The organism is Rhizobium sp. BK376 (assembly GCF_004341625.1).
Classification (GTDB): Bacteria; Pseudomonadota; Alphaproteobacteria; order Rhizobiales; family Rhizobiaceae; genus Rhizobium.
In genome coordinates, this window is record NZ_SLZG01000004.1 from 224,484 (window position 1) to 338,480 (window position 113,997).

General features: G+C 60.3%; 109 protein-coding genes, 1 tRNA gene, 1 pseudogene and 1 riboswitch (1 of these 112 cut by a window edge). Of the genes and pseudogenes, 49 read left to right on the top strand and 62 right to left on the bottom strand.

The window, feature by feature from the left end; genetic code table 11:
- On the bottom strand, window positions 1-1,291 hold the 5' portion of the coding sequence (typA, locus tag EV561_RS13150) for a translational GTPase TypA (RefSeq protein WP_132522099.1). The gene continues 530 nt to the left of window position 1, outside the view; 1,291 of the gene's 1,821 nt are visible here — the first part of the coding sequence; it begins with the start codon at window positions 1,289-1,291; its stop codon lies beyond the left edge, outside the window.
- 158 nt (window positions 1,292-1,449) lie between these two features.
- Window positions 1,450-3,540 (bottom strand): M3 family metallopeptidase, encoded by a 2,091-nt coding sequence (locus EV561_RS13155; RefSeq protein ID WP_132522101.1) that lies wholly within the window; start codon window positions 3,538-3,540, stop codon window positions 1,450-1,452.
- 222 nt (window positions 3,541-3,762) lie between these two features.
- On the opposite strand from EV561_RS13155, the gene EV561_RS13160 reads away from it, so the two are divergent.
- Window positions 3,763-4,191: a hypothetical protein gene (locus EV561_RS13160; RefSeq protein ID WP_132522103.1), complete on the top strand. Its 429-nt coding sequence runs from the start codon at window positions 3,763-3,765 to the stop codon at window positions 4,189-4,191.
- A gap of 7 nt (window positions 4,192-4,198) precedes the next feature.
- Here the strand turns inward: EV561_RS13160 and EV561_RS13165 are convergent, their stop codons facing one another.
- Window positions 4,199-4,840 (bottom strand): LysE family translocator, encoded by a 642-nt coding sequence (locus EV561_RS13165; protein WP_132522105.1) that lies wholly within the window; start codon window positions 4,838-4,840, stop codon window positions 4,199-4,201.
- A gap of 217 nt (window positions 4,841-5,057) precedes the next feature.
- Between EV561_RS13165 and EV561_RS13170 the strand changes: the two genes are divergently transcribed.
- Window positions 5,058-5,486 (top strand): MarR family winged helix-turn-helix transcriptional regulator, encoded by a 429-nt coding sequence (locus EV561_RS13170; RefSeq protein ID WP_281025331.1) that lies wholly within the window; start codon window positions 5,058-5,060, stop codon window positions 5,484-5,486.
- 178 nt (window positions 5,487-5,664) lie between these two features.
- Here EV561_RS13170 and EV561_RS13175 read toward each other — a convergent pair whose 3' ends face one another.
- Entirely contained in the window at window positions 5,665-6,888 is a 1,224-nt protein-coding gene (locus EV561_RS13175) for an argininosuccinate synthase (RefSeq protein WP_132522109.1), read from the bottom strand.
- A 232-nt stretch (window positions 6,889-7,120) separates the two neighbouring features.
- Window positions 7,121-7,195 (bottom strand) — tRNA-Gly (locus EV561_RS13180).
- A 260-nt stretch (window positions 7,196-7,455) separates the two neighbouring features.
- Here EV561_RS13180 and EV561_RS13190 point away from each other — a divergent pair.
- The 4 genes from EV561_RS13190 (at window position 7,456) to EV561_RS13205 (ending at window position 9,982) form a co-directional block, all read left to right on the top strand.
- Complete coding sequence (locus tag EV561_RS13190; RefSeq protein ID WP_132522111.1) at window positions 7,456-7,980, top strand: prolyl-tRNA synthetase associated domain-containing protein; 525 nt, start codon at window positions 7,456-7,458, stop codon at window positions 7,978-7,980.
- Between the two features lie 55 nt (window positions 7,981-8,035).
- On the top strand, window positions 8,036-9,007 hold the full coding sequence (gene trxA, locus EV561_RS13195; RefSeq protein WP_132522113.1) for a thioredoxin: 972 nt from the start codon (window positions 8,036-8,038) through the stop codon (window positions 9,005-9,007).
- A gap of 113 nt (window positions 9,008-9,120) precedes the next feature.
- On the top strand, window positions 9,121-9,783 hold the full coding sequence (locus EV561_RS13200) for an LON peptidase substrate-binding domain-containing protein (protein ID WP_132522115.1): 663 nt from the start codon (window positions 9,121-9,123) through the stop codon (window positions 9,781-9,783).
- Window positions 9,784-9,793: 10 nt separating this feature from the next.
- Window positions 9,794-9,982 (top strand): Trm112 family protein, encoded by a 189-nt coding sequence (locus EV561_RS13205; protein WP_132522117.1) that lies wholly within the window; start codon window positions 9,794-9,796, stop codon window positions 9,980-9,982.
- A 19-nt stretch (window positions 9,983-10,001) separates the two neighbouring features.
- Here EV561_RS13205 and ampC read toward each other — a convergent pair whose 3' ends face one another.
- Window positions 10,002-11,159, bottom strand: a complete 1,158-nt coding sequence (gene ampC / locus EV561_RS13210) for a class C beta-lactamase (protein WP_132522119.1) — start codon at window positions 11,157-11,159, stop codon at window positions 10,002-10,004.
- Window positions 11,160-11,280: 121 nt separating this feature from the next.
- On the opposite strand from ampC, the gene EV561_RS13215 reads away from it, so the two are divergent.
- The gene (locus tag EV561_RS13215) at window positions 11,281-12,150 is read left to right on the top strand and encodes a LysR family transcriptional regulator (protein WP_132522121.1); all 870 of its coding nucleotides are present in this window, start codon (window positions 11,281-11,283) and stop codon (window positions 12,148-12,150) included.
- A 26-nt stretch (window positions 12,151-12,176) separates the two neighbouring features.
- Here the strand turns inward: EV561_RS13215 and EV561_RS13220 are convergent, their stop codons facing one another.
- A complete protein-coding gene (locus EV561_RS13220; protein ID WP_281025464.1) occupies window positions 12,177-13,418 on the bottom strand; it encodes a ubiquinone biosynthesis hydroxylase in 1,242 nt (413 codons plus the stop codon).
- 56 nt (window positions 13,419-13,474) lie between these two features.
- Between EV561_RS13220 and tesB the strand changes: the two genes are divergently transcribed.
- The 5 genes from tesB to EV561_RS13245 all read left to right on the top strand — a co-directional run bounded on the left by tesB (window position 13,475) and on the right by EV561_RS13245 (window position 20,227).
- Entirely contained in the window at window positions 13,475-14,359 is an 885-nt protein-coding gene (gene tesB / locus EV561_RS13225) for an acyl-CoA thioesterase II (protein WP_132522125.1), read from the top strand.
- Window positions 14,360-14,573: 214 nt separating this feature from the next.
- Window positions 14,574-14,924 carry a P-II family nitrogen regulator gene (locus EV561_RS13230; protein ID WP_165927798.1) on the top strand — a complete coding sequence of 117 codons (351 nt, stop codon included), beginning with the start codon at window positions 14,574-14,576 and terminating at the stop codon, window positions 14,922-14,924.
- A 24-nt stretch (window positions 14,925-14,948) separates the two neighbouring features.
- Entirely contained in the window at window positions 14,949-16,391 is a 1,443-nt protein-coding gene (locus EV561_RS13235; RefSeq protein ID WP_132522129.1) for an ammonium transporter, read from the top strand.
- Window positions 16,392-16,664: 273 nt separating this feature from the next.
- Entirely contained in the window at window positions 16,665-19,322 is a 2,658-nt protein-coding gene (locus tag EV561_RS13240; protein ID WP_132522131.1) for a DNA translocase FtsK, read from the top strand.
- Window positions 19,323-19,552: 230 nt separating this feature from the next.
- Window positions 19,553-20,227 (top strand): outer membrane lipoprotein carrier protein LolA, encoded by a 675-nt coding sequence (locus EV561_RS13245; RefSeq protein WP_132522133.1) that lies wholly within the window; start codon window positions 19,553-19,555, stop codon window positions 20,225-20,227.
- 80 nt (window positions 20,228-20,307) lie between these two features.
- On the opposite strand, the gene EV561_RS13250 is transcribed toward EV561_RS13245, so the two are convergent.
- From EV561_RS13250 to EV561_RS13270, 5 genes are all read right to left on the bottom strand, one after another.
- Window positions 20,308-20,808: a DoxX family protein gene (locus EV561_RS13250; RefSeq protein WP_188079937.1), complete on the bottom strand. Its 501-nt coding sequence runs from the start codon at window positions 20,806-20,808 to the stop codon at window positions 20,308-20,310.
- Window positions 20,809-20,812: 4 nt separating this feature from the next.
- On the bottom strand, window positions 20,813-21,583 hold the full coding sequence (locus tag EV561_RS13255) for a DNA-binding domain-containing protein (protein WP_132522135.1): 771 nt from the start codon (window positions 21,581-21,583) through the stop codon (window positions 20,813-20,815).
- Between the two features lie 9 nt (window positions 21,584-21,592).
- Window positions 21,593-22,447, bottom strand: coding sequence for a DUF692 domain-containing protein (locus tag EV561_RS13260; protein ID WP_132522137.1), 855 nt, complete (start codon window positions 22,445-22,447; stop codon window positions 21,593-21,595).
- Window positions 22,448-22,559: 112 nt separating this feature from the next.
- Window positions 22,560-22,838: a DUF2282 domain-containing protein gene (locus EV561_RS13265; RefSeq protein ID WP_132522139.1), complete on the bottom strand. Its 279-nt coding sequence runs from the start codon at window positions 22,836-22,838 to the stop codon at window positions 22,560-22,562.
- A gap of 46 nt (window positions 22,839-22,884) precedes the next feature.
- The gene (locus EV561_RS13270) at window positions 22,885-23,157 is read right to left on the bottom strand and encodes a DUF2282 domain-containing protein (RefSeq protein WP_132522141.1); all 273 of its coding nucleotides are present in this window, start codon (window positions 23,155-23,157) and stop codon (window positions 22,885-22,887) included.
- 229 nt (window positions 23,158-23,386) lie between these two features.
- Between EV561_RS13270 and EV561_RS13275 the strand changes: the two genes are divergently transcribed.
- From EV561_RS13275 to EV561_RS13285, 3 genes are all read left to right on the top strand, one after another.
- On the top strand, window positions 23,387-23,944 hold the full coding sequence (locus EV561_RS13275) for a sigma-70 family RNA polymerase sigma factor (RefSeq protein ID WP_132522143.1): 558 nt from the start codon (window positions 23,387-23,389) through the stop codon (window positions 23,942-23,944).
- Window positions 23,941-24,576 carry an NrsF family protein gene (locus EV561_RS13280; RefSeq protein WP_132522145.1) on the top strand — a complete coding sequence of 212 codons (636 nt, stop codon included), beginning with the start codon at window positions 23,941-23,943 and terminating at the stop codon, window positions 24,574-24,576. The genes EV561_RS13275 and EV561_RS13280 overlap by 4 nt, the downstream gene beginning before the upstream one ends.
- Before the next feature lie 108 nt (window positions 24,577-24,684).
- Entirely contained in the window at window positions 24,685-25,488 is an 804-nt protein-coding gene (locus tag EV561_RS13285; RefSeq protein ID WP_132522147.1) for an exodeoxyribonuclease III, read from the top strand.
- A 9-nt stretch (window positions 25,489-25,497) separates the two neighbouring features.
- On the opposite strand, the gene EV561_RS13290 is transcribed toward EV561_RS13285, so the two are convergent.
- Both EV561_RS13290 and EV561_RS13295 read right to left on the bottom strand, forming a co-directional pair.
- The gene (locus EV561_RS13290; RefSeq protein WP_132522149.1) at window positions 25,498-25,953 is read right to left on the bottom strand and encodes a cyclic nucleotide-binding domain-containing protein; all 456 of its coding nucleotides are present in this window, start codon (window positions 25,951-25,953) and stop codon (window positions 25,498-25,500) included.
- A gap of 15 nt (window positions 25,954-25,968) precedes the next feature.
- Window positions 25,969-26,652, bottom strand: coding sequence for a response regulator transcription factor (locus tag EV561_RS13295; RefSeq protein ID WP_132522151.1), 684 nt, complete (start codon window positions 26,650-26,652; stop codon window positions 25,969-25,971).
- Between the two features lie 176 nt (window positions 26,653-26,828).
- Here EV561_RS13295 and EV561_RS13300 point away from each other — a divergent pair, with 176 nt between their 5' ends.
- Window positions 26,829-27,350, top strand: a complete 522-nt coding sequence (locus EV561_RS13300; protein WP_207910532.1) for a L,D-transpeptidase — start codon at window positions 26,829-26,831, stop codon at window positions 27,348-27,350.
- Window positions 27,351-27,503: 153 nt separating this feature from the next.
- Window positions 27,504-28,334 (top strand): aldo/keto reductase, encoded by an 831-nt coding sequence (locus EV561_RS13305; protein WP_132522155.1) that lies wholly within the window; start codon window positions 27,504-27,506, stop codon window positions 28,332-28,334.
- A gap of 195 nt (window positions 28,335-28,529) precedes the next feature.
- Here EV561_RS13305 and leuC read toward each other — a convergent pair whose 3' ends face one another.
- The 11 genes from leuC to ffh form a co-directional block, all read right to left on the bottom strand.
- Window positions 28,530-29,939 (bottom strand): 3-isopropylmalate dehydratase large subunit, encoded by a 1,410-nt coding sequence (gene leuC, locus EV561_RS13310; RefSeq protein WP_132522157.1) that lies wholly within the window; start codon window positions 29,937-29,939, stop codon window positions 28,530-28,532.
- Between the two features lie 294 nt (window positions 29,940-30,233).
- A complete protein-coding gene (locus EV561_RS13320) occupies window positions 30,234-30,590 on the bottom strand; it encodes a hypothetical protein (RefSeq protein WP_132522161.1) in 357 nt (118 codons plus the stop codon).
- Window positions 30,587-30,952, bottom strand: coding sequence for a hypothetical protein (locus tag EV561_RS13325; RefSeq protein ID WP_132522162.1), 366 nt, complete (start codon window positions 30,950-30,952; stop codon window positions 30,587-30,589). The genes EV561_RS13320 and EV561_RS13325 overlap by 4 nt, the downstream gene beginning before the upstream one ends.
- A gap of 79 nt (window positions 30,953-31,031) precedes the next feature.
- Window positions 31,032-31,850 carry an amino acid ABC transporter permease gene (locus EV561_RS13330; RefSeq protein ID WP_132522164.1) on the bottom strand — a complete coding sequence of 273 codons (819 nt, stop codon included), beginning with the start codon at window positions 31,848-31,850 and terminating at the stop codon, window positions 31,032-31,034.
- A 34-nt stretch (window positions 31,851-31,884) separates the two neighbouring features.
- On the bottom strand, window positions 31,885-32,682 hold the full coding sequence (locus tag EV561_RS13335; RefSeq protein WP_132522166.1) for a transporter substrate-binding domain-containing protein: 798 nt from the start codon (window positions 32,680-32,682) through the stop codon (window positions 31,885-31,887).
- Between the two features lie 145 nt (window positions 32,683-32,827).
- Window positions 32,828-33,391, bottom strand: a complete 564-nt coding sequence (gene rplS, locus EV561_RS13340) for a 50S ribosomal protein L19 (protein WP_132522168.1) — start codon at window positions 33,389-33,391, stop codon at window positions 32,828-32,830.
- 246 nt (window positions 33,392-33,637) lie between these two features.
- Window positions 33,638-34,348 carry a tRNA (guanosine(37)-N1)-methyltransferase TrmD gene (gene trmD, locus EV561_RS13345; protein WP_132522170.1) on the bottom strand — a complete coding sequence of 237 codons (711 nt, stop codon included), beginning with the start codon at window positions 34,346-34,348 and terminating at the stop codon, window positions 33,638-33,640.
- Between the two features lie 3 nt (window positions 34,349-34,351).
- Entirely contained in the window at window positions 34,352-34,930 is a 579-nt protein-coding gene (gene rimM / locus EV561_RS13350; protein WP_132522615.1) for a ribosome maturation factor RimM, read from the bottom strand.
- A gap of 121 nt (window positions 34,931-35,051) precedes the next feature.
- Entirely contained in the window at window positions 35,052-35,417 is a 366-nt protein-coding gene (gene rpsP, locus EV561_RS13355) for a 30S ribosomal protein S16 (protein ID WP_132522172.1), read from the bottom strand.
- 49 nt (window positions 35,418-35,466) lie between these two features.
- On the bottom strand, window positions 35,467-35,775 hold the full coding sequence (locus EV561_RS13360) for a chorismate mutase (RefSeq protein WP_132522174.1): 309 nt from the start codon (window positions 35,773-35,775) through the stop codon (window positions 35,467-35,469).
- Window positions 35,776-35,792: 17 nt separating this feature from the next.
- Window positions 35,793-37,379 carry a signal recognition particle protein gene (ffh, locus tag EV561_RS13365; protein WP_132522176.1) on the bottom strand — a complete coding sequence of 529 codons (1,587 nt, stop codon included), beginning with the start codon at window positions 37,377-37,379 and terminating at the stop codon, window positions 35,793-35,795.
- 313 nt (window positions 37,380-37,692) lie between these two features.
- Here ffh and EV561_RS13375 point away from each other — a divergent pair, with 313 nt between their 5' ends.
- A complete protein-coding gene (locus EV561_RS13375) occupies window positions 37,693-38,712 on the top strand; it encodes an MBL fold metallo-hydrolase (protein WP_132522180.1) in 1,020 nt (339 codons plus the stop codon).
- Window positions 38,713-38,720: 8 nt separating this feature from the next.
- Here EV561_RS13375 and EV561_RS13380 read toward each other — a convergent pair whose 3' ends face one another.
- Window positions 38,721-40,679: an elongation factor G gene (locus tag EV561_RS13380; protein ID WP_132522182.1), complete on the bottom strand. Its 1,959-nt coding sequence runs from the start codon at window positions 40,677-40,679 to the stop codon at window positions 38,721-38,723.
- Between the two features lie 358 nt (window positions 40,680-41,037).
- Here EV561_RS13380 and EV561_RS13385 point away from each other — a divergent pair, with 358 nt between their 5' ends.
- Window positions 41,038-41,268: a hypothetical protein gene (locus tag EV561_RS13385; protein WP_132522184.1), complete on the top strand. Its 231-nt coding sequence runs from the start codon at window positions 41,038-41,040 to the stop codon at window positions 41,266-41,268.
- Window positions 41,269-41,286: 18 nt separating this feature from the next.
- On the opposite strand, the gene EV561_RS13390 is transcribed toward EV561_RS13385, so the two are convergent.
- Complete coding sequence (locus EV561_RS13390) at window positions 41,287-42,891, bottom strand: ABC-F family ATP-binding cassette domain-containing protein (protein WP_132522186.1); 1,605 nt, start codon at window positions 42,889-42,891, stop codon at window positions 41,287-41,289.
- Between EV561_RS13390 and EV561_RS37175 the strand changes: the two genes are divergently transcribed.
- From EV561_RS37175 to EV561_RS13415, 6 genes are all read left to right on the top strand, one after another.
- The gene (locus tag EV561_RS37175) at window positions 42,878-43,084 is read left to right on the top strand and encodes a hypothetical protein (protein WP_149338839.1); all 207 of its coding nucleotides are present in this window, start codon (window positions 42,878-42,880) and stop codon (window positions 43,082-43,084) included. The genes EV561_RS13390 and EV561_RS37175 overlap by 14 nt on opposite strands.
- Before the next feature lie 93 nt (window positions 43,085-43,177).
- Window positions 43,178-44,083 carry a diaminopimelate epimerase gene (dapF, locus tag EV561_RS13395; protein ID WP_132522188.1) on the top strand — a complete coding sequence of 302 codons (906 nt, stop codon included), beginning with the start codon at window positions 43,178-43,180 and terminating at the stop codon, window positions 44,081-44,083.
- A complete protein-coding gene (gene mtaB / locus EV561_RS13400; RefSeq protein ID WP_132522190.1) occupies window positions 44,080-45,354 on the top strand; it encodes a tRNA (N(6)-L-threonylcarbamoyladenosine(37)-C(2))-methylthiotransferase MtaB in 1,275 nt (424 codons plus the stop codon). Before dapF ends, mtaB begins: the two co-directional genes overlap by 4 nt.
- Before the next feature lie 13 nt (window positions 45,355-45,367).
- Complete coding sequence (gene ftsY / locus EV561_RS13405; protein ID WP_132522192.1) at window positions 45,368-46,945, top strand: signal recognition particle-docking protein FtsY; 1,578 nt, start codon at window positions 45,368-45,370, stop codon at window positions 46,943-46,945.
- Between the two features lie 78 nt (window positions 46,946-47,023).
- A complete protein-coding gene (locus EV561_RS13410) occupies window positions 47,024-47,671 on the top strand; it encodes a septation protein A (protein WP_132522194.1) in 648 nt (215 codons plus the stop codon).
- The gene (locus EV561_RS13415; protein WP_132522196.1) at window positions 47,668-48,255 is read left to right on the top strand and encodes a DUF2585 domain-containing protein; all 588 of its coding nucleotides are present in this window, start codon (window positions 47,668-47,670) and stop codon (window positions 48,253-48,255) included. Before EV561_RS13410 ends, EV561_RS13415 begins: the two co-directional genes overlap by 4 nt.
- Here the strand turns inward: EV561_RS13415 and EV561_RS13420 are convergent.
- From EV561_RS13420 to ccmA, 5 genes are all read right to left on the bottom strand, one after another.
- Entirely contained in the window at window positions 48,252-48,860 is a 609-nt protein-coding gene (locus tag EV561_RS13420) for a DsbE family thiol:disulfide interchange protein (protein ID WP_132522198.1), read from the bottom strand. The genes EV561_RS13415 and EV561_RS13420 overlap by 4 nt on opposite strands.
- Window positions 48,857-49,030 (bottom strand): heme exporter protein CcmD, encoded by a 174-nt coding sequence (gene ccmD, locus EV561_RS13425; RefSeq protein ID WP_132522200.1) that lies wholly within the window; start codon window positions 49,028-49,030, stop codon window positions 48,857-48,859. Before ccmD ends, EV561_RS13420 begins: the two co-directional genes overlap by 4 nt.
- A gap of 3 nt (window positions 49,031-49,033) precedes the next feature.
- Complete coding sequence (locus EV561_RS13430; RefSeq protein WP_132522202.1) at window positions 49,034-49,795, bottom strand: heme ABC transporter permease; 762 nt, start codon at window positions 49,793-49,795, stop codon at window positions 49,034-49,036.
- A 76-nt stretch (window positions 49,796-49,871) separates the two neighbouring features.
- Window positions 49,872-50,531 (bottom strand): heme exporter protein CcmB, encoded by a 660-nt coding sequence (gene ccmB, locus EV561_RS13435; RefSeq protein WP_132522204.1) that lies wholly within the window; start codon window positions 50,529-50,531, stop codon window positions 49,872-49,874.
- A 217-nt stretch (window positions 50,532-50,748) separates the two neighbouring features.
- Window positions 50,749-51,396 (bottom strand): heme ABC exporter ATP-binding protein CcmA, encoded by a 648-nt coding sequence (ccmA, locus tag EV561_RS13440; RefSeq protein WP_132522206.1) that lies wholly within the window; start codon window positions 51,394-51,396, stop codon window positions 50,749-50,751.
- 263 nt (window positions 51,397-51,659) lie between these two features.
- Here ccmA and acnA point away from each other — a divergent pair, with 263 nt between their 5' ends.
- From acnA to EV561_RS13455, 3 genes are all read left to right on the top strand, one after another.
- Entirely contained in the window at window positions 51,660-54,350 is a 2,691-nt protein-coding gene (gene acnA, locus EV561_RS13445; protein ID WP_132522208.1) for an aconitate hydratase AcnA, read from the top strand.
- A 219-nt stretch (window positions 54,351-54,569) separates the two neighbouring features.
- On the top strand, window positions 54,570-55,313 hold the full coding sequence (locus EV561_RS13450; protein WP_132522210.1) for a thioredoxin family protein: 744 nt from the start codon (window positions 54,570-54,572) through the stop codon (window positions 55,311-55,313).
- A gap of 285 nt (window positions 55,314-55,598) precedes the next feature.
- A complete protein-coding gene (locus tag EV561_RS13455) occupies window positions 55,599-55,997 on the top strand; it encodes a DUF2794 domain-containing protein (protein WP_132522212.1) in 399 nt (132 codons plus the stop codon).
- Window positions 55,998-56,008: 11 nt separating this feature from the next.
- Here EV561_RS13455 and EV561_RS13460 read toward each other — a convergent pair whose 3' ends face one another.
- The 4 genes from EV561_RS13460 to EV561_RS13475 all read right to left on the bottom strand — a co-directional run bounded on the left by EV561_RS13460 (window position 56,009) and on the right by EV561_RS13475 (window position 60,858).
- Complete coding sequence (locus EV561_RS13460) at window positions 56,009-56,566, bottom strand: GNAT family N-acetyltransferase (protein WP_132522214.1); 558 nt, start codon at window positions 56,564-56,566, stop codon at window positions 56,009-56,011.
- A 110-nt stretch (window positions 56,567-56,676) separates the two neighbouring features.
- A complete protein-coding gene (locus EV561_RS13465) occupies window positions 56,677-57,417 on the bottom strand; it encodes a Bax inhibitor-1/YccA family protein (RefSeq protein ID WP_132522216.1) in 741 nt (246 codons plus the stop codon).
- 193 nt (window positions 57,418-57,610) lie between these two features.
- Window positions 57,611-60,151, bottom strand: coding sequence for an ABC transporter permease (locus EV561_RS13470; protein WP_132522218.1), 2,541 nt, complete (start codon window positions 60,149-60,151; stop codon window positions 57,611-57,613).
- Complete coding sequence (locus EV561_RS13475; protein WP_132522220.1) at window positions 60,148-60,858, bottom strand: ABC transporter ATP-binding protein; 711 nt, start codon at window positions 60,856-60,858, stop codon at window positions 60,148-60,150. Before EV561_RS13475 ends, EV561_RS13470 begins: the two co-directional genes overlap by 4 nt.
- 73 nt (window positions 60,859-60,931) lie before the next feature.
- Here EV561_RS13475 and EV561_RS13480 point away from each other — a divergent pair, with 73 nt between their 5' ends.
- On the top strand, window positions 60,932-61,585 hold the full coding sequence (locus tag EV561_RS13480; protein WP_132522222.1) for an arylesterase: 654 nt from the start codon (window positions 60,932-60,934) through the stop codon (window positions 61,583-61,585).
- A gap of 67 nt (window positions 61,586-61,652) precedes the next feature.
- The gene (gene thpR / locus EV561_RS13485) at window positions 61,653-62,246 is read left to right on the top strand and encodes an RNA 2',3'-cyclic phosphodiesterase (RefSeq protein WP_132522224.1); all 594 of its coding nucleotides are present in this window, start codon (window positions 61,653-61,655) and stop codon (window positions 62,244-62,246) included.
- Here the strand turns inward: thpR and EV561_RS13490 are convergent.
- On the bottom strand, window positions 62,180-62,659 hold the full coding sequence (locus tag EV561_RS13490; protein ID WP_132522226.1) for a low molecular weight protein-tyrosine-phosphatase: 480 nt from the start codon (window positions 62,657-62,659) through the stop codon (window positions 62,180-62,182). The genes thpR and EV561_RS13490 overlap by 67 nt on opposite strands.
- 35 nt (window positions 62,660-62,694) lie before the next feature.
- Here EV561_RS13490 and EV561_RS13495 point away from each other — a divergent pair, with 35 nt between their 5' ends.
- Both EV561_RS13495 and EV561_RS13500 read left to right on the top strand, forming a co-directional pair.
- Window positions 62,695-63,000, top strand: coding sequence for a 4a-hydroxytetrahydrobiopterin dehydratase (locus EV561_RS13495; RefSeq protein WP_132522228.1), 306 nt, complete (start codon window positions 62,695-62,697; stop codon window positions 62,998-63,000).
- 88 nt (window positions 63,001-63,088) lie between these two features.
- Window positions 63,089-63,478, top strand: coding sequence for a YkvA family protein (locus EV561_RS13500; protein WP_132522230.1), 390 nt, complete (start codon window positions 63,089-63,091; stop codon window positions 63,476-63,478).
- A gap of 16 nt (window positions 63,479-63,494) precedes the next feature.
- On the opposite strand, the gene EV561_RS13505 is transcribed toward EV561_RS13500, so the two are convergent.
- Entirely contained in the window at window positions 63,495-64,055 is a 561-nt protein-coding gene (locus tag EV561_RS13505) for a sigma-70 family RNA polymerase sigma factor (protein ID WP_132522232.1), read from the bottom strand.
- Between the two features lie 349 nt (window positions 64,056-64,404).
- Here EV561_RS13505 and EV561_RS13510 point away from each other — a divergent pair, with 349 nt between their 5' ends.
- The 3 genes from EV561_RS13510 to EV561_RS13520 all read left to right on the top strand — a co-directional run bounded on the left by EV561_RS13510 (window position 64,405) and on the right by EV561_RS13520 (window position 66,890).
- Window positions 64,405-64,977: an invasion associated locus B family protein gene (locus EV561_RS13510; protein ID WP_132522234.1), complete on the top strand. Its 573-nt coding sequence runs from the start codon at window positions 64,405-64,407 to the stop codon at window positions 64,975-64,977.
- 246 nt (window positions 64,978-65,223) lie between these two features.
- Complete coding sequence (gene rlmN / locus EV561_RS13515) at window positions 65,224-66,459, top strand: 23S rRNA (adenine(2503)-C(2))-methyltransferase RlmN (protein WP_132522617.1); 1,236 nt, start codon at window positions 65,224-65,226, stop codon at window positions 66,457-66,459.
- A 2-nt stretch (window positions 66,460-66,461) separates the two neighbouring features.
- Entirely contained in the window at window positions 66,462-66,890 is a 429-nt protein-coding gene (locus tag EV561_RS13520) for a hypothetical protein (protein WP_132522236.1), read from the top strand.
- A gap of 7 nt (window positions 66,891-66,897) precedes the next feature.
- Here the strand turns inward: EV561_RS13520 and EV561_RS13525 are convergent, their stop codons facing one another.
- The 3 genes from EV561_RS13525 to EV561_RS13535 form a co-directional block, all read right to left on the bottom strand.
- A complete protein-coding gene (locus EV561_RS13525) occupies window positions 66,898-67,539 on the bottom strand; it encodes a LysE family translocator (RefSeq protein ID WP_132522238.1) in 642 nt (213 codons plus the stop codon).
- A gap of 59 nt (window positions 67,540-67,598) precedes the next feature.
- Window positions 67,599-68,453, bottom strand: coding sequence for an SDR family NAD(P)-dependent oxidoreductase (locus EV561_RS13530; RefSeq protein WP_132522240.1), 855 nt, complete (start codon window positions 68,451-68,453; stop codon window positions 67,599-67,601).
- Between the two features lie 136 nt (window positions 68,454-68,589).
- Window positions 68,590-69,936, bottom strand: coding sequence for a pilus assembly protein TadG-related protein (locus EV561_RS13535; protein ID WP_132522242.1), 1,347 nt, complete (start codon window positions 69,934-69,936; stop codon window positions 68,590-68,592).
- Between the two features lie 1,044 nt (window positions 69,937-70,980).
- On the opposite strand from EV561_RS13535, the gene EV561_RS13540 reads away from it, so the two are divergent.
- A complete protein-coding gene (locus EV561_RS13540; protein ID WP_132522619.1) occupies window positions 70,981-72,306 on the top strand; it encodes a glucoamylase family protein in 1,326 nt (441 codons plus the stop codon).
- 90 nt (window positions 72,307-72,396) lie between these two features.
- On the opposite strand, the gene EV561_RS13545 is transcribed toward EV561_RS13540, so the two are convergent.
- Together EV561_RS13545 and EV561_RS13550 are read right to left on the bottom strand one after the other, a co-directional pair.
- Window positions 72,397-73,929 (bottom strand): aldehyde dehydrogenase family protein, encoded by a 1,533-nt coding sequence (locus tag EV561_RS13545; protein ID WP_132522244.1) that lies wholly within the window; start codon window positions 73,927-73,929, stop codon window positions 72,397-72,399.
- Window positions 73,930-73,971: 42 nt separating this feature from the next.
- On the bottom strand, window positions 73,972-75,255 hold the full coding sequence (locus EV561_RS13550) for an FAD-binding oxidoreductase (RefSeq protein ID WP_132522246.1): 1,284 nt from the start codon (window positions 75,253-75,255) through the stop codon (window positions 73,972-73,974).
- A gap of 184 nt (window positions 75,256-75,439) precedes the next feature.
- On the opposite strand from EV561_RS13550, the gene EV561_RS13555 reads away from it, so the two are divergent.
- Together EV561_RS13555 and EV561_RS13560 are read left to right on the top strand one after the other, a co-directional pair.
- On the top strand, window positions 75,440-75,676 hold the full coding sequence (locus EV561_RS13555) for an Lrp/AsnC ligand binding domain-containing protein (protein ID WP_132522248.1): 237 nt from the start codon (window positions 75,440-75,442) through the stop codon (window positions 75,674-75,676).
- A gap of 206 nt (window positions 75,677-75,882) precedes the next feature.
- The gene (locus tag EV561_RS13560) at window positions 75,883-77,094 is read left to right on the top strand and encodes a glycosyltransferase family 4 protein (protein ID WP_245512660.1); all 1,212 of its coding nucleotides are present in this window, start codon (window positions 75,883-75,885) and stop codon (window positions 77,092-77,094) included.
- Here the strand turns inward: EV561_RS13560 and EV561_RS13565 are convergent.
- Window positions 77,061-77,915 (bottom strand): glycosyltransferase, encoded by an 855-nt coding sequence (locus EV561_RS13565; RefSeq protein ID WP_132522250.1) that lies wholly within the window; start codon window positions 77,913-77,915, stop codon window positions 77,061-77,063. The two genes, EV561_RS13560 and EV561_RS13565, sit on opposite strands and share 34 nt — an antisense overlap.
- Before the next feature lie 184 nt (window positions 77,916-78,099).
- On the opposite strand from EV561_RS13565, the gene EV561_RS13570 reads away from it, so the two are divergent.
- Complete coding sequence (locus EV561_RS13570) at window positions 78,100-79,614, top strand: polysaccharide biosynthesis C-terminal domain-containing protein (RefSeq protein WP_132522252.1); 1,515 nt, start codon at window positions 78,100-78,102, stop codon at window positions 79,612-79,614.
- A gap of 10 nt (window positions 79,615-79,624) precedes the next feature.
- Window positions 79,625-81,517: an alpha/beta fold hydrolase gene (locus EV561_RS13575; protein WP_207910529.1), complete on the top strand. Its 1,893-nt coding sequence runs from the start codon at window positions 79,625-79,627 to the stop codon at window positions 81,515-81,517.
- On the opposite strand, the gene EV561_RS13580 is transcribed toward EV561_RS13575, so the two are convergent.
- The 7 genes from EV561_RS13580 to epmA all read right to left on the bottom strand — a co-directional run bounded on the left by EV561_RS13580 (window position 81,480) and on the right by epmA (window position 89,769).
- On the bottom strand, window positions 81,480-83,954 hold the full coding sequence (locus EV561_RS13580; RefSeq protein WP_132522254.1) for a glycoside hydrolase family 2 protein: 2,475 nt from the start codon (window positions 83,952-83,954) through the stop codon (window positions 81,480-81,482). The two genes, EV561_RS13575 and EV561_RS13580, sit on opposite strands and share 38 nt — an antisense overlap.
- 15 nt (window positions 83,955-83,969) lie before the next feature.
- Window positions 83,970-84,929 (bottom strand): DUF1839 family protein, encoded by a 960-nt coding sequence (locus EV561_RS13585; protein ID WP_132522256.1) that lies wholly within the window; start codon window positions 84,927-84,929, stop codon window positions 83,970-83,972.
- A 7-nt stretch (window positions 84,930-84,936) separates the two neighbouring features.
- Window positions 84,937-85,845 carry an amino acid--[acyl-carrier-protein] ligase gene (locus EV561_RS13590; RefSeq protein WP_132522258.1) on the bottom strand — a complete coding sequence of 303 codons (909 nt, stop codon included), beginning with the start codon at window positions 85,843-85,845 and terminating at the stop codon, window positions 84,937-84,939.
- 5 nt (window positions 85,846-85,850) lie between these two features.
- Window positions 85,851-87,050 carry an acyl-CoA dehydrogenase family protein gene (locus tag EV561_RS13595; RefSeq protein ID WP_132522260.1) on the bottom strand — a complete coding sequence of 400 codons (1,200 nt, stop codon included), beginning with the start codon at window positions 87,048-87,050 and terminating at the stop codon, window positions 85,851-85,853.
- Entirely contained in the window at window positions 87,050-87,301 is a 252-nt protein-coding gene (locus EV561_RS13600) for an acyl carrier protein (protein ID WP_132522262.1), read from the bottom strand. Before EV561_RS13600 ends, EV561_RS13595 begins: the two co-directional genes overlap by 1 nt.
- Before the next feature lie 354 nt (window positions 87,302-87,655).
- Complete coding sequence (locus tag EV561_RS13605) at window positions 87,656-88,708, bottom strand: lysine-2,3-aminomutase-like protein (protein ID WP_132522263.1); 1,053 nt, start codon at window positions 88,706-88,708, stop codon at window positions 87,656-87,658.
- Complete coding sequence (epmA, locus tag EV561_RS13610) at window positions 88,705-89,769, bottom strand: EF-P lysine aminoacylase EpmA (RefSeq protein WP_132522265.1); 1,065 nt, start codon at window positions 89,767-89,769, stop codon at window positions 88,705-88,707. Before epmA ends, EV561_RS13605 begins: the two co-directional genes overlap by 4 nt.
- A gap of 151 nt (window positions 89,770-89,920) precedes the next feature.
- Between epmA and efp the strand changes: the two genes are divergently transcribed.
- The gene (efp, locus tag EV561_RS13615) at window positions 89,921-90,490 is read left to right on the top strand and encodes an elongation factor P (protein WP_132522267.1); all 570 of its coding nucleotides are present in this window, start codon (window positions 89,921-89,923) and stop codon (window positions 90,488-90,490) included.
- A gap of 92 nt (window positions 90,491-90,582) precedes the next feature.
- Here the strand turns inward: efp and EV561_RS13620 are convergent, their stop codons facing one another.
- Complete coding sequence (locus EV561_RS13620; protein WP_132522269.1) at window positions 90,583-92,475, bottom strand: ABC transporter ATP-binding protein/permease; 1,893 nt, start codon at window positions 92,473-92,475, stop codon at window positions 90,583-90,585.
- A 456-nt stretch (window positions 92,476-92,931) separates the two neighbouring features.
- Window positions 92,932-93,009, top strand: a riboswitch (SAM riboswitch).
- Window positions 93,010-93,059: 50 nt separating this feature from the next.
- On the opposite strand from EV561_RS13620, the gene metA reads away from it, so the two are divergent.
- The gene (gene metA / locus EV561_RS13625; protein WP_132522271.1) at window positions 93,060-93,986 is read left to right on the top strand and encodes a homoserine O-succinyltransferase; all 927 of its coding nucleotides are present in this window, start codon (window positions 93,060-93,062) and stop codon (window positions 93,984-93,986) included.
- Between the two features lie 37 nt (window positions 93,987-94,023).
- Here the strand turns inward: metA and EV561_RS13630 are convergent, their stop codons facing one another.
- Entirely contained in the window at window positions 94,024-94,674 is a 651-nt protein-coding gene (locus EV561_RS13630; RefSeq protein ID WP_132522273.1) for an HD domain-containing protein, read from the bottom strand.
- A 190-nt stretch (window positions 94,675-94,864) separates the two neighbouring features.
- Between EV561_RS13630 and EV561_RS13635 the strand changes: the two genes are divergently transcribed.
- The 5 genes from EV561_RS13635 to EV561_RS13655 all read left to right on the top strand — a co-directional run bounded on the left by EV561_RS13635 (window position 94,865) and on the right by EV561_RS13655 (window position 99,727).
- A complete protein-coding gene (locus EV561_RS13635) occupies window positions 94,865-95,893 on the top strand; it encodes an aldose epimerase family protein (protein WP_132522275.1) in 1,029 nt (342 codons plus the stop codon).
- Window positions 95,894-96,008: 115 nt separating this feature from the next.
- Entirely contained in the window at window positions 96,009-96,782 is a 774-nt protein-coding gene (locus EV561_RS13640; protein ID WP_132522277.1) for a GntR family transcriptional regulator, read from the top strand.
- Complete coding sequence (locus EV561_RS13645; RefSeq protein WP_132522279.1) at window positions 96,779-97,804, top strand: SIS domain-containing protein; 1,026 nt, start codon at window positions 96,779-96,781, stop codon at window positions 97,802-97,804. Before EV561_RS13640 ends, EV561_RS13645 begins: the two co-directional genes overlap by 4 nt.
- Window positions 97,804-98,961 carry an N-acetylglucosamine-6-phosphate deacetylase gene (gene nagA, locus EV561_RS13650; RefSeq protein ID WP_132522281.1) on the top strand — a complete coding sequence of 386 codons (1,158 nt, stop codon included), beginning with the start codon at window positions 97,804-97,806 and terminating at the stop codon, window positions 98,959-98,961. The genes EV561_RS13645 and nagA overlap by 1 nt, the downstream gene beginning before the upstream one ends.
- A 37-nt stretch (window positions 98,962-98,998) precedes the next feature.
- A complete protein-coding gene (locus tag EV561_RS13655) occupies window positions 98,999-99,727 on the top strand; it encodes an SIS domain-containing protein (protein WP_132522283.1) in 729 nt (242 codons plus the stop codon).
- A 91-nt stretch (window positions 99,728-99,818) separates the two neighbouring features.
- On the opposite strand, the gene EV561_RS13660 is transcribed toward EV561_RS13655, so the two are convergent.
- From EV561_RS13660 to EV561_RS13685, 7 genes are all read right to left on the bottom strand, one after another.
- Complete coding sequence (locus EV561_RS13660; RefSeq protein ID WP_132522285.1) at window positions 99,819-102,989, bottom strand: multidrug efflux RND transporter permease subunit; 3,171 nt, start codon at window positions 102,987-102,989, stop codon at window positions 99,819-99,821.
- Window positions 102,986-104,170: an efflux RND transporter periplasmic adaptor subunit gene (locus EV561_RS13665; RefSeq protein ID WP_132522287.1), complete on the bottom strand. Its 1,185-nt coding sequence runs from the start codon at window positions 104,168-104,170 to the stop codon at window positions 102,986-102,988. The genes EV561_RS13660 and EV561_RS13665 overlap by 4 nt, the downstream gene beginning before the upstream one ends.
- A 60-nt stretch (window positions 104,171-104,230) precedes the next feature.
- Window positions 104,231-104,386, bottom strand: coding sequence for a hypothetical protein (locus EV561_RS37180; protein WP_165927799.1), 156 nt, complete (start codon window positions 104,384-104,386; stop codon window positions 104,231-104,233).
- A 72-nt stretch (window positions 104,387-104,458) separates the two neighbouring features.
- Entirely contained in the window at window positions 104,459-104,899 is a 441-nt protein-coding gene (locus EV561_RS13670; RefSeq protein WP_132522289.1) for a response regulator, read from the bottom strand.
- Between the two features lie 137 nt (window positions 104,900-105,036).
- On the bottom strand, window positions 105,037-106,866 hold the full coding sequence (locus EV561_RS13675; RefSeq protein ID WP_132522291.1) for an ABC-F family ATP-binding cassette domain-containing protein: 1,830 nt from the start codon (window positions 106,864-106,866) through the stop codon (window positions 105,037-105,039).
- A 3-nt stretch (window positions 106,867-106,869) separates the two neighbouring features.
- The gene (locus EV561_RS13680) at window positions 106,870-107,520 is read right to left on the bottom strand and encodes a thiamine diphosphokinase (RefSeq protein WP_132522293.1); all 651 of its coding nucleotides are present in this window, start codon (window positions 107,518-107,520) and stop codon (window positions 106,870-106,872) included.
- Window positions 107,521-107,582: 62 nt separating this feature from the next.
- Window positions 107,583-108,107: a MarR family winged helix-turn-helix transcriptional regulator gene (locus EV561_RS13685; protein WP_132522295.1), complete on the bottom strand. Its 525-nt coding sequence runs from the start codon at window positions 108,105-108,107 to the stop codon at window positions 107,583-107,585.
- Window positions 108,108-108,225: 118 nt separating this feature from the next.
- Between EV561_RS13685 and EV561_RS13690 the strand changes: the two are divergent.
- Window positions 108,226-109,762: pseudogene (locus EV561_RS13690) on the top strand (MDR family MFS transporter).
- A 430-nt stretch (window positions 109,763-110,192) separates the two neighbouring features.
- Window positions 110,193-111,737: a M48 family metalloprotease gene (locus tag EV561_RS13695; RefSeq protein ID WP_132522297.1), complete on the top strand. Its 1,545-nt coding sequence runs from the start codon at window positions 110,193-110,195 to the stop codon at window positions 111,735-111,737.
- Between the two features lie 62 nt (window positions 111,738-111,799).
- Here the strand turns inward: EV561_RS13695 and EV561_RS13700 are convergent, their stop codons facing one another.
- Complete coding sequence (locus EV561_RS13700; RefSeq protein WP_132522299.1) at window positions 111,800-112,663, bottom strand: RNA polymerase factor sigma-32; 864 nt, start codon at window positions 112,661-112,663, stop codon at window positions 111,800-111,802.
- 375 nt (window positions 112,664-113,038) lie between these two features.
- On the bottom strand, window positions 113,039-113,611 hold the full coding sequence (locus EV561_RS13705; RefSeq protein WP_132522301.1) for a CarD family transcriptional regulator: 573 nt from the start codon (window positions 113,609-113,611) through the stop codon (window positions 113,039-113,041).
- Between the last annotated feature and the right edge of the window lie 386 nt (window positions 113,612-113,997).

The following is a 113,997-nucleotide window of genomic DNA, read 5'->3' on the forward strand; positions in this document are numbered from 1 at the left end:
GCAGCTCGACCATTTCGGCCTTACGTTCCGACATCTTCTGAACGACGATACCCGAATGCTCCTCATCGACGTCGATGACAACTTCTTCGATCGGCTCCATCATCTCGCCGGTCGCTTCGTCCTTGTGCATGACGACGCGCGGACGCGAGACGGCCAGTTCGAAACCTTCGCGGCGCATCGTTTCGATCAGAACGGCGAGCTGCAATTCGCCACGACCGGATACGAAGAAGGAGTCCTTCTCGGAGGATTCTTCGATCTTCAGCGCGACGTTGCCTTCGGCTTCCTTGAACAGGCGATCGCGGATGACGCGCGAGGTGACCTTGTCGCCTTCGGTGCCCGCATAGGGGCTGTCGTTGACGATGAAGGACATCGTGACGGTCGGCGGATCGATCGGCTGCGCCTGCAGTGGCTCAGTGATCGCGGGATCGCAGAAGGTATCGGCGACGGTGCCCTTGGAGAGGCCGGCGATTGCGACGATGTCGCCCGCATGCGCTTCCTCGATCGGCTGACGCTCGATGCCACGGAAAGCGAGGATCTTGGAGATACGGCCGGTTTCGATCGTCTTGCCGTCGGCGTGAAGAACCTTCACGGCCTGGTTCGGCTTGATGGAACCGGAATTGATGCGGCCGGTGATGATACGGCCAAGGAAGGGGTTGGCTTCCAGGATGGTGCCGATCATCGTGAACGGACCTTCATGGACGGTCGGCTCGGGAACGTGCTTCAGCACGAGATCGAGCAGCGGAGCGAGGCCCTGATCCTTCGGGCCTTCCGGATTGACGTTCATCCAGCCTTCGCGGCCCGAACCGTAGAGGATCGGGAAGTCGAGCTGCTCGTCGGTTGCGTCAAGGTTCGCGAAGAGGTCGAAGACTTCGTTGATGACTTCTTCGTGGCGGCCGTCCGGACGGTCGATCTTGTTGATCGCAACGATCGGGCGAAGGCCGACCTTGAGAGCCTTGCCGACGACGAACTTGGTCTGCGGCATCGGTCCTTCAGAGCTGTCGACGAGAACAATCGCGCCATCCACCATCGAGAGAATGCGTTCGACTTCACCGCCGAAGTCGGCGTGGCCGGGGGTATCGACGATGTTGACGCGAACACCCTTCCACTCGACCGAGGTCGCCTTGGCGAGAATGGTGATGCCGCGTTCCTTTTCGAGATCGTTGCTGTCCATGACGCGTTCAGCAACGCGCTGATTTTCGCGGAACGAACCGGACTGCTTCAGGAGCTCGTCCACCAGGGTGGTCTTGCCATGGTCAACGTGCGCGATGATCGCGATGTTGCGGAGTGCCATTGTGTCAAATCTCTGAGGCTGGGGCGCGATACTGAGAGGGCGCGCCAATTGCATTTGGCGGGCTCTTACAGTGTTTTTCGCTTTTGCGAAAGGGGGGAAGCGGAAAAGGCGCGGCTTGGCTGCTGCCAAGCCGCGTCGTGGCTCGTCATCAAACTGTCTTATGCGTCGCTGCCTGTCAATTCCTCGAAGGTCAACAATCCCTTTTTGACAAGCATCGCGCGGGGGCTCGGCAGCTTCCCGCGGAACGCCTTGTAGGTTTCCTCGGGATCGATCGAGCCGCCGACGGAATAGATATTCGCCTTCAGCTTGGCCGCCATATTGGAATTAAAGGCGTCACCCGTCTCCTCGAAAGCGTCGAACGCATCGGCATCCAGCACTTCGGACCACATGTAGGAATAATAGCCCGCCGAATAGCCGTCGCCCGCAAACACATGCTGGAAGTGTGGGGTTGCATGCCGCATGACGATGGATTTCGGCATATCGATTTCAGCCAGGACCTCGGCCTGAACGGCCATCGGATCATCGACTGCGCCACGGGTATGGAAGGCCATGTCGACAAGCGCCGAGGAGGTGAACTCGACGGTATTGAAGCCGGAATTGAATGTCCGGGCAGCCAGCACCTTGTCGAGCAGCGCCTGCGGCATCGGCTCGCCGGTTTCATAATGCACGGCGTATTCCTTGAGGATTTCAGGAACGGTCAGCCAGTGCTCGTAGAGCTGCGACGGCAGCTCGACGAAATCGCGCGAGACGCCGGTACCCGAGACCGAGGGATAGGTGACGTTGGACAGCATGCCGTGCAGCGCATGGCCGAATTCATGGAACAGCGTGCGGGCATCGTCGAGCGAGAGCAGCGCCGGCTTGCCCTCCGCAGGCTTCGCGAAATTGCAGACATTGTAGATGATCGGCAATTCGCCAACCTGTCCGTTCTTCAGGGCCAGTTTGTGCTGCGACTGGAAGGAACTCATCCACGCACCCGATCGCTTCGAACCGCGAGCAAAATAATCGCCGAGGAAGAGCGCAACGAGCTTGTCGGACCGGTCGCGAATCTCGAAGACGCGGACATCGGGATGATAGGCCGGAATACCCTTCTTCTCGACCGCATGAATGCCGAACAGACGCCCGGCAACATCGAAGCAGGCCGCGATGATCTTTTCGATCTGCAGATAGGGCTTCAGTTCCGCTTCGGAAAAATCAAACCGCCGTGCGCGGATCTTTTCGGCGTAATGACGCCAGTCCCAGGGCATGACCTCGTGGTTTCGGCCCTCCTCGGCGATCAGGGCTGCGATATCGTCTTCCTCTTCCTTCGCGCGGGCAGCAGCCTTCACCCAGACGGATTTCAGCAGCCCATTCACGGCCTCGGGAGTCTTGGCCATGGTGTTGTCGAGTTTCAGCTCGGCGTAATTGCGGTAGCCGAGCAGCGAGGCCTTCTCGGCCCTGAGCCCCAAGGTTTCACGGATAAGCGCGCGATTATCGGTCTCGCCGCCATTTTCACCGCGCGCCACCCAGGCCTTGAAAGCCTGTTCCCTGAGGTCGCGCCGTTCGGAGAAGGTGAGGAAGGGTTCGATGATCGAGCGCGACAGCGTAACCGCATACCTGCCGTCTTCGCCCCGTTCGCGCGCAGCCGCCGCCATTGCGTCCCGCAGAAAGGCGGGAAGGCCCGTAAGCTCGTCGTCCGCCGCCAGAATCAGCGCCCAGCTTTTTTCATCGGCAAGAACGTTCTGGCCGAAATGGGCGCCGAGACCGGCGAGCTTCTCGTTGATGCCGGCCAGCTGCTCCTGCTCCGGCTTATCAAGCTTGGCACCGGATTTCACAAAACCCTTCCAATGCCGCTCGAGCACGCGGGTCTCCTCGACCGTCAGACCGAGTTTCTCCCTTGCCTCCCACAGGGCATCGATGCGGGCAAACAGAGCCGCGTTCATCCCGATCTTGGAATAATGCCGCGACATCTTCGGCGCGATCTCGCGCTCCAATGCCTGGATCACCTCATTGGTATGCGCGCCTGCCCGGTTCCAGAAGAGGGCTGAAACGCGCGACAGTTCATCGCCGGCAAGCTCCAGCGCAACGATCGTGTTGGCAAATGTCGGTCCGTCAGGATTTTTGGCAATCGCATCTATCTCGGCGTCGTGCAGCCCGAGCGCCGCATCGAAGGCAGGGCCGAAATCGGAATCCGCAACGGCATCGAACCGCGGCAAGCCCTGGTGTCCGGTCCATTCGGTCAAGGCAGGATTGACGGAGGATTGGGAAGACATTCGCAATATCCTTTCGGCAGCAACATATTGAGAAGACTATATAAGGCCTCATTGCGGCGAATGGTACGAAAATGGGGGATCAAAGGAAAAACGCGAGCGACATACGAGTGTCACAGAAATTGTGGGTAATTTCTTGCGGGCAAGAATTAACGATTTATTTATGATTGACCTAAAGCGCCAGTAAAGGCTAATTCTCCCCATCTCTTCACGGGAGACATGCGTATGGAAATTTATTCTGTGCGGTCTTCTCAGAATTTGCATTATAAGAATAGTTCAGAACACGCAAAGACTACGAAGGCCACTGATTTTTCAATTGATAGCCCCACGGGTAGCTTGCCTGTCTTCAAGGTCGCTGACGTGGGTTCCGGACCGGATTTCACGTCCATTACACCGAGCGAACTGCGTAGCCACGCGCTGCAGAGCTATCAGGCCGGCGTAATCGATGGCGATACCTATTCGGAGCTGGCATCGCCGCTGCCGACCCATGCCATAGATGCGATGGGTAACGTCCTGGACCTCAGCGACGTCGGTGAGAACACCAGTTTCAATTTCGTCGACTACTATCAGCATCAGCTTGATGTTGCGGCATCGATCGGAGATCCACAGACGGCCGAAACGATGAAATCGGTCGTGGACTATCTGAAAGCCTGAGATCTCATCAGGCTTTCCGCCATCCAAGCAGGCCGGGTGTTGCATGCCAGAGCGCTTGAGCGGCAAATCCCATGAACAGCACACCCGAGCAGCGAACGATCATCCGCTCGTGGGCGCGGTAGAAGCGCCGGACGGTCCCTGCCCCAATGATGCCGATGAGGATGATATCGGCCGTCACGAAACCGACGAAGGAAACGCTGAGCAGCAGCGGCAGCGCGCTGAACTGCAATGAGCCCGCGGAACCCGCCACCAACGCCGTGAAGGTCGCAAGCGCCACCGGATATCCTTTGGGATTAGTGACACCGAAAACGAGGCCGCGGCGAAACGGCCGCTCGACCACCATCAAGGCCTTGCCATCCGCCTTTGGCTTCGCGGTCCATGCGCTCCAGCCGATCCATGCCAGATAGAGGCCGCAAAGCAGCCCAAGAAGATCGAAAACGAACGTCCCGATGGTTCGCGCGCCAACGATCGCGACCAGCGCCAGCGAAGACCAGACAAGATCTCCGACAAGATGTCCGCTGATGAAGAAAGCGCCGGCTTTGCGCCCCTGCCCGGCTCCGATGCCGAGAAGCGCAAGAAAGGCGGGGCCTGGAATGAGCACGTAGAAAAGTGCCGCCAGAAACGCGCCGAGAACAACCGAATGGGTCATGATGCTTTCCCCGAAAGAGCTTCAGACAGATTATGGGCACCTGACGGCCGGTCAAGCCTCGGCAGAGCAGAAACTTAAAGTTTCAATTGTGTTCCGGCCGTAAAATCAATATGAAAAAATTGACGTCGAACCCTCCAGCCCGGATCGTTAAACGCCTATGAGTTTTCAGATTGATACGGATTCACTCAACTTTTTAGTTTCTGACTGCGCCAGGCTCATGCGCGCTGCCTTTGAACGTCGAATTTTATCTGCCGGGCTAGAATTGACCACGGGAGAGGCCCGCACTCTCATTCAGGTTGCAGCCGTCCACAAGAGCCGTCAATTGGACATTGCCAACCGCATGGGTCTTGAGCCGATGACGGTCAGCGTCTTCCTCGACAAGCTGCAGGCTCGCGGGCTGATAGAGCGGCAGCCTGATCCGGTGGACCGGCGCGCCAAACGCATCGTTCTTTCGGACGCTGCCGATGAGATGCTGAAAGCAATCAGCGCGGAAATCGCAGCCGTCCAGCAGGAAGCCACGCAAGGCCTTGATCCGGAAATCCAGGACAATGTCCGCAAGGCCCTGAAGTGCTTTCGCCGGAACCTGCAAAAGGCAGACCCGGCAGAGTCCAAGGCATCAGAACTGGCTTCCGCCAACAACGACTAGCGCAATTCCAGCAAAAGTCTAACATGGCTTTGCGTCCGGAATTGCGTCAAATCAAGGAGATAGAGCGCTTCCGCGATTCGAAGAAGAGCGGAAATGCGCAATGCGCCTGGCAAACTCGCCAAGATAAAAGCCCGCCGCCATTGCTGGCAACGGGCGTGATTTCGACCTCTCGGCCAAATCATTTCGTCAGGTTGCGCTTTCCGAGCGTACGCAGGCGCAGAGCGTTGAGCTTGATGAAGCCTGCCGCATCCTTCTGGTCGTAGGCGCCCTGATCGTCCTCGAAGGTAACCAGCTTGTCGGAATAGAGCGACTTTTCGCTTTCGCGGCCCGTCACCATGACATTGCCCTTGTAGAGCTTCAGCGTCACTTCGCCTTCGACATGTTCCTGGCTCTTGTCGATCAGCGCCTGCAGCATCTCGCGCTCCGGCGAGAACCAGAAGCCGTAATAGATGAGCTCGGCATATTTCGGCATCAGCTCGTCCTTGAGATGCGCCGCACCCCGGTCGAGCGTGATCGATTCGACGGCGCGATGCGCCGCAAGGAGGATGGTGCCGCCGGGGGTCTCGTAGACACCGCGCGACTTCATGCCGACATAGCGGTTCTCGACCAGATCGAGACGGCCGATGCCGTTGTCGCGGCCGTAGGTGTTGAGCGTGGCAAGCAGCGTCGCCGGGCTCATGCGAACGCCGTTGATCGAGACGGCATCGCCCTTTTCGAAACCGACCTTGATCACGGTCGCCTTATCGGGTGCTGCTTCCGGCGAGATGGTGCGCATATGCACATATTCAGGCGCTTCCTGCGCCGGGTCTTCCAGAACCTTGCCCTCGGAAGAGGAATGCAGAAGATTGGCATCGACGGAGAACGGCGCCTCGCCCTTCTTGTCCTTGGCGACTGGAATCTGATGCTGCTCGGCAAAAGCCAGCAAGTCGGTGCGGCTCTTGAACGCCCAATCGCGCCAGGGAGCGATGATCTTGATGTCAGGGTTCAGCGCATAGGCCGAAAGCTCGAAGCGAACCTGATCGTTGCCCTTGCCGGTCGCGCCGTGAGCGATTGCATCTGCGCCGGTCTTCCGCGCAATGTCGATCAGGTGCTTGGAGATCAGCGGGCGGGCGATCGAGGTGCCGAGGAGGTAGACGCCTTCGTAGACGGCATTGGCACGGAACATCGGGAAGACGAAATCGCGCACGAATTCTTCGCGCACGTCCTCGATATAGATCTCCTTGATGCCAAGCATCTCGGCCTTCTTGCGCGCCGGCTCGAGCTCTTCGCCCTGGCCGAGATCGGCGGTGAAGGTGACCACTTCGGCGCCAAGCTCCGTCTGCAGCCACTTGAGGATGATCGAGGTGTCGAGACCGCCGGAATAGGCGAGGACGACTTTCTTTACGTCTTTGTAAGATGCCATGATGATGAGGTCCGTTAGATCAGTGCGCGGCTTCAGCCGCAAATCCGGTATCGCGGCACTTTTAGCGAGATTAATGCGACGTGCAAGGGCAAGCGCATGAGAAGGACGGCACTCGGCTTCATTCCGACACCATCGGCTTCATCACCGACATTACCTCGCCGGAAGCGACAACAAGCGCCCGAGCCAGCCCGAGAGCTAGAAATATCGCATCAAATGATATCAGAAGGAGAATTGGAGCGGGCGAAGGGATTCGAACCCTCGACCCCAACCTTGGCAAGGTTGTGCTCTACCCCTGAGCTACACCCGCTCAAATCACGCTGCCCGGGGTAGATCGCTGGGCGGCGGGTCAACCGTCTTGCGGCGACGGGCGCTATATGGCCCAAGCGATTTTCAAATGCAACAGGGAAATGACGGAAGCGCGAGAAAAAATTTCGGGCATCGCGCAAAGCCCTGGAAAGGCGGGACTTCGCTATGAGGCAGCCAGGTGGCGCCGCTGCGATTGCCAAAGCCAACCGCCGGTCGTAGAGGAATGGCAGAGCCTTCTCCGCATTCATCGAGAGACCAGATATGACCGATGCCGCTCCTCAGCACGCCGCCCCCAAGACCAGAGAGGATCTTTTCCGCTTCCTTGACGGGCTCGGCATCAAACATTCGACGAAAGACCATCCGCCCGTCTTCACGGTGGCCGAATCGGTCTCGCTGCGGGACGAGATCCCGGGCGGTCACACCAAGAACCTGTTCGTGAAGGACAAGAAGGATAATTTCTTCCTTCTGACCGTCGAGGAAAACGCCGCGGTCGACCTGAAGACCGTGCACACGCTGATCGGCGCCGCCAGCAAGGTCTCCTTCGGCAAGCCGGAAAAACTGATGGAATATCTGGGCGTCGTTCCGGGCTCCGTCACCGCCTTCGGCGCGATCAATGACACTGGAAAGAACGTGACCTTCGTGCTCGACGCAGAGCTTATGACCCATGACATCGTCAATTGCCATCCGCTATCGAACGACGCCACGACATCGATCGCCAATGGCGATCTCATCCGATTTATGGAAGCAACAGGCCACACACCGCTTGTCTTGAAAGTTACGTCCTGACATACGATTTTAGCGCTACAATAAGTCGGGTAAGCCTCGCAGGCGGGAGACATCAATGAGCGGCTCAGACAATCCCTACAACGCTTCTTTCGGCGGCCAGATGTCGGCGCAGGCGCACTATGGCGCAGCGCCCGCCGACGGCGGTTCGCATATCAAGGATACGACCACGGCGAACTTCGCCAAGGACGTCATCGAGGAATCGCGCAATCAGCCGGTGCTGGTCGATTTCTGGGCGCCCTGGTGCGGCCCGTGCAAGCAGTTGACGCCTGTCCTTGAAAAGGTCGTCAATGAGGGCCGCGGCAAGGTCAAGCTGGTCAAGATGAACATCGACGACCATCCCTCGATCGCCGGCCAGCTCGGCATCCAGTCGATTCCCGCCGTCATCGCCTTCGTCAATGGACGCCCGGCCGACGGTTTCATGGGCGCCGTTGCTGAAAGCCAGGTCCGCCAATTCATCGATCGTCTCGGCGGCGCAGGCGGCGGTGCGGACGATGAGGCCGCGCAGATTGCCGGTATCCTCGAAGAGGCGGCAACGCTGCTTGCCGAGGGCGATATCAATGGTGCAGCCGAGCTGTTCGGCGCGGTTCTTCAGGCTGATCCGGAAAATGCAAAGGCACTCGCCGGTATGGCCGAATGCATGATCGCCGCAGGTCAGAATGACCGGGCGCGCCAGGCTCTGTCGGAGTTGCCGGAAACGCTGTCGAAAGATGCAGGCATCCAGGGCGTGCTGAAAAAGCTCGACCAGATCGACGAAGCCCGCAAGCTCGGCGATCCCACCGCTCTGGAGCACGAGCTGGCGCGGAACCCCGACGATCACGAAGCCCGCATGAAGCTCGCCAAGATCCTGAACGTACAGGGCAAGCATGACGAGGCGGCCGAGCATCTGCTGACGATCATGCGCCGCGACCGTACCTTCGACGACGATGGCGCCCGTCGGCAGCTTCTTCAATTCTTCGAGGTCTGGGGACCGAAGGATCCGGCAACAATCGCGGCACGCCGGCGGCTGTCCTCGATCCTGTTTTCCTGACCTATCGTAACGAGTGCCCTTGCGTTTTCGCTTGAGTCCACCACATTTCGGTCAGGGATGGCGCGTATGACAGGAATGGCCGCAGTAAATGCGGCCAAGGCGGGAATCCTCACATGCAAGTTGGCAATGCCAGATATCTTAAGCCCGGCGACCTGCCGGATTCCGTAGCCGTATTCCCGCTTACGGGGGCGCTTTTGCTGCCGGGCGGGCAATTGCCGCTGAATATTTTCGAACCGCGCTATTTGACGATGTTCGATGCCGCGATATCAGGCAACCGATTGATCGGCATGGCACAGCCGGCATTGAATGAACCGGCCGACACGACCCATCTTGCGCAGGTCGGCTGCCTTGGCCGGATCACCTCCTTCACGGAGACCGGCGACGGCCGCTATATCGTCTCCCTCACCGGCATCTGCCGCTTCCGCCTGATCAACGAAACGACCGGCCACCAGCCCTATCGCAGCTTCCGAATTGCACCATTCGTCGCTGATCTAAAGTCCCGGGACGAAGAGGATACCGTCGATCGCCCAGCTCTGCTGACGGCGTTCAAGGCCTATCTCGAGGCCAACAAGCTGGAGGCGGATTGGGACAGCGTCGAGCGCGCCAGCAACATGACACTGGTCAATTCCCTGGCGATGATGGCGCCCTTCGAACCGGCCGAAAAACAGGCGCTTCTGGAAGCACCTGACCTCAAGACCCGGGCGGAAACCTTCGTCGCCATCACCGCAATCGTGCTGGCACGCACCTTCGGCGATTCCGATTCACTGATGCAATAATCGAGGCGAGATGGACGATACCGTCAGCAAAGTCGACACCAAGCTCCTCGACCTGCTCGTCTGCCCGCTGACCAAGGGCAGGCTCAGCTATGATCGGGAGAGGAACGAGCTCGTTTCCGAAAAGGCGCGACTTGCCTATCCCATCCGCGATGGCATCCCGATCATGCTGGTGTCAGAGGCGCGACGGCTGGACGATTAGGCGGCGCCTCGAATTTGGGTCAGTCGGCGGCATCCAGTGCCGTTAGGATCTGATAGGCGGCCAAGACGCGGTCCTCATTGGGATAGTTCTTGTTGGCCAGGATCACGATGCCCAGATGTTTCTTCGGGATGAAGGCGATATTGGCCCCGAATCCGTTGGTGGAACCGGTCTTGTTGATCCAGGCATCCTCGTGCGGCGACATGGGCGGCGTCAGCGCCGAGACCGGGATCGTATCCAGCATCGCGTTCGAATTCCCTTTCAGCAATACGTCTTGTGCGGTCGGATAGGCATATTGCTCCCAGATGAAGTCCTGGGTCATGTCGCCGACGTTGAAATAGCCGGTATGAGTCTTGGAGATAGACTGCGCCAATTTTCCGTCGACTTTCGCAAGACCCATATTCGCGTCGACGAAGCGGATCATATCGCTCGCGGTTGATTTTACGCCATAAGCCTCGGACGAGAGGATGGCTGGCGTCAATCGTGCCGGCTCGCCGCTTCGCTTATAGCCCTGAGCATAGTCCGCCGCCCTCGATTTTGGCACCGTGATATAGGTGTTCTTCAATCCGAGGCCGGGGAACAGCTTACCCTGCATCAGGGCCGTAAAATCCTCATGCATGGCCTTCGCTGTCACATAGCCGAGCATGCCGATGCTCGGATTGGCGTAGGTCCTGTGCGTTCCCATCTCATAGGACGGCTTCCATCCCTGGAGATAGTTGATGAGCTGCTTGTCGGTCTTCACATCGTCGGGCACCTGCAGCGGAAATCCGCCCGCCGTGTGCGTCCCCAAATTCATCAGCTGAACCTCGCCGAACGGCTTGCCCTTCATCGACGGCAGATATTTGCTAACCTTGTCGGTTAGCGAAAGCTGCCCGTTTACCTCGGCATAGGAGGCGAGCGTGCCGGTGAAAGTCTTGCTGATGGATCCCAGCTCGAAAAGGGTAGAGGATTTGATCGGCTTGCCCGTATCCTTGGACTCGACGCCATAGTTGAAGACGTGGTCCTTGCCATCGACCGAAATGCCGACAGCAATGCCGGGAATGCCGTATTTCTCCATGATCGGCTTGATCGCCGCATCGGAAATCGCCTGCAGCTTGGTCTCGTCCGCGGAAAATGCGTTTGTCGATGCCGACATCGAAACGAGAGCAGCCGATAGAATTTTTATCCAGTGAGACTTCATTGTTTCCACCCAAATTCAACAGGTTCAGCGCCTTGGGACGCTGAAACAGGGTTTAGGCGGACTGTTTTGCCGTTACAAACGATGATATCTCGGAGCAAGCATAAGAAATTCTAGGCCATCCATGGTTCGCCCCTTCCTTCCCCTGAACAACCTCAGGGCCTTCGAAGCCTCCGCCAGACACCTGAGCTTCACGCGCGCCGCAATCGAGCTCTGCGTCACGCAGGCCGCCGTCAGCCAGCAGGTCAAGAGCCTCGAGCAGCGGCTTGGCGTCGCCCTCTTCCAGCGGCTGCCACGGGGCCTGAAAATCACTGCGGAGGGCGAGGCGCTCCTGCCGACGGTTACCCATTCCTTCGATCAGATGGCAACCGCGCTGGATCGGGTCGAGGCCGGGCAGGTGCGGGAACTGCTCTTCCTCGGTGCGGTCGGAACCTTTGCCGTCGGGTGGCTGCTGCCGAGGCTGGCGGACTTCCGGGAGCGGCATCCCTTCATCGACGTGCGGCTTTCCACCAACAATAACCGGGTGGATCTGGCGGCCGAAGGACTGGACTTCGCCATTCGCTTCGGCAGCGGCCTATGGCACGGCACCGAAGCGGTTCGCCTGTTCGAGGCACCGCTCTCCCCTTTGTGCATCCCCAGGCTCGCCGAACGCCTTAGATCACCGGCTGATCTCGCAGACGCGACGTTGCTCCGCAGCTATCGGGCCGACGAGTGGACGACCTGGTTCAAGGCGGCCGGTATTGCCACAACGGCCCAGCCGAACGCGGGTGTCATTTTCGACTCGTCCCTCGCCATGATGGAAGCCGCCCAGCAGGGCATTGGTGTTGCTCTCGCGCCGCCGTTGATGTTCGAGGAACATCTGTCCTCTGGCAGGATCAGACAACCCTTTCCCACCAGTATATCGCTCGGAAGCTACTGGCTGACGCGACTCGAATCAAAGCAGCCGACGGCAGCCATGACCGCTTTCTCGGATTGGATATTCTCGAAGATCTGACGGCGGATTGAATCGACCGAAAACCCTCAGATCGTCTGCCCCGCCAGAAGCCGCGGATTTCCCTTGGCTGTGGTGCCGGCGGCCTGGCCTATGAAATAGGACTTGAGGCCGGGCAGGCGGTCGACGATGCCGAGGCCGAAATCGCGGGCGATGCGAACAGGCCCAACGTCGTTGGAAAAAAGCCGGTTCAGCACATCGGTGGTCACGCCCATGCGGAACGTGTCGAACCGCCGCCACGTCTGGTAGCGCTCGAGAATATTGATCGAACCGATATCCAGCCCCAGGCGATCAGCCTCGACGACGGTTTCCGCCAGCGCTGCAACATCCTTGAAGCCGAGGTTCAGGCCCTGACCGGAAATCGGATGGATGCCATGGGCGGCATCGCCGGCGAGCGCGAACCGGGGGGCAACGAAGGAGCGCGCGAGCGTAAGCCCAAGCGGGAAGGCGCGGCGGTTGCCGACGGCGCGCAGCGCGCCGAGCTTGTGGCCGAAGCGACGCTCCAGTTCCTCCTCGAATATGAGATCGTCGGAGGCGACCAATCTATCGGCATCGGGCGTCCGCTCCGTCCAGACCAGCGAGGAGCGGTTGTTTTTGAGCGGCAGAATGGCGAAGGGGCCGGCGGGCAGGAAGTGCTCTTCGGCGCAGCCATTATGGGGCCGCTCATGTTCGACGGTGGTCACAATGCCCGACTGTCCGTAATCCCAGCTGACCGTCTTGATGCCTGCCATATCGCGAAGCTTCGAGCGAACGCCGTCGCAAGCGACCAGAAGACGCGTTTCCAGCACGCTGCCATCCGAGAGCGACAGCGCGACGGAAGCGTCGCCGGTCTTGAAATCCGTGGCGGACAATCCGTGACGGATGGTGATGCCCAGGCGTTCGCAGGCGCCGCGCAATGCGCCGACCATGGCGACATTGGGGACCATATGGGCGAAGGGCTGCCCTTCCTCGATATCGCCGTCAAAGGTAAGGAAAACCGGACGGACGGGATCGGAAGCGCGCGAATCGGTCACGATCATCCGCGTTATCGGCTCGGCTTCCGGCCTGATCTCGTCCCAGACGCCGAAGACGTCGAGCATCTTCGAGGCGGCGACGATGATCGCGGAGGCCCGGGCATCCTTTTTCCAGGCCTCTTCCGGCGCGCTTTCCACGACCTGGACATCAAGGTGCGGCGCCGCCTGCTTGACCGCAACCGCAGCCGCAAGACCCACGTAGCCTCCGCCAACCACCAGCATGTCCAACATCGCGCGCTCCCGTTCCTTGTGATCGATCAATGGCCTATATAGAGCATCAGTTCATTCCTTCCTACCATCGGAGTGGGTCCAAAATGCCGCGCGAACCTGCAAAATCGACCGCCATGGAGCAATTGATTGCGACGCTCGATCTGGAGCCTATCGAGGTCAATCTGTTTCGCGGCAACAGCCCGCAGGTCGGCTGGCAACGCGTCTTCGGCGGCCAGGTCATCGGCCAGGCGTTGATCGCGGCGCAGCGGACCGTGGAGGCTGATCGCTTCGTGCATTCGCTGCATGCCTATTTCATGCGACCCGGTGATCCCTCCGTGCCGATCGTCTATCAGGTCGAGCGTCTGCGCGACGGATCGGGCTTCAACACACGGCGAGTGCTTGCCATTCAGCACGGCAAGGGGATCTTCGCCATGTCTGTCTCCTTTCAGATCGAGGAGGAGGGTTTCGACCATCAGATCTCTATGCCGGATGTCCCGCCACCCGAGACGCTGCTCGGCGAAAAGGAGATCAAGGAGCGCTATCTTGCGCACGCGCCGGAACCGATCCGCCGTTATTGGGAGCGGGAGCGCCCGATCGAGATCCGACCGGTTTCGCTTACCCATTATTTTTCCAACACCAAGCTTGATCCCAGACAGGATGTCTGGGTGCGGGCAACAGGTCCGGTCCCGGAGGACAGGACGTATCAGGCCGCAATTCTTGCCTATCTCTCCGACATGACGCTTCTGGATGCGGCCCTCTTTGCCCACGGAACATCGATCTTCGACCAAAGCCTTCAAGTCGCAAGCTTGGATCACGCCATGTGGTTCCATCGTCCCTGCAAGCTCGACGACTGGCTGCTCTATACGCAAGATAGTCCAAGCGCCTCGGGCGCACGCGGAATGACGAGAGGTAGCCTTTTTACGCGATCCGGTGTCCTGATTGCGTCCGTGGCCCAGGAGGGCCTGATCCGGAAAAAGGCAAATGCCTAAATAAAATGCTTGTTTATAAATTTGCGCATTATTTGTGCGCTTATTGACCGATCAATTGCATGTAAAATGGATCCATACTTTAATTTCTTTACTTTTCAATAACTTATAATGCCACTTCGAATCTGGCACGCCCTTTGAATGTCTATCGCCGGTCGCTGTTCAATTGATCACCAGCGTCAAGGAGAGTCGGCTCCGCGCCGAGGATAAACAAAGGATGGGAAACCAGATGAAAATTGTGATGGCCATTATCAAGCCGTTCAAGCTGGATGAGGTCCGCGAAGCCCTCACCGCTGTCGGCATTCAGGGCCTGACCGTGACCGAAGTGAAGGGCTACGGACGCCAGAAGGGGCATACCGAAATCTATCGCGGCACCGAATATGCGGTCAGCTTCCTGCCGAAGCTCAAGATCGAAGTCGCAGTCGCCTCCGAAACTGTCGACAAGGCGGTCGAAGCCATCGCGTCCTCTGCCAAGACCGGGCAGATCGGCGACGGGAAGATTTTCGTCTACTCGATTGACCATGCCGTGCGCATCCGTACGGGCGAAACCGATTCAGAAGCGCTGTAATACGGCCATCAGGGAGTTATTTGCATGTCATTTCCTAAGCTTTCTTCCACTCTTGCTCGGGTGAGCGCGGTTTCCGCAGCTCTCCTTGCGCCGGCGATCGCGCTCGCGCAGCAGGCGGCTCCAGCCGCTGCACCGGCCGCCGCGGCAGCAGCACCGGCCATTACCATGGACAAGGGTGACAACACCTGGATGTTGGTCTCCACCGTCCTCGTTCTCCTCATGACCGTTCCCGGCCTTGCCCTGTTCTACGGCGGCCTTGTTCGCGCCAAGAACATGCTGTCCGTTCTCATGCAGGTCTTCATGATCACGGCTGTCGTGATGATCATCTGGTGCGTCTATGGCTACTCGCTCGCCTTCACGGACGGCGGCTCGATGAACATGTTCGTCGGCGGCTTCTCAAAGGCCTTCCTGGCAGGCGTCGGCACCGATCCGAAGGATCTCGTCGAGACCTTCACCAAGGGCGTCGGCATTCCGGAACTGACCTATGTCTGCTTCCAGATGACCTTTGCCGCCATCACGCCCGGCCTGATCGTCGGCGCTTTCGCCGAGCGCATGAAGTTCTCGGCAGTCATGCTGTTCGTTATCCTGTGGGTCACCTTCATCTACTTCCCGATCGCTCACATGGTCTGGTTCTGGGGTGGTCCGAGCGCCTATACGGCTCCGTCGGGCATGGTCTTCGGCTTCGGCGCGATCGACTTCGCAGGCGGCACGGTCGTTCACATCAACGCCGGCATTGCCGGTCTGGTTGGCGCGATCATGCTCGGCAAGCGCACCGGCTATAAGAAGGAGATCATGGCTCCTCACTCGATGACGCTCACCATGGTCGGCGCATCGCTGCTCTGGGTCGGCTGGTTCGGCTTCAACGCTGGTTCCAACCTGGAAGCCAACAGCTACGCTTCGCTCGCAATGATCAACACCTTCGTTGCCACGGCAGCAGCAGCCGTTTCCTGGTGCATCGTCGAAACCTTCACCCGCGGCAAGGCTTCGATGCTGGGTGCTGCTTCGGGCGCCGTCGCTGGTCTCGTCGCCGTTACCCCGGCTGCCGGCTTCGCCGGTCCGATGGGCTCCATCGTCCTCGGTCTGCTCGTCTCGCCGATCTGCTACTTCTTCGTCGATGTCGTGAAGAACAAGTTCAACTACGACGACAGCCTCGACGTCTTCGGCGTACACTGCATCGGTGGTATCTTCGGCGCTCTGGCAACCGGCATCCTGGTCAATCCTGCCCTTAACGGCACCGGCATCGTCGACTATTCGACGGCTGACTTCGCAGCCAGCTACCCGGGCACCGCGACCCAGCTCCTCGCCCAAGCCAAGGGTGTTCTGACCACGCTTCTGTGGTCGGGTATTGGTTCGGCGATCCTCTACAAGGTCGTCGACGTCATCGTCGGCCTGCGCGTGCCTGTCGAAGCCGAGCGCGAAGGCCTCGACCTCGCCTCGCATGGCGAAGCCGCTTACCACGCTTCCTAATTGAGAGCTTGCGATGCCGGGGCAACGACCCCGGCCTCGCTGAACCTCCCGTCGCGGTCTTATGAAGATAAGCCGCTTTTGGCCCGAACTCCCAAAGGTTCGGGCCTTTTTTATTGTCCACACCTTCAGCAAACGCCATTTTTTCCACGCCGCAGCAAGCGGGATTGGATGGTTAACATGCCATTAACCCTCCTCTGATTAGGTAGAGCTGACGTATCAGGCGATCGGCATTCGCCGATTCGCGTTCCTTCGACTTTAGGCGGGCTGGACAATATGAGCAGAGGAAATTCGGTAGCGATGGGCGGTCGTCCCGACCGCTTCTCGCTCTCGGCATTCGTTTGGCGGCAGGTTACCGGCCTTGCCGGTTTTGCCATGTTCTTCCTGCTGGCGCTGGCGGTAGCCGCGCTGGCAACGTGGAACGTGATGGACCCGAGCTACTCCTACGCAACCAGCAACGCGCCGACGAATATCCTCGGCCGCAGCGGCGCCGCCTTCGCAGATATCGTGATGCAAGCACTGGGCCTTGCAAGCGTGATCGCCATGCTGCCCATCGTTGCCTGGGCGCTTGCTCTCATCTCCGGCCGCAGAATCTATCGCATTCCGGCGCGCCTAGGCGCCTGGGGATTGGGTACGGTCGTCTCGGCTGCCTGCGTCGGTTGCTTCCCTGCGCCGCTGACATGGCCGATCCCGAACGGTATCGGCGGCGTGATCGGCGACATGATCCTCCGGTTTCCCGCGCTCTTCGTCGGCGCCTATCCGAGCGGTATTTTCGCAACCATCCTCGGCTGCATCTTTGCCGTGCCGACCGCCTGGCTCATGTTGTTTGCCGCCGGCATCGTCGGCCGGACAGAGCCGGAAGAGGATGAGGACGAGGATTTCGACGATCTGCCCAGCCGTGCCCGCACAGTCGGCGACGAGGATGATGAGGAAGATGGCGGCGGCTTCCTCGCCTTCGGCGCGCTCATGCATTCCTGGTACAATATGCAGGCACGGATGCGTCGCGTCTTCGGCATGGGCCCGCGCAAGCGTCGTGACCATGCCTTCGATGCCCCTTACGACTTCAACGACGACGAATTCGGCACCCTGAACGAGCCGGTACGCGCCAAGGCGCCGATTTCCCGCGGCGAACGCATGGAGCCGTCGATGGATGGCCCGTCTCGCCGCGTCGTTTCGGCCCCTTCGATCAGCCTCGACGACGAAGACGAGGATGACGATCCGCCTTTCGATCGGGATCCGCCCCGCCCGGCAGATATTTTGCCCGATGACGATGACGAGTGGGCAATCAGCCCGGCGCCCGGCAAGGGCCCTCCGGATCCCCATGCCGGCCATCGAGTTATCCCGGCAGCGCCACGACCGAAGCCGGGAATCCGGGCCGAACGCGAAGCGCAGACATCCTTTATCCGTCCCCAGGGGTTCCAGCTGCCGGCGGTCCATCTGTTGGCCGAGCCGAAGACGATCGTCCGCGATTCGACGCTTTCGGCGGACGCGCTCGAGCAGAATGCCCGCATGCTGGAAGGCGTGCTGGAAGATTTCGGCGTTCGCGGCGAAATCATCCACGTCCGCCCCGGCCCGGTCGTGACGCTCTACGAGCTGGAACCGGCGCCCGGCATCAAGTCCTCCCGCGTCATCGGTCTTGCCGACGATATCGCCCGCTCCATGAGCGCGATCGCCGCCCGCGTCGCCGTGGTCCCAGGCCGCAACGCGATCGGCATCGAGCTGCCGAATGCCACTCGCGAGACCGTCTATCTGCGCGAAATGATTGCTTCCCGCGATTTCGAGAATTCCAAAGCGAAGCTCGCCATGGCGCTCGGCAAGACTATCGGCGGTGAGCCTGTTGTTGCCGATCTCGCCAAGATGCCGCATTTGCTGGTCGCCGGTACGACCGGTTCCGGTAAGTCGGTCGCGATCAACACGATGATCCTGTCGCTGCTCTACCGGATGACGCCGGAGCAGTGCCGCCTGATCATGATCGACCCAAAGATGCTGGAGCTTTCCGTCTATGACGGCATCCCGCACCTGCTCTCGCCCGTCGTCACCGATCCGAAGAAGGCCGTCGTCGCGCTGAAATGGACCGTGCGCGAGATGGAAGAGCGCTACAAGAAGATGTCGAAGATCGGTGTGCGCAACATCGACGGCTTCAACACCCGCGTCGAACAGGCCCTTGCCAGGGGCGAGGCGATTTCCCGCACAGTGCAGGTCGGCTTCGACCGCAATACCGGCGAGGCGCTCTACGAGACGGAAGAGTTTGACCTGAAGCCCATGCCCTATATCGTCGTCATTATCGACGAAATGGCCGACCTGATGATGGTCGCCGGCAAGGATATCGAAGGTGCGGTTCAGCGCCTGGCACAGATGGCCCGTGCGGCCGGCATCCACGTCATCATGGCAACCCAGCGCCCCTCGGTCGACGTTATAACAGGCACGATCAAGGCCAACTTCCCGACCCGCATCTCCTTCCAGGTGACGTCGAAGATCGACAGCCGCACCATCCTTGGCGAACAGGGCGCCGAGCAGCTACTCGGCATGGGCGACATGCTCTATATGGCCGGCGGCGGACGCATCCAGCGCGTCCATGGCCCCTTCGTCGCCGATGGCGAGGTCGAGGACATCGTCTCCTATCTGAAGACGCAGGGCTCGCCGCAATATCTCGATGCCATCACGGCGGATGACGACGATGACGACGAAGGCGGCGGACCCGCCGGCACCGCCACCCTGTCGGATTCGGAAGACCCTTACGACCAGGCCGTGGCGATCGTACTGCGCGATGGAAAGGCCTCGACCTCCTACATCCAGCGCCGTCTCGGCATCGGCTATAACAGGGCCGCATCGCTGATCGAGCGCATGGAGCAGGAAGGTCTGATCGGCCCGGCCAACCATGCCGGAAAACGCGAAATCCTCGTGCCGACGGAATCGGACATTCTCGACCGCTAGAGCAATTCCAGCAAAAGTGCTTGCGGTTTTGCGTTCGGAATTGCGTGAAACCAAAAGATGGAGCGGTTTTGCGATTCGAAGAAAAGCGAAAACGCTCTAGAAACCGAAATTGCGCGTCATGGACCCCCGCATATCTCGGCATCGTCACAAGACGCCCTATATCTGGGGTAATGGCGCGCCATGAAGACGCCGGGATTCGGCGCCATGGGAAGTGCATAAAGGAGACTCTAATGAAAAAGACCGATGCCCGCCACGCAGCAGGCTTCTCGAAGAGCCTAACGATGACGCGCCGCCATTTGCTGGGCGCATCCATTGTCGTGGCGACCCTTCCCCTTCATGCATTTGCCCAGGCGTCCGCAGCCGCCGCCGTCAGCCCCGGGCTGGCGCAGGCGATCGCCGATCACTTTTCCGCCGTGAAAACGATGCAGGGCGAGTTCGTCCAGTTCGGACCGCGCGGAGACCAGACGAGCGGCAAGTTCTTCATCGAGCGTCCCGGCAAGCTGCGTTTCAACTATGATAGCCCCTCGCCGATGCGTGTGATAGCCGACGGCAGCAACGTCGTTGTCGGCAATGTCCAGCTGAAGACCTGGGATACCTATCCGCTGTCGAAAACGCCGCTCAGCCTCCTGCTCGCAAGCAAGATCGATCTTTCGGCGGACATGGTTCGGAGCGTCAAGGCGGAGCCGGCGCTTACAACGATCGTACTCGGCAGCCGCACCATCTTCGGCGATTCGACGATCACGATGATGTTCGATTCCAAGAGCTACGATCTGCGCCAGTGGACGGTGACGGACAATCAGGGCAAGGACACGTCAGTTGTCATCAACAACGTCAAGTCCAACGTCTCGTTCGACGAAAGCGTCTTTCGCATTCCCTATGGCGACCTGAATTCGCGCAGCCGATAAGCGCCGTTCCAATAGATCTTTATAGATTGAAGCCCGCCTCATCCGAAGCGGGCTTCAATCATTATCGGTCCCTGTTTCGATCAGCGACCGCCCGCTATCCGTCCAAAATGCCTTGCGATGAAATGATCGATCGACACCCGGCCCGGGCCGCCTGCGATGATGACCAGGAAGCATACGGCCCAGGTGCCATGCGTCGGCCAGGCGTCGGGATAAACGAAGATCTCGATGACGAGGGTCATGCCGAGCAGCGCGAGCGCCGAAAGCCGGCTGGCAAAACCAAGCACCAAAAGCAGCGGAAAGAAATGCTCCGCGAAAGCGGAAATATGCGCAGCGATCCAGGGATCGATGAAGGGAAGCTTGTATTCGGTCTCGAACAGATAGACCGCATTGTCCGTGACATGCCAGCCGTCGACTTTGGTCTGGCCTGACTGCCAGAAGACGGCGCTGATCGACAGGCGCGAAATCAGCGCGATCAGATCATGCGGAATCCGGTCGAGCAATCTGAGCATGCCGTAGAGCTTCTGCGGCATGCTCTGCCCAGCCATCGGCGCTGTAGGCGACATCATAATCTCGTTCTTCATGGGGCTACTCCAGTGGTTCCTGGCGAATGGAAGCGAAGGCGCCGGCTTGAAGGGCGCCGGCAAGGTTGGCGGAAAGGTCGAAATCGGCAGCCTCAGTGGTCGCGGCTTCAACGGCGGCAGCAAGATCCGATCCTGATTCGAGCGACTGAAGGAAAGCGGCTCCGCCGGGCGGCAGGCGAAGCACCTCCACGATCATGAAGGGCCGGACGACAAGCGCATCTTCGCCCATCCAATCTTCGACGGGGGCCAGCTCCGTCTCACCGGCATTCATCGCCCAGATGGTCAAAGCCGGGTACATCGAGCGAAAAATGGTGATGGACGGATGCATGTCGAACCGCAGGCCTGCCAGCCGCTCGGGCTCGACCGCGGCAAGGAGTGCCATGTCGAGAGGCGTGGCGTCGACGGCATGATAGGCACGACTGCGCGCAGCCTCGAGCCGGATCACATCGGGCAGATAGGCGACTTCGCGCGCCGGCTCGAAAGTCTCGACGAAATCGGCGAAATCGTTGCCATAGGCAAGAAGCAGCGGCGAGCGCGGCGGGTGCAGGCGAATGAATTCATGCGCCATTCCAGCAAAGAACTCCTTGCCGACGATCTTCTCGGCCATCGGGAAACGCGACGCGATGGCGCCCATCAGCCCGACGGCGACATTGTTGCGATAAACGCCGAACCGGCGCTCGGGGCGCGGTCCGTTCCAGGCCATCAGCCCGTCAGGAACAGAGCTGCCCACATCCATCAGGGCAGCCGCAAAATTTGTCTGGGTAGCAACGGACATCGCTGATCCTCACGCGGCGTGGCGCTTGGCAGCGCGTTCGAGGATGGCGTTGGCCGCTTCCGTTTCTGCGCGTAGTATCGGCCACTCGGGAACGTCATTGTCCCATTCGACGAGGCTTGCGATCGGGCCAGTTCGGGCAATCAGCTCTTCATAGAGCGCCCAGACCGGATCCTTGACCGGCGTGTCGTGGCTGTCGATCAAAAGCGTTGCGCCTGCGTCGTCGACCGTTTCCGAATGGCCGCTCAGATGTATCTCGCGGACCGACTGCACCGGGAAGCGAGAGAGATAGTCTCGCGGATCCATCCGGTGATTGGTCGAAGCGACGAAGACATTGTTGACGTCGAGCAGCAGGCCGCAGCCGGTGCGCCGAACGGCTTCCGCCAGGAAATCCGTTTCGTCGATGGTGCTCTCCTCGAAGAGAAGATACGTGGCCGGATTTTCGAGCAGCATCTGACGGCACAGCAGCGTCTGGACCTCGTCGATATGCTCGCAGACACGGGCAAGCGTCGCCTCGGTATATGGAAGCGGTAGCAGATCGTTCAGGAATAGAGTGTCATGTGTCGACCAGGCGAGATGCTCGGAAAAGCTTTCAGGCTCGTAGCGGTCGCAAACGACCTTCAGGCGAGCGAGATGGTCCTTGTCGAGTGGCTGCATCGAGCCGATCGAGAGACCGACGCCGTGGATCGACAGCGCATAGTCTTCGCGCAGCTTGCCGAGCCGGGCGTGCGGCGGACCGCCGGCACCCATGTAGTTCTCGGCATGCACCTCGAAAAAGCCGACCGGCTGCGGCGCGGCATTGATGTTGGGGAAATGTTCGGGCTTGAAGCCCACCCCGGCGCGGCGGGGAAGCTGGGACGATTTCATGACCAATCTCCTTCGGTGCTCGAGGGACGGCGGCGCGGCCGAAACGGCGCCGCCCGTCTTTGCGGATTTCAGATCTGGCCTTGAGCAGAGGCCGTAATCGGAGGAAAGCGGATCAGACGGGAGCCGGTCCTTGGGTAAGGGTTCCGTGGCCGTTCGGCGTCTTCGTCGTTTCGCAGGTTCCGCCCGGTACGAGCTTCCAGGAATTCTGCTGGTAGTCGACCTTCGCGGTACCGGCGCAGGTGGTGCCCGGTCCGGCGGCGCAATCGTTATCGCCCTTGAGGGCGACGCCGTAGCACTTTTCCTTCGGCGCGGCGGAAGCCGGAACGCTGCCGAGCAGCGTGAGTGCAGCAGCAACGGAGGCTGCGAGGGCAACTGCGGGAACTTTTGTCATGACAAACTCCGGATAATGAATGGTTCGGGGGCGATGGGGCTGCAGATCAGGCCGGGGTCAGCGAGCCGTGACCCTTCGGGGTCTTGATCGACATGCAGGTGCCGGTCGGAACGAGCTTGAAGGACATCTTGTCGTAGCTCATGGTCGACTTGCCGGCGCAATCATGCTTGCCGGCGGCGCAGTCGTTCTGGCCCTTCATGGCAACGCCGTAGCACTTTTCCTTGGCGGAGCTGTCGGCTGCCGAAGCGGGAACAGCGACGGAAGCAAGCGCAGAGGCCAGCGAACCGGCGATTGCGAGGGTAATGATGCTGTTTTTCATGGATCTGTCTCCGTTTACAAAGGCGAGCCGTCATCGGCTTGCATTGGGGTCTACGGAGGCATCGGAGACGGTGTTACAGCGGCTCACGCATTTTTTTCTGCAAATTGCCTTGTCGTTCTCGCAATCACAGGAGAAAAGGCTTGGCGGCCAAGGGTTTTCAACGTTCCGGAAATTAATTTGGGACTATCGGTAACAAAAGCGTGTGCCCGTTCGTAGAGGATAATGTCGGGTGAATTATTCGGCGCGTGAAAGGGAATGGGCGGACTGGATGCGTGCCGCAATGGCGGGCGACACCCAGGCCTATAGCCGTTTTCTGTCCGCCGTGACGCCGCACCTGCGTTCCATGGCCCGCCGACGATGCGATCAATTCGGCGCACCGATGAGCGAGGCCGAGGACGTCGTCCAGGAAGTGCTGCTTGCCGTTCATCTGAAGCGCGGGACCTGGGATCCCGGACGCCCGATCGGACCATGGCTGTCGACGATCGTGCGCAACAAGCTCATCGACAGCCTGCGACGCCGCGGCCGGCATGTGAATGTGCCGATCGAGGATGTGGTGAATATATTGGAGGCGGAAGAGCAGACCGACAATCTGGATCGGCTCGATGCCGAAAACCTGTTGCAGAGACTGGGAGACCCGCAGCGCGATATCGTCCGCTCCATTTCCATCCAGGGAGCGGGCGTGCGCGAAACGGCCGAGAGGCTTAAGATGACGGAGGGTGCGGTTCGTGTCGCACTTCATCGCGCGTTGAAGTCGCTGGCCACCTTGTACCGGAGTGAAAACGAGTGAAGACCGATGATCTGATCAGCCTTTTGACGGAAGATGCGCCGGTGCGCATGCGGCTCGGCCGCGCGCTGAGCTATGCGCTGCTGATCGGTGTCGTCCTGTCGGTGGTCATCCTGCTCTCGACGATCGGCATCCGCCGCGACATGGGAAGCGCGATCGAGACGGTACGCGTTCTGTTCAAGGTCAGCGAAACCTTCATCCTCGCCGTTGTCGCCGGACGCCTCGTCTTCCAGATCGGCCGGCCGGCCGCGCCGCTGAAGCTCAGAAGCTGGTCGCTGCTGCTTCCCCTTGTTTTGCTGTTGGCCGCCGTCATCGCCGAAATCACCGTCATTCCGTCGGGAAGCTGGCAAACCCGCCTAGTAGGCAGATATGCCGCCTTCTGCGTCATGTTTATCCCCATTCTCTCGATCGCACCTTTAGCCGGCTTTCTATTGGCCCTGAGAGAAGGAGCGCCCGAGAAGCCCGGCCTTGCGGGCGCCGTCGCCGGCCTTGCGGCGGGCGGCATTGCGGCCGCGATTTACGCTTGGCACTGCCCGGATGACAGCCCGCTTTTCCTCGGTACCTGGTACACGCTGGCGATAACGATCGTCACGACAGTGGGCTATTTCCTCGGCCGCCGCCTTCTTCGCTGGTGACGGCGGTGGAATAGCCGCCGGACCAAAGGATAATTTCAACATCTCCATTTTCTTTGCCGGCGTCCCGGTCTAAACCCCTTGTCGGGTTGGGATAAGGGGCCTCGGCATATGAGCTTTTCGATAGCGACGTGGAATATCAACTCGGTCCGGCTGAGAATGCCGATCGTCCAGCAGCTTGTCATGCAGCATCGGCCGGATATCCTCTGCCTGCAGGAAACCAAGGTTCCGAACGATCTGTTTCCGCTGTCGCCGCTTCGGGCCATGGGCTACGAACATATCATCATCCATGGCCAGAAAGGCTACCACGGCGTCGCGATCGCCTCGCGCATCCCGCTGACCGAGGATCACCGGCAGGACTACTGCGGCGTCGGCGATGCTCGGCATATCTCAGCAATCTTCGAGCGCGGCGGACGGCGCATCCGGCTGCACAATTTCTATGTGCCGGCAGGCGGTGACGAGCCGGATCGCGCGATCAATCCGAAATTCGGCCACAAGCTTGATTTCATCGAAGAGATGAAGCGGCTGCACGCCAATGCCGAGCCGAACACCTCAGCCATTCTCGTCGGCGATCTCAACATCGCGCCGTTGGAACACGATGTCTGGTCGCACAAGCAGCTTCTGAAGATCGTCAGCCACACGCCTGTTGAAACCGACGGACTGATCGACGTCATGAAGCGCGGTTCATGGCTGGACCTGATGCGCCAGCACGTTCCTGCGAGCGAAAAGCTCTATACCTGGTGGAGCTACCGCGCCAAGGATTGGGAAGCCGCCGACAAGGGCCGCCGCCTGGATCATATCTGGTCGTCATCCGATCTCGGGCCGCTCTTGCAGCGGATCGATATCCTGAAGGCAGCGCGCGGCTGGAATCGCCCCTCCGACCACGTGCCCGTGATCGCGCACTTCAATCTCTGATATCCGGACCTAAGAGAACCGATGCAGCATGGCGGCCGCCTGGCGCGCCATGTTGGCGATATTTTCGCGAATGCGGTTCTCGATCAGCTGCGCCGCTTCGGGATACTCTTCGATCAGGCGATGAAACAGCGACCGGGTGATGCGGATGACATCCGAATCCTCCGCAGCCACCGCCGTGAACTTGCGCTCCACAAGCGTCACCAGGGCAAGTTCCGACAGCAGCGTGCCGGCACCGGCGACTGCCTCCACCTTGGACGTGCCGTCCTTTGCCACCGTCGAAAGCTCGAAACTGCCGCGCGTCACCACATAGGCGCATTCGGCCGGTGATTTCTCGCGAAACAGCGCATGCCCGGCCCCGATCTGCCGCCGGTCGGCGCCGAAGGCGATCAGCCGCAACGGCTCCTCGCCCATGCCTTGAAAGAGGGGCACGCGCTCCAGCAGCCGGATGTCATCGATCAACGCCATTGTAAATGCTTCTGCTTACGGAATGATCTTGTAGCCGCCATTCTCGGTGACGAGGATTTCGGCATTGGACGGATCGCGCTCGATCTTCTGGCGCAGACGGTAAACATGGGTTTCCAGCGTGTGCGTGGTGACGCCGGAATTATAGCCCCAGACTTCCTCCAGAAGCACGTCGCGGGTAACCACCTTCTGATCGGCGCGATAGAGATAGCGGATGATCGCCGCTTCCTTCTCGGTGAGCCTGATCTTCTGGCCGTCATCCGTCGTCAGCAGCTTCTGGCTGGGCTTGAAGAGATAGGGACCGACGGTGAAGGTTGCGTCCTCGCTCTGCTCGTGCTGGCGCAGCTGCGCGCGAATACGAGCCAAAAGCACGGCGAAACGGAAGGGCTTGGTGACGTAATCGTTCGCTCCGGCCTCCAGACCGAGAATCGTATCGGAATCGGTGTCGTGGCCGGTCAGCATGATGATGGGCGCCTTGAAACCGTTCTTGCGCAGCAGTTTCACTGCTTCGCGGCCATCCATATCGGGCAAGCCGACATCCATGATCAGCAGGTCGACGGGGGTCGCGCGTGCCGCCTGGACACCCTTGCCGGCGGTTGCTTCCTGCAGGACGGAGAACTCTTCATAAAGCGACAATTGCTCGACCAGCATCTCGCGCAGGTCGTTATCATCATCCACCAGCAGAATGGTGCGTGCGGTCATGCGGTTCTGATCCTCGTGGGTTCTATCTACTCAGTCCTACGCCAAATTGCGCTTTTGACAAGCCGGGCCAAGGTTGTGCCTTTGGCACGCGATTGAAACTGCTATGATTTCAAAACAAATCACAGGCAAAGCAAAAACATGTGAGAAAAATGGAAAAAACAAGGCGGGGCTTAAAGATAGGGCCGCGGACGATCATGGTGCGCAAGGCACCCGGCCACGGCAACCGTGCAATCGTGCAATTCGGTGGCCTGACCGTGCCGGCAGCGATCGGCCGCTCGGGCCGGACGGTGATCAAGCGCGAGGGCGACGGAGCAACCCCGATTGCCGCAATGAAGCTGCTTTACGGCTTCACCCGCGGCGACCGGGTCCGCTTCCTTGAGACGCCGCTGCCAATGAAACGGACCGCCGAAAACATGCTCTGGTGCGATCAGCCCGATGACGCCAATTACAACAAGCCAGTCAAGGCGCCTTTCAAGCCCAGCCATGAGGAGATGATGCGCAGCGACGGCCTTTACGACATCTGCCTCGTTCTTGACTGGAACATCAGCTCGCGCCGCCGCAATCTCGGCTCAGCGATCTTCTTCCATCTCATCCGCCCCGGCTACGAGCCGACAGCGGGCTGCATCGCGGTCAGCCTCCCCGACATGAAGCGGCTGATCCGCCACATGCGCAAGGGAGATCTCGTCAGGATAATTTGAGAATGGATCGCGCCTCTTGATCGACTAAGGTAATAAATCCGGTACGGCGCCTATATAACAAGGCGGGCAGCCCTCGCCCGCAGGCACATACCGGAGCCTCAAACCTTCGAACCGCCAGCATTTCATTGCATATCAGTCATTCGGAGAAATATTGTGACCGAGCAATCTTCCATCACGTTCCACGACGGCAACACGATCCCGCAGGTTGGCCTGGGTGTCTGGCAGACCCCGCAAGATATCGCCGCCCCCACCGTTAAAGCCGCGATTGCATCAGGCTATCGCCATATCGACACCGCCTCCGGCTACGACAACGAGCAGGGCGTGGGCGAAGGCGTGCGCGCATCCGGCATCGCTCGCGGCGATATCTTCATCACGACGAAGCTGCGCAATCCCGATCAGGGCTACGACAGCACGCTGCGCGCCTTCGACGGCAGCCTGAAGAAGCTCGGCATGGACTATGTCGACCTCTATCTCATCCACTGGCCGTCGCCGCATCGCGGTCTCTACCGCGAGACCTGGAAAGCCTTCGTGCGCATCAAGGAAGAAGGAAGGGCGAAGTCGATCGGCGTATCCAACTTCTATCCTGACCACCTCGACCACATCATCGGCGACACCGGCGTCGTACCCGTCATCAATCAGATCGAGCTTCACCCCGACTTCCAGCAGAAGGCAGCGCAGGAAGCACACAAGAAGCTCAAGATCGTCACGGAATCCTGGAGCCCCCTCGGCCAGGGCAAATTCATCTCGAACGCCGTTATCGGCGATATCGCCAAGAAGCACGGCAAGACGCCGGCCCAGGTCATCATCCGCTGGCACATCGACACCGGCCTCGTCGTTATCCCGAAATCCGTGACCCCGTCGCGTATCGAAGAGAATTTCCAGGTCTTCGATTTCAAGCTCGACGCCGACGACATGGCTGCGATTGCCAAGCTAGATTCGGCCGGCGCTCGCATGGGGCCGGATCCGTATACGGCAACTTTTTGAGGAGCGGAGCCACGCGTGTCTTCTCCCCTTGGGGAGAAGATGCCGGCAGGCAGATGAGGGGTTCCCAGAGCGCAAGCGGCGAATGGCATTTTGGCCGCGCGAATTTAAACGCCGGATGCAGCGTTCGAGAACCCCTCATCCGGCCCTTCGGGCCACCTTCTCCCCAAGGGAAGAAGGGGACACCGTTTCAATCACTCACCTCCACTCACGAATGTCAACAAAGTGACCCGCAATCGCCGCCGCAGCAGCCATGGCCGGCGAGACCAGATGCGTGCGGCCCTTGAAGCCCTGACGGCCCTCGAAGTTGCGGTTCGAGGTGGACGCGCAGCGCTCGCCCGGCTTCAGGCGGTCGTCATTCATGGCAAGGCACATGGAACAGCCCGGCTCGCGCCAGTCGAAACCGGCTGCCTTGAAGATCTTGTCGAGGCCTTCGGCTTCCGCCTGTTCCTTCACGAGGCCGGAGCCCGGAACGATCATGGCGTCGACGGTCGAGGCAACGGTCTTGCCCTCGACGACCTTGGCGGCAGCCCGCAGGTCTTCGATACGACCGTTGGTGCAGGAGCCGATGAAGACGCGATCGACGGCGATGTCGGTGATCTTCGTGCCCGGCTTCAAGCCCATATAGTCGAGCGCACGCCACTTGGAGGTACGCTTGGTTTCGTCCTGGATCTCGTCCGGATTCGGAACGATGCCCTGAACCGAGATGACGTCTTCCGGCGAGGAGCCCCAGGATACGATCGGCGGCAGTTCGGCAGCGTTGAGCGTGACGACGCGATCATAATGAGCGCCTTCGTCGGTCTTCAGCGTCTTCCAGTAGGAAATCGCCTGCTCCAGCGCTTCGCCCTTGGGCGAACGCGGCTTGCCCTTGATATATTCGAAGGTCGTTTCATCAGGGGCGATCAGGCCGGCGCGGGCGCCGCCTTCGATCGACATGTTGCAGATCGTCATGCGGCCTTCCATCGAAAGCGAGCGAATGGCTTCGCCGGCATATTCGATGACGTAGCCGGTGCCGCCGGCCGTGCCGATTTCGCCGATGATGGCGAGTACGATGTCCTTGGCGGTGACGCCGGGCGGCAGCTGGCCGTCGACCTGCACCAGCATGTTCTTCGCCTTCTTCTGGATCAGCGTCTGGGTTGCCAGGACGTGCTCCACTTCAGACGTGCCGATGCCGTGTGCCAGCGAGCCGAAGGCGCCATGCGTCGAAGTGTGGCTGTCGCCGCAGACGATCGTCATGCCCGGCAGGGTAAAGCCCTGCTCCGGCCCGATGATGTGGACGATGCCCTGGCGCTTGTCGCTCTCCGAGTAATATTCGACGCCGAATTCGGCGGCATTGTGCGCCAGCGTCTCGACCTGGATCCGGCTTTCCTCGTTCTTGATGCCGAGATGACGGTCGGCGGAAGTCGGAACGTTGTGGTCGACGACCGCAAGCGTCTTCTGCGGCGCATGGACCTTGCGGCCCGACATGCGCAAGCCTTCGAAGGCCTGCGGCGACGTCACTTCGTGAACGAGGTGACGGTCGATATAGAGAAGACAGGTGCCGTCATCCTGTTGATCGACCAGATGGTCGTCCCAGATCTTGTCATAGAGAGTACGCGGTGCGCTCATGGCTAATCATCCATATTGGCTGTCTGAAAATGGGAAAAATGGCGGATAGGCCCGCCGGCCTCGGGAGTGATCAGCTAAGTCGGCTGTTGAGCGCGCCCGAAATCATCGCAAAGAAACGGGCCGGCAGGCGCTTATGGTCCTGCAGCACGAAAGTTCCCCCGCCGATGCATCTGAACTTCGATTCCATGATCGGTGCTCTTACCAATTTTTCGAAAGAACGGCAACAACGACCTTGTGCTCTGCTTGGCGTGCCGTAATCGCCAGTCTCTCCGAAATAAATAGGAATCCTTCTACTCAATTCCACTGGCAATCGAGCTCACCGCGAAAGCATCTCCATCCGGCATCTTGAGAGAGGCAACCCTCGAGTACTCTGTAAGAGTTGCTGCTTGTGATCTGGCAACGAGCAAGAGCCGCATCGGTCGTAATCGACCAATGATCCGTCAGCCGCTTCTGCGCCTTTGCCTCATCTTGCAGGCAACCGTTGGTCTCGATCCTCTTCTCGTCGGGATCAAGCATCTTCGACGTGAGGCGACGGCAGAAAGCGTCGGTATAGTTCGGCAAGGTCGCGCCATACCCTGCGTTGGAAACCGAAACCGAAAATACGGTGATCGCCACCGCAGAAGTCAGGATTCTCGCCAGCGGGGTCATCATAGAGGTATTCCGCCGCAGCTCACTTCGCCGGAATAGCATCGCTGCCCGACCAATCTGGCTACGCAACCCATCAGATCAAGGTAAGAGCGAATTTCATTCTTCGTACCTTTATATTTCGAGCAGATCTTCATGTCGCTGTCCGTCACCAATGACCAGTGCCGCGCCAGTTGCGCTTTCGCGCGATTTTCTTGAGTCGTGCATTGGATGTAAGCGAGGAAGCCCTGAGCAGGATTTAGCGCTCGCTGCGACATCTCTTCGCAATAGCCCTGGAAAACGGGAAGCTCAGCCGGCCTGGCGGCAGCCGGCCATAAACTGATCAAAATACCCGCGGCAGCCAAAATTCGACCTGCGCCCGATCCCATTCCACAACTCCATGCGCATTTTATTCAACTTAAAAAGGCGCAGAGGCGGAAAGCAATAGGACATTTTCGCTTGATGTCTTCATTTTCGCGGCAGTTTCGTCCGCCGCTCAAACTGCCGCAACAGAAGCGACAGCCCGATCGTCAGGAGGAGATAGATGTAGGTGACGATCGAATAGGTTTCAAAGAAGCGGAAGGAGCCCGAGGCATAGACCTTGCCCATCTGCGTGATATCGGCAACGCCGAGCACCGAGACCAGCGAGCTGTCCTTCACCATCGAGACGAAATCGTTGGAGAGCGGCGGGAAGATGACCCGGATCGCTTGCGGAAAGACGACGAGGCGAAAGCGGTGGAAGCGGGATAGGCCGAGTGCCTTGGAAGCCTCGATCTGCCCCTGGTCCACCGACTGGAAGCCGGCGCGGAAGATTTCGGCGATGAAGGATGCATAGCCGATCATCAGCGCAATGATCGCCCGCCACATCAGGGACAGGTCCCGCACCAGCATGGGCTGCGTCCAGCCCTTCGCGGCAAGAGGCGCCGTCACCCAGTTGTATAGCGCCACGATCGCCGGTGCGCCGACGAAGGCGACGTAGAACAGCAGCACGAGCATCGGGATGCCGCGGATCACCTCGATATAGAAGCGCGCGATCTGCCGAAGCACAACGCTGTCCGAGAGACCGAGCAGCGCGATGCCGAGACCGAGCGCCGTTGCCAGCGCAAAAGCAACGAGCGTCACGAAGATCGTGATCCAAGCGCCCTGGACGACTGTCCTAAAGACCTGCGCGTAGAGATCGCTTGTCACGATGACGGCGGCAATGCCGAGCGCCGACAGAATAAGGGCGACCAGCCACCAGGGATAGTCGCCCTTGATATGGGGCCCGCCTTGCGATGGTTGCGCCATCAGAGCGGGCCTGCTTCATGCACCGACATCGATCTCACTGACCCATCTTGTAGTCGAGGAACCACTTCTTGTTCAGCGCGTCGAATGTGCCGTCGGCCTTCAGCGAGGCGATAGCCGCATTGACGGGCGCCACGAGATCCGAACCCTTCGGGAAGATGAAGCCGAAATCCTCGGAGCCGAGCGGGCCGCCAATCAGCTTCAGGCCGCCGTTGGATGCGTCGACATAGCCTTTGCCGGCAGTGCCATCCGTCAGGACCACGTCGACGTCGCCGGTCTTCAACGCCTGCACGGTCGCGCCGAAAGTTTCGAAGAGCTTGATGCGCGGGTTCTGCTCGTTACCGTCAAGCACTTCGTAGACGGCGGTATAGAAAGGTGTCGTGCCCGGCTGCGCGCCGATGAGACCATCCTTGAAAGCGCTGAAGGTCTTGGCGTCGGCGAAACGCTTTTCGTCGCCGCGCACCAGCATGAACTGCTCGGAGCGCATGTAGGGATCGGAGAAATCGACCTTCTGCTTGCGGTCGTCCTTGATGGTGATGCCGGTCATGCCGATGTTGTACTGGCCGTCAGAAACCGCCTGGATCATCGCATCCCAGCTGGTGTTCTGGTACTGAACGCTGAAATTCAGCCGCTTGGCGATCTCGTTCATCGCATCATATTCCCAGCCGATCTGCTTGCCGGACTTGGGGTCGATGAACTGCAGCGGCGGATAGGCATTCTCCGTGACGACGACGACGGTCTTGCCCTTGAGATTTGGCAGATCGGCGGCAAAGGTGGCGATTGGCGTAAGAGCAAGGGCTGCAAGCCCTGCGAGAACAAAGCGGCGGAACAGCATGAAAATCTCCCCAAATGAGCGCGTCAGAAACCTGTCACAGTTGCGATTGCAATGGCAAGATCAATGCCACCGCGCAAGCGCCAAAAACAGAAAAGGCGGCCCATAGGCCGCCTTCCCAAGCAAAGATTTTTGCTGGCTTCGAAGCTTATTCAGCGGCCGGCTCGGCTGCTGCTGCAGCCTCTTCGGCAGCCTTGGCAGCGGCGGCTTCAGCTGCTGCCTTCGCTTCTGCGGCTTCGGCTGCTGCCTTCTCGGCTGCGAGCGCCTGGGCTGCTGCAACCTTCTCGGCTTCGATGCGTGCCTTTTCTTCGGCAACGGCGGCGCGCTCGGCGTCGTTGAGCTTGCGGGCGCGAACGCCGGTGTCTTCAACGATACGGGCAGACTTACCGCGACGGTCGCGCAGGTAGTACAGCTTGGCGCGACGGACCTTGCCGCGACGAACGACTTCGACGCTTTCGATCATCGGCGAGTAAATCGGGAATACGCGCTCGACGCCTTCGCCGTAGGAGATCTTGCGCACGGTGAAGTTTTCCTGCAGGCCGCCGCCGGAGCGGGCGATGCAGACGCCTTCATAGGCCTGAACGCGGGTACGGGAACCTTCCGTAACCTTCACGTTGACGCGGACGGTGTCGCCCGGGGAGAATTCGGGAAGCGTGCGCTTGGCTTCGATCTTGGCGACCTGTTCGGCCTCAAGCTGCTGAATGATGTTCATCGGTCTAACCTTTTCAAGTTCTTCTGAAACAGCCAGAGCGCTCAACAATCATCCTTTGGTCCATGCCTCTGGATTTGGCCTTGCAGCCGGGAGCGAATTCGCCATTCTTTGTTTGCTGGCAGACGGGCTATTACCCATTCCGCGTGCGCTACTACACGAAAGCCCCGGGCTTGTCATCCCTTGCCTGACATTTTTGTGACGCGGCAGGCCGGATTCTTCGAGAAGAGACGCCGATCGGGTCCGGCTTCAATCCTTCGGGGACTTGGTAGGCGCCACCGGCTTGTCGAGCAGGTCCGGCCGGCGCTCCGCCGTCAGTTTCAATGCCTCCTCGCGCTGCCACTTGGCGATGGCGCCGTGATTGCCTGACGTCAGAATGGCCGGGATCTCGCGGCCTTCCCACTCCTGCGGCCTTGTATAGTGCGGATGCTCAAGCAGCCCGCCTTCGAAGCTTTCGTGCAGGCCGGAAAGATCATTGCCCATGACGCCGGGCAGGATGCGCACGATCGCGTCGAGCAGCGTCAGTGCCGCCGGCTCGCCGCCGGAGAGGATATAGTCCCCGATCGAAACCTCTTCGAGCCTGCGTGCATCGATGACGCGCTGGTCGACGCCCTCGAAGCGGCCGCAGACGATAATGACGCCCTCGCCGTCAGCCAGTTCCCGCACCCGCTTCTGAGTCAGAGGCTTGCCACGCGGGCTCATCAGCAGCCGGGGACGGCTGTCACCCTCCGACGCATGGTCGATGGCGCGGGCAAGGACATCCGGCTTCAACACCATCCCGGCGCCGCCGCCTGCCGGCGTGTCATCGACGGTGCGATGCTTGTCGGTGGTAAAATCGCGGATCTGCAGCGTGTCGAGCGACCATTGCCCGCGCTCCATCGCGCGACCAGCGAGCGAAAAGCCGAGATGCCCCGGAAACATTTCCGGATAAAGTGTCAGGATGGTTGCCCGGAAAGCCATGGCCTACTTCTTCGACTTGCCCGGCTTCGGCGTCTTGGGCTTCATGCCGGCAATATCCTCGGGGGCGTCAACCAGGCCGGCGGCAAGCGGATCGATCAGAATCGTGCCGCCTTCGAGATCAATCTCCAGTACAGCCGCTTCGGAAAAAGGAATGAGCACCGGACGCTTGCCCGGCCCCTTGAGCTCCAGCAGGTCGCCGGCGCCGAAATCATAGACGCCGCTGATCGTCCCGTAGCTCGTGCCCTTCTCATCGACGGCCTCTAACCCTTCCAGATCGGCATAGAAGAACTCGTCGTCATCAAGCTCTTCGTCCGGCAGGTTGTCGCGGTCGACGTAAAGCTCCAGCCCGTTCAGCGCTTCGGCGGCATTGCGGTCGTTGATGCCGCGAAAACGGACGACCACCATGTTCTTGGCCTCACGGATTTCGAGAACTTCGAAGGTGCGACCGTCGAGCGTATGAAGATTGCCATAGTCGCCGAGCGCCGTCGGATCGGATGTATAGGCGCGAGCGCGCACCTCGCCCCTCAAGCCCTGGGCTGCGCCGATGGTCGCCATCAATACCGGATTTTCAAGCTTCGTCATGGTCTTGGCCGAGGACTGGTTGTCGTGAATGACGTCTGTCTCATAGACATGTGCCAATGGCAAACAAAAAACGGGCGGCATGTCGCCATGCCACCCGTCCCCTTGCCATTGCTGGCGTATATTATTCGGCCGAAGCTGCAGCAGCTGCGTCGGCAGCCTTCTGTGCCTTTTCAGCAGCACGCTCCTGAGCGCGCTTGCCCGGCTTTGCCTTTTCCGGGTTGTTCTTGGCTTCGCGCTTTGCAAGGCCTGCCTCGTTGAGGAAGCGCAGAACGCGGTCGGTCGGCTGAGCACCCTGCTCGAGCCAGTGCTTGATGCGGTCGGCATTCAGCTGAACGCGGCCTTCGCTGTCCTTGGCGAGCATCGGGTTCCAGGAACCGAGGTTCTCCAGGAAACGGCCGTCGCGCGGGCTGCGCGCATCGGCGAGAACAACGTGGTAGTACGGACGCTTCTTGGAGCCACCGCGGGCGAGACGAATTTTCAGTGCCATGTTCTTTACTCCTTAGGCTTTTCTTGACCGCTTCGTGAGGCGGTATGGTTCACTTTGCCGCGGCGTGGTCCGCTGCGATCTGTTCATGATGCCGGATGACTTCCTTGATGATGAAGTTCAGGAACTTCTCGGCGAAATCCGGGTCCATATCGGCGTCCTTTGCCAAGCGGCGCAGGCGTTCGATCTGGTATTCCTCGCGCGCCGGATCGGCGGGCGGCAGGTCGTACTTGGCCTTGAGAACGCCGACCGCTTTGGTGCAGCGAAACCGTTCAGCCAGGATATGCAAGAGAGCAGCATCGATATTGTCGATCGACTGGCGATAGTTCACCAGCTGCGCTTTTATGTCTGGATCAATCATGGGGCAGTAGATCCTCTTCACTTCTTCTTCGGCAAACCGGGAAGTCCCGGGAAACCACCACCGAGGCCCGGCAGCTTGGCGCCACCCAGACCCGGCAATCCACCCATGCCGCCGAGGCCGGGCAGGCCACCACCGGGCTTTCCAAGGCCCGCGGCTTCCGCCTGCTTCTGCAGCGCTTCGAGCTGCTTCGGGTCGAGGCTGGAGAGATCGGGCATGCCGCCCATTCCACCCATTCCGCCCATGCCACCAAGACCCATCTTGCCGGCAAGGCCACCCATCATCTGCTTCATCAGGCCACCTTTGCCCTTGCCGCCCATCATCTTCATCATGTCCGCCATCTGGCGGTGCATCTTCAGAAGCTTGTTGATGGCGGCGGCGTCGGTACCGGAGCCGGCGGCGATGCGCTTCTTGCGGGAATGCTTGAGAATATCGGGATTGGCGCGCTCGGCCTTGGTCATCGACTGGATGATGGCGATCTGGCGTCCGAACAGTTTGTCGTCGAGACCGGCGGCAGCCATCTTGTCCTTCATGCCGGCCATGCCTGGCATCAGGCCCATGATGCCGCCCATGCCGCCCATCTTCTGCATCTGGCGCAGTTGGTCGGCAAGGTCGTTCAGATCGAACTTGCCCTTGGCCATCTTGGCGGCCATGGCGGCCGCCTTCTCGGCATCAATGTTTTCGGCAGCCCTCTCGACGAGCGAGACGATGTCGCCCATGCCGAGGATGCGGTCTGCGATACGGCGGGGATGGAATTCCTCCAGCTCGCCCATGCGCTCGCCGACGCCGATCAGCTTGATCGGCTTGCCGGTCACGGCGCGCATCGAAAGGGCTGCACCGCCGCGGCCGTCGCCGTCCATGCGGGTGAGCACCAAGCCAGTGATGCCGACGCGCTCGTCGAAATTGCGGGCGAGATTGACGGCGTCCTGACCGGTCAAGCTATCGGCGACCAGCAGGATTTCATGCGGGTTCGACTTCTTCTTGATGTCGGCCATTTCGACCATCAAGGGCTCGTCGATATGGGTACGGCCAGCGGTGTCGAGAATGACGACGTCATGGCCACCGAGTCTGGCTGCCTGCACGGCGCGCGCCGCGATATCCGTCGGCGACTGACCGGCGATGACGGGAAGCGTATCGACATTCACGTGGACGCCGAGTTGGCGAAGCTGCTCCTGCGCGGCCGGACGGCGCGTGTCGAGCGATGCCATCAGCACCTTTTTCTTCTCGCGGTCGGTGAGCCGCTTGGCAATCTTTGCCGAGGTCGTCGTCTTGCCCGAGCCCTGCAGGCCGACCATCATGATGACGACGGGGGCAACCGCATGCAGGTCGACGCCGACACCCTCGCCGCCGAGCATCTCGATCAGCTCGTCATGGACGATCTTGACGACCATCTGGCCGGGCTTGATCGATTTCAGGATTTCGGCGCCGACGGCCTTTTCGCGAACCTTGTCCGTAAAGGAGCGCACGACATCGAGCGCCACGTCGGCTTCCAGCAACGCACGGCGAACCTCACGCAGCGCTGCGGAAACATCGGCTTCCGAAAGCGCGCCACGGCCTGTCAGTCCATTGAGAATGGATCCAAGACGGTCCTGGAGGTTTTCAAACATCGGCTCTTCCTTGATACGTTCGGGGAGGTTTTTGGAGTTCCCGAAACGTCGTGCTTTTCCTTGACGAAAACAAGACGCAAAGCCAAAAACCACCCGAGGGCGCATCGCGCTGTCGGATGTTGACCTCCGGGATCGCAGTCCCGGTCGGCGGCTCGGAGTCTTGAAGCTCGTCGCAGATTGGCGCGATAAACAGGAAAGCGACTGCAAAGTCAACCCAATGCGGCAAAAATGCCGGATTTGCCGCCTGCCGGGCTTTCAAAACGGTCGACCTCACCCCAGATCACATCGACTTGAACTGAAGAAACGGCAAGGCATGACCGACAAATCCGCTCGCGGACAAAAGCGCAATCCCTATTACCAGGGACCGATATCAGACCATTTCGACGGCACGCGTTTCTTCAATCCCGATGGCGTTGGACCGGGCACGACCCGGTCGCTGCTCAAATGGCAGTTCAGCGGCAACAGGTCACGCTGGCCGAAAAGCGTTGCCAGCCCCTTTTCGCCCGCAAGGCCCGAGCGCAAAATCGATGGCGACGGACTGCGCATCACCATGATCGGCCATGCCTCGATGCTGATCCAGGTCGCGGGCCTTAACATATTGACGGATCCGGTCTGGTCCGAGCGCGTCAGCCCTCTCTCCTTCATCGGCCCGAGGCGCGTCGTACCACCGGGCATCCGTTTCGAGGACCTGCCGCCGATCGATCTCGTGCTGGTCTCCCACAATCATTACGACCATCTCGATCTGGCGACACTGAAGCGCCTGCAGAAAGTACACGAGCCCCATATCGTCACGCCGCTCGGCAACGACACGATCATTCGCCGCGCGGCACGGGATGCGCGTATCGACGTAATGGATTGGGGCGACCGCATCGCAATTTCTAACGATATCCTGATCGATGCCGAGCCTGCGCACCATTGGTCGGCGCGCGGTACCGGGGATCGCCGCATGGCGCTCTGGGCGGCTTTCGTCATCTCCACGTCGGCGGGCAAGATCTATCATATCGGCGATACCGGCTTCCATGACGGTATCAACTATGGTGCGGCAAAGGAAAAGCATGGCGGCTTTCGCCTCGCGATCCTGCCTTTCGGCGCCTATGAGCCGCGCTGGTTCATGAAGGGACAACACCAGAATCCGGAAGAGGCTGTGACGGGCATGCAGCTCTGCGATGCGGCCTATGTGGCCGGGCATCACTTTGCAACCTTCCAGCTGACCGACGAAGCAATCGATGCGCCGGTCACGGCCCTTGAGGCCGCGCTTCGTGAACAGGGAATCGCGCCGGAGCGCTTTCGGCCGCTGCGGGCGGGCGAAGTGTTCGACGTACCGAAGCCGTAACGCGTGGGTCAGCTCGGATGCGACCCCACGCCATGGGCGTTGATGATGGCTTCCGCCTCCTTGCCGTAGAGCTCCTCGAAATGATCAAAGGCCTTTGAGAAGTAACCGATCCCTTGCGTTGCTGAGCGCAGCGCACGCGTCAATTCCTCGAGCGCGCCGGCCGGAACGAGCGCGCGGAAAATGTCCCATCCCTTTGCGCTCTCATCGCGGTCGAAGCCGAGCACCTGCCCCCGCAGGGACGACACGATCGCCACCACGCCGCCGGAGAAGACCGACGGGATATGGATTTCCACCCGGGCGACAGGCTGCATCAAAACGGCGGACGCTTGTGACAAGGCCTGTTTGACGCCCATTTTCGCCGCTGCACGGAACGCGAATTCGGAGCTGTCGACCGCATGGTACTGGCCGTCGGTCAGGGTCACGTCGACATCGATCACCCGAAAGCCGAGCGGCCCTTTCTCCATGGCCTCGCGAGCACCGGCCTCGACAGCGGGGATGTAGTTTCGCGGAACCGTGCCGCCCTTCACTGTCTCGGCGAAGGTGAAGCCCTGGCCGCGTTCGTTGGGACGCACGCTGAGTTGCACGTCGGCGAATTGCCCCGCACCGCCGGTCTGCTTGCGATGGCGGTAGTGGATGTTCGAGGACTTCGATATCGTTTCCCGATAGACGGGGTTCGGCGACCGATCCGTCACCTCGACGCGAAAGACCTCCGACAAGGTCTTGCGGAGATCGCGCAGATGCATCGGGCCCTGGGCACAGATCAGCGCCGCGCCCGTGCCTTCCTCCTGCATCACGCGCAAGCCGCGATCGGTTTCGGCAAGCTTTGCCAGCGTCGCCGAGAGTTTCGTCTCGTCGCGTTCGCTGCCCGGCATGAGAATGCGCTCAAGCATCGGCGTTGGCGGCTCGGTCCATTCGGGCGGAGCCTTGGCGGCAGTCGCCGTCAGCAGCGCGGGTGCGGGCAGATGATCCGATTTGATGGCGGCAAAGACATTGCCGGCCGGCATGCTTCCAGTGATCGAGCGGCCGGCTCCCGCTTCTTGTACGCCCCCCAGGCCCGCGCCTCCGAGGGCAGCACCCTGCTTCAGCCCATCGGCGAGTGCGCGGACCAGAACCGTCTTGCCGATATTGGCGCGGTAATATGCATGGAAGCTGACGGCGGTCAGCGCGTTTTCTTCGACGCCGCCGGCCGCCGCGAGACGCCCGCGAAGTGCCGTCACCGGCGGTGCTTCGTGGCGCAGCGCCTTCATCAGGCGCTTGACGCCATTGGCATGCGATGCCGCACCGAACAGCACGGGAATGACCCGGTTTTCTCGTAAGACCCGCGAGGCGATCGAAAAGAGCGCATCGCTTGCCGGCTCCCGATCCTCGACGATTTCCTCCAGAAGCCAGTCGTCGAATTCAGACAACTGTTCCAGCAGCTCCGACCGTGCTTCATGTTCGCGCTCGGCCTCGCTTTCCGGAAGCTGGATCAGCGCGGATGGCTGCCCCTCGCGGTAACGCCAGGCACGCTCCGAGATCAGGTCGCAACTGCCGACGATTTTCTCTCCTTCGCGGATCGGCACTTGCCTGAGAACCAGCGAATGGCCCGAATAGGCCTGCAGCGAAGCGATGACGTCGCGAATGCGTCCTCGCGGCTCGTCGATACGATTGACGAACAGGATGCAGGGAATTCCCGAGGCCTCGACGACCCTGAGATAGGGAGCAGCCAGTACGGCCTCATCCGGCGCCGGCGATACGCAAAGGATACAGGCATCGCTTGCCAGGAGCGCATCCTGCGCCAGCGCCAGCGACTCGTTGGTGCCCGGAGTGTCCAGTGCGCACCACGTTTCACCTGCGAATTCAAATTCCGTTGTGCTCGATCCATATGGAGAGACGGATTTTCGGGGTGGGCCGTCAAGTGAGGCCAGCTTCGCAACAAGCGTTGATTTTCCGGTTTGCGAAGGTCCAAGTACCGTGAAGCATCGCATCGGCAATCCTCCCATAGCCAAAAGCACGCATCCGAAAGCAAAGAATGCCTGCACCCGGCGAAAAACGCCAGATATTTGCATTATCTCTTAAATATGAAGGTGCATCCCGGTCGGCAAGAAGGGGTTTTATCAGCCACTACCTTCCGCGGCGCCTCATCTGCAACCAGAACCAACTTATTCTTCGGCAATACATGCTGGCCTTGTCCGCCAACTGTATCTTCTGGGACTTGATGTTCAAAAAATTTCTGTTCCGAGCCGAAGCGATTGCAAAACACCATTTGCAAAAGAATCCGCTTATGATTCTACTTGCTTCATAAGATGATTCTGAAAAATGATTCGCGAATATCTGTGATGCTGAATGATTCGGCGGAGATTTCAAATGTTACAAGCTGATGTGGAAACATGGGCACTAGCGCGGGCGCACCAGATAGTTCTCAACGAAGGACTAAGCCTTGCAAAAGCCGCCCAGGACCTCGATCGAAAGAAATCGAGATCTTTGGTCTATGAACTGCGCAAAGTCATAACCGCGGCTATTCTTGAGGCCCATGCCGGTTCCTTCGATCCCGGCAATATTCAATCCGAAAACTGATAGCGGGCTGGGAGTCCCTCAGGTTATGGGCGCGTCCGGCGGCGGAGGGCTCAGCTCCAACCGTCGCGATATGCCGATATTCCCGAGAAACGTCTCGTCGTGGCTGACGACGAGAAGCGCGCCGTCATAGGCCCGTAACCCCGCCTCGACGGCAGCGATGGAATCTATATCCAGATGGTTCGTCGGTTCGTCGAGGATCAGCAGCGCAGGTGGTGTGGCCCCGAGGACGCAGGCGAGCCCGGCGCGCAGCAGCTGTCCTCCGCTGAGCGTCGAGACGGACTGAAGCGCGGCATCGGCCCTGAACATGAAGCGGGCAAGCGCTGCCCGGCAGGTATTCTCGTCCGAACTCGGATTGATGCTTCTGAAATTGTCTCTGATCGACAGCGACGGATCAAGAAGGCTGACCCTCTGGTCGAGCATCGACATCGTCGTCATGACGGAGACTTTGCCGGCCCATGGTTCGACGAGACCGGCGATCAACGCCAGAAGCGTCGTCTTGCCCGAACCGTTCGGCCCCGTCACAGCAATGCGTTCAGGGCCGATGATCGCAAAAGACAAATCCCTTATGACCGGCTTCATCTGCTGATAGCCGGCCACGACCGCGTCCATCTGTAGAACCGTCCTGTTTGCCGGAAGCCCCGTGGGCGGCAGCATGACCGAGAGCGATTGCAGGATTTCGATCCTGTCACGCGCAGCGGCAGCATCTGCCAGCGCCTGGACGTGTCGGCTTTCGGCAAGCCGGGCGTTCTCACCGCTGGTCATTTCGCTCCGTTGCTTCAATCCGCCGGCCACGATGCGCGGCATGTCTCCCTTGGCTGCTTTTTTCCTTCCCGCGTGATCCCGACGCGCCTTTCGCTCCACTGTCACCTGCGCGTTGCGGGCAACCTCGGCGACCCGCCGCTCCGCATCGGCAAGATCATGTTCGGCCGCGGCAAGCTCCAGCGCCTTGCGTTGGCGATAATGGCTCCAGTTGCCACCGTAGCTGACGGCGCCAAGCGTGGTCAGTTCGACGATCACATCCATGGTTTCGAGCAATTCCCGGTCATGGCTGACCACGATTGCCCCCGCCCGCCAATCCGCCAGAAAATCGATGACAGCCATGCGGCCGTCGCGATCGAGATTGTTGGTCGGCTCGTCCAGCAACAGGAAATCTGGCTCGCGGAAAATCAGCGCCGCCAGCGCCGCGCGCGTCCGCTGCCCACCGGATAACGCGGCAAGACGCGTGTCTGGCAGCGCCTCGAGCCCTGCCCGGGCAAGAGCGGAGGCAATGCGGGCCTCAAGCGTCCAGTCCGCTGACGCAACTTCCTCCGCCGTCGCCTCGCCGGCCTCGGCATGGCGAAGTATTTCCAGCGCACCGGATGCGCCGAAGAGATCGGCGACCGTCTCCTCCGGCTGCACCTGGACGATCTGGCGAAGCATACCGACGCTGCCGTTGACGGAGACGGTGCCCGACGCAGCGGGCAAATCGCCGGCCACAAGTTTCAGCAGCGTCGACTTGCCGACACCGTTCCGGCCGACAAGGCCGGTGCGGTCAGACCCGAAACTCAGATCGAGGTTTGAAAAAAGCGTCCGGCCGTCAGGCGTGGACCATGAAAGATTGGAGAGCGTAATGGATGCAGGCATGGATACAGACTTTCCCGGTGACAAGGCTTTTCGGCGTTGCGATCGGGCGGAAATCCATTGCTGCACACATCCTGTTGAAATTGCGGATGGACGGTTATTTATGGGAAAACGGCAGATCCTTCAAGGCGAGGCCGTAGATCAATCGGCTTTGCAGGAATTGGCCGGCATCCTGCCTGCACCTTTTGAATTATAAATGCGCGGACTTCTTCCGCACGAAACCGGGCGCGCCACTGGTAATTCTCCCGCATTTCCGCCATATACAGCGCAAACGCAACGGAATGATGCCATGAGCAATACGGTCGAATTCGCACGGATGAACGGGCTTGGAAACAAGATCCTGGTAGTCGACATGCGCGGCCGCAAGGATGTGGTGACGCCAGCAGCCGCGATTGCGCTCAATGCCGATCCCGATACGCAGTTCGACCAGATCATGGCGATCCATGACCCGAAGGCGAATGGCACGGACGCCTGGATCGACATCCTCAATTCCGACGGCTCGAAGGCGCAATCCTGCGGCAATGGCACGCGCTGCGTCGTCCAGGCGCTCGCCGCCGAGACCGGCAAGAAGGTCTTCACCTTCCAGACTGTCGCCGGTATCCTCAACGCCGTCGAGCATGAAGACGGCACGATTTCGGTCGACATGGGCAAGCCGGTCTTCGAATGGAACAGGATTCCGCTCGCCGAGGAATTTTACGATACCAGCCGTATCGAGTTGCAGATCGGGCCGATCGACGATCCGATCCTGCATTCGCCGTCGGTCATGTCGATGGGCAATCCGCATGCGATCTTCTGGGTCGACAAGGAAGTGATGTCCTATGATCTCGGCCGCTTCGGCCCGCTGCTCGAAAACCATCCGATGTTTCCAGAACGCGCCAACATCACGCTGGCGCAGGTCACGTCTCCGACGTCTGTCACAACCCGGACCTGGGAGCGCGGCGCAGGCCTGACGCTCGCCTGCGGTTCGGCCGCCTGTGCCACTGCCGTCAGCGCCGCCCGCACCGGCCGCACCGGCCGTAAGGTCACGATAACAGTGGCAAGCAGCCCCAACCGGGGATCGCTTTCCATCGAGTGGCGCGAACATGACGACCATGTCGTCATGACCGGCCCTGCCGAATGGGAATGGTCCGGCATGGTCGATCCCTTGACGGGCAAATGGACGCGCGACGCCGAGCAGGAGGCTCAGGCGCGGTGAGCGGCGTCGAAGTCATCACCTTCGGCTGCCGGCTAAATACCTACGAATCCGAAGTGATGAGAGCCCAGGCGGAAAAGGCCGGGCTCAACAACGCCATCCTCGTCAACACCTGCGCCGTGACCGGCGAAGCCGTGCGCCAGGCGCGGCAGGCGATCCGTCGCGCGCGGCGCGAAAATCCGCATGCCCGCATCATCGTCACCGGCTGCGCCGCCCAGACCGAGAAGGCAACCTTTGCCGAGATGGCCGAGGTCGACGCCGTGCTCGGCAACGAAGAGAAGCTTTCGAGCCAGTCCTACCGCGCGCTTCCCGATTTCGGCGTGTCGGCCGAAGAGAAGCTGCGCGTCAATGACATCATGAGCGTCCGCGGCACCGCGCCGCAAATGATCAAGCACATTGACGGGCACGTGCGCGCCTTCATCCAGGTCCAGAACGGCTGCGACCATCGCTGCACCTTCTGCATCATCCCCTATGGCCGCGGCAATTCCCGCTCCGTGCCGATGGGCGCGGTGGTCGACCAGGCGCGACGGCTCACCGAGAGCGGCTACTCAGAGATCGTGCTGACAGGCGTCGATGCCACGAGCTATGGCGCCGACCTGCCTGGCGAACCGACGCTCGGTCTGCTCGCAAAAGCCCTGCTGAAGCAGGTGCCCGATATCCGCCGGCTGCGGCTCTCCTCGATCGACAGCATCGAAGCGGACCGGCATCTGATGGACCTGATCGCCGACGAGCCACGTTTTATGCCGCATCTGCATCTGTCGCTGCAGCATGGCGACGACATGATCCTGAAGCGGATGAAGCGGCGGCATTCGCGCGCCGATGCGCTACGCTTCGTCAAGGATGTGCGCCGCTTGCGGCCGCAGACGAGCTTCGGCGCCGACATGATCGCCGGCTTTCCAACGGAAACCGAGGAGATGTTTGCAAACGCCGTTGGGCTCGCCGAAAAGGCTGGCATCGCACATCTCCACGTCTTCCCCTATAGCCCGCGTCCGGGCACGTCGGCAGCCCGGATGCCGCAGCTTGACCGCGCGCTGGTCAAGGAGCGTGCCGCCCGCCTGCGCGCCACTGGACAGACGCTGCATCTGGCCCATCTTGACGGCATGGTCGGAACACGGCAGTGGCTGCTGGTCGAAAACAACGGCCTGGCGCATACGGAAAACTTTACCCTCGTCGCCACGCCCGGTTTGCGGCCCCGCGACCTTGTGCCGGTGACGATCACCGGCCACAATGGCAAACATCTAGAAATGCAACTTGCGGCCGCCGACGCGGCCTGATCCCGGAATTTTCATGGCCCTCGGTTTCATCAAAAAAGTCTTCACCTTCGGCAGGGACAAGCCGGCGGAAGAGCCGGCGCCTGAAATCGCCGACGAAGCGCTGAAGACGAAAGTGCCTGAAGCCGTCGAGGCCGAGCTTGAGCCGAAATCGCGCGATGAGGATCTGCCGGTTGCGACGGCCGATCCTGTCCTCGCCGAGGAGATCGACACGGCTGGCGGGCCGGCTGCGGATATTGGCGAGGACGATGCCGAGGTTGTTGCCCCGACCGAGGAAGAGGAACCACCGCTTCTGCCTCTTGTCGACCAGATCGGTGACATGGGGGTCGTGCCGCTGTCGCTGCTGGAGGCAGAAGCTGAAGCGGACATCCCAGAAACTGCGGAAATACCCCCCTCTGTCCCTTCGGGATATCTCCCCCACAAGGGGGGAGATCATCTGGAGGATGACGCCACCCTCACCGAGGCGGCTGAAGCAGCACTGAATCCACCCGAAACCGACGATGGGGGCCAAGGGGCCAACCCCGAGCCGATCTCCCCCCTTGTGGGGGAGATGTCCGGCAGGACAGAGGGGGGTGACAGCCCCACCGAGGTGCCCGCCACCCCCACCCTTCCCAAGGGCTTCGCGACAGGCCCCGCCGCCCCGGAGCCGGTAGAAGTCATTGCCCAACCCAAGCGCACCTGGTTCCAGCGCCTGCGCGCCGGCCTGGCCCGTACCTCGTCGCAGCTCACCGGCCAGATCGCCGCTCTCTTCACCAAGCGCAAGCTCGACGACCAGACGCTGCAGGATCTCGAAGACCTCCTGATCCAGGCCGATCTTGGCGTCGAGACCGCCATGCGCGTCACCGATACGCTCGCCTCCGAGCGCTATGGCAAGGATGTGTCGGGCGAAGACGTCAGCCGCATCATGGCGACTGAAATCGCCAAGGTGCTGAAGCCGGTCGCAAAGCCGCTGCAGCTCGATCTCAGCCACAAGCCGCATGTCATCCTGGTCGTCGGCGTCAACGGCACCGGCAAGACGACGACGATCGGCAAGCTGGCCGCAAAGCTCTCCGGCGCCGGCCTGAAGGTCATGGTCGCGGCCGGCGACACCTTCCGTGCCGCCGCAATCGAGCAGCTGAAGATCTGGGCCGACCGCACGAAATCCGAATTCATCGGCACCAAGCTTGGCGCTGACGCCGCCGGCCTTGCCTTCGATGCCTTCCAGCAGGCCAAGGCGAAGAAGAGCGATGTGCTGATCATCGACACCGCCGGCCGGCTGCAGAACAAGGCCGAGCTGATGGCGGAACTCGAAAAGATCGTCCGCGTTCTCGGCAAGCTGGACCCGGATGCCCCGCACACGGTCCTGCAGACCCTTGATGCGACCACAGGGCAGAATGCGCTCAGCCAGGTGGAAATCTTCCGCAATGTCGCCGGCGTTAACGGTCTCATCATGACGAAGCTTGACGGCACGGCCCGCGGCGGCATTCTTGTCGCCATATCAGCCAAGCACAAACTGCCGGTCTATTTCATCGGCGTCGGCGAAGGCGTGGATGACCTGGAACCGTTCGAGGCGGAGGAATTTGCCCAGGCGATTGCAGGAATTACACCGTCATAAGCAAGAAAAGCCTTATATAAGCCATCGAAGCCCATCATGGGCGACATGTACAAGAGTTCTCGAAGGTCAGGACGAAAGATGACGACGAGCGAAAGCGATATCACCCCGAGTGCTGCGGACCGGCATCATCCGATGCTGAAGATGGCGCTCGAACTCGGGCCGCTCCTGGTCTTCTTCTTCGGCAATCTGCGCGGGGCCTGGCTGGTCGCGCATTTTCCAGCACTTGCAACGCTGGGCGGCCCGCTCTTTGTCGCAACCGCGCTGTTCATGGCGGCAACCGTCGCCTCTCTCGTCGCCTCGAAGATGATTCTCGGCCACCTGCCTGTCATGCCCTTCATCTCGGGCATCGTCGTCGTCATCTTCGGCTCGCTGTCGATCTGGCTGCAGGACGAGACTTTCATCAAGATGAAGCCGACCATTATCAACACCATGTTCGGCGTTGCCCTGCTCGGCGGATTGCTGTTCGGCAAGTCGCTGCTCGGCTATGTCTTCAACGCCGCCTTTCAGCTGGACGAAGAAGGCTGGCGCAAGCTGACCGTCCGCTGGGGCGTCTTCTTCCTCTTCCTCGCCGTCATCAACGAAGTGGTCTGGCGCAATTTTTCCGATGACTTCTGGGTCGCCTTCAAGGTCTGGGGCACCATGCCCATCACCATTCTCTTCACGCTGTCGCAGATGCCGCTGATCATGAAGCACACGGTAACGCCGAAGACGGAAGGCGAGAATTGACGGCGGGTGAAGCCGCCAAGGATACGCGTAGCCAGAGCTTCTGGCTGATCGCCTGCGCCGCCGTTCTGATCGTGCAGATCGTGGGCGAATATATGATGGGCCGGGTGCCGATCTGCACCTGTGGCTATGTCAAGCTCTGGGAAGGCGCGGTCAATTCCAGCGGCAATTCGCAGCATATCGCCGATTGGTACACGCCTTCGCACATCATCCACGGCTTCCTGTTCTTCGGGCTCACCCATCTGATCATGCGCCGCAAGCCGCTCTCCATGCGGCTCTTCGTGGCCATGCTGATCGAGTCCGGCTGGGAGCTCCTTGAAAATTCCCCCATCATCATCAATCGCTACCGCGCAGCGACCATCTCGCTCGACTATGTCGGCGACAGCATCCTGAATTCGGCGATGGACGCCGTCTTCATGGTGGTCGGCTTCCTCTTCGCCTGGCGAGCGCCCGTGGCGCTGACGATCGTTATCGCCATCTTCTTCGAGATCTTCACCGGCTGGATGATCCGGGACAATCTGACGCTGAATGTGCTGATGCTGATCTGGCCGGTGGACGCGATCAAGCAGTGGCAGGGTGCGCTTTAGGACCCCGCCTTCCCCAAAGCCTTCTCGATCGCCGGATCGAGCTCGCCCTTGATGCTTGCCGCATCGAAAGGACCAACGCGCTTGTAGAGGATCGTGCCGTCGGGGCCCACGAGATAGGATTCCGGGATGCCGTAGACGCCCCAGTCGATGGCGGCAGAACCCTTGGGATCGACGCCGATTGCCTTGTAGGGATTGCCGAGTTCGCCAAGGAAGCGCAGGGCGTTTTCCGGCTGATCCTTGTAGTTGATGGCGACAATGTTCAGCCGATTGTCCTTGGCAAGCTCCCTGAGAACAGGATGCTCCTCCCGGCAGGGAAGGCACCAGGAGGCAAAGACGTTCACCAGTGTCAGCTTGCCCTTGACGGCGGCATCGGTCAGCGCCGGAAGATTGGCGCCATCGAGAGGCGCCAGCGTGAGCGAAGGCGCCTTGGTGCCGATCAGCGCGGAGGGTATGGCCGAGATGTCCTTGCCGTGATCCTGCTCGTAGAGCATTTTCGCGGCGGTCGCGGCTATACCGGCAAAAACGATAAGCGGCAGCAGCGCCAGCACATAGCGGCCGTACCCGCGCGACTTGGGCTGCCCCTTCGGTGAGGTATCGGTGCTCATTTCGCCTCGCCTTCCGGCTTGCGCTGCGAACGGCGGCGGATGCCCGATGCCTCGAGCGCCGCCAGCTCCTTCTGCCGCAGCCGGCCGTCGATCCACGTCCAGGCGATGACCCCTGATGTCAGCAGGCCGGCGAAACCGTAGGACGTATAGACGTAGAAGGCATGCGACATCACCTATTCCTCCCGGCTTGCCATGCGGGCGGCGAGACGGCGCTGGGCGGCGATACGCCGCCGCCAGATCTCATTGCGGATCGCCATCAGATGCAGCGTGAAGAACAGCAGCGTGAAAGCGAGCGCCATGGTGAAGAGCGGCCAGAGGAATTCGGGATCGATGGTCGGACCATCGAGACGCAGGATGCTTTCCTGCTGATGCAGCGTGTTCCACCAGTCGACCGAGAACTTGATGATCGGAATATTGACGAAGCCGACGAGGATCAGCACCGCCGTTACCCTCGCCGCCTTGGATGGATCGTCCATGGCGCGGCCGAGCGCGATCAGGCCGAGATACATCAGGAAGAGAATGAAGACGGAAGTGAGCCGCGCATCCCAGACCCAATAGGTGCCCCACATCGGCTTGCCCCAGAGCGAGCCGGTAACGAGCGCAAGAAGGGTAAAGGCTGCACCCAGCGGTGCAGCAGACTTGGCGGCGACATCGGCCAGCGGGTGACGCCAGACCAGCGTGCCGATCGCCGAGATGCTCATGATCGTATAGCACATCATCGACAGCCAGGCCGCTGGCACATGGATATACATGATGCGCACGGTCTCGCCCTGCTGGTAGTCGCCCTCGGTCGAGAAGCTCAGATAGAGCCCGACAGCAAAGAGAATGGCCGTGATGCCGGCAAGCCAAGGGATCAGACGCGCCGCGAAGGCCAGAAACCGTGTCGGATTGGCAAGGTCTGAAAATCGGGTGATCGCCGGGCTGATGTCGCTCATGCCGCTTGTTTAACCCGATATTGCAACAGCCGCAATTCGCAGGTCACGGTCATATGATCAATCCCCCGTCATCCGGTCAATCCGTTGTGTTGCGCAGCGCCAGTGCTGCAGCTGCCGGGCCGAGCACGGCGAAGAACAGCGTGAGCGCGATCAGGATCAGGAATGGCGGCAGGAAGGGCTGCGGCCCCTCGACGGCGGCATAGGTGGCGCTGACGCCGAAGATGAGCACCGGGATCGTCAAGGGCAGAACGAGAATGGAGACGAGCAACCCGCCGCGCGGCAGGGCAACGGCAACGGCGGCCCCGACCGCGCCGATAAACGTGATCGCCGGAGAGCCGATAAGCAGCGTCAGCGCAGTCGTCCCGATCGCCGTCTCGTTCATGTTCATGAAAAGCCCGAGCAACGGCGAAGCGATCACCAGCGGCAGGCCCGTCGCAACCCAATGGGCGGCGCATTTGACGAGTACCGTCACGACGAGCGGCGTTTCCTGCATGACGAGAAGGTCGAGCGATCCGTCATCCCGCTCCGCTTGAAAAAGGCGATCGAGACCGAGAAGCGCTGAAAGGAGAGCGCCGATCCAGACGATGGCCGGCCCGATGCGCGACAGCAGCTTCAGGTCCGGGCCGACACCGAAGGGAATGATGGCGACCACCGTCAGGAAGAAGAGGATGCCGATCAGCGCGCCGCCGCCGGCGCGTACCGAGAGCTTGAGGTCCCGGAGGAAGAGGGCGGTCATGCGATGAGCTCTTCCGATTCGGAGGGATAAAGCCCCTCTCCAACTTTGCGAGTGGAATAAGTCCCCTCCCCAACACCTCCCCACGAGGTGGAGGGGCTAACCCGGCCGCTTGCCACCTCATTCTCGATTGAGGGGGAAACGAGACGCCGAGAGGAGCCCCTCCTTCTTGTGGGAAGGGGTTGGAAAGGGGTTTCTTTGTAGATCGACAACACCACCATCACCCCCACACCCCCTGATCCACTCCGGCAAATCCCGTCATCCGCAATTCCTGCGCCCGCTCCAGACCGAGCGGCTGGTGCGTCGCCGCAAGCACGATCCCGCCGCTCTTCTGATGATCGCCGATCAGCTTCGCAAAGAGCTGGTCGGCCGCCGAATCAAGTGCGGCAGTCGGTTCGTCCAGAATCCAGATCGGCCGGTAGGCAACGAGCAGCTTGGCGAAGGCCAGCCGCCGCTGCTGGCCGGCGGAGAGATAGCCGAAGGGCAGATGCGTGATGCCGGCCATACCGACGGCGTCGGCCGCGTCCTCGATCGAAACACCGGCACCGCCATCCGCATCGCCCAGAAAATCCCGCCAGAAAGAAAGATTTTCTACAACCGTAAGTTCATTCTTCATTGCATTACGATGCCCGAGATAGTGGCTTGCTTCACATGCCGGACGCTCGGTTTTGCCGCGCGAATCGGTGAATATGACATGCCCTTTTTCCGGTCTTAAGAGACCCGCCACAACCCTTAGAAGCGTCGATTTTCCAGACCCGTTTCGCCCGGTCAAAATAAGGGCGTCGCCACCTGCCAAGTTAAAGGAAATGTTAACGAAAATCAGATCTTCGCCGCGTCGCGCGGCAAGGTTTTCAGCGCCCAAATGCATGTATTGCCGACACTCCCATTCCCCATTGCCGCAGGCATAAAAAAATGTCCAATTTTGAGCTTTGTTGCTCTGGCCACCCGTTTAGAAATTATCTATAAGACCTGCAACCACGCCAGCGGTCGGCGTGAATATCATCCTTGCGCCGAACATAAGGTTTTCTGCCTTACGTGCGGACAGCGGAAATGGCCGTACCCGCATCCTGATGTGCATAAAGTGCATAGGCGTTCGCACGACTGTGTTGGCTATCAGAAACGGGGTCTCTCGTGTCTAAATCTCTTGACAGTTTCAATTGTCGTTCCACGCTCAGTGTGAATGGTAAGGACTATGTCTATTACAGCCTGCCCAAGGCTGAGGCAAACGGCCTTGCCGGTGTTTCCAAGCTCCCCTACTCGATGAAGGTGCTGCTGGAAAACCTGCTGCGCTTCGAAGACGGCCAGTCGGTGACCAAGGAACATATCCAGGGCATCGCTGAGTGGCTCGTGAACAAGGGCACCGTCGAAAACGAAATCGCCTATCGCCCGGCCCGCGTCCTGATGCAGGACTTCACCGGCGTTCCTGCTGTCGTTGACCTCGCCGCCATGCGTGACGCCATGGTCTCCCTCGGCGGCGATCCTGAGAAGATCAACCCGCTGGTTCCCGTCGACCTCGTCATCGACCACTCCGTCATCGTCGACGAATTCGGCACGCCGACGGCTTTCGCCAAGAACGTCGAGCTGGAATATCAGCGCAACGGCGAGCGTTACCGCTTCCTGAAGTGGGGCCAGCAGGCCTTCCAGAACTTCCGCGTTGTTCCTCCCGGCACCGGCATCTGTCACCAGGTCAACCTCGAATATCTCGGCCAGACCGTCTGGACGAAGGAAGAGGACGGCGAAACCATCGCTTATCCCGACACCTGCGTCGGCACGGATAGCCACACGACGATGATCAACGGCCTCGGCGTTCTCGGCTGGGGTGTGGGCGGTATCGAAGCCGAAGCTGCCATGCTCGGCCAGCCGGTTTCCATGCTTCTACCTGAAGTCATCGGCTTCAAGCTGACCGGCAAGCTCAAGGAAGGCGTAACCGCGACCGACCTCGTACTGACCGTTGTGCAGATGCTGCGCAAGAAGGGCGTCGTTTCGAAGTTCGTCGAATTCTTCGGCCCCGGCCTCGACAACATGCCGCTCGCAGACCGTGCGACCATCGGCAACATGGGCCCGGAATACGGCGCGACCTGCGGCTTCTTCCCGGTCGACAGCGAAACGCTGAACTACCTGAACACCTCGGGCCGTACCAAGGACCGCATCGCACTGGTCGAAGCCTATTCGAAGGCTCAGGGCATGTGGCGCGAGGGTGACGGCTCCGATATCGTCTTCACCGACACGCTGGAACTCGACCTCGGCGACGTCGTGCCGTCGATGGCCGGCCCGAAGCGCCCGGAAGGCCGCATCCCGCTGGAAAACATCGCATCCGGCTTCGCCGGCTCGCTGGAATCAGAATACAAGAAGCCCGGCCAGCTTTCGAACCGTTATGCGGTTGAAGGCACCGACTTCGATCTCGGCCACGGCGACGTTGCCATTGCCGCCATCACGTCGTGCACCAACACGTCCAACCCGTCGGTGCTGATCGCTGCCGGCCTTCTCGCCCGCAACGCCGTTGCCAAGGGCCTGAAGACCAAGCCGTGGGTCAAGACCTCGCTCGCACCGGGATCCCAGGTCGTCGGCGAATATCTCGCCAAGTCGGGCCTGCAGAAAGACCTCGACGCGCTCGGCTTTAACCTCGTCGGCTTCGGCTGCACGACCTGTATCGGCAACTCCGGCCCGCTGCCGGCGCCGATCTCGAAGACGATCAACGACAAGGGCCTGATCGTATCGGGCGTTCTGTCCGGCAACCGTAACTTCGAAGGCCGTATCTCGCCGGACGTCCAGGCGAACTACCTCGCCTCGCCGCCGCTCGTCGTCGCCTACGCCCTTGCCGGCACGGTCCAGAAGGACCTGACGTCAGAGCCGATCGGTGAAGACAAGGATGGCAAGCCGGTCTTCCTCAAGGACATCTGGCCGACCTCGCACGAAGTGCAGGAATTCATCCAGAAATACGTCACCCGCGAACTCTACGAATCCAAGTACGCCGACGTCTTCAAGGGCGACGCCAACTGGCAGGCCGTTCAGGTTCCTCCGGGCCAGACCTATACCTGGGATGACAACTCGACCTACGTCCAGAACCCGCCCTACTTCGTCGGCATGGGCAAGACGGGATCTGGCACGTCGGACATCAAGAACGCCCGCGTTCTCGGTCTCTTCGGCGACAAGATCACCACCGACCACATTTCCCCGGCCGGTTCGATCAAGGCTGCTTCCCCGGCAGGTGCTTACCTCACTGGCCATGGCGTCGGCGTTGCCGACTTCAACCAGTACGGTACGCGCCGTGGTAACCACGAGGTCATGATGCGCGGCACCTTTGCCAACATCCGCCTTCGCAACCACATGCTCGGCCCGAACGGCAAGGAAGGTGGCTTCACCATCCACTATCCGTCGAAGGAAGAGGAATCGATCTACGACGCGGCCATGCAGTACAAGGCCGAGGGCGTTCCGCTCGTCATCTTCGCCGGTGTTGAATACGGTAACGGCTCCTCGCGCGACTGGGCTGCCAAGGGCACCAACCTCCTCGGTGTCAAGGCCGTCGTCGCCCAGTCCTTCGAGCGCATCCATCGCTCGAACCTGGTCGGCATGGGTGTCATCCCCTTCGTCTTCGAAGATGGTACGACCTGGGCAAGCCTGAACCTCAAGGGCGATGAACTCGTCACCATCGAGGGCCTGGAAAACATCAAGCCGCGCGAGAAGAAGATCGCCAAGATCACCTACGGCGACGGCACGGTGAAGGAAGTTCCGCTTCTGTCGCGCGTCGATACGCTCGACGAAGTGACCTACCTCAACAACGGCGGCATCCTGCAGACGGTTCTGCGCGACCTCGCTGCCTGATCTGACAGACTGATCGTTTTGGACGCCGCCGGGAAAGCTTCCCGGCGGCGTCTTGTTTTTCACGCTGAAGTGTATGCGGGTGATCGGCACCGACAGGGGTCTCACCCCTTCGTGACTTCCAGGGACCGCCGCGAACCATTATCTCTTGTTTCAGATTTGTCAGGCTTGATAGGCGCCAGGGAATCTGGCTATCAAGACCTGGGTAAGAGGTATTGTCGCATGTCACTCCGGTTCGTCATTCCACTTCTGGCAGGTGTCGCCCTCGCGGTGTCGGCGCATGCGCAAGAGCTGAAAAAGCTCAAGGGTGTAGTCGAACTCTTCACATCCCAGGGCTGCTCTTCCTGCCCGCCTGCCGACGCAGCACTGCAGAAACTGATTGCCCAGGGCGATGTCGTGGCACTCGCCTACCATGTGGACTACTGGAACTACATGGGCTGGGACGACACGATGAGCTCCAAGGACAATACCGCGCGGCAATACGCCTATGCGCGTACGCTTGGCCGCAGCAACGTCTATACGCCGCAGGCGATCGTCAACGGGCGCGACCATCTGAACGGCGCCGATCTCAACGCCATCAACGTCAAGCTTGACCAGTTCGACCACAACGGCAAGGGCCTGACCGTGCCAGTCAGCGCCGCCCTGAATGGCGACGAGCTGGAAATCAAGATCGGCGCGGGCAATGGCAAGGCCAATGTGGTCGTCGCCTATTTCGACAGGGAACAGGTCGTCTCGGTCGACAAGGGCGAGAACACCGGCCACAAGATCGCCTACATGCACAGCGTCTCCGACGTCGAGACAGTCGGCATGTGGGATGGCAAGCCGATGAGCGTCGTTCTGCCATCGAGCGTGATGGACAAGGCGGGGCGCAAGGGCCTGGCGGTCCTGCTGCAATCGGCCACGCCTGCCGGTGATCCCGCGGCAATCGTCGGAGCGGCCGTCATGACTGTCGGCAGCGGCGACTGAATATCGAACCTATTTGCTTGCGGAACGTTTCAAGAAGGCGGCCCGGCTAGGCGCATTCGGGGCTGGGGTTAGGTCGATGCACTTCGCCGGGCCCTTTGGCGTGCTGACGCCAAACTTCACTTCTATATTGGTCGCCTTTAAATGAGGCGCTGTTTTGACTGAAATACGGCACTGCAGAGAATGCATATGTCCTCGGGCAAATCGGAATAGCGGCTGGTCTTGCAATTTGGCGTGGCTAAGGCAAACTGTCACCCTGCTGTCATGAGCGGAGGCCTTGGGAGTTTAATGACTGATCAGCCGGATTTGCGGCACGGCGAAAGCCGTTCTGCCGAAAACACCCCTAGTGTCGTTGATCTCAGGGAATACAAGCAAAGCAAGGATCCGCTGCCGGTCACCTTCCACCGCAGGGAGCTTGATGCGATTCTGTGGATTTACGGACGCATGGTCGGCGAAGGCGAATGGCGGGACTACGCCATCGACCACCTGAAGGACAAGGCGGTCTTCTCTGTGTTCAAGCGCTCGGGCGAAATGCCGCTCTTCCGGATCGAGAAAAACCCCAAGCTCGCCGCCAAGCAGGGCGCGTTCTCTGTGATCAACGTGAATGGCATGATCCTGAAGCGTGGCCACGAGATCAGCCAGGTCCTGAAGGTCTTCGACAAGACGCTGAAGCTCGTTGAGAAATAAGCGTCCCGGGCCTATCCCCTGAAAAGCGTGCCGGGATAGACGGCTAGATCCGGGGCGGTTTCGGCTCCCTCCCCCAACACCTTTTGCATCAGCATCGTGTCCAGCCAGCGGCCATGCTTGTAGCCGGTGCCTTTCAGCAATCCCGTTTCCGAAAATCCAGCTGCCCGATGCAAGGCGATCGAGGCCGGATGCGCGCCGCCGATGACGGCAATCATCTGCCGGAAGCCAAGGCTCTCGCATCGCCACAGCAGTTCACCCAGGAGCAGCTTGCCGACGCCACGCCCGCGCGCGTCAGGCGCCAGGTAAATCGAATCCTCGACCATCCAGCGGTAGGCTGGCCGGGTGCGGAAGGCGGAAGCATAGGCATACCCGAGAAAGACACCATTCTCGTCTTCGGCCACGATATAGGGATAGCCCTTTTCCGTGATACCGAGGAAACGGCTGGCCATCTCGGCCTCGTCAGGCGGGACGATCTCGTAGCTCGCCGTGCCGTTCAGCACGGAATCGCGATAAATTTCAGTAATGAGCGGCATATCCGCCGGTGTGGCGTCGCGAAGACGGATGGACATGGATGACCGCCAAGCTGAAAAGAGATCGCGATATCAAACATCAGCCGACGCGGAAGACAATAAAAAAGGCGGCCGAAGCCGCCTTTCCCAAAGATATCCTGTCATTCCTGTTACTTGCGGTCGCCCATGAACTGCAGGAGGAACATGAACAGGTTGATGAAGTCGAGGTAGAGCGTCAGGGCGCCCATGATTGCCTTGCGGCCAGCCATCACGGCATCGTCGGCAGCATAGTACATTTCCTTGATCCGCTGCGTGTCGTAGGCGGTCAGGCCGGCAAAGGCGAGGACGCCGATGACGGAGATCGCAAACTGCAGGGCAGAGGACTGCAGGAAGATGTTGACCACTGACGCGATGATCAGGCCGAAAACGCCCATGATCAGGAACGAGCCGAAGCCCGAAAGGTCACGACGCGTGGTGTAGCCATAGAGCGACAGGGCACCAAAAGCGGCTGCCGTCACGAAGAAGGTCTGCACGATGCTGGTCTGCGTGTACACCAGGAACAGCGAAGACAGCGACAGACCCACCAGCGCGGCATAGATCCAGAAGGTCAGCTGCGCAGCACCCACGCTCATTCGGTTGATGCGGAAGCTCAGGAAGAAGACAGCCGCGACCGGAGCGAAGATAACGACCCAGCGCAGAGGCGTCTGGAACAGAGCTACGCCGAACTGCGTCAGATGACCGTCCTGGACGGCGAGATTGAAACCGAGATAGGCGGCCACACCCGTGATCGCCAGACCCAGCGCCATCAGGTTGTAAACCTTCAGCATATACGAGCGAAGGCCCTCATCTATCATCGCACCGGACTGTGCGCCTGCGCCCGTCCGGTTTTGGTAGTTGCGAAAGTCAGCCATGTTTTCCTCTTTTAAGCTCCGATGTGATTACGGTGTCGGGCGCGTTCGTCCCGGGCGCCGCTGCGGAGCTCCAGCATGCCTGACAAGAATATGAGGCTTTCGCCCGTTGCAAACAAGAGCCTTGCGATCCCCGATTGGGTTAAATCGGCGTAATATGGAGTGATTTCACCGGCTTCGGTTAACGGAGGAGACCTCAGAGCTCCCGCAGGACGGGTGCTGCCTTCTGGCCGAGCACCCGCCAGGTGCCGATAAGACCGATGCCAACAGTCAGCACCAGCGCTATCGCCAGCGTCGAGAACGCAACATCCGGCAAGAAAGCCGATGGCAGGTGCATGATCCGGCTGACAATATACCAGGCGGCGACCGAACCTGCGAGAAGGGCGAAGATCGCGGTTGCCGCCCCGAGAATCAGATATTCGTAGCTGAAAGCGCGGATCAGCATGGCGCGCGTGGCGCCGAGCGTCTTGAGGACGACCGCATCATGCGTTCTCGCGCGGTTTCCGGCCGCAAGCGCGCCTGATAGCACCAGTACCGAGGCAATCAGCGCCACCGAGGCTGCAGCCCTGATCGCCGTTGCAAGCTGACCGACCAGCGTGTTGATGACGTCGAGCGCATCCTTCACCCGCACGCTGGTAATCGTCGGATAGGCATTGGTGACGGTCTTCAGGATAGCCGCCTCCTGCTGGGGAGACGCTGAAGCATCGGTCAGCGTCGCGAGCCAGGCATGCGGTGCGCCCTTGAACGTATTGGGCGAAAAGACCATGACGAAATTGATCGACAGGGATTGCCAGTCGATTTTCCGGAAATTGGCGATCTTCGCCGTCACGTTGCGCCCGAGCACGTTGACCGTGACCTTGTCGCCGATCTTGAGGCCAAGCGCCTTGCCCTCGTCGTTCGAGAAGGAGACCAATGGCTCTCCGGAATAATCCTTGTCCCACCACTTGCCGTCGGTCATCGACGCGTTTTCCGGCAGCGTTTCCGAATAGGTGATGCCACGGTCGCCGCGCAGCACCCATTGCCCGGCAGCCGGCACCTTCATCTTGGTCACGTCCTGTCCGTTGAAGGCGACGATTCGGCCGCGCATCATCGGCACTTCGATCAGCTTGCCAGCGGGCGCTTGACCCTCAACCAGTTTGCGAAAACCATCGAGCTCCGAACCCTGGATATCGACGAAGAAGAAGTTCGGCGCCTGCTCGGTCATGCGGCCGGTCAATTCGCGGCGCATATTGCCGTCGATCAGCGTCAGCGTCACCAGAAGCGCAAGACCGAGCCCGAGCGACAGGACGACCGACGCGGTCAGCGCCCCCGGCCGGTGAATATTCCCGATCGCCAGCCTCAGCGCTGGCGAATTGACATGCGGGCTGCGCCGCGCCAGCCACGCGACACCCGAGGCCACCGCGCGCAGCACGATGAAGGAGACGACGATTGCAACGACGAAGACGACAGCGATGAAGCGATCATAGGCGGTGACGATGGCGAGTGCGGCAAGAGCCGCAATCAGGATCGCGGCCGCAAGCAGATAGGGCCAGGACGGCAGGCGTCGCGCCTCGAACCCCTGCTCGCGGAAAAGTGCTGTCGCAGGCACTTCGCGGGCATGGCCAAGCGGCAGGATGGCAAAGCCGAGCGTGGTCAGGAGACCGAAGAGGGTCGCAAGCAACAACGCGCCCGGATAGAGCGTCGGCGCCGTCGAAATCGGCAGGAACTGCGCCATGAATTGCGCGGCAAAGAGCGGCGCCACGGCGCCGATGACGAGCCCGATCGCAATGCCGATGAGCGCCAGGATCGCGATCTGGATCAGATAGATCATGACAACGACGAAGGCGGGGGCACCTAGGCACTTGAAGGTCGCAATCGTCGTGCGCTTGGAATCCAGAAACGCACGAACGGCGTTGGCAACGCCGACGCCGCCGACGATCAGCGCCGTCAGCCCGACCAGCGTCAGAAATTGCGAGAAGCGGGTGATGTTGTCGGCAAGCGAGGGTGCGGCCCTGTCGCTTGTGCGGATGGACCAGCCGGCTTGCGGGAAAGCCTTGTTGGAACGATCGGCGATGTTCTTCAGCCCGACCGTCGGATTGTCCATGCGGATCTTGTAGACATTGGCAACGAGGCTGCCGGTCGTAATCAGCCCGGAAGCGATAAGGCCGTCACGGCTCGTCAAAAGGCGGGGCGCGAACCCGAACCCTTCCGAGACGGCATCCGGCTCCGTCTTGATCGTGCCGGTAATCCGGAGCTTCGCGTTGCCGAGCAACAGCTCGCTACCGACATGTAGATTGAGCCGATCGAGAAGTAGCGGCGCAACGACAGCGCCATAGCTTCCATCCTTCTGCTCCAGAAGCGTGCTCAGCGGTTGATCGGGATCGGCTTCGAAAGTGCCGTAGAGCGGATAGGCACCGTCGACGGCCTTGACCTCGACCAGCGACTGATCGGAGCCATCTGGCAGGCGCGCCATCGAGCGCAAATCAGTCGCAGCGGACACCTTGCCGAGACCGCTCAGATAGGCAAGCTCCTCGGGCGTCGCCTGGCGATTGGTCAGCTCGAAACGAACGTCGCCGGCAAGCAGCGACTGTCCCTGTGTGGAGATCGCGTCGGTGATCGAGCGGGAGACTGAATTGACGGCGGCTATCGCACCCGTGCCGAGCGCAATGCAGGCGAGAAAAATATAAAAACCCCTGAGACCGCCACGCAGCTCGCGAAGGGCCAGGCGAAAGGCGAGAGACAGACGCGCCGCCATCATGCGATGGCCGCCCGGCTCTGCCGCTCATGCGCGCTGTCGCCCTCGATCTGGCCGGAACGGACGCGGATCTGGCGCGAGCAGCGGGCGGCGAGCGCCGGATCGTGGGTGACCAGCAGCAGCGTCGTGCCGCGCTCGACCTGCTGCGCGAAAAGAAGATCGGCGATCTGGCGGCCGGTATCCGTATCGAGGTTGCCGGTCGGCTCGTCGGCGATGAGCAGCGCCGGCGAGGGCGCCAGGGCCCGGGCAATGGCCACGCGCTGCTGCTCGCCGCCGGATAGCTGGCCGGGATAATGGTTGAGGCGCTCGCCGAGGCCGACAGCCTCAAGCTCGCGGCGGGCAATCGCAAAGGCGTCCTTCACATTGGCCAATTCCAGCGGCACCGCGACATTTTCGAGCGCCGTCATGTTGGCGATGAGATGGAAGGACTGGAAGACGATACCGATGTTTCGGCCACGGAAATCGGCGATCCGATCCTCGCTGAGGCGATGAAGCGGCGTGTCCTTGATGATGATCTCACCGCTGTCGAGCGTTTCCAGACCGGCCAGAACCATCAGCAGCGTCGACTTGCCGGAGCCGGACGGCCCCACGATGCCGACCGATTCGCCTTCCTCGATCTCAAGGTCGATACCCTTGAGTACGTGGACGGAAGCGGCGGCGTTTCCCAGCGTCAAATCCGCCTTCTTCAATTCGATGATGGTTTTTGCCAATGGGAAACCGCCTATATAAGTTCATGAAAGTCATTGGCGTGGACAGCCTTTGAGGCAATTTAGGGAATGGAACATGAGATTTAAAGTTGCCGCGCTTCAATTCGCTGTCATCGCCGGCGGCCTGATTTTCGGCCTCATGGCCGGTCCGGCAAACGCAAGAACGATCCAGCTGGTGGGCCTCGGCGACAGCCTGATGGCCGGATACCAGCTTCCGCCCGGCGACGGATTTCCTGCAAAACTCGAAGCGGCGCTGAAGGCAAAGGGGCTGGATGTCGTCGTCACCGATGCCGGCGTTTCCGGCGATACGAGTTCGGGCGGGCTTTCCCGGGTCGATTGGTCGGTGCCTGATGGAACCGATGGCGTGATCCTCGAACTCGGAGCCAATGATGCACTGCGCGGCATTCCGCCCGAGGATACCGAGAAAAATCTCGACGCGATAATTAGCCGGCTTAAAGATCGTGGAATTGCCGTATTGCTCGCCGGCATGCTGGCGCCGCCGAACATGGGCGGCGATTATGCCGCCCGTTTCAATCCGATCTACAAGCGTCTTGCCGACAAATATCAGGTAAAACTCTATCCTTTTTTTCTCGATGGGGTGGCAGCTCAGGCGAATCTGCAACTTCAGGATGGAATGCATCCCAATCCAGAGGGCGTGAATATCATGGTGCAGCGTTTTGAGCCGGCTGCTCAGGATTTCATCGGCACGATTTCTTCAAAGCTAAAATAGGGGCTTGCGCCGAGGTCAATTGCGTGATTCGCTGTTAGCATCTGCAAAAGATTCGGGGAGAGCTCGTATGCCGAGACTGTTTACCGCCCTCGAAATTCCGCGCAATGCGGCAATGAGCCTGTCATTGTTGCGCGGTGGTCTTCCCGGAGCCCGGTGGATCGACGTAGAGAATTACCACATCACACTGCGCTTCATCGGCGACGTCGATAACAGGACGGCCGACGAAGTGGTTGATCGGTTGGACCGGATCGATCGCCCCGAGTTTCAGATACGGCTGGACAGCATCGGCTCCTTCGGATCGAAGAAGCCGCATTCGGTCTGGGCAGGCGTGACCCCGACACCCGATATGTTCGCCCTCCAGGGAGAGATCGAGCGCATCTGCCAGCGCATCGGCCTTCCGCCGGATCCGCGGAAATTTACCCCGCATGTAACGCTTGCCCGCCTCAAGGCGTCCCGCGTCGACGACGTGGTCCACTACCTCTCAGGCCGCGGCAATTTCCAGACGTCGCCGTTCACCGTCTCGCGCTTCGTGCTTTTGTCGTCGCGTGAGTCCGTCGGCGGCGGTCCCTACCTAACGGAAGAGATCTTCCCGCTTCACGAGGTCCACACGGCCCCCGCCTTTTCCGGCAGCATGCTGCAGCCTGAAAAGAGCATGGTGTAAACCGCCTCGAAATCTTCGCGCCGGCCATAATAGGGATCAGGCACGTCCTCCGTCGTCCCGAGCGTAAAGCTCGCAAACAGATGGATTTTGTCCGAAGCGGCCGCCGGCGCGAACTTCCGAAGGTTTTTCAAATTGTCGTGATCCATTGCGAGGATGAGATCGAAGCGATCGAAATCCTCCGCCGAGATGCGCCGGGCACGCTGGCGCGAAATATCGATCCCGTTTGCGGCTGCGACCGCGATGGAGCGACGGTCCGGCGCATCTCCCTGGTGCCATCCGCCGGTTCCAGCCGAATCGATTTCGAACCGATCGGCTCGTCCGGCGTTCTCCACGAGATGTCTGAAAATGCCTTCGGCAAGGGGCGAGCGGCAGATATTGCCCGCACAAACGAAGAGAATGCTGAAGCGGTCCATGCTATGTCTTGCCTGTTGAGAGGAGTGACCATCGCATGAAATACGAGAAGCTGGAAAGAGCCGCCATCGATGAAAATCTCGCCGGATTGCCCGGTTGGCATTTGAACGACAATGGCATCTCCATATCGAAGACTTTCAAGTTCGGAAATTTCGTCGAGGCCTTCGGTTTCATGGCGGAAAGCGCGCTGGCGGCCGAAAAGCTCGATCACCATCCGGAATGGTTCAACGTCTATTCCCGCGTCGATGTGACACTGACGACCCATGATGCCGGGGGGCTAACGGACCATGACATCCGTCTTGCCAAGGCAATGGAAAAGGCCGCGGCAAGAAGGACCGGTTGAACAAAGCGGCCGATTGAATCGGAAATCGCGATCACCATATGTTGATGCGCTCGGCGGTCGTGCCGAGCGGCGAAAGGAACCGCCCGGCATGGAAGACATCAAGTTCGGCGAGATATTGCTGCCCGGTGACGAAGACACCCAGAGCAGGCGAGAGAAATCCGTTCGCAAGAAATTTTGGCCCACTTTTCGTAAAGCCGTGCGCTATATCCCGTTTTCACGCGATGTCGTCGCCGCCTTTTACTGCGCGCTCGACCCGCAGACCCCGATGCGGGTCCGCGGCATATTGCTCGCGGCCCTCGCCTATTTCGTGATGCCTATCGATATCATCCCCGATTTCTTCGCAGTCATCGGCTTTACGGATGACGTCGCGGTGCTTGCCGCCGCCTTCACCCTTATCAACGGCCATATCCGGGTCCAGCACTACGAAGCGGCGGACAGAGCCCTCGCCGACGAACCGGACGGGATGAAGACGATCTGACGGATCGTGAGACCGGCTACCGTCTCTCGGATTCCAGGGATTTCCTCAGCCTGCCGAATGCAAGCCTGATCCGGGATTTGACCGTCCCGAGCGGCAAGCCGGTCTCCGCTGCAATTTCGGAATGAGACTGGCCAAGGAAGAATGAAAACCTAAGCAGCGCCTGCTGGTCTGCCGGTAACGCTGCCAGCGCGGCTCGCACCAAGGCATCGCGATTCTCGCTTTCGACGATGATGTCTGCACCCTTCTCCGCCTCCGGCTGCAGGGTTGGATCGGTATCGTCGAAAATCCGGGTCGTGAGGCGCCGCCGTGCATCAATCCGGCGATTGCGCGCGATGCGAAAGATCCAGGTCGACAGTGACGAGCGGGCAGGATCATAAAGGTCGGCCTTGTGCCAGAGGATGATCATGACCTCCTGCACCAGCTCCTCGGCCTCGCTACTCGGCATTCTTTGCCGCACAAGCCATGATTTCAGCCGCGGTGCGAAATAGTCGTAGAGTTCTGAAAAAGCCGAATGGTCGCGACGCTCGGCGACGGCTTTTGCAAGGGCAGCGAAGTGCTGCCTTTCCTCAGCATCCATTTGCGCGCCTGAGGCCTCCCGCCATCGCCAATTCCGCCGTTAATTCCTATACCTTACTGAGGTACAGCGGATTCGCGATAGGTCAAACTCTTGCCCGAATCTTTATGTCTTAACTTTCTTTGACCGAGTGGCCTCTTTGCCATTCCGGCTCTTCAGTTTGTCCGAGGTACCTTTCGCTCCCGAATGACCGTTCTTGCCTTGAAATGGTGCAACCGGGAGCGCAAGTATCGCCACGTTGACGGTTTGGTAACCGGAATTAAGTCAAAATAAAGCAACTCGTGAACACGCAAGACCCGAGGTAGTTCGTGATCGCATCGGGTTTTCGATCGCAAGAAACCGGCAGGAAATCATGTTTGTTAAAAGTTTCGCAATCGCTCTGACCGTCATTCTGGCCAGCGCCGGCATTGCATCCGCCCAGTCGCAGGCTAAAACCAAGCCGACGGCAGCAAAGGGCCAGGCGGCGGCTGCGGCACCGGCTGCTCCGAAGCCGGAACTGATCAAGCAGTTCGGTGATTGGGGTGCGTATTCCTACCAGGCAGCGGGTGGTAAGGTCTGCTACGTCCTGTCTGTCGCAAAGACCAAGGCGCCGCCGACCGGCATCGACCATGGCGACAATTTCTTCATCGTCACCCAGCGCCCGGGACAGAATATCTCCTATGAGCCGCAGGCGATGATGGGCTATCCGCTCAAGGAAAATTCGAAGGTCAACGTCACGATCGACAACAAGACCTTCGTCATGTTCACCAAGGACAAGGCCGCCTGGGTCGAGAACGCCGCGCAGGAGCCGGCACTGGTCGCTGCCATGAAGACCGGTCATTCGCTGGGCATCGCTGCGACCTCCAAGCGCGGCACCGGCACGTCCTATACATATTCGCTCGCAGGCATTTCTGCCGCACTGAAGCAGATCGAAAGCTGCAAGTAAGCCATCACGCAGATTTGATCTGCGTGGCGAACTGCAATTATATCGAAAGGCCGGCGGCGACGCCGGCCTTTGGCTTTTCAAAGAGGGATGACGCGCGGCAAAATTAATGCTAAAGGCCGCGCAGATTGCGGATGAGCCCTGCGAACCTTCGTCTCTCCGCGTGCCAATTCTCCGCTTACGCGCCTGCCTCGCCCGCTCGTCGTCCGGACTTCGGGAGAAGTGGGCATGAACCGTTTGGATGAGCTGATGTCCACGATCGATGCCATGACCATTGCCAAGCCGAAGCCGGGGCCCGTCCCTTCTGCGATCGAGCTATCCCCCAAGCCCTCGCTGATCGGGCTGACGCGCGAGGAAATGGCGGCTGCGCTGAAGGAAAAGGGCGTTCCGGAAAAGCAGCTCAAGATGCGTGTGAGCCAGCTGTGGAACTGGCTTTATGTCCGCGGCGTCTCCGATTTCGACTTCATGGTCAATGTCTCGAAGGACATGCGCGAAATGCTGAAGCAGCATTTCACCATTGCCCGTCCCGAGATCGTCGAGGAACAGGTGTCCAATGACGGCACGCGCAAGTGGCTGCTGCGCTTTCCGCCCCGGGGCGCCGGCCGGCCGGTCGAAGTCGAGACCGTCTATATCCCCGAAGAAGGCCGCGGCACGCTCTGCATCTCGAGCCAGGTCGGCTGTTCGCTCACCTGTTCCTTCTGCCACACCGGCACGCAGCGCCTCGTACGCAACCTAACGGCCGAGGAAATCCTCTCGCAGCTGCTGCTGGCGCGCGACCGGCTGGGTGATTTCCCGGATCGCGAGGCACCGCAGGGGACCATCATGCCGGCGGAAGGCCGCAAGGTTAGCAACATCGTCATGATGGGCATGGGCGAGCCGCTCTACAATTTTGACAGCGTTAAGCAGGCGCTGCTGATCGCAACCGACGGCGACGGCCTGTCGCTGTCGAAGCGTCGTGTCACGCTCTCGACCTCGGGCGTAGTCCCGGAAATCTATCGAACTGGCGACGAGATCGGCGTCATGCTGGCAATCTCGCTGCATGCCGTCCGCGACGATCTGCGCGACATGCTGGTTCCGATCAACAAGAAATATCCGCTGAAGGAACTGATGGACGCCTGCCGCGCCTATCCCGGCCTCTCCAACGCACGCCGCATCACCTTCGAATATGTGATGCTGAAGGGCGTCAACGACAGCCTGGAAGATGCCAAGGGCCTGATCCAGCTGCTGAAGGGCGTTCCCGCCAAGATCAACCTCATTCCGTTCAATCCCTGGCCGGGCACAAATTATCAGTGTTCCGACTGGGAGCAGATCGAGAAGTTTGCGGACTTCATCAACGCGGCCGGTTATGCCTCACCGATCCGCACCCCGCGCGGCCGCGATATCCTGGCTGCCTGCGGCCAGCTGAAGTCGGAATCCGAGCGCATGCGCAAGACCGAACGCCTCGCCTTCGAGGCCATGATGATCGCCAATCACGGCGAGGATTGATCATGCTTCTGCGCTTGCGCAGACCGCTGCGGATCGTCACCGCCTATGTCGGCGCCTGCCTGGTGTCGGGATTGATGCTGGCAGCGCTGATCGTCACAAAGCTGCCGGATCCAAGCGCCCGAGAGGTCGTGCCCAACCTCTTCGGCGCCACGATCGCCATGGCGAGGATTTCAGGCATCATCGGCCTCATCCCCTCGGCTATCATGATCGCCATTCTGGAATGGCGCGCCGAGCGCCGCTGGCCGATCTATGCCACCTTCGGAGCCATCCTTGCGATTGCCGCATCGCTTATCATCTCGGATGCGCTGGTCGCCCCCCAGGTGACAAACCTGTTCGTCACGATCTTCGGCTCGGTATTGCTCGGCCTCGTAAGCGCGACCGCCTATTGGTGGATCGCCGGACGTCTGGCGGGCGCAGATCGATCCGACTAGGCGAGCGTCAGCGGCTCTGCGTCAGGAAAATCTTGACCGCGAAGACCGAGAAGACGCCGGCAAAGGTGTAGTCGAGGCCGCGCATGACGTTACGGTTCTTCTGCAGCCAGGATGCCAGCCAATCCGAGGCGAGAACCACGAGCGCATTCACCGGCATGCCGATCAGGATGAAGAAGAAGCCGAGAAACAGCAGCTTGTGCGTGACGGCGGGATCCCCGGCGGAGACGAACTGCGGCAGGAACGTCATGAAGAAAATGATGACCTTCGGGTTCAGGAGATTGACCCAGAAACCGGTCGAGATATTGGCGAGCGGCGTGCCCTTTACGTCATCGACACGCTTGACCGACAGGCTCGAGCCGAAACGGATCGCCTGGACGGCAAGCCAGAGCAGATAGGCCGCACCACCGGTTTTCAGGATCGTGAAGGCAAACGGCGAGGCGGTGATCAGCGCCGATATGCCGAAGGCGACCAGCATCGTATGAACCACGATGCCGACGCTCGTGCCGAGGACGACATAGAGCGCCGGACCCTTGCCCTGCGCCAGCGCGCGGCTGATCGAAAGTGTCATGTCCGGCCCCGGCGTCATCGCAAGAAGCAGGCTCGCCGCACTGAAGGCAAGAAGGGTCGGAAGGCTGGGAAGAAAATCCATGGCACACTCTGAAAGCCGGAGGAAAAAAGCTTTCTATCCGGCTTTCGAGGAAATGCCAATCAGTCCTTCTTTTCCAGAAACGCCTTGAACTTGTCGGCATAGTCAGGATGCCAGCGCGACAGCGGCGGACGATTTTCGACGATGTCGCCGATGGACCAGAGCATGCGGCGTTCATCGGTTGGCCGGGCGACATCATTGTCCGGGCAGAGGATGTAGAAGTCGTCGCGTTCCAGGCTCTCGATCATGAAATCGATCGTCTGTTCCGCGGTCCAGGCGGCGGCCGGCTTTTCGCGGCGGTCGCCCTTGGTCAGACCGGTGAAGACGAATCCCGGGATCAGCAGGTGGGCGGAGATCCCATTGCCGACAGTATTGCGCAGCTCGTGTTGAAGCGCCTCGGTAAACACCTTCACGCCGGCTTTCGAGACGTTGTAGGCCGGATTACCGGGCGGGGTGGTAATGCCTTGCTTCGAGCCGGTATTGATGATCAGGCCGGGCTCGCCGTGAGCGACCATCTGCGGCCCGAAGGTCTGGGTGCCGTTGATCACGCCCAGAAGGTTCACGCCGAGAATGTTGTCCCAACTCGACTGAGGGCCGAAGATCGAGGTCTCCGGTCCGATACCGGCATTGTTCATCAGCACGTGGACGCGGCCGAAACGCTGGATCACGGTGCGCTCCAGAGCCTCCAGCTCTTCCTTCTTGCTGACGTCGGTTTCGACTGCAAGCACATGTTCCTCGCCGGAAATCTCTTCCAGTGCGGCACGGGCGGCAGCCAGCTTCTCGCCGCCGAGATCGGCGATGACGACGTTCATGCCTGCCTTGGCAAAATGTTTCGCGGCGGCCAGCCCGATGCCGGAGGCGCCCCCGGTGATGACGGCAACATTGGATGTCTTGAAAATATCTTGAATAGCGGCCACGGAATTCACTCCTGCTGCGGCGTTGCTCGAACATGGTCGAATATGGGAAAATCGACTCTCAAGTCAAATTGAGAGAAGGCGACTCAAGGCATCGCAGATGCGCGCGCCGAGTGAGCCCGGCATCGGCTCGACTACGCTAGCTCGACAGACGCAGATTGGTATTGGCCGCCTTGATGAAGAGCGCCTTCAGCGCACTTTGCAAATCACCCGAAGGCGACACTTCGAAATAGAGATTGTCGGATGCGCATTGCTTGAGCTGCGTGCCGATCTGAGGCGCGAAGGGCTTGATATAAGTGTCCCAGAGATGGTCGCCGGTCAGCGGCACATAGGTCGTATAGAGAATTGCGATCTTGATGTTGCGGGCCTTCAGCGCGCTGCATTGCGCAAGGTTGATCGGCTCGATGCAACGGTTTGAATCGGCCCAGCCTCCGCCGCAGGCCGTCGTTTGCAGGGCGTCGCTGACGCCGTCGGTCACGAAAAACAGAACCTGTTGTCGGCTGCCGGCGCTAGTGCCGGTTCCCCCGGTCAACGGCATATCCTTGCCTACATCGGTCATGGCAGTATCGAAGCTCGTCAGCGCATCGTCATTATAGCTGTGATGCGGCGTGACCATCAGCTGGATCTGACCGGCGGCGGAACTGGCAGCTCCAAGGTCCGATGTCAGCCCAACGACTTTCTGCACGGAATAACCAGACTCCGAGGCCATGCTGCCCAGTGTATAGGCCGCCACCCGGAACTGCCCGGGCGAGCTCGATGTACTGAGCGTGCTTAGCAGCGTATTTACCGCGTTCGTGACCTCGTCGATACGCAGCGTAACATTGTTGGCGCGCGCAATCAGATAGTCGCTGTTCGCGTCCTCCTGGAATTTGCCGTTATTGTCGATGCTGCCCATGTGGCAGGCGAAGGCGCAGTTCCTTCCGGCTGCATCGCCGGAATTGGCGGTGGCAGCCTTCAATATATTGATATCCTGCTGCGTCGCGCCGATCCCCATCGAAGGCGAATTATCGAGCAGCATATAGAAGTCGCTATAGCTTTCGCTCTTGTAGACCGCCGTCGCCGTGCCCGACACCGGTACGGAGTTGTTGCCCAGAATTTGCATGAACGCCGTCGGGACCTGCGCCGAGAAGGTAACTGACGACGCGATGCTGCCACCTGTCTTGGTGACCTTCACCGACACATTCAGCGGCAATTGCTTGAGTTCGAAATTGCGCTGGGAAAGGAAGAGAGCGAGTCCGTCCTGATTGCCGACCGTGATCTCGCCGTCCTGCGTCATCTGCTGTGCCTGCGCCAATGCAGGAGACGAGTCTGAGATCGCACCAAGGGCAGCCGCATCGGCGGCGTCCATCAATTGCGTTTTGACCTCATAGGCATTGGTGAAATCGACAGCCAATCCCGCACAAACGGCAATCGGCACTATAAGCAAAGCCGTTATCACACCGAAGTTGCCACCGCGGCTTTTTAGCAATCTCTTTAGGACAAACATACTATTTCCAAGGGCTATAATATAAATTTCCCAGACAATCGCCGACGGGAATTAATTTTGCGTAGTAAAATCTGCCGAAGTTTTTCGGAAGTTCTGACATTTCCGTGAAAAAGCTTGGAGGGTGCAGCCTGAAGTTTATTTCCAGCGCAAATCATTCCCGTATTTGGAAGATTACTGTATCATACGGGCAATTCGCGATGTCTTCTTGAGGCCGCATTCATTTTCGGGATTCAACCGCCACCGATCTTCTCGACATTCGTAGGCGGAGCCTACTTTGCAGTCCCTGCAGTAAGGAGCCGTCGTCATGATGCAAAGTACCGATCCTTCGGCATGCGTGTTCAATTTATAAGATCCCGCTTCTATGCTTCCCCTTACGTGAAGATGGAACGGGTCGATACAGTCCGCACGGGCCGGATAATCAAGAAATGTAACAAGAAGAAATATAATAATATTCACGTTACGGCAGCTTATTTTCAAATTCATCGCAAAATTCCTAGAATAACGACAGAAAAACCTCGCGCCGAAAACTGATATACTTTGGGAACAATCGAAACAATAACCCGTCCCCGTTAGAAACGCCCCGAATACAGGATCAAGTGCGATCCGGCGTAAGCCCTACGGGCTAATTGACGTAACGGAATGCTGCTGTACCGTTCATGGTGCGCGGCTGGGGCTGTGCAAGACGCCGGGCTCGGTTTGTTAAGCGTACGAGCTGCGGCGTCCCTTTTCCCATCTCACTTTCTCACCAAGACGCGATCGGTGAGCACAAGCTTGCCAGCCGATATTGAATCGCGCCGTCGCAAGACAAAATGCGCGAGCCGGGCCATGAGATGACACCTAACTCGTTGATATTGCGGGATATCATCGGGTTAATTTGAAAGCGGCTTCGTGCGCGAAAGTATAAATTGCCTGAGAATTCGGCGCGTGCCGTTATATTAAGCAATCATCCATCAAAACATGTCAGCATAAATCGTGTTCGATTTGCTGTTGACGCAGTGGCATGTTGAAGCAAAAACAAGGGGACGCCGCATGGATGGATTCGCAATGCTTCAACGCGCTCAGGAAACGGAAACGGATACTGTGCTGATCGACCGCCTGCAGAAGGCGGCGTTCGAATATTTTCTCCGTCACACCAATCCCGAAAACGGTCTGGTCGCCGATACGTCGATCAAGACCAGCCACTGCAGCATTGCCGCCGTCGGCTTTGCGCTGTCGAGCTATCCTGTCGCCGTCGAGCGCGGCTGGATCGAGCGATCAGAGGCAGCCGAGCGTGTGGCCACGTCGCTGCGTTTCTTTGCGGAGAGCCGACAGGGTGAAGAACGCCGCGCCACCGGCTATCGCGGTTTCTATTATCACTTCCTCGACATGAAGACCGGGCATCGCGCCTGGAACAGCGAGCTTTCGACGATCGACAGCGGCCTGTTCATCATCGGCGCCCTCGGCGCGGCCGCCTATTTCACCGGCGAGAGCGAAACCGAAACGGAAATTCGCGACCTGACGAAATTGCTCTACGAGCGCTGCGACTGGCGCTGGGCGATGAACAAGGGCCTGACGATGAGCATGGGCTGGAAGCCCTCCAGCGGTTTCCTGCGCTGGCGCTATCAGGGCTATGACGAGGCCGTCTTCCTCTATCTGCTGGCGATCGCCTCGCCGACACATCCGGCACCGGCGGAAAGCTTCGACGCCTTCGCGTCGACTTATACTTGGATGATGGCCAAGGACGACCCCTATCTCTATGCCGGCCCGCTCTTCATCCATCTCTTCTCGCATGCCTGGATCGACTTCCGCGGTATTAACGACAAGCATATGGCCGAGAAGGGCACGGATTATTTCCGCAATACGCAGGTCGCAATCGACGTTCAGCGCGATTATGCCGATCGCAACCCCGGGCATTTCGTCGGCTACGGCCGCAATGTATGGGGCCTGACGGCTTGCGACGGCCCTATCCCGACCGTCCATCGTCGCCACAGCAGCAACAGCCGGCCGAAGGTCCTGGGTTACGCTGCCCGTGGCGCCCCGCTGGGTCCGGATGACGGCACGATTGCGCCCTGGGCGCCGCTCGCCTGCCTGCCCTTCGACAAGCAGGCCGCAATCGAAGGCACCCGCGCCATTCTCGACGCCTATCCGAACCTGCTGCTGGACGGCCGTTTCCCGGGCGGCTTCAACCCGACCATCGCAGGCAACGGACCCGAAGGCTGGGTCGACGATCGCTCGGTCGCGATCGACCAGGGCCTGCTCGTGATGATGATCGAAAACGAGCGTACCGGCCTCCTGTGGAACCTCATGCGCAAATCGCCGATCCTTCGCACCGGCCTTAAAAAGGCCGGCTTCACCGGCGGCTGGCTCGACGACGAGCCGGCAATCGCGTGATCCGGATCGCCCGGCGAAAACAGAGCTTGAAGCAGATATGAAAAGGGGTGAGAGCGTTTTACGCCCTCACCCCTTTCTGCAATCCAGCAATCATTCGACGTCGAACTTGACACCCTGGGCAAGCGGCAAGGTCTTGCCGTAGTTCACGGTGTTGGTCGCCCGGCGCATATAGGCCTTCCAGGCATCCGAGCCGGATTCACGGCCGCCGCCGGTCTCCTTCTCGCCGCCGAAGGCGCCGCCGATTTCGGCACCGGACGGGCCGATATTGACGTTGGCAATGCCGCAATCCGAGCCACGCGAGGAAACGAAGGTTTCCGCTTCGCGCATGTCGTTGGTGAAGATCGACGACGACAGGCCTTGCGGCACGGCATTGTGCAGTTCGAGAACCTTGTCGAAATCGCTGTACTTGATCACGTAGAGGATCGGCGCAAAGGTCTCGTCGACAACAGGGCCGGTCTGGGAAGGCATTTCGACCAGCGCCGGGCGCACATAATAGGCACCGGCCGCATTTCCAACCTCGACGCGATCGCCACCCGTCACGCTTCCGCCCTCGGATTTTGCTGCGGAAAGCGCATGCTGCATCTTGTCGAAAGCGGGCTTGTCGATCAGCGGGCCGACGAGCGTGCCGTTCTCCAGCGGGTTGCCGATGGTCACGGAGCCATAGGCCTTCTGCAGCCGCGGCACGAGCTTGTCATAGACGCTTTCATGGACGAAGAGACGACGTAGCGTCGTGCAGCGCTGGCCGGCCGTGCCCATGGCGGAGAAGGCGACGCCGCGCAGCGTCAGGTCCAGGTCGGCCGTCGGGCAGACGATCGCCGCATTGTTGCCGCCGAGCTCCAGGACGGCGCGGGCAAAGCGATTGGCAAGCCGCGGACCGACGGCGCGGCCCATGGCCGTCGAGCCTGTGGCGGACACAAGCGGAATTCTGGGATGATCGACCAGCACTTCGCCGACATCGCGGCCACCGATCAGAAGCGTAGAAAGATTGGCCGGTGCCGAGCCGCCTTCCGCGACATAGCGCTTGAGGGCTTTCTCGAACAGCGCCTGCACGGCAAGCGCCGTCAGCGGCGTCTTCTCCGACGGCTTCCAGACCGTGGAATTGCCGCAGACGAGGGCGAGAGCCGCATTCCATGACCAGACGGCAACGGGGAAGTTGAAAGCAGAAATAATGCCGATGGCGCCGAGCGGATGCCAGCTTTCCATCATGCGATGCTCGGAACGCTCGGTCGCGATCGTCAAACCATAAAGCTGGCGAGAAAGACCGACGGCGAAATCGCAGATATCGATCATCTCCTGCACTTCACCGAGGCCTTCCGACGTGATCTTGCCAACCTCGATCGACACGAGCCGGCCGAGTGCAGACTTTGCAGCGCGCAGTTCTTCGCCAAGCAAGCGGACCAACTCGCCGCGCTTCGGTGCCGGAACGGCTCGCCACGCCAGGAACGCCTCATGCGCCTTGTCGATCGCAGCCTTCGCGTCGGCAGCGCTGTGTTCCTTCAGCCGGCCGATCTCGGCGCCCGTGATCGGCGACGTGACCGAAAGCGTACCGCCGATATAGCGGTCGGAAGCTACGCCGAGTTCGGCGAGGACGGATTTGGTTTCCTGAGCGAGATCGAGGGCCATGTCTTTATCCATTTCTTGTTTTGATCGATCGTATCGCCGCTCTCAAAAGCGGGCATCTGCAAAGTGCGCCACCTGGGCGCCGGCTTCGTACCACATTTCCTTGACGGCACGGAAGCTGGGCTCGCGTGGGTCGGTCAACGGCAGCGGTAGATCCGCTTCGGCAAGCTCCCCCAGAATAAGGCTGGCGAGCGTCTTGCCGAAGACCGTGCCAGGCGCGATCCCGCGGCCATTATAGCCGGAAAACCCGACGACATTCGGCGCAAACTTGTGAAAGCGCGGCAGCGCATCCTCGGTCATGCCGATCTTGCCGTACCATTCGCATTCGAACTCGATATCGCCTATTTGCGGAAACAGCTTCTTCAGCGAGCGCTTCGCCCAGCTCTTGTGAACCGAAAGCCCGGTATTGCGTAGGGCGCCGACGCTGCCGAAGACGAGGCGACCCGCCTGGTCCATGCGGAAGGAGGACAGGATCTCCTTCGTATCCCAAACACCCTCCCGGTTGGGCAGGATGGATATACGCAAATTGCCGCCGAGCGGCACGGTGGCAAAATTGAAATAGGGCAGATGCACCTGCTCGGAGCGAACCTGCTCCCAGGGCCCAGTGCTATAGGCATCCGTCGAAACGATGATCCAGTCCGCCGTAACGCTGCCCGTCGCGGTCTTCACCATCCAACGGTCGCCATTGCGCTCGGTCGCGGTAACACGGCTGCCCGTATGGATCGTGATGCCGGCCTTGACGGCCGCATCGGCAAGTCCGCGCGCATAGGCAAGCGGCTGCAGCGTACCAGCCCGCATATCGAGCAAGGCGCCCGCATAGACTGAACTGCCGACCCGGCGTGCAGTTTCCGCAGCGTCCAGAATGTTGACAGGTGCGCCGCGGCGCCCCCATTGTTCCGCCCGCGCCTCGATTTCCTTCAGCCCGTCACGGCCGACGGCACAATGCAGCGTGCCGTTCTTCTCCAGCTCGCAGGCAATCCCGTGCTTTTCGATCAGCGTCTTCACGAGAACAGGCGCATTGCCGAGCATATCGAGCAATCGCTCGCCGTAGACGGGGCCTAGCACGCCCGGCAGATCATCCGGCATCACCCACATGCCGGCATTGATCAGCCCGACATTTCGCCCGGCCCCGCCAAAACCGATCTCGTTGGCCTCGAGCAGAACCACCTTGGTCCCGGCTTCCGCTAGATGCAGCGCCGAGGACAGCCCTGTATAGCCGCCGCCGACGATCACCACGTCGGCAGTAACGGCGCCTGCGAGCGGGCCGGTCTTCGGCGGTGGCGGAGCAGTCTTTTCCCATAGGCCGTGGGAACGCGGATCATTGAGCATGGATCGGTCCAGTTGGTCTGATAATCGGGCTACATTAGCGCTCCCGATGCCGTCACGAAAGCGGCAATACCGACACGCCACAGGCTTGACGCGTCAACGGAATAACTTGCATGGAAGGGCCGCTTTCGACCATTATGCACCCAAACCAACGGCCCGAACGCCGGCAACAATCCAGGACAACTCCATGAAGCCCATTTTCGTCCAGCTCCAATGCGCCCCCGGCAAAACCTACGATGTCGCCGACGCCATCTACCAGACGGAACTGGTCTCGGAGCTCTATTCGACGAGCGGCGAGTACGACCTGCTGCTCAAGGTCTACATCAAGGAAGAACAGGATATCGGTAAGTTCATCAACGACCATATCGCCAATATTCCGGGTATTATCCGCTCGCTGACGACACTGACCTTCCGCGCATTCTAAACGGGCCCCGACCAAGACTAAAATGACGGTCTGCTCTGATACTGAGCACCTGCGTTAACCTTCCTGCATTAAGGATGGTCCCAGAAACGGTCATTTTTAGACTTTCTTAACCGACGCGATGATTTCCTCCTGCAACGCTGGCATGATGGGCAGCGATTTTGGCTGCCCGCCTTTATTTCACGTGAATCCGGCGTTGCGAGGGTTCGATGGCTTTGGCTGAGATGCACACATCCGACGTGACGATCGAGGATCACGCTCATCCGCTGATCGTCCATGTCGTCCGGCAATTCCTGCCAAACAAGGGCGGCCTGGAAGACGTCGTTGCCAATCTTTGCCGCCAATTGCTGACCCGCGGCTATCGCGTGCGCGTGGTGACCTGCAACTCGCTCTTTTCCAATCCGGAACTGGAGCTTCCCGCCAGCGAAACCATCGACGGCATCGAGGTCGTTCGGATTCCCTGGTCCGGCAGCAGCCGCTATCCCCTTGCGCCGCAGGTCTTCAAGCATCTGGCCGACGCGGACCTCGTCCATGTCCATGCCGTCGATTTCTTCTTCGATGCGCTCGCCTGGGGCAAGCTGCTCCACGGCCGGCCGATGGTCGCGACCACCCACGGCGGCTTCTTCCACACGCCGAAATACGCGTCAATCAAGAAGGTGTGGTTCAGGACGCTGACGAGAATATCCGCCTCAGCCTACGAGCGGCTGATCTGCTGCAGCCAATCCGACGAACGATTGTTTTCCGGCATTGCCGTAAGCCGCACGCGGCTGATCGAGAACGGCGCGGATGTGTCCAAATTCGCCAACTGCGCAGCACTCGAAGCCCGCCGGCGCATCGTCACGATCGGCCGTTTCTCGGTAAACAAGCGGCTTGAACGCCTGCTCGACGTCATGCGAGTGCTGGCCGACCGCCATCCGGACTGGCATCTCGACATAATAGGCGCTGTCTCCGATCTGGATCAGCCGACGCTGGAACGGGAGATCGCCGAACGCAATCTCGGCCGCCATGTCTCGCTGCACGTCGCGATCGACAATTGTGCCATCCGCAACACGATCGCCCGCGCCTCGCTCTTCGCCTCCGCTTCGGACTATGAAGGCTTCGGCCTCGTGGCCATCGAGGCAATGAGCGCCGGCCTGCTGCCGGTCCTCAATCCGAACGAAGCCTTCAAGGCGCTCTCCGAGCGGCATCCGCACCTCATGCTGGCGGATTTTTCAGAGCCTCAGACGGCGGCTCAGGCATTGGAGATCGCTTTCGAGCGCCTGCAGATAGATGGTCTCGCGGTTCGCGAACAACTCACCAGAGGCGCTGCGGAATATGCCTGGGACCGTGTCGCGCAGCGCTATATCGACCTCTATGAGGAAGCGCTCAGCTCCACCAAGGCGAAGCCTCAGCCCTTGCGCCACCGCGGCCAGGTCGCATAGCCTTCTATGATGCCGGTCAGCCAGGCACGCTTGTACTGCGCGGCCGCCTTGTCGCTGCGGAGCGCCGCGATCAGCCAACTGCCGAAGGGCCGCGCCAGCCGATAGAGGAAATAGGGGAAGGGAAAGCGCTGCTTGCGCATCAGTGCCCCGAAGCCCCGGCCATACTTGCGGGCTCGCTCGATCTGCTTCGGTCCCATCTCGCTCGTCACCTGATCGTGGTGGACGATGAGACTGGGAAAATACATCAGCGACAATCCGCCGGCGATGGCTCTCAGCAGAAAGTCGGCCTCCTCACCGCTCTGAAACGGCGATGACGCGCCGACGCCCAGATCCTCGTCGAAACCGCCGATCACGCCGAGCGCCGCATGGCGCACGAAGATGCTGTTGGAATTGCCGCACTTCAGATAGTTCCGGCGGGTGATCGCGAGCTTCTCGTCACCGGTGGGGCTGACAGAGGACCGACCTGCTGCATCGAGCGTCCGGCCGGTGATGATAGACAACGCGGAATTTGCCGCAAAAAGCCGGTTCGCGACTTCGAGCGTATCGGGCTCGTACCAGCAATCGTCGTCGGGAAAGCAGATATAGGTGCCGGTCGCAATCGCCATCCCGTTGTTGCGCGCGCGCGAAATACCCCGCTCGGACCGGATATGGCGAATGGTGAAGAAGGGCGAATGGCCCTCCACCAGACCGACGAGACGGTCGTCCAGGTTCTGGTCGACAAGGATCACTTCGAAATCGGCGTATCGCTGGACCTTCAGCGACGCGAACAGCCTCTCGAGCTGATCAGACCGATCAACCGTACAAACGATCAGGCTGAACAACGGATACTCTCCGCGGCAAAGGTTCCGGCAGATAATGTCAGGCGAAACATGGGGCTCTGGGGCAGTAAAACAACAATTCGCTAAAGAGTAGGAGGTAAACATTAAGGTATCTGAAATAGCGGCCGCGCTATTCAAAGATCATCTCGTTTAAAAACGATTGAAGAGTGCGGAGACGATCGCCTTCATGACGAAGAGCATCATGGCAAATTCGGCATTGAACGCGGCGGCGGGCCTGACCCTGCTTGCCACCGGCTTTGCCTGCTCGATCATCGCGGCCCGCCTGCTTGGCCCGCAGGCCAACGGCGTCATCGCTTTCTCCCTTTGGCTGGTGACGACAGGCTCGCTGGTTGCGGAACTCGGTACCGGCATCACACTGCTGAGGCTGCTGCCGCAGCTGAAGGTGCAGGGATATTCGGCCGAAGAACGGCGCGGCTTTGCCGCCTACCTCATGCAGCCGACGATCGTTTCGACCCTGATCCTGCTGGTCGGCTATACGCTTTTCCAACTGGCTGCCGAAAATCAGCATTGGGCAACCGACGAACCGTCCGTCATCGTCGTGACCGGTGTGCTGTTCCTGACGCAGTCGCTCGGCGCCTATACCAAGAACTACCTGATCGGCGAGCAGCAGCTCACCGGCTTCTTCCGCCTGACGATATGGAGCTCGGTGCTGCAGCTGGCAACTGTCCTGATCGGCGCGATATTCTTCGGCATCGGCGGTGCTCTGGCGGGCTATGTGGCGGGCGCGCTTCCGATGTTCTTCTACACGCTGAGGGTCGCCGCCGCCCGCAAGAATGCCTGCGGCATCGGCCTTGGCTATCTCGTAAATTCCTCGCTGATCCTGTCCGTCGAGTTCATCAACAGCTCGGTCTTCCTCAACCGCATCGAACTGGTCTTTCTCCAGAAATACTGGGGCATCGAGGCCGTCGGCTTCTATGCGGTCGGCCTGTCGGTTGCCAATCTGGCGCTGCAGCTTCCCGTGCAGCTCAGCGGCAGCCTGCTGCCCTACTATTCGGAGAAGATCCATTCGCAGGGATCGGCCAAGCTCCCGATCAGCGTTTTCGACGGCGTGGTGCGCAGCATCTCCTATATCACCCTGCCGATGAGCTTCGGCCTTGCCGCCATCGCGCCGGCCCTGGTCGTCGCCGTCTTCGGCAAGCCGTTCGAGCCGAGCGGCAACATGGTCGCCCTGCTGGCGCTGACCGCGACGCCTTACGTCTTCATGCAGATCTGCACGCAATATTTCTATTCCATGGATCGCATGAGGGAGCGCACGATCATCGGCATCGTCGCCAGCGTCGTCATGGTGCTCGGCTGCTTGGCTGCCGTTCCCTCGTGGGGCGGGGAGGGCGCTGCACTGGTGCGTCTCGTCGCCTTCACCGTCATGTGCGTGCTCATGGTTCGCCGCATGGAATTCGAAGGGTCCATGCAGGCGATGTTCATGACGATCGTCAAGGTAACTGCTGCCTCTGTTCTATGCGCCGTGGTCGCCTACGGCTTCATCCATGCGATGCCGACCATGCCCGGTCTGGTCATCGCTATCGCTGCAGGCGCTCTGATCTACTTCCTGGTACTTCGGCTGCTGAACGCCGTTCCCCAGGACGATATCGAGATCCTGCAGCAAATCGCCGCGCGTCTGCCCCGTCGCGCACATCCCTTTGCCAATCATGCGCTGGCGCTTCTTGCGCCGAGGAGAGCTTGAGGAGAAAGTCATGGCTGCTCGGGAAGCCATCAAGAATCACTACGAAACCGTGGAGGAAGGCCCTGTGGAAACACTCTCTTTCTCCGGCGCAGCTATGCCGGTCACCTTTTCCGGCACTGTCGGCCTGTTCACGCCGGCCGTAAAACCGACCGCCCCCGTGGCTGTCCTCTTCCTCAGCCCATGGGGCTTTGAAGAAATGTGCATGCGCAAATTCTGGCGCATCCTGGCAGAGGACCTATCAGCGGCGGGAATTGCAAGCCTTCGCTTCGACTATGCCGGAACCGGCGATGCGCTGGATGTTTCCGAGGACAAAGGCCTCTCCATATGGAGTGAAACGGCCCTGGCTGCGGCAGCAACGCTGAAGTCCCTCGCCGGCTGCGAACGTGTGATCCTTGTCAGTCAAGGCCTCGGCAGCGCCATCGCGCTTGACATTGCCGAGCGCCTCCATGCGGTCGAAGGCATCGCTTTTCTTGCACCGACCATCTCCGGCCGTTTCTATCTGCGCGAACTCTCCGTCTGGTCGAAGATGATCGACGAGAGCATGGGCCTCAGCGAAGGCCAGAGGGAGCAGAGCGACGGCATATGGGTTGCCGGCCTGAAGATGCCGGAGCAGATCGCTGCCGATATCCGCAAGCTCAACCTGGCAAGCCTATCAAAATTTCCGGCACCAGCGGGTCTGGTTCTGACCCGCCCCGGCCGCCCCAACGATGCGGAATTTGCCACTCGCCTGAAAGACCTTGGCGGCCGCATCGAACAGGGGGTCTACGACGGCTACGACGAACTCGTTTCCAATCCGACCATCGCCACCATGCCGCTCGACGCCGGTCAGCGAGTAGCGAATTGGGTGCGTTTGGTAGCCGCGGCCCTCCCGGCAAAGACGTCCCGGAAGGCGACCCGCCCTGCCCGCGCGGAGCCATTGGTCGGCGACGATTTCCGCGAGACGCCGCTTCGCCTCGGCGATGGCGACCGCATGTTCGGCATTCTTTGCGAACCGACGGGCGTGCGCACCGGCGCGACCGCGATCCTGCTCACGACAGCCTATGACCGTCACGCCGGCTGGGGCCGGACGACGGTTGCCATGGCGCGCAACCTTGCCCGCAGCGGCATTCCCTCGCTGCGCTTCGATACGGCAAACGTGGCAGACAGCCCGCCGCAGCCGGGCGCGCCGGAGCAGGTTCTCTACTCCGAGGCACAATATCGCGATGTGGCGGATGCCTTTAACCTCATCGAAGCGCGCAAGCTCTTGCCCGCCTTCGTGGTGGGGCGATGCAGCGGCGGCTATCTGGGCTTCCAGGCGGCGGTCCGTGACCAGCGCTGCAGTGGTCTCATTACCGTCAACCCCTACGCCTTCCATTGGGATCAGAACAACTCGGTGGATGAAGCGCTGCGCTTCGTGCCGCGATCACTCGAAACCTATGGCCAGAAGTTCCTGCAGGTCGAGACGCTGAAGCGCCTCCTCAATGGCTCGGTCGATACCGGCAGCGCTGTGCGCAATATCCTGACATCGCTATTGCGCCGTGTTGCGCAGCTGCGGCAGCCCTTGCTCGACAAGTTTTCCTTCCTGTCGCGCGAGCACGCCACCGTCCTGAAGGGCTTCAATGTCCTGAAAAATCGGGGTGTCGAGGTATCGCTGATCTATAGCGCTCAGGATATCGGGCTCGAGCATTTCAGCCTGCATTTCGGCCGCACCGGCCAGGGGCTTCAGAAATACGGCAATGCCCGGCTGACGGTCATTCCGGACGCGGATCACAATCTGACGCCTGCTCCGGCACGCGCCATTTATGTCAGGGAAATCCAGACGATGGCGCTACGGCTCGGCGCACGTCGGGGATCCGCGCAGGCGGCAACCGGCACGGCGGCTCAGGTCAAATCTCAAAAATACGTCGGCTACCAAGCGCCCTGACCTGACCAGTCGGCGCCGCATCGAGCGGCGTGTCTATCCTGGCAAAGAGCCTCACCCGGCGAAGAGCGCCGGGTGCAAGATGAAACCAGTCGTCCTCGGCGCGATAGCCCGGCAGGTCCATATGCACCGCTTGGGCAAACCGGTCGGTCTGCAGATCCAGAAACCAGTCGCTCTCGACCTGAACGGCCTTTGCCGCAATCTCGGCAACATGGAATGCCTTCGCCCTGCCGAGCGGAAAGTGAAACGCCTCGGCGACGAGGGCGCCGGTCGCGCGAGAATGCAGCCTTGCGACCGTGACGTCATGCGAGGGCGGACCGAAGCGGAAGGCATAGGTCGTGTCGAAGAAGGCGCCGAAAAGATCGGTGCAGGCGATATTCTCCTTGGCTCTGGCGCCGATCGACAATTCTCGGCGTCCGCTGACCACGGTTTGCTGTCCGTCGCGCAGGCAGGCAACACTCAGATCGAGATCCAGCGCGCTGCCCAATTCGTTGATGACGTGAATGTCGAGGCCATTCGTGCCCTCATCCGTCAACAGCACCTGCACCGGCCGGAAGGCACGTCGTAGACCGTACCAGACGGGCTTGGGCTCGCCGGTTGAATCAATCACGCCCCAGCCGGGACCCGGCAGCAGATCCTGCAGCGTCCAGACGAGTGCGCCATTGCAGCCCGAGCCGGCCCGCCGCCATTCCGCATAGGTCGCCTCGGCAACTTCACCAGTAACGGCGCGTGAGAGGTCGAGATAAAGCTCAGGGTCCTCCCGGCGAAGTATGCCGGGCTCAAATCCGTAAAGCGCATTCAGATAGTGATCGCGAACGTCCTCGAAATCCCAGGACGCGCTTCGATCCCGGGGAACGCGGGATTTCCATTGCGGGCTATGCACTGCGGGAACAGCGAGATAGCGCTCCAGCACACGCGTCTGCGGCACATGCGCGAAGGCGAGGCTCTCGGCGGCAAAGCGGACATCGGCGCGGCGGGCGTCGTCGAGCGGCCGCATATAGGCGCCGACCCCATAATAGTGCGTCACGCCGGCGTCAGGCGAAAAGGGCATCGCCCCCCCGGACGGGGAATTCACCAAATAGGGCACATCTGGACGCACCTCGGCGACGACGGCGGGAATGACCTCCTCGGTGATCGGGCTTGCCCAGTAGCGCTCGGGCAATCCGAACATGGCGGCCTGCTGGTACATTTCGCTGCCGCCGCATAGAACCGCCAGCGAGGGCGACAGGCGCGTGTCGAGAAGCAGCTGCCTGACTTCGGCCTCGACATGCCCGAGGAGCGTCTTGTCGTTCTTCGGATAGTCGAAATTGGCAAGCATGCAGTCCTGCCAGACCAGAATGCCGAGCTCATCGCAAAGGCGGAAAAAGTCCGGCGTCTCATAGGCCATGGTTCCGCCGATGCGGATCATGTTCATGTCGGCCGCCGCCGCCGAAGCGATCCAGGGCGCGTAGATTTCGCGGCTTCCGCCGAGCCGGACAATGTCCTCCGTCGTCCAGACGGCGCCGCGGCAGAAAATCCTGATACCGTTGACGATCAATGCAAAATCGCTGCCGTCGGTCCCACGATCCACTTCGATGCGGCGGAAGCCGGTTCTACCGAGATCGTGGCTCACGCCATCGATCGCGATGGACACCTCATGGAGGCGCGGCGTGCCATGCGTATGCGGCCACCACGCCTCGACATCGGCAATCCTCAGCGTCGCAACATAGTGCCCGCCGCCGTTCTGGACAAAAGTCTGCTCGAAATCGCCGCAGCGAAGCACAGCTTCCGCAATTTCACCCTCGACGAACATCGAGGCATAGAGCCGCCCTTCGCCATCGCCCGAGAGATCCGGCCTGAGTGAAAGATCGCGGATAACGACCGGTCCCGGGCGCAGGATCGAGATCGGTCGCCAGGGGCCGGCAGGCTGAATTTCCGGACACCAGCCGGGCATGTGGCCGAGCAATGTCGTGCGGACGTTCCGCAGGCCCTGCGGCGTGATCATTTGCGGTCGCCAGCGCGCCCGTGGTCCGGGCTCCGCCAATCGCGGCTCCAGCGCGCGGAAGCAGAGCGCCAGCTCGTCGCCACCCTGCAGGGTCACAGGGACATCATAGGTCTCGAACATGCTCTCCGACGAAAGGATCATGTCGCCGTTGAGAAAGACGTCGCAGAGCGTTGCCAATCCCTTGAACCGCAGCACGACATCTCCCGGCTGTTCGTCGAACAGCCGACACAGATACCAGGCATCCCTGGTATTCAGCGGATAGGGATGTTCCCGGTCGAACCGACCGGCCACTTCCAGCGCCTGGGCGACGGTTCCGGGAACGGGTGCGGGGATGAACTGCGAAGACATCGGCACGTCGGAGGGCAGCGCGCAAACGCCTTCCTCCGTCAGCACCAGATTCCACCCCTCGCTGAGCGGCCTTTCGTCAGCGCCAATCCCAGCCAAACGCCCCTGCATCTCGATGTCCCCGGCTCAGACTCGCTTTTCGAGTAACCCCATCATCGCATCCCACGCATCGGCCGCCGGATCAAGAGCCGTCTGCAGCGGATCGAACTTCTTGCGGGTCACGGCGCGCGCCAGCTGGAATTGGACGGATTTCGCCACTTCGGAAATCCGCCGTGCCTGCTCCGCCGCATCGCCGAACTCGCGCGACAGCCAGTCGAGATGGGTGCCGGCAAGCTCGAAATTGGCGCCGAGCTGGCGAAGCGTGTTGAAGGCATATTTATGGAAGAAGCCGAAGGGCCGTTCCGCAACTGCCTCGACCTGGCCCGGAAAGACGGCAGCGAAGGCGCGGATCGGATTGGCGGCAGGACGGCGAGCAAAATGGAAGGCGAGCAGCCGGCGCGCGGTCTCGCGGATATCGTCTTCGCTTGGGCTTGCATCCGGAAACTTCGCAAATTCCGTATAGGGCAGGAACGGCAGATCTTCCGCGGTCAGATGCAGCTGGAACAGGCCGTCGAAATCCTCGCCCGAGAGATGGAAGAAACCGCCATTGTGGAAATAGTCGAGCTCGCGCTTTTCCATGTCCAGCCGGTTGATGGCGACCGTCGTCTTGCCGTGCTCGCGGCGATAGCCGACGCCCTGCGTATCGGGCATGAAATAGGAATCCATCTCGACGAGGCAGAGCCGGCCGCGACCGATCTGTTCGGCGACATGCCGCTCGATGCGATCGTAAATGGCAAGCTCGGTGCAGCGGATACCGTAAAGCGCTTCGAGATCTTCCAGGGACACCTTGAAGAAGGTGAACTGATCGCCTTCGAAATCCTGCCCCATCGTGAAGCCGAGCATGGCTTCCGGCGGCAGCTTCAGGCTGTTCAGCACCTCGATCCAAAGATCGATATAGCAATTGGTTTCCGGCCACATGCGCTCGCTGTCGTGCAGCGCATGTGGCGAATAGGCGTCGGGCGCAAGCCCTGCAAAGACGGAAGCCATCGGCAGATCAGCCCCAGAGCGCCTTGCGGACGCTCTTCGGCCATGCCTTCACGTCGAGGCCGTGATGATGGAACAGCGCCAAGGCAATGCGCTCGAGGCCGAAGCCGACGCAGGCCGTATGGGCGACGCTGCCGTCTTCGAGGTTCAGGCCCCACTTCAGGCCGAAACTGTCCTGATGGTAGTTGAAGCTCATGCAGGCGGTCGGCTTGGCGGTCGAGGTGATCGGGATCAGGAGCTCGAACTTCAGGTTCTGGTCGCGCTGGTTGTTGACCAACATTTTGCCGGCGCGACCGAAGAACGGGTCGTTCGCGACATCGATTTCGACTTCAAGGCCGACCGACTTCATCATCTCGACGCCGCGATCCATCCAGCTTTGGCGGAATTCGGTGACATGCTGCTCGGTGCCCATGCAGACATATTCGCGCATGCGGAACAGCTGCTGGCGAGCCGGATCCTTGGACGGCTCATGGCGGAAGCAATAGGACTGCAGGTCGTAGAGACCACCGCCCGCCGGCAGCTTGCCGCGCTTGGCAACTGTCGGATAGAGCGGATAGCAGGCGGCCGGCGTCAGCACGATTTCGGTCGCTTCCTGGCCCTTCGTCCAGTCGTCGCCGACTTCCATGCATTTCAGCAGGCTCATATGATCCATTTCACTGCCGCAGAAGCTGTGCACCGTGCCGGCGAGCTGCGGAAAGCTCTTCATGTAGCCGCTCTTCTCGAAGATCTCGCGGTTCATACCCGGGGGAAAGCGAATGGCTTCCGCGCCGTCGGCGCCGCCGAACTTGTCGATCAGCCGCTCGAAGGCAACGATGACATCTTCGAACTGGCCGCTGCGGCCATAGAGACCGTCAACACCCGTGTCGATGAGAAGACCGGATTCGAAGAGGCGGTCGAGAAACGAATTCTGCATATCCATGGCGATTATCCCAGAAGGCTAGTGTCTTGCTTATGGACGAGCAGCATGGTCGACGTGTTGCCGAGAATGCGGTCGTTCGAGATCATCAGTTGAGCGGAATGTGCGTCGCGCAGGTGGCGACCGAGGCTGTAGGGTGTACCGTTCTTGTAGCCCATAATGCCGCAGATCAGCATGGCGTGGTTGATGATCGGCAGGATCATCTCCGACGATGCGATCTTGACGTTGTTCATGGCGACGGCAAAGGCCATCGAAGACAGCCGGTCGGCATCCGCCTTGGCTTCCTCATAGACCTTCAGGCCGGCCACGACATTCGACTTGACCATCTGCAGCAGGCTGGAGACCTCAGCCAGGCGCAACGCACCGGGCGGCTGCTGGCCGGGCGACTTGCGGGCCGCGGCCCGAACGAAAGCCTGGGCGCGGGCAACGGCGTCGGCCGCGATCCCGTACCATACGCCGCTCCAAAGCAGGTGCGAGCTGGCCAGCATCGACTGTGCCGCGATCTCGGCAAAGGGTTTTGGTAGGATCTGTTCGGCCGGCGCTTCGCCTTTGAACAGGAAGCCGTCGGAACAGGTGCCGCGCATGCCGAGCGTGTTCCACTCGACGGTGCGATCGATCGTGTACTGGTCCTTCAGGAAAACGGTCAGAACCTGGTCGGACGATGCCGCGTCAGCATGGGCGCGCGAAGTGATCAGGATGGCATCGGCGTGTGCGCCGTAGGAGATGACGGTCGCGTCCTTTTCCAGGAAGCAGCGGCCGTCCTCGACGCGGATGGCGCAGATGCTGTTGCGCAGATTGCCGCCGATGCCGCCTTCCGTCGTGGAGGAGGCAAGCAGCAGCTGGTCGCGGGCAACGCGGCGCATGAATTCGCGATGCCAGTCGCTCGCCGCGCCATGTTCGACAAGGCTCGTCAGCTTGATGTGATGCATGGCAAAGACCATGGCGCTTGCTGCGCAGGCCTGGCCGAGGATCGAGCAGAGCTCGGCGATCTCGGTGATCGAGGTTCCCTCGCCGCCCAATTCCGATGCGATCTGGATCGACAGGAGCCTTTCCGCGCGCATGGCGTCGACCGCCTCGCGCGGAAACCGACCGTCGGCATCGACGGCGTCAGCATGTTTGGCCGCGATCGCTGCGACGCGCGCGGCACGGGTCGACAAGTCGTCCCTGGACGACCCGTTGTCCTCGGCCATCGTCATCGCGACGCTCATCAGGCGACCTTTCTGGAATTCAGGATCAGGTCCACCGTTTTTTCGATGGCAGCGATGCTGGCAAAGGATTTGCGGTTCAGCAGATTGTCCGGAAACTCGATGTCGAAGGCTTCCTCGATGCCGAGCATCAGCTGGACGGACGCAAAGGAGGAAAGTCCGGTTGCATAAAGATCCGCATCGTCAGCGATCTGGTCGACCGCGACAGGCAGGCCGCCAAACTTTACCAACAGTTCGCGAATGGTCTCATTCATCCCGTCATCCTCCGACAATCCAAGGCAGGAAATCTCACAAAGGGCGTAACAGCCCGCCATATTCTGAGTTGTCTTTTAGCGACGAAAACAGAAAATTCCGCTAAATGTCTTAGTTAAATATGGATAAGAGATTCAGGGCTAATTTTAGCAATGCGTACCATGAGGAAGCATTAGAACTTTCAATAATATACTGAAAGAGCTTTGTTTTTAGAATATGCGCCGAGGCTTTTGCAAGCTGCGCGGCAGAAGGGGAGACCACCCCATTCGCGGCCCGGTCGAAAAAATATAAGCAGAGCTTAGTTTTATTCCGGAGCGACCTAAAGCCATAGGTTGTCTAAGGAAAGCGCTCGTCGATTATTCGTGCGGGGGATAGATATGCTCAGCGCCGCGATAATCGGAAACGGAATAGCAGCCTTCGGCAACCTCGCGGACGGCGCTCTCGCCGATGACGGCCTTGCCGTGGCCGCCAGGGATATCGAGGATATAGGTGGGCTGGCACAGACCGGAGATGCGGCCGCGCAAGCTTGCGACGAGTGCCTGGCCCTCCGCAATCGTCAGGCGGAAATGGCTGGTTCCCGGTGCGAGATCTGGATGATGCAGGTAATAGGGCTTGATCCGCGCCTCGACGAAGGCCCGCATCAGTGCTGCCAGCACATCGACATCGTCATTGACGCCCTTGAGCAATACCGACTGGCTGAGCATGACGATGCCGGCATCCACCAATCTGCCGCAGGCGGAGCGTGCCTCGTCGGTCAGCTCGCGCGGATGATTGGCATGCAGCGCCACATAGACCGACTTGCCGCTCGCCTTCAAAGCCGCGATCAGCGCGGTATCGATCTTCTGCGGATCAACGACCGGCACGCGCGTGTGGAAACGGACGATCTTCACATGATCGATCGCAGCCAGCCTTAGCATGATCTCTTCGAGCCGCCGCGGCGACAGGATCAGCGGATCGCCGCCGGTGAGGATGACTTCCCATATTTCGGAGTGAGCGCGGATATAGTCGAGCGCGCCGTCCAATGCATCCGCATCGAGCGTGCCCAGCCCCTGCGGCCCGACCATCTCGCGGCGAAAGCAAAACCGACAATAGACCGGGCAGACATGGACGGCCTTGAGCAAGACGCGATCGGGGTAGCGATGCACAATCCCCTCGACCGGACTATGCGCATGATCGCCGATCGGATCGGCCCGCTCTTCCGGCGCCAAAACGAGTTCGGCAGCGTCGGGCACGAATTGCCGGGCGATTGGGTCTTCCGGATCGGCCCGATCGATCAGTTTTGAAACCGTGGGCGTCAGCGCAACCGCGTAGCGCGATGCGACGGCCTCCAGTGCGGCAACGTCGCGCCCCTCGAGCAGGCCGGCCTTGTCAAGATCGTCGACGGATTTGATCGGACGGATGACGTTCACGAACCATACTCCGCAACGGGCGCCCACAGCACCTGGTCGATCCGGGAGGCGCCTGTCGCCAGTATGACAAGCCGATCGAAACCGAGCGCGATACCGCTGGCCTCGGGCATGATCTCAAGCGCGTTCAGGAAATCCTCGTCGATCGGATAGGTCTCGCCGTAGATTCGCGCCTTCTCCGCCATCTCGATCTCGAACCGCCGGCGCTGCTCGGCGGGATTGGTGAGCTCGCCGAAACCATTGGCAAGCTCGACCCCGCAGGCATAGAGCTCGAAGCGCTCAGCCACGCGCGGATCGCGCGCCGAGGGACGGGCAAGCGCCGCCTCGGATACCGGATATTCATCGAGGATCGTCGCCTTCCCGAAGCCGAGATTGGGCTCGATCTTTTCCACCAGCGCACGGCTGAAGAGATCGGCCCAATGATCGTCCTCCGCAACGCGCAGGCCCGCGCGTTTAATTTCCGAGGCGAGATGCGGGCGGTCCGTCGAGCCATCCGCGGCAACCGATGAAAGCAGGTCGATGCCGGCATAGCGATCGAAAGCCTCGGCGACACTGATCCGGTCGATACCTGAAAACGGATCGACGACGTGGCCGCGATAGGTCAGCACCTTCGCCTTCATCGTTTCCGCAGCTAGGGCCAGGATGCGCATGCAATCCATCATCAGGCTCTCGTAGCTCTCGCCGGCGCGATACCATTCGAGCATGGTGAACTCCGGATGGTGCAGCGGCCCGCGCTCGCGATTGCGATAGACATGGGCAAAGCAGGCGATGCGCTGCTCGCCGGCGGCCAGCAGCTTCTTACAGGCAAATTCCGGCGATGTGTGCAGATAGAAGGGTGCGGCCTGTCCATCCGTCGTCAGAGCCTCGGTCGCAAAAGCATGCAGATGCGCCTCGTTGCCGGGGGAGACCTGCAGCGTCGCCGTATCCACCTCGATGAAGTCCTCGCGCGCGTAATAACCACGCAGCGCTGCTTGGATCGCATTGCGCCCGATGAGGAAGGGGCGCCGATCCGCATGGACAGATGGGGTCCACCAGGGTGAGGCGCCTGCGCTCGTTGCCTTCATTGCAAGCTTTCTTCGAGGGATCGGCCGGGATGGGGGTGGCTATTTCCCCGATTTTAGGTTAGTTGCGCCCCCAAGAAAACATCACAGACGTCTTGAGGAATATTTTCGACTGTCCTCTACGACGCAAGAAGCAGAGTTACAAGGAAGTCTTATGGTCAAGGTCATCGCCTCTTCCGTCCGCAAGGGCAACGTTCTCGACGTGGACGGCAAGCTCTACGTCGTTCTTACCGCCGCAAACTTCCATCCCGGCAAGGGCACTCCGGTGACACAGGTCGACATGCGCCGCATCGTCGATGGCGTGAAGGTTTCCGAGCGCTGGCGCACGACAGAGCAAGTCGAGCGCGCCTTCGTCGAAGACGTCAGCTTCCAGTACCTCTATGAAGACGGCGAAGGCTTCCACTTCATGAACCCGGCCACCTACGATCAGGTCGTCGTCGACGTGGAAACCATGGGCGACCAGAAGGCCTACCTGCAGGAAGGCATGTCCTGCATCCTTTCGATCCACGAAGGCATCCCGCTGGCGCTCGAACTGCCGCGCCATGTGACGCTCGAGATCATGGAGACCGAGCCGGTCGTGAAGGGTCAGACGGCATCGTCTTCGTACAAGCCGGCGATCCTGTCGAACGGCGTCCGCACCATGGTTCCGCCGCACGTCAGCGCCGGTGTCCGCGTCGTCATCGCAACGGAAGACAATTCCTACGTCGAGCGCGCCAAGGACTGAGTTCGGTCCCAGCCGATAAAATCAAAACGCCTCGGATGTTGCCATCCGGGGCGTTTTCTTTTGCAATCTCTGACAGGCGTTTCTGTCGATCGCTATCGCCGCGGCATCTTCGCACCGCCAATGGCGACGGGCTCGTGGAAACTTCTTCTCCTCGCCGCCGCAGTGGGCGTAATCGCGGCCGAGGGCCTGCTGCGAGCGGCAGCGCCCACAACCGGTGGCACCAGCGCCTGCAGATGCAGGACCCGCGGGGACAGCACTTCCAGATAGGCTTCGGACCGGCCGATATAGACCATGGTCGTATCCTTCAGGTCAGCCAGTCCCTTAACCAGCCTTTCCTGGATATCGGGCTCCAGCCCTTCCAGCGTTTCGTCCAGCACGATCCAGCTCGGTTTTGCAAGCATGGCATGGGCGAAGCCAACGGCTTTCTGCTCGTCGGTATCCAGCATCCGATCCCACCGCGCCTTGGTATCGAGCTTTCCCTTCAATCGTCCGAGGCCCACCTTATCAAGTGCTGCTTCGAGCTCCTCATCCTTATAGAGGGTGGCGTCTTCGGGGAAGGACAGGGCTTCTCTCAAGGTGCTGCCCGCCACATAGGCCGTATGCGGAATGAACAGCATCTTCTCCATGGGCGGCAGGTCGATCTCGCCCTTGCCGCAATGCCATTCCCCTGCAAGCGACTGGAACAGCAGCTTGCGGTTCACGCCGTGATCACCGTTGACCATGACGCGCTCGCCCGCCGCAATGGTGACTGTGCCTTCCCGGATGCGGAAGCCGTTTTCCACGAGATCGTCTGTTGTCTTCGTGGAAATCTCCAGATCCTTGAGCGTCAGCGAATTGTCCGACGACTGCTGGATGGCGATCGTGTTCGGCATATTGGCATTGCCCTGATCCATATCGAGCACGGCCTGCCGGAAATCCGTGACACGCATCAGCGTCGCCCGCCATTCTGCGATCGGACCGAAGTTTGCGACATACCAGCGCAATGCCGTATTGACCTGGTTGAAGGCGCCGACGGCAACCATCAGCTGGCCGAGCGTAAGGCCGCCGGAGAAATAGGCGGGTGCAGCCACCAGGATCGGGATGACGAGAACCATCCAGCCATAGCTCGCCGAAACCCAGGTCAGGTTCGTGTTGGCAATCGCCAACTGGCGGATGATCGCTAGGACCGCGGAAATATCGACATTGATGCGCCGGCGCTCGTTTTCCTCACCGCCTGCGATCGTGATCGCCGACATGTGCTCGCTGGCATGCATCAGCGAAAAACGAAGCTCGGCCTCTTTGGAATAGCGTTCGGCATTGAGCCTCACCAGCTTGCGGCCGACGACCTGGCTCAGGAAGGAGGCCGAAGCGGCGTAGAGGATTGCCGCCCAGACCATGTAGCCCGGGATGGAGAAGCTGCTCTTGCCGAAATGGAAGATGAAACCGGAAGAGAGCTGCCAGAGGACGCCGATGAAGCTGATGAGGAGAATGGTGGACTGCACCAGCCCGATCGCCAGGCTCGTCGAGCTTTCGGCGAGATTGCGCGCATCTTCATGCAGCCGCTGGTCGGGGTTGACACCGATCAGCCCGGACGAACTCAAACGCAGCGCGCGCTTCTTCTGGAGCCACTGGTCGACGAGGTCGCGGGCAAGGCCCTCGCGCATGTAGAGCGCGGCCATCAGGTTGAACCAGGCTTGAATGACGTTGAGAACCAGCAGCGAGCCGGCAATTATGCCGAAAACACCGAGCTGGTGGAAGAATGCCGGCAGGTCACGCCGGGCGAGGGAATCGTAGAACGGGGCATTCCACTCGTTTAGCATGACCTGAACGTAGGCAGTGATGAAAATGACGGCAAACAGGGCAACGACGATCAGTATAAGCTTGACCCGCACACTGGAACTCCAGAAGGCGGAAAACATCATCCTCAGTCGATCGAGGGTGCTCAACTCATATCCGACGCGATCATCCCCCTGGATACTTGGCTTGGCTTGGGTATCAACGGCCATCAACACTTCCCTGCAATACTCATCCCCTCAGATAGTCATGGCCGTCACGCATGTCCATCCATGCGACACAGGAACGCTCGTAGCGCCAGCGATCCAGCCCTTGACCGCCTCCTCCTTCATCAAATGTGCGCCTCAAACCTTTAGGAAGTCTTCCAAACCGGTTCAGGACACAGGCCGGCACTTTCGCCGGTCTTTGGCTTCATCCGTTCCAGGTCAAGGTCGCCCCCCGACTTTGGCCCAAAGCCTTCCTCGAATACGCGAAGGGTATTTTACCGATCGCGAACCAACAACACCTGCTACTATAACCGAAAAGCTCGGCGATGGGAGACTTTCTCTCCCCTCAAAAATGCTTACTCCCGTAAGGGAAAGCACTAGCCTCTTTCTCCAGCCGACCGGGAAACAGGTTACATGAGCCAGCGAATCCCCTGTTGATTCGTGGCCCAGTCGGCGTTATCTATTGTTTTCCGTGGTGATTTGGCCGGCCGGCTTGCAGCCACGTTAAAAAATTCGCTAAAGGGCCGCGCGTGCGGACCGGTAGCGATTCTTGATCGCCGCCGGTTTTTTATTTTGTCGAGTGTTGCACAATGCCCATAAAGATCCCCGATACGCTGCCCGCTTTCGAAACGCTCCAGAACGAGGGCGTCAGGGTAATGACTGAAACGGTGGCGTTCCGTCAGGACATTCGCCCGTTGCAGATCGGGCTGCTCAATCTCATGCCGAACAAGATCAAGACCGAGGTACAGATGGCGCGCCTCGTCGGCGCCTCGCCGCTGCAGGTCGAGCTGTCGCTGATCCGTGTCGGCGCCCACAAGGCAAAGAATACCTCGGAAGAACACCTGCTCGCCTTTTACCAGACCTGGGAAGAGGTGAAGCACCGCAAATTCGACGGCTTCATCATCACCGGCGCACCGATCGAGCTGCTGGACTATGAAGACGTGACCTATTGGAACGAGATGCAACAGATTTTCGAATGGACCGAGACCAACGTCCATTCGACCATGAACGTCTGCTGGGGCGCGATGGCGGCGATCTACCATTTCCACAAGGTGCCGAAATATACGCTGAAGGAAAAGGCCTTCGGGGTCTACCGCCACCAGAACCTGAAGCCGTCCTCCGTCTATCTCAACGGCTTTTCCGATGATTTCGCCGTTCCGGTCTCGCGCTGGACAGAAGTTCGCCGCACCGATATCGAGAAGGTGCCCGGCCTTCAGATCCTGATGGAGTCGCCTGAAATGGGCGTTTGTCTCGTCCAGGAGCAGGCCTGCAACCGGCTCTACATGTTCAACCATGTCGAATATGACTCGACCTCGCTGGCCGACGAATATTTCCGCGACGTCAATGCCGGCGTGCCGATCAAGATGCCGCACAACTATTTTCCGCACAACGATCCCGAGATCGCCCCGCAGAACCGCTGGCGCAGCCATGCCCACCTGCTCTTCGGCAACTGGATCAACGAGATCTACCAGACGACCTCTTACGATATCGAGAAAATCGGCAACGACCGGTCCTGATGCTATCAGGCGACCCCAGGGGTAGCGCAAACAGGCGCTACTCCTCGAAAGGCGAATTCATCAGAAAATCGACAACCGATGACGGCCTGCGGTAACCGGTCACGAACTTTTCGCCGAAATCACGGGCGAAATTGTCATAGGTCGTCTCCGGCTTCGTCTCGATAATGCAGCAGAAGCAGTCGGTGATCCGCTTCTTCATCTGCAGTCTCGGAAATGCGTCGAGGATTGCCGTCATCGTGGATGCAGGGATTTCATCGAACGCCCGTCCGCCGAAATCCAATCCTATTCCAGCCGTGCAGAGCGCAACTTCCGTCTCCTTGAACAGACCGATCGACGGTGTGGAATTGAGCGCTACGCTGTCCCAGATCAGTTGGGCTCGTCTTTCGTCGAAGCCGCGTTCGCGAACGAAGGTCCTGGCGACGTCGGCACCCTCGATCTCGAAGCGCCTCGGCCCGGTCACGCTGTCGGTCAGGCCGATATCATGCAGCAATGTCCCGACGGCAACCACTTCCGCATCGTGGTCGACCTCCCGCAATTGTCCGAGTTGTGCCGCAAACAGCCACGAGCGGACCGCGTGATTGAAAAGATAGGGTGCGGAAATCGTCTGGGCATAATCCATGGCCTGCGCGACCAGGGGCGTATCGGGCACGACAACTCCGGCGAGGACTTTTGTCAGCACGGTATTCATCACAACCCCTCCAAGGCAACGCTTGCTGTTGGATTTAAGAATAATCGCCGACAGCGTCACTCCGATTGCACATTACCGGCGCAGTTTGCTCGTTCCGGGCAAGGCCGTATTCTGACGACGAGACAATTGCGAAAAACGGCAAATAGAGGCAGGGTCCGAACACGAATTCAGCCAGGAATGGAACACGACCATGACGGAAAACACTTTGGAACGGGAAGTCTTCGGGAAAACTGCGCAGGGAGAAACCGTCTATCGCGTCAAGATATCGGGCGGCGGTCTGACGGCGCATATCATCACCTGGGGCGCCGTCATTCAGGACCTGCGCCTGGACGGTCACGACGCGCCGCTCCTCCTCGGCTTCGACAATTTCGACGACTATCCGGCCCACTCGGCCTATTTCAGCGCGACGCCGGGCCGTTGCGCCAATCGTATTGCCGAAGGTCGCTTCACGCTTGACGGGCACACTTATCAGCTCGACCTCAACGAAAACGGCGTTACCCACCTACACGGCGGCCACGACAACACCGCCAAGCGGAACTGGACCGTCGTCGAGCATGCCGCCGACCGCGTCGTCCTCAAGATCGTTGATGCCGACGGCCGCGGCGGCTATCCCGGCAATTGCACCATCCAGGCAACCTATTGGGTTCACGGCAACGGCGAATTCTCCATCACCTACGAAAGCACGACGGATAAGCCGACGCTCGCCAATCTCTGCCAGCACGCCTATTTCAACCTCGACGGCCGCGACGATGCGCTGGACCACGACATCATGATTGCCGCCGATCACTATCTGCCGACCGACGAGAGGCAGATCCCCACCGGCGATATCCCCTCAGTCGCAGGCACGCCCTTCGACTTCCGCGAAATGTCGCCGATGAAGCAGCGCTTCCAGGACGGCGAACAGGTCCTTTACGACCACAATTTCTGCTTCTCCGAGGAGCGCACCGCCAAGCGCTCGGTTATTCTGGCGCGCAGCAACAATTCCGGCGTCTCGCTGGAAGTGCGCACGACAGAGCCGGGCGTGCAATTCTATGCCGGCTTCAAGCTGAACGTTCCGGTACCGGGCCATGGCGGCCGCAGGATCGGGCCTTTTGCCGGCTTCTGCCTGGAAACCCAGATCTGGCCCGACGCCATCAATCGCGAAGGCTTCCCCAATGCCGTCCTGCGCCCCGGCGAAGTGCTGCGGCAGGAGACGGACTACATCTTCAGCAAGAACTGATCCCCAAAAGTCACGAAATACTCCGGCCGGATGCCCAGCGTCCGGCCGTTTCGTTTTCCGCTGTCATCAAAAATTCGCTTGCGAATTGGTTCTAAATAGGTTCCATTCTTAATCCATGGATAGAACCAGTTTGATAGCGGAGCTGAACAGCCGCGGCTTGCGAGATGAGACCATGACCGGTCCGCTCTACAAGCGGCTGGCGATGGCGCTGACGGGTCTCATCCAGGAAGGCCTCTTGAAGCCGGGCGCCTCCCTGCCGGGTGAACGGGATATGGCCGAAGCGCTGCAGCTTGGCCGCGTCACCGTTCGGACCGCCTATCGCGATCTGATGTCGTCAGGCGCGCTAGAAAGCCGCCACGGCAGCGGCACCTTCGTGTCGCAGAAGGTCGAACGCTTCGAACAACCACTCTGGCGGCTTTCGTCCTTTTCGGCCGACATGCGCTCCCGCGGGCGCTCGCCGGCCGCAAAGATCCTGTCGCGCACGATCGGCAAGCCGGCGCCGGAGGAAATCTTCCTTCTCGGCATCGGCATCGACGAACCGGTTCTGCGTCTCGACCGTCTGCGCCTGGCCGACGGCCTGCCGCTCGCCATTGAAAGAGCCGTCATTCCGGTCAAATTTCTCGGTGAGGATGCGGCAGGCGAAGGTTCGCTCTATGATACGCTGAGCGAGAAAGGTTTCCGCCCCGTTCGCGCCCAGCAGAGGCTGACCGCGGTGACGCTCGATCCGTCGTCCGCCGCCATTCTGGATGTTCAGCCGGGCGCGCCGGCGCTGCTCATCGAACGCGTATCCCGCCTGGAAGACCAGCGCGTCGTTGAATACACCCGCTCGCATTATCGCGGCGATGCTTATGATTTCGTTGCAGAATTGAGAATTGGAGAAGACCTATGACCCAGTCCCTGATGCTGAAGGAAGCCGGCCAATCGCCCGAAGTGGTCGCAACCCTCCTGGAGAAGGAAAGGCCGGCTTTCGCCGAGATTGCCAGACTGTTTTCCTCCGCCAGACCGTCGGTCGTCACGACCGCGGCCCGCGGTTCCTCCGACCATGCCGCCACCTTTTTCAAATATCTCTTCGAAATCTCCTGCGGCGTTCCCGTCGCATCCGTCGGGCCGTCGATCGCCTCGGTTTATGGTTCGCAATTGCACCTGAAGGGCGGTATCCACTTCACCGTCTCGCAGTCCGGCGGCAGCCCTGACATCATCGCGCTGCAGGCCGCTGCCAAGCGCGGCGGCGCAACGACCATCGCGGTCGTCAACGTGACCGACAGCCCGCTCGCAAGGGAAGCCGACATTGTGCTCGACATGAATGCCGGGCCTGAAAAGAGCGTTGCCGCCACGAAATCCTTCATCGCTTCGGTCGCCGCTCTTTCCGGCGTGACGGCTGCGATTTCGGGCTCGAAGGAATTGAGCGACGGTCTTGCACGACTGCCCCAGGCGCTCGCCGGCACGGCCAGCATCGATGGCGCGGCCGCCGAAGAGGTGCTCTTCAACGCAAGCTCGCTCTACACCGGTGGCCGCGGACCTGCGTTCGCAATCGCGCTCGAATCCGCTCTCAAGGCCAAGGAGACCTCCGGGCTGCACGCCGAAGCCTTCTCGTTGGCGGAACTGATGCATGGCCCGATGCGCCTCGTGCAGCCGGGCTTCCCCATCATCGCCTTTGCGCCCGACGACGCCGCCTTCGCGCACAATGCCCAGGCCCTGGAGCGACTGAAGGGCCTTGGCGCCACGACGGTCTCCTTCTCCAGCACCCCGCTTCCCGGCATCAACCTTTCGATGCCGTCGACCGGCAACGGCCTCATCGATCCGCTGGTATCCCTGCTCTGCTACTACCGCCTCATCGAACAGGTCACGCGCCGCAAGGGCTTCGATCCGGATAAGCCGGCTAATCTTCTGAAAGTCACGGAGACCATGTGATGCAATACAAGGTCTTTAGCGGCGCTCGCATTTTCGACGGCGAGCGCTTCCATGAGGACAGCGTTCTTGTGACGGCAAACGGACGGGTGCAGGCGATCACCGCGCCCGGCAATGCGCCGGAAGGGGCTGAGATCGTGGCGCTCGCAGGCGGCGTGCTTTCGCCGGGCTTCATCGACGCCCAGGTCAACGGCGGCGGCGGTCGCATGCTGAACGACGAGCCGTCGGCCGAATCCATGTATATCATCGCCGACGGCCATCGGCGCTACGGCACGACCGCCCTGCTGCCGACGCTGATCACCGATGTCGCAGCCGCAACGACGGCGGCAATCGAGGGTGCCATCGAAGCCGTCAAGGCCGATCGCGGCGTAGTCGGCCTGCATCTCGAAGGACCGCATCTGTCGCCAGCGCGCAAGGGCGCCCATCTTGCCGAACTGATGCGCCCGGTGGAAGACAGCGACGTCAAGGCCTTCATTCGCGCCCGGGAGGCGATCGGCACGGTGATGGTCACCATGGCGGCAGAGCAGGTAACACCACGCCAGGTACAGGCATTGAGCGAAGCCGGCGTCATCATCAGCATCGGCCATTCGGATTGCACAGCCGACGAGGCCGATGCCCGCTTCGATGCCGGCGCCCGCGGCGTCACGCATCTCTTCAACGCCATGAGCCAGCTCGGGCATCGCACCCCCGGGCTCGTCGGCGCGGCGATCGACCATCCCCAGACCTGGTGCGGCATTATCGCTGACGGCCATCACGTCGATCCGCGCGCATTGCGCACCGCCCTGCGCGGCAAGCGCGGCGAAGGCCGGCTGTTCTTCGTCACCGACGCCATGTCACTGGTCGGCTCCGACAAGGACAGTTTTACGCTGAACGGTCGAACCGTCTATCGCAAGGCCGGAGGATTCTGCTCCAAGGTCGTGCTCGCCGATGGCACGCTTGCCGGCTCCGATGTCGACATGGCGTCCACTATTCGCTACGGCGTCAGCATCCTTGAATTGCCGCTCGCCGAAGCGCTGCGCATGGCGACGTCCTACCCTGCCCGCTTCCTGCAATTGAAGGATCGCGGCCATCTGTCCTCAGGCGCAAGGGCCGACCTTGTCCATCTGAACGATGCGATCGAGGTAACGGCGACATGGATGGCCGGCGAAGCCTCCGCCTGATCCCAGCCCGAGCCGTTCGAAACCAGGAGATGACGGAATGACCGCAATCACCGATGCCTATTTCGCCAATCTCGTAGACCGGCTGGGTGTACTTCGCGAGACATTGGCCGAGCCGATGGCAAAGGCGGCTGCCGCGATCTGCGACGCTGCCCGTGCCGACCGGCGCGTTTACGTCTTCGGCACCGGCCATTCGCATATGCTGGCCGAGGAAGTACACTACCGGGCGGGCGGCCTTGCCTTCACCATCCCCGTTCTGGTGGGGTCGGCAATGCTGCACGAGGGCGCCGTCATAAGCTCCGTCTACGAGCGGACCGAAGGATTGGTGCGCCCGGTGCTGGAGCGATACGGCATGCAGCCGGGCGACGTGCTGATCATCGCCTCCAATTCCGGCGTCAACGCCGCGCCGATCGAGGCGGCGGACTATGGTCGCGAAATCGGCGCCAAGGTCATCGGCATCACCTCGGTTGCCTATTCGAGCGCCATCGCCAACGGCCGGCGCAGGCTCGCCGACATTGCCGACATCGTCTTCGACAACGGGCTTCCACCCGGCGATGCCGTGATCGATTTGCCGGGAAGCGATCTGAAGGTCGGGCCGGTCTCGACCGCAATCGGCGTGACCGTGCTCAACGCCGTCTTCGCCGAAGTTGCAGCCCAGCTTTCCAGCGACGGAAACCCGCCGATCTACCTCAGCGCCAACATGCCCGGCGCCAAGGAAATCAATCAGGCGCTGGTCAAAAAGTACCGTCCGCGCAACCCGCATCTTTGAGAGTTGCTCTGATATTGAAAAGGCCGGCTCAAAGCCGGCCTCGTCCAAATCAAGCTTGCGACGTTCCACCCCGCCCAGGTCAGTGCCTAGGTCAGGCCGCAGCCTCTTCGGCCTCGGCCTTCTTCTCCACCGGCTTCCGCCCCCTTCTCAGGATCACGTAGAAGACCGGGGTCAAGAACAGGCCGAACAGGGTTACGCCCAGCATGCCGGAGAACACGGCCGTGCCGAGCGACTGGCGCATTTCCGCGCCCGGTCCCGTCGCGATCGCCAGCGGCAGAACGCCGAAGATGAAGGCGAAGGCCGTCATCAGGATCGGCCGCAGGCGCAGATGGCTGGCCTCGACGGCGGCCTCGACCGCATCCTTGCCCTCCTCCTGTGCCTGACGCGCGAATTCCACGATCAGGATCGCGTTCTTCGCCGCAAGGCCGATCAGCACGATCAGGCCGATCTGCGTCAGCACGTTATTGTCCATCCCGCGCAGGTAGACGCCGATCAGCGCCGCCAAGACGGCAAGCGGCACGATCAGGATGATCGCCAGCGGCAAGACCCAGCTTTCATACTGCGCCGCCAGCGCCAGGAAGACGAAGATGACCGACAACGCAAAGATATAGATCGCCGTATTGCCGGTATGGGTTTCCTGATAAGCAAGCTCCGTCCATTCGAAGGTCGTTCCCGGCGGCAGGATGTTGCGCGCCAGTTCCTCCATCTTGGCAATCGCCGTGCCGGTCGCGACGCCGGGCGCCGGATTGCCCTGCAACGGCACCGAGACATACATGTTGTAGCGCTGCACCAAGGCCGGACCGCTGGAATCCTGGATGTCGACAAGCGTGCCGAGCGGAACCAGCGCACCGGTCGCCGAACGCACTTTTAGCGTCAACACATCGTTGGGATCCATGCGGAACTGTTTGTCCGCCTGGGCGCGCACCTGGTAGACACGGCCAAAGGCGTTGAAGTCGTTGACATAGGAAACGCCGAGGTTGATCGACAGCGTATCGAAGATGTTCGGGATCGGAACATTGAGCAGCCGTGCCTTGTCGCGATCGATCGCCAGGTAATATTGCGGGCTGGAATCGGAGAAAGTGGTGAAGACGCCGGTCAGGCCCGGCGTCTGGTTCGCCGTTACCATCAGTTGCCGCGCCAGACCGAGAGCGCGTGTCATGTTGGAATTATCGAGATCCTCGATCTGCATCTTGAAGCCGCCGGAATTGCCGACGCCACGCACCGAGGGCGGTGGAATGGCGATGATGAAGGCTTCCTGGATACTCTGCAGCTTTCCATAGAGTTCGCCGATGATCTTCGTCGCCGTATCGCCGTCCTTTAGGCGTTCCGAGAAGGGCTTGAACGGAGCGAAGACGACACCGGCATTCGAAGCATTGGTGAAGGTCGCGCCGCTGAACCCTGCGAACTCGACCGCATTGCCGACGCCAGGCGTCGCCTTGACGATATCGGCGACGCGTTTGACCACGGCATCCGTGCGTTCCAGCGACGCACCATCAGGCAACTGCACGACGACGATCGCATAGCCCTGGTCCATGGTCGGAATGAAGCCCGAAGGCACCTTCGTGCCCATGAACCATGTCGCGCCAAGCAGGCACAGGAAGACGAGGAAGGAACAGGCAAGGCCGAGGAAGCTGCTCACCATGTGACGCACGATCCAGGAATAACCCCGGCTCATCCGGTCGAAACCGCTGTTGAAACCGTTGGCGAGCGCCCGGCCGAAGCGGGAGAACGGATCCTGACGCAGCCGGTGATGATCATGCGCTCGCAGCAGGATCGATGCCAGTGCCGGCGAGAGCGTCAGCGAATTCAGCGCCGAAATCGCGGTCGCGATCGAGATCGTCACCGCGAACTGCCTGTAGAACTGCCCAGTGATGCCAGGGATAAAAGCTGTCGGAACGAAGACGGCGATGAGCACGAGCGAAATGGCGATGACGGCCGTTCCCACCTCGTTCATGGTCACATGCGCCGCTTCCTTCGGCGTCATCCCCTTTTCCAGATTTCGCTCGACGTTCTCCACCACGACGATTGCGTCGTCCACCACGATACCAATCGCAAGCACTAGGCCGAACAGCGTCAACATGTTGAGCGAAAAGCCGAAGGCGAGCAGGAATGCGAAGGTGCCGATCAGGGATACGGGGATCGCGATGATCGGAATGAGGGCGGTACGCCAGGATTGCAGGAAGACCAGCACCACGATGGCGACGAGAATGGCCGCTTCACCAATGGTCCGATAGACTTCGAAGATCGAGTCGGAGATGAACTCTGTCGTATCGTAGACGATGCGATATTCCAGCCCTGGCGGAAAATCTTTCGACAAATCGCCAATCATCCCCTTGATCTGTTTGGCGGTATCGAGCGCGTTTGTGCCCGGGCGAGCGAAAATGCCGAGCGCGACGGCCGGTTTATTGTCGAGATAGCTGTTGGTGACGTAATCCTGCGCGCCGAGTTCGATGCGAGCAATATCCTGCAGTTGCACCAGCCGCCCCGATGCCGTCGACTTCACAATGACATAGCGGAATTGCCGCGCGTCGGAAAAACGCCCTTCCGTTCGCACCGTATATTCGAAGGCATTGGCCTCGGTTGCCGGCGGAGCGCCGATCGAGCCGCCGGAGACCTGCACGTTCTGGTCCCGCAGCGATTGCACGACGTCTGAAGACGTCATCTGGTAGGCGGAAAGCTTTTCCGGATCGAGCCAGATACGCATCGAGTATTGCCGCTCGCCGAAGATCTGCACATCGCCAACACCTTCGAGGCGTACGAGCTGGTCACGGATGCGATTGCGCGCATAGTTGGAGACGTAGAGCTGGTCGTAGCGGTCATTCGGCGACAGGAGATGGATGACCATCATCAGGTCTGGCGAGCTCTTATCCGTCGTCACGCCGAGGCGCTGCACTTCTTCGGGCAAGCGCGGCAGCGCAATCGAGACGCGGTTCTGAACAAGCACCTGCGCCTTGTCGAGATCGGTTCCGAGCTTGAAGGTCAGCGTCAGCGACATGGACCCGTCCGATGTGGAGTAGGACGACATATAAAGCATGTCTTCCACGCCGTTGATCTGCTGTTCCAGCGGCGTTGCAACGGTATCAGCGATGGTCTGGGAGTCCGCACCCGGATAGGAGGTGCGCACGACGATGGTCGGTGGCGCGATTTCCGGATATTGCGAGACCGGAAGCTGCGTGTAGGCAATCGTGCCAACCACCAGCAAAATAATGGCAATGACCGACGCGAAGATCGGTCGGTCGACAAAGAAGTGAGCGAATCTCATTGCGCCGCTCCCGTATCTTCCGCTGCAGCCGATTCCGGCGGCGCGTTGGTGCGTTCCTTCGGCAGATCGGTCATTGTCGGCGTTACCTTGCCACCCGGACGGGCGCGAAGAATGCCGTTGACGATGATGGTCTCATCGCCGGTCAGACCGGAGCGTATGACGCGATATCCATAAAGCCTCGGCCCGAGACGGACGGACTTGGTGCTAACAGTGCCATCTTGACCGACGACGAAGACCACACGTTCATTCTGGTCCGAACCGATCGATTCATCAGGAACGAGGACCGCGCGGTATGTATTCGAACCGGAAATATCGACGCGTCCGAAAAGCCCCGGCTGCAACACAAAATCCGGATTGGCGAAACTGGCACGGACGCGCATCGTTCCCGATTCAGAATCGACGCGGTTTTCGGCAAAGTCCAGCTTCCCCTTGAAGGTCGTTCCAGCTGCATCGCCGATGCGCACGGTGACATCGAGGCCGCCGCCACCCTGTTGAAGGTCGCTGCCGCGAGAGCGCGCGGTTGCGGCATAGTTCAGCATGCGACGTTCATCGACATCGAAGTAGAAGTCGATCGGGTCGAGCGCGACAATGGTCGTCAGCACCGTTTGATCGGCCTCGACGAGATTGCCGGTCGAAATCAGATGACGATCGATGCGCCCGCTGAGCGGCGCGGTGATCTTGCTGTAGTCGAGATCGAGTTGGGCACGCTCCAAAGCCGCTTGCGATCCACGAACATTCGCCTGGCTTGAGAGCAGGTCACGCCGGCGGTCATCAAGGGTGGAGGCCGATTGGCTACCGGTCTGCGACAAGGACTCTGTACGGGAAAACTGTGCCTGGGCGTAGGTCAGTGCCGTATTGGCGATTTCCAGCGTCGCCTTTGCTTGATTGAGCGCCGTTAAAAAGGGCCGCTGGTCGATGACGAAGAGTAGGTCGCCCTGTTTGACCAGCGCACCATCGCTAAAATGAATCTCCTGCAGATAGCCCCCCACCCGCGAGCGGACCGAGACCTCTTCCCGTGCCTGGAAGCGACCAATGAATTCGTCATTGTCGACCACGTCGCGAACGACAGGCTTGGCAACCGTGACAGGAGGAGGTGGGGCATTCTGGGCAAGAACGGCCGAATTCAGGATAAGGGCGGTAGAAAAACCAAGCAGCGTAGATCTCAAGACATCAGGCTTCATGCGTATCCCCTTTGCAAGCAGCCGGGAGCATAATTCCCGGCACCATCGACGACATGCAGTCTATTTCGATCCGAGGACAATCAACGCACGTAAGGCCAGCGTCAGCACCAGTTCAAACGTCAATGGTGTTAGCGGCTGAAAATCAAATTCTTGAAAATTATGTATTTTGCTTCCTGACCCCCAAGAAGCAAACGCCTCGATCGCATCTGCGATCATGCGCATTCTTTGACCGAAGTAAATAGGAAAGCAAGCCGATTGCCGGCACCGGCCTCGGTGATCCGCTGGTGTCTAAGCCTGAAAAACCCGCAATTCCGAGGGCACGGCGGCAAGCTGTCCGGTCCTGCGGCTGGCGGCATATTTCAGTGTTTCGCGGACAACGCGCGGCGTGATGGGCTTATGCACGACGCCGAGGGTCCCCTCCACGCCTCCTGAAACGGCTTCGGGATTGGCGGTCATGAAGATGACGGCAATGCCTTTTTCCGCGAGCTTTCGGCCGATTTCGGGACCGGTAGCGCCATCGGACAGATTGATATCTACGAGGGCTATATCGGCCAGCGGTGCCGCTGCCAGCGCCCGGTCCGCGCTGTTGGCGATCCCGACGACATCGAGGCCACAACTCGTGATAACATCTTCAAGATCAAGCGCGATCAAAAATTCGTCTTCGACGATTAGTACTTTCTGATTCACAACTACATCCTTCCGCCGGCGACGCACGACCTCTGCCGACATGAGGCAAATTCGCTTCGGAAATGACCTGCTTAGAGGTCCATATGGCTATGCAGCGTAATCTGATATAGCGGAAAATGTTCCATCGGGAAACATATTTTCGTTGATTAACCGCCTGTTAACTATGAAGAATCGGGATTTCAGCCTTCGAGCTCTTCCCTGAGCATCTCCAGCTCCAGCCATTCTTCCTCCATTTTGATCAGGCTGTCGCGAAACTTCTCCATCTCGGCTGCAAGCCTGTTGAAGGTCGTGGGATCCTTGGTGAAAAGGGCAGGATCGGCCATCTTTTTCTCGCGCGCGGCAATCTCCGCCTCCGCCTTGGCCATCTCCTTCGGCAGGTTTTCGAGCGCGAATTTCTGCTTGAACGAGAGCTTTCCCTTACCCTTGGAAGCGTCGGCTACCGGCGCCGTCGTGTCGGATGCCTTGGGCTTTTCGGCGGCCTTCTCGGCCTTCCTTCGCTCGTCGGCGGCACCCTTGCGCTGCGCCAGCATGTCGGTATAGCCGCCGGCATATTCGATCCAGCGTCCATCGGGCGCGTCGGGATTGGCCGGCGCAATGGTCGAGGTCACGGTGCGATCGAGAAAATCGCGATCGTGGCTGACGAGGATGACAGTGCCGCTGAAACCGGCAACGATTTCCTGCAGCAGATCCAGCGTCTCGATATCGAGATCGTTGGTCGGCTCGTCGAGGATCAGAAGGTTCGTCGGCCGCGACAGGATGCGTGCCAGCATGAGACGCGCCCGCTCGCCGCCGGAAAGGTTCTTGATCGGCGTGCGTGCCTGTTCTGGCTGGAAGAGAAATTCCTTCATGTAGCCGGTCACATGGCGCTGTTCGCCATTGACCAGCAGGTTTTCGCCGCGCCCGTCCGTCAGGTAATTGGCAAGCGTATCGTTCGGATTCAGATCCTCGCGCTTCTGATCGAGCGTCGCGATTTCAAGATTGGTGCCGAGCTTGACCGTCCCGCTGTCAGGCGTGAGCTGGCCGGTCAGCATCTTGAGAAGCGTCGTCTTTCCCGCACCGTTCGGCCCCACCAGACCGATGCAATCCCCTCGGTGGACGCGGATCGAGAAGGGCGCGACGATCGTCCGGTCGCCATAGCTCTTGACGATCTTCTCCGCCTCGATGACCAGCTTGCCGGATTCCTGCGCATCCGAGGCCGAGGCCTGCACCGAGCCTTGCGGCCCCTTGTGCCCGCGATACTGCGCCCGCATGCCCTGCAGCTCACCGAGGCGGCGCATGTTGCGTTTGCGCCGGGCCGTCACGCCGTAGCGCAGCCAATGTTCCTCGCGCTCTATCGCCTTGCCGAGCTTGTGCTGTTCCAGCTCCTCGGCCTCCAGCACTTCGTCGCGCCAGGCCTCGAAGAAAGCGAATCCCCGGTCGAGCCGCCGTGACGTGCCGCGATCAAGCCAGACGGTCGCGGTCGAAACCTTTTCCAGAAAACGGCGGTCGTGCGAGATGAGGACGAGAGCACTGCGCGTCTTCTGTAGCTCGCCTTCCAGCCATTCGATGGTCGGCAGGTCGAGATGGTTGGTCGGCTCGTCCAGCAAAAGGATATCCGGTTCTGGCGCCATGACGCGTGCCAGGGCCGCCCGGCGGGCCTCGCCGCCCGACAGCATCGTTGGATCTTCCTCGCCGGTCAGGCCGAGATGAGACAGAAGGTAGGTGACGCGATAGGGATCGTCACTCGGGCCGAGCCCGGCCTCGGCATAGGCGGCGACCGTCTTGTAACCGGAAAAATCGGGTGCCTGCTCAAGATAGCGCACCGTCGAGGAAGGATGGCGGAAGACATCGCCCGACTGGGCTTCGACAAGGCCTGCGGCGATTTTGAGAAGCGTCGATTTACCGGAGCCGTTGCGGCCGACGAGGCAGATCCTGTCGCCCGGTTCCACCTGCAGGTTGGCGCCGGCCAGCAGCGGCGCACCGCCGAAGCTCAGGAAAATATCATCGAGTTTCAGAATGGGGGGGGCCAAAAATCAGACTCCGGAAAGATCATAGGGGCGCGCAAGGATGATTGCCCTGCCGCTTGCCAGCGAAAAGCGCACGGGGCCCTCCGCCACATTGGAAATGGTGCGCGACGAGCCGAAGGGCAAATGGAAATCCATGAGCGGATAGCGCGCATTGTGAATGAAGAGGCCCTTGAGCTCGCTGAAACCCGGAACGGAAAACAGGCTCCCGGCCGGCAGGTCGAGCTCGATTTCGCCCGCAAGCAGCGGCACCGCCTCCTCTTCGCCCGACGTCAGCAGCATGTCGAAACCCAGTTCGGCGAGGCTGACGGCATAAAGCAGGTGCTGCAGCGCATGATCGGAGCGCGGGCCGCCAAGCGCACCGGCAAGGATGAGCCGCTTCGCGCCGCGATCGATCGCCTCCGAAACGGCGATCTCGCCATCCGTGGCCGCTTTCGCCGCTGGATAGGGCTGCTTTAGAACCTCGGGAAAAGCACTATCGAGATCAGGCGAGGTCGAGTCGAAATCGCCGACCCACAGTTCCGGCATAACGCCGAGCGCCGCCGCATGCCTCATGCCGCCGTCGGCAGCGATGAAGCGGCTGCCCGAGATGGCGGCACGCAACCGGTCGGTCAACCGCAATTCGCCGCCGAGCAGGATTGTGAAGGTGGATTGGCTCATGCGCCAAGCCCATAGCTCAAAGTCAGCCCCTCAGGGAAGAGCCAGCCGCGCAAAGGACCGAATCAGTCGTCACTTTCCTTGATCCGAGCCCGAAAAGCTTCCTCGTAGCCGCCGACGAACCGGTTGAAGAGCTTTGAGAACGCCTCAATGTCTTCTGCCGGCCAATCCGCGACAATGCCTTCGATGACCGACATTTTCTGCGCCTGGATTTCCGAGAGCAATCGCTGCCCAAGCGCCGTCATGACGACCACGATGCGCCGGGCATCGGCCTGGGATGCCTTGCGGCGCAAAACGCCACGGCTCACCATGTCGGCGACGATGCGGCTCGCGCGCGACGGATCGATGCGCAACACCTCGGCGATGGTGCCGACCGTGACCTCGCCATTTGTCTCGGCCCGCCGGACGGCGTCAAGTACGTCCAGATTGGAAAGCTCCAGGCCCGGTGCGACATTCTGGATCGCAAGACGACCGATCATACGGCGTCCCGTCATCAGGCGCATCCGCGTCATCACCTCGCCGATCCGAAGGATATCCTCCTCGGCCGCCTGGTTTTCATCAATTTCCCGTGTAGTCGCCGCTGCTGTCATAATTTGAGCATACCAGAGCTGCGCGAGGATGAAAACATGCAATTCGCATTAAAGTGTCATTGACACTTATATGCTAATAGCACATATATAAGCGACTTCAGATCGGATAATTGCTCCCATGGATATGCAGACTGCGCCCGCGCCGCTCGTGGCGGATCCCCGTCGGCGGCTCATTCTCTTTTTCTTCCTGATGACCGCGATGTTCATGGCGACGCTGGACAACCAGATCGTCTCCACCGCGTTGCCGACGATCGTCGGCGAGTTCGGGCATCTCGAACGCTTCGGCTGGATCGGATCGGCCTATCTGCTTTCGCTGAGCGCCGTCATGCCAGTCTACGGCAAGCTCGGCGATCTCTTCGGCCGCAAATATGTGATGATCACGGCGATCACCATCTTCACGGTCGGCTCCGCGGTCTGCGGCCTTTCCGTCTCCATGAACACGCTGATCGCCTCGCGCGTGCTGCAGGGCCTCGGCGGCGGCGGCATTCTCGTCTCGATCTTCTCGATCAATGCCGATCTCTTCGAGCCGCGCGAGCGCGCTCGCTACCAGAGCTATTCCAGCCTTGTTCTTATGGCCTCTGGCGCAATCGGCCCCGTTCTCGGCGGCACCATGAGCGACCTCTTCGGCTGGCGTTCGATCTTCCTCGTCAACGTGCCGATCGGCTTCATCTGCCTCGCCGGCATTGATCACCATGCTTCCCTTCCGCAAGCCGGCCCGCAAGCCGAAGATCGACTATGCCGGCGCTATCCTGCTTGCCCTGACCACGACAAGCATCGTGCTTGCCGCCGACGGCAGCGAACTCTTCGGCTCCCTCTTCTCTGCCCCCACACTTGCCATCATCGCCGGCGGCGTCATCTGTGCCATCGCCTGGGTCCTCGTCGAAAGGCGGGCTCCGGAGCCGATCGTCCCGATGTCGCTCTTCCGCAACCCGACCTTCAGCCTGCTGCTGATCATTTCTGTCACCAGCGGTGCGGTCGCAATCGGCATGGTCAACTATTTCGCCCTCTTCCTGCAGACGACGACGGGCCTCTCGCCCTCCATGGCCGGCCTGCTCTTCATCCTGTTGACCGGCGGCATCGTCTGCGGCTCGCTTTCCGCCGGGCGCATGATTGCGGCAGCCGGCCGCTACAAGCCCTTCGCCATTGCCAGCGCCAGCTGCAGCATGATCGCCTTTGCCTTCATGTCCCAGGTGCATGCCGGCACGCCGATTTTCCTGATCGGCGCTCTCATGCTGCTTCATGGCATCGGCATCGGCCTTGCCCAGCAGGTTCCGGTTATCGGCGTGCAGAATGCTGCGGCCAACCGCGACGTGGGGGCCGCAACAGGCGCCGTGACACTGTCGCGCATGGGCGGTGCCTCCATCGCCATCTCGATCTATGGCGCGATCATCGCCGCAAAGCTCGGCGATATCGGCCTATCGATCCCTGGCGTCAGCAATATCGAGGAACTGACGCCGAAGATGATGGCCGCTCTGCCTGATGCGACCCACGAGGCGGTTGCCAACGCCTATGCTGCAGCCTTCAGCCCGCTGTTCATGACGGCTGCCGCCACCTGCCTGATCGGCCTGGTGACCGCGATCTCGCTCAAGAACGTACAGCTCCCGGGCGCATCTAAGAAGCTGGACCCGGCGGCAGCCGCACACGCGGCAGAATAAAGGCTGCGATTCCTGCCGGAGGGGCGCACTTGCGCCCCTTGCTGTTTGCCCATGCCAGTCGGGAGACAGAAACGCCGTTGCGGCTCGATTACTAAGCCAGCGGCATGATCCCCATCGCTCCGCCTCCTCAGCACCCATCCACATCACTGCCCTATCGTTTTTGTCCAGATTGAAGCCAATGCGGCAAGCTGCCTCGATTTTCGCCATAATTTCATTGTTGCGAGGGAGCGGGATCCAGAACGACATGCTTGCCAAAATACAACGGCGCCACATTTAAACAGAGTCTCGCTATGCAACCGATGCTGAAATCAGCTAGAGCAAGAGGACCGATACCACCCGGAGGGCGGAACGATAGCCGAGGTGGATTGAATCTTTGACGAAGCGCGGCAACGATCGGAACGACCCGGCGCTCTGTCGGTGTGAATACGAGATGAGTGGCAAACAGGCACTGACGCAGACGAAGCCTACCCTATCGCGATCGTCCGGCTTCGCGCGGCAACGCTTACGCACGGTATTCGCGCGACGTCTTGCCATCGTGCTTGTCGCAGGCGGCATTCTCAACAGCTGCCAGTCGCTGGTGGACCAGTCCTACCAACCGAACGTTTCACCCTCCTCGACGCCGCAGATCGTCTCCGAAGTCCAAAAGAACGACCCGCGCGCCCAGATGGGAGCCCGCGAGCACCCCCGCATTCTAGCCAGCTACGGTGGCGAATATAAGGATACCAAGACCGAACGGCTCGTTGCCCGTATTGCCGGTGCGTTGACCAGCGTCTCTGAAAATCCGCAGCAGTCCTACCGCATCACGATCCTCAATTCCCCCGCGATCAACGCATTCGCGCTGCCCGGCGGCTATCTCTATGTGACCCGCGGCCTGCTGGCACTGGCAAACGATGCGTCCGAAGTGGCTGCTGTCCTTTCGCATGAAATGGCGCACGTGACCGCGAACCACGGTATCGAGCGGCAGAAGCGCGAAGAGGCCGAAGTCATTGCGAGCCGCGTCGTTGCCGAGGTCCTCTCGAGCGATCTCGCCGGCAAGGAGGCGCTCGCGCGCGGCAAGCTGCGGCTTGCGGCATTCTCCCGCCAGCAGGAACTGCAGGCCGATGAGATCGGCATCCGCACGCTCGGCGAAGCCGGCTACGATCCCTATGCGGCAGCGCGTTTCCTCGATTCGATGGAAGCCTACAGCCGTTTCATGTCTGCCAATTCGGATGCCGACCAGAGCCTCGACTTCCTTTCGAGCCATCCGAGCACGCCGCAACGCATCGATCTTGCGCGCCAGCATGCCCATGAATTCGGCGAACAGGGCAAGGTCGGCGATACCGGCCGCAACTACTTCCTCGACGGCATCGACGGCCTTCTCTATGGCGACAGTCCCGAAGAAGGCTATGTGCGTGGCCAGACCTTCCTGCATGGCGGCCTCGGCATCCGTTTCGACGTACCGCCCGACTTCCGCATCGACAACAAGGTCGAGGCTGTCCTGGCGACCGGCCCCGGCGACATAGCGATCCGTTTCGACGGCGTCGCAGACACCGACAACCAGACCCTCACCAATTATATCTCGAGCGGCTGGGTCACCGGCCTCGACCCTTCGACGATCAAGCCTTTGACGGTCAACGGCATGGAGGCGGTGACCGCACATGCTTCCGCCGACCGCTGGGATTTCGACGTCACCGTTATCCGTGACAAGGCACAGATCTTCCGTTTCCTGACGGCCGTGCCGAAGGGAAGCCCGGCGCTGGAGCAGACGGCCGATGTCTTGCGCGCGAGCTTCCGCCATATGACGCCTGATGAAGCGGCCTCGCTGAAGCCACTGCGCATAAGGGTGGTCACCGTCCGTCCCGGCGATTCGATCACCACGCTCGCCGCCCGCATGATGGGTACCGATCGCAAGCTCGATCTCTTCAAGCTGATCAACGCCTTGCCGACAGGTGCAAACGTCGCGCCGGGCGACCGTGTAAAGATCATTTCGGAATAAAAAGAGGTCCGGCAGAACCGGACCTCAAGGCATCGTGCTGACATTTCAAGTAAATTGGATGCTCAGGCGTATGCGGCCATGCGCGGGTCGGCGTTGACCAGCGCGCTGCGCAGCTTTTCCATGGCCCGGCTCTCAATCTGGCGGACACGTTCCTTGGAAATGCCAAGGTCAGCGCCCAGCTCCTCGAGCGTTGCGCCGTCTTCGGCCAGGCGTCGGGCGCTGATGATGCGCATCTCGCGTTCGTTGAGATGCTCGAGCGCCGATGCAAGCCATATGCGACGGCGTTCTCCATCGATCATGTTGGAAACCTGCTCATCGGGAAGCGGCTCATCGCTGACGAGGAAATCCATGCGCTCCGCGCTCTCGGCATCACTCGATATCGACGGCGCCTGCAGGGAAGCGTCGTTGCTGGAAAGCCGAGCGTCCATCACCTGAACGTCGGCAAGGCTGACGCCGAGTGCTGCCGCGATTTCCTGATGGATGGATTGAACGGTGAGATGCGTGTCGCCCCTGGCGAGCTTGGCCCTCAGCCGACGCAGATTGAAGAACAGTGCCTTTTGCGCCGAACTCGTGCCACCGCGCACGATCGACCAGTTCCGGAGGATGTAGTCCTGTATCGACGCGCGGATCCACCAGCTTGCGTAAGTGGAGAAGCGGACCTCCCGCTCCGGCTCGAAGCGTGCGGCAGCCTCGAGGAGCCCGACATAGCCTTCCTGAACGAGATCGCTCATGGGCAGGCCGAAATTGCGGAACTTGCCCGCCATCGAAATGACAAGGCGCATATGCGCCGTGGCGATCTTGTTGCGGGCGCTCCGGTCTTCATGATCCTTCCAGCGGATCGCGAGATCATGTTCCTCGTCGCGGCCAAGGTAAGGGGCAGCCATTGCAATCTTGATCATGCGCCGATCTGCAGACATGGCCTTCATAATGCATCTCCCTGAAATTCGGCTTCCGCCCTTCCGGCGGTAAGGCAACAAAAACCCGTCCCGAACATCGCTGACCGGGTGAAAAAGCTCTGAGTTGGAATGCTACGGGGGCCTCTTTCGAGACCCCGGATCGACTATGTTTTCAAATCGGCCTTGCCGAAGCGATCTTTCGAACCATGTATCTCCAGACCGCTGGGAGGCTTCAGGTGAAAACGCATGAACCGTCCTCTCGCATATCGACTGAATTCTTCTGATCGCAGCGAAACCCTGCAACCAGTCGCAGTTACGATGTGTTAACGCGGCTCCCAGAAAAAAGTTCCAATAAAAAACCCGGCTCAAGGCCGGGTTTTTTGAAGAAAGAAATGCGGGTGAAGCTTATGCAGCTTCTTCCTGGGAATCGTCTTCCTCGATCGTCTTGCCGCGCTTCGGCCCCTTGTTCAGGTTGGTCTCGACGACGCGGACAGCTTCGGTTTCCGACATCTTGTTCACAGCAGCGATTTCACGCGCCATGCGATCAAGCGCAGCTTCATAGAGCTGGCGTTCGGAATAGGACTGCTCCGGCTGGTTCTCGGCACGATAGAGGTCGCGAACGACTTCAGCGATCGAGATCAGATCGCCGGAATTGATCTTTGCATCATATTCCTGCGCACGGCGGGACCACATGGTCCGCTTCACGCGAGCCTTGCCCTGTACAACCTTCAACGCACGCTCAACGAAATCGGTCTCGGAAAGCTTGCGCATGCCAATGCTCATGGCCTTGGCAACCGGGACCTTCAAACGCATCTTGTCCTTTTCGAAGTCGATCACGAAGAGTTCAAGCTTCATGCCCGCGACTTCCTGCTCTTCGATAGCGGTGATCGTGCCGACACCATGGGCCGGATATACGATCGCTTCGCCCATCTTGAAGCCATGGCGTACTGCTGCTGGTTTTTTCTGCTGGGTCGTCATTCTTTTCAAAAACTCCCTGTTACGCACCCGGAAGAATCCGGGGCCGGGTCAGTCAGGCCCGGATGAGACGGTAATACCGTCGGGTAACTTCATTCTGGTCCAGCCAGACGCACGCAAAAAGAAAACTATCCATCGTGATCAGAGACCCGACAACTCAAAGGGCTGATATGTCAAGGAAACCGCGTGCGGATTGGTTATTTGCTTTCGTGATGACTTGGGGCATTCGTTGCCGCATTTGGATCAGTATGAGGAGGCTATCACAAAAAACTGAGGAAATCAATAATTTGCTTTCCCCATGCCCAATGAGCCACCGCGGCCACGCTGCCGCGTTTCCCGATCATGGAGCTTTATATATTGATCTGAAGCCGCTCCAACAAGGCTCAGAG

Coding starts and splice junctions, on each gene's coding strand:
- EV561_RS13245 (WP_132522133.1), top strand. CDS start 19,553: ATGAAAAAGACCGATGCCCGCCACGCAGCAGGCTTCTCGAAGAGCCTA.
- EV561_RS13420 (WP_132522198.1), bottom strand. CDS start 48,860: ATGAGCACCGATACCTCACCGAAGGGGCAGCCCAAGTCGCGCGGGTAC.
- EV561_RS13160 (WP_132522103.1), top strand. CDS start 3,763: ATGGAAATTTATTCTGTGCGGTCTTCTCAGAATTTGCATTATAAGAAT.
- EV561_RS13175 (WP_132522109.1), bottom strand. CDS start 6,888: ATGGCATCTTACAAAGACGTAAAGAAAGTCGTCCTCGCCTATTCCGGC.
- EV561_RS13550 (WP_132522246.1), bottom strand. CDS start 75,255: ATGCTCAATGATCCGCGTTCCCACGGCCTATGGGAAAAGACTGCTCCG.
- ccmD (WP_132522200.1), bottom strand. CDS start 49,030: ATGTCGCATGCCTTCTACGTCTATACGTCCTACGGTTTCGCCGGCCTG.
- EV561_RS13640 (WP_132522277.1), top strand. CDS start 96,009: ATGGATAGAACCAGTTTGATAGCGGAGCTGAACAGCCGCGGCTTGCGA.
- EV561_RS13540 (WP_132522619.1), top strand. CDS start 70,981: ATGCTTCAACGCGCTCAGGAAACGGAAACGGATACTGTGCTGATCGAC.
- EV561_RS37175 (WP_149338839.1), top strand. CDS start 42,878: ATGGATGCAGGCATGGATACAGACTTTCCCGGTGACAAGGCTTTTCGG.
- EV561_RS13165 (WP_132522105.1), bottom strand. CDS start 4,840: ATGACCCATTCGGTTGTTCTCGGCGCGTTTCTGGCGGCACTTTTCTAC.
- EV561_RS13490 (WP_132522226.1), bottom strand. CDS start 62,659: ATGGACCGCTTCAGCATTCTCTTCGTTTGTGCGGGCAATATCTGCCGC.
- thpR (WP_132522224.1), top strand. CDS start 61,653: ATGCCGAGACTGTTTACCGCCCTCGAAATTCCGCGCAATGCGGCAATG.
- metA (WP_132522271.1), top strand. CDS start 93,060: ATGCCCATAAAGATCCCCGATACGCTGCCCGCTTTCGAAACGCTCCAG.
- EV561_RS13390 (WP_132522186.1), bottom strand. CDS start 42,891: ATGCCTGCATCCATTACGCTCTCCAATCTTTCATGGTCCACGCCTGAC.
- EV561_RS13620 (WP_132522269.1), bottom strand. CDS start 92,475: ATGGCCGTTGATACCCAAGCCAAGCCAAGTATCCAGGGGGATGATCGC.
- dapF (WP_132522188.1), top strand. CDS start 43,178: ATGAGCAATACGGTCGAATTCGCACGGATGAACGGGCTTGGAAACAAG.
- EV561_RS13510 (WP_132522234.1), top strand. CDS start 64,405: ATGTTTGTTAAAAGTTTCGCAATCGCTCTGACCGTCATTCTGGCCAGC.
- EV561_RS13320 (WP_132522161.1), bottom strand. CDS start 30,590: ATGATGACCCCGCTGGCGAGAATCCTGACTTCTGCGGTGGCGATCACC.
- EV561_RS13155 (WP_132522101.1), bottom strand. CDS start 3,540: ATGTCTTCCCAATCCTCCGTCAATCCTGCCTTGACCGAATGGACCGGA.
- EV561_RS13215 (WP_132522121.1), top strand. CDS start 11,281: ATGGTTCGCCCCTTCCTTCCCCTGAACAACCTCAGGGCCTTCGAAGCC.
- EV561_RS13470 (WP_132522218.1), bottom strand. CDS start 60,151: ATGATGGCGGCGCGTCTGTCTCTCGCCTTTCGCCTGGCCCTTCGCGAG.
- EV561_RS13695 (WP_132522297.1), top strand. CDS start 110,193: ATGAGTGGCAAACAGGCACTGACGCAGACGAAGCCTACCCTATCGCGA.
- EV561_RS13335 (WP_132522166.1), bottom strand. CDS start 32,682: ATGCTGTTCCGCCGCTTTGTTCTCGCAGGGCTTGCAGCCCTTGCTCTT.
- EV561_RS13190 (WP_132522111.1), top strand. CDS start 7,456: ATGACCGATGCCGCTCCTCAGCACGCCGCCCCCAAGACCAGAGAGGAT.
- EV561_RS13665 (WP_132522287.1), bottom strand. CDS start 104,170: ATGAAGCCTGATGTCTTGAGATCTACGCTGCTTGGTTTTTCTACCGCC.
- EV561_RS13680 (WP_132522293.1), bottom strand. CDS start 107,520: ATGAGCCAATCCACCTTCACAATCCTGCTCGGCGGCGAATTGCGGTTG.
- EV561_RS13555 (WP_132522248.1), top strand. CDS start 75,440: ATGAAGCCCATTTTCGTCCAGCTCCAATGCGCCCCCGGCAAAACCTAC.
- EV561_RS13170 (WP_281025331.1), top strand. CDS start 5,058: ATGCGCGCTGCCTTTGAACGTCGAATTTTATCTGCCGGGCTAGAATTG.
- epmA (WP_132522265.1), bottom strand. CDS start 89,769: ATGAAGGCAACGAGCGCAGGCGCCTCACCCTGGTGGACCCCATCTGTC.
- EV561_RS13670 (WP_132522289.1), bottom strand. CDS start 104,899: ATGTCGGCAGAGGTCGTGCGTCGCCGGCGGAAGGATGTAGTTGTGAAT.
- rplS (WP_132522168.1), bottom strand. CDS start 33,391: ATGAACATCATTCAGCAGCTTGAGGCCGAACAGGTCGCCAAGATCGAA.
- EV561_RS13230 (WP_165927798.1), top strand. CDS start 14,574: ATGGGAAACCAGATGAAAATTGTGATGGCCATTATCAAGCCGTTCAAG.
- EV561_RS13645 (WP_132522279.1), top strand. CDS start 96,779: ATGACCCAGTCCCTGATGCTGAAGGAAGCCGGCCAATCGCCCGAAGTG.
- ffh (WP_132522176.1), bottom strand. CDS start 37,379: ATGTTTGAAAACCTCCAGGACCGTCTTGGATCCATTCTCAATGGACTG.
- ccmB (WP_132522204.1), bottom strand. CDS start 50,531: ATGACCGCCCTCTTCCTCCGGGACCTCAAGCTCTCGGTACGCGCCGGC.
- nagA (WP_132522281.1), top strand. CDS start 97,804: ATGCAATACAAGGTCTTTAGCGGCGCTCGCATTTTCGACGGCGAGCGC.
- EV561_RS13270 (WP_132522141.1), bottom strand. CDS start 23,157: ATGAAAAACAGCATCATTACCCTCGCAATCGCCGGTTCGCTGGCCTCT.
- EV561_RS13260 (WP_132522137.1), bottom strand. CDS start 22,447: ATGAAATCGTCCCAGCTTCCCCGCCGCGCCGGGGTGGGCTTCAAGCCC.
- EV561_RS13655 (WP_132522283.1), top strand. CDS start 98,999: ATGACCGCAATCACCGATGCCTATTTCGCCAATCTCGTAGACCGGCTG.
- EV561_RS13495 (WP_132522228.1), top strand. CDS start 62,695: ATGAAATACGAGAAGCTGGAAAGAGCCGCCATCGATGAAAATCTCGCC.
- ftsY (WP_132522192.1), top strand. CDS start 45,368: ATGGCCCTCGGTTTCATCAAAAAAGTCTTCACCTTCGGCAGGGACAAG.
- EV561_RS13685 (WP_132522295.1), bottom strand. CDS start 108,107: ATGACAGCAGCGGCGACTACACGGGAAATTGATGAAAACCAGGCGGCC.
- EV561_RS13575 (WP_207910529.1), top strand. CDS start 79,625: ATGGCTGCTCGGGAAGCCATCAAGAATCACTACGAAACCGTGGAGGAA.
- EV561_RS13455 (WP_132522212.1), top strand. CDS start 55,599: ATGACTGATCAGCCGGATTTGCGGCACGGCGAAAGCCGTTCTGCCGAA.
- rpsP (WP_132522172.1), bottom strand. CDS start 35,417: ATGGCACTGAAAATTCGTCTCGCCCGCGGTGGCTCCAAGAAGCGTCCG.
- EV561_RS13380 (WP_132522182.1), bottom strand. CDS start 40,679: ATGCGATGCTTCACGGTACTTGGACCTTCGCAAACCGGAAAATCAACG.
- ccmA (WP_132522206.1), bottom strand. CDS start 51,396: ATGCATTTGGGCGCTGAAAACCTTGCCGCGCGACGCGGCGAAGATCTG.
- EV561_RS13360 (WP_132522174.1), bottom strand. CDS start 35,775: ATGATTGATCCAGACATAAAAGCGCAGCTGGTGAACTATCGCCAGTCG.
- EV561_RS13450 (WP_132522210.1), top strand. CDS start 54,570: ATGTCACTCCGGTTCGTCATTCCACTTCTGGCAGGTGTCGCCCTCGCG.
- EV561_RS13240 (WP_132522131.1), top strand. CDS start 16,665: ATGAGCAGAGGAAATTCGGTAGCGATGGGCGGTCGTCCCGACCGCTTC.
- EV561_RS13235 (WP_132522129.1), top strand. CDS start 14,949: ATGTCATTTCCTAAGCTTTCTTCCACTCTTGCTCGGGTGAGCGCGGTT.
- EV561_RS13290 (WP_132522149.1), bottom strand. CDS start 25,953: ATGGCGTTGATCGATGACATCCGGCTGCTGGAGCGCGTGCCCCTCTTT.
- EV561_RS13430 (WP_132522202.1), bottom strand. CDS start 49,795: ATGAGCGACATCAGCCCGGCGATCACCCGATTTTCAGACCTTGCCAAT.
- rlmN (WP_132522617.1), top strand. CDS start 65,224: ATGTCCACGATCGATGCCATGACCATTGCCAAGCCGAAGCCGGGGCCC.
- EV561_RS13480 (WP_132522222.1), top strand. CDS start 60,932: ATGAGATTTAAAGTTGCCGCGCTTCAATTCGCTGTCATCGCCGGCGGC.
- EV561_RS13630 (WP_132522273.1), bottom strand. CDS start 94,674: ATGAATACCGTGCTGACAAAAGTCCTCGCCGGAGTTGTCGTGCCCGAT.
- EV561_RS13460 (WP_132522214.1), bottom strand. CDS start 56,566: ATGTCCATCCGTCTTCGCGACGCCACACCGGCGGATATGCCGCTCATT.
- efp (WP_132522267.1), top strand. CDS start 89,921: ATGGTCAAGGTCATCGCCTCTTCCGTCCGCAAGGGCAACGTTCTCGAC.
- EV561_RS13595 (WP_132522260.1), bottom strand. CDS start 87,050: ATGAGCGTCGCGATGACGATGGCCGAGGACAACGGGTCGTCCAGGGAC.
- EV561_RS13585 (WP_132522256.1), bottom strand. CDS start 84,929: ATGGCTTCCGTCTTTGCAGGGCTTGCGCCCGACGCCTATTCGCCACAT.
- EV561_RS13295 (WP_132522151.1), bottom strand. CDS start 26,652: ATGACCGCACGCACCATTCTGCTGGTGGATGATGATAACGACCTGCGC.
- tesB (WP_132522125.1), top strand. CDS start 13,475: ATGCCGCGCGAACCTGCAAAATCGACCGCCATGGAGCAATTGATTGCG.
- EV561_RS13385 (WP_132522184.1), top strand. CDS start 41,038: ATGATTCGGCGGAGATTTCAAATGTTACAAGCTGATGTGGAAACATGG.
- EV561_RS13700 (WP_132522299.1), bottom strand. CDS start 112,663: ATGAAGGCCATGTCTGCAGATCGGCGCATGATCAAGATTGCAATGGCT.
- rimM (WP_132522615.1), bottom strand. CDS start 34,930: ATGACGAAGCTTGAAAATCCGGTATTGATGGCGACCATCGGCGCAGCC.
- EV561_RS13635 (WP_132522275.1), top strand. CDS start 94,865: ATGACGGAAAACACTTTGGAACGGGAAGTCTTCGGGAAAACTGCGCAG.
- EV561_RS37180 (WP_165927799.1), bottom strand. CDS start 104,386: ATGATCGCAGATGCGATCGAGGCGTTTGCTTCTTGGGGGTCAGGAAGC.
- EV561_RS13285 (WP_132522147.1), top strand. CDS start 24,685: ATGAGCTTTTCGATAGCGACGTGGAATATCAACTCGGTCCGGCTGAGA.
- trmD (WP_132522170.1), bottom strand. CDS start 34,348: ATGGCTTTCCGGGCAACCATCCTGACACTTTATCCGGAAATGTTTCCG.
- EV561_RS13255 (WP_132522135.1), bottom strand. CDS start 21,583: ATGTCCGTTGCTACCCAGACAAATTTTGCGGCTGCCCTGATGGATGTG.
- EV561_RS13465 (WP_132522216.1), bottom strand. CDS start 57,417: ATGGCTGACTTTCGCAACTACCAAAACCGGACGGGCGCAGGCGCACAG.
- EV561_RS13250 (WP_188079937.1), bottom strand. CDS start 20,808: ATGAAGAACGAGATTATGATGTCGCCTACAGCGCCGATGGCTGGGCAG.
- EV561_RS13410 (WP_132522194.1), top strand. CDS start 47,024: ATGACGACGAGCGAAAGCGATATCACCCCGAGTGCTGCGGACCGGCAT.
- EV561_RS13200 (WP_132522115.1), top strand. CDS start 9,121: ATGCAAGTTGGCAATGCCAGATATCTTAAGCCCGGCGACCTGCCGGAT.
- trxA (WP_132522113.1), top strand. CDS start 8,036: ATGAGCGGCTCAGACAATCCCTACAACGCTTCTTTCGGCGGCCAGATG.
- EV561_RS13520 (WP_132522236.1), top strand. CDS start 66,462: ATGCTTCTGCGCTTGCGCAGACCGCTGCGGATCGTCACCGCCTATGTC.
- EV561_RS13570 (WP_132522252.1), top strand. CDS start 78,100: ATGACGAAGAGCATCATGGCAAATTCGGCATTGAACGCGGCGGCGGGC.
- EV561_RS13205 (WP_132522117.1), top strand. CDS start 9,794: ATGGACGATACCGTCAGCAAAGTCGACACCAAGCTCCTCGACCTGCTC.
- EV561_RS13330 (WP_132522164.1), bottom strand. CDS start 31,850: ATGGCGCAACCATCGCAAGGCGGGCCCCATATCAAGGGCGACTATCCC.
- EV561_RS13580 (WP_132522254.1), bottom strand. CDS start 83,954: ATGCAGGGGCGTTTGGCTGGGATTGGCGCTGACGAAAGGCCGCTCAGC.
- EV561_RS13590 (WP_132522258.1), bottom strand. CDS start 85,845: ATGGATATGCAGAATTCGTTTCTCGACCGCCTCTTCGAATCCGGTCTT.
- EV561_RS13265 (WP_132522139.1), bottom strand. CDS start 22,838: ATGACAAAAGTTCCCGCAGTTGCCCTCGCAGCCTCCGTTGCTGCTGCA.
- ampC (WP_132522119.1), bottom strand. CDS start 11,159: ATGAAGTCTCACTGGATAAAAATTCTATCGGCTGCTCTCGTTTCGATG.
- EV561_RS13375 (WP_132522180.1), top strand. CDS start 37,693: ATGACCGACAAATCCGCTCGCGGACAAAAGCGCAATCCCTATTACCAG.
- leuC (WP_132522157.1), bottom strand. CDS start 29,939: ATGAGCGCACCGCGTACTCTCTATGACAAGATCTGGGACGACCATCTG.
- EV561_RS13705 (WP_132522301.1), bottom strand. CDS start 113,611: ATGACGACCCAGCAGAAAAAACCAGCAGCAGTACGCCATGGCTTCAAG.
- EV561_RS13560 (WP_245512660.1), top strand. CDS start 75,883: ATGGCTTTGGCTGAGATGCACACATCCGACGTGACGATCGAGGATCAC.
- EV561_RS13525 (WP_132522238.1), bottom strand. CDS start 67,539: ATGGATTTTCTTCCCAGCCTTCCGACCCTTCTTGCCTTCAGTGCGGCG.
- EV561_RS13500 (WP_132522230.1), top strand. CDS start 63,089: ATGGAAGACATCAAGTTCGGCGAGATATTGCTGCCCGGTGACGAAGAC.
- EV561_RS13505 (WP_132522232.1), bottom strand. CDS start 64,055: ATGGATGCTGAGGAAAGGCAGCACTTCGCTGCCCTTGCAAAAGCCGTC.
- EV561_RS13325 (WP_132522162.1), bottom strand. CDS start 30,952: ATGGGATCGGGCGCAGGTCGAATTTTGGCTGCCGCGGGTATTTTGATC.
- EV561_RS13660 (WP_132522285.1), bottom strand. CDS start 102,989: ATGAGATTCGCTCACTTCTTTGTCGACCGACCGATCTTCGCGTCGGTC.
- EV561_RS13535 (WP_132522242.1), bottom strand. CDS start 69,936: ATGTTTGTCCTAAAGAGATTGCTAAAAAGCCGCGGTGGCAACTTCGGT.
- EV561_RS13545 (WP_132522244.1), bottom strand. CDS start 73,929: ATGGCCCTCGATCTCGCTCAGGAAACCAAATCCGTCCTCGCCGAACTC.
- EV561_RS13600 (WP_132522262.1), bottom strand. CDS start 87,301: ATGAATGAGACCATTCGCGAACTGTTGGTAAAGTTTGGCGGCCTGCCT.